At 47.6% G+C, this 115343-nt stretch carries 89 protein-coding genes (1 of these 89 running past the window's edge); 49 read left to right on the top strand and 40 right to left on the bottom strand.

From position 1 onward, the window contains the following. From lipA to BUB18_RS00435, 4 genes are all read left to right on the top strand, one after another. On the top strand, positions 1 to 769 hold the 3' portion of the coding sequence (lipA, locus tag BUB18_RS00450) for a lipoyl synthase (protein WP_073076970.1). The gene continues 131 nt to the left of window position 1, outside the view; 769 of the gene's 900 nt are visible here — the last part of the coding sequence; its start codon lies beyond the left edge, outside the window; its stop codon occupies positions 767 to 769. Positions 770 to 1112: 343 nt separating this feature from the next. Further along, positions 1113 to 2447 carry a TolC family protein gene (locus BUB18_RS00445; RefSeq protein WP_073076969.1) on the top strand — a complete coding sequence of 445 codons (1335 nt, stop codon included), beginning with the start codon at positions 1113 to 1115 and terminating at the stop codon, positions 2445 to 2447. 18 nt (positions 2448 to 2465) lie between these two features. Next, a complete protein-coding gene (locus BUB18_RS00440; protein ID WP_073078344.1) occupies positions 2466 to 3605 on the top strand; it encodes an efflux RND transporter periplasmic adaptor subunit in 1140 nt (379 codons plus the stop codon). Between the two features lie 24 nt (positions 3606 to 3629). Further along, positions 3630 to 6812, top strand: coding sequence for an efflux RND transporter permease subunit (locus BUB18_RS00435; protein WP_073076967.1), 3183 nt, complete (start codon positions 3630 to 3632; stop codon positions 6810 to 6812). A gap of 43 nt (positions 6813 to 6855) precedes the next feature. Here BUB18_RS00435 and BUB18_RS00430 read toward each other — a convergent pair whose 3' ends face one another. The 4 genes from BUB18_RS00430 to BUB18_RS00415 all read right to left on the bottom strand — a co-directional run bounded on the left by BUB18_RS00430 (position 6856) and on the right by BUB18_RS00415 (position 12207). Further along, entirely contained in the window at positions 6856 to 7605 is a 750-nt protein-coding gene (locus tag BUB18_RS00430; RefSeq protein ID WP_073076965.1) for a tetratricopeptide repeat protein, read from the bottom strand. 90 nt (positions 7606 to 7695) lie between these two features. After that, a complete protein-coding gene (locus tag BUB18_RS00425; RefSeq protein WP_073076964.1) occupies positions 7696 to 8913 on the bottom strand; it encodes an MFS transporter in 1218 nt (405 codons plus the stop codon). Between the two features lie 65 nt (positions 8914 to 8978). Beyond that, positions 8979 to 9368, bottom strand: a complete 390-nt coding sequence (locus BUB18_RS00420) for an SdpI family protein (protein WP_073076962.1) — start codon at positions 9366 to 9368, stop codon at positions 8979 to 8981. Between the two features lie 136 nt (positions 9369 to 9504). Further along, a complete protein-coding gene (locus tag BUB18_RS00415) occupies positions 9505 to 12207 on the bottom strand; it encodes an AsmA family protein (protein WP_073076960.1) in 2703 nt (900 codons plus the stop codon). An 83-nt stretch (positions 12208 to 12290) separates the two neighbouring features. Here BUB18_RS00415 and BUB18_RS00410 point away from each other — a divergent pair, with 83 nt between their 5' ends. Further along, complete coding sequence (locus BUB18_RS00410; RefSeq protein ID WP_073078342.1) at positions 12291 to 12881, top strand: TrmH family RNA methyltransferase; 591 nt, start codon at positions 12291 to 12293, stop codon at positions 12879 to 12881. Between the two features lie 71 nt (positions 12882 to 12952). On the opposite strand, the gene BUB18_RS00405 is transcribed toward BUB18_RS00410, so the two are convergent. The 3 genes from BUB18_RS00405 to BUB18_RS00395 form a co-directional block, all read right to left on the bottom strand. Further along, positions 12953 to 14578: a SpaA isopeptide-forming pilin-related protein gene (locus tag BUB18_RS00405; protein ID WP_073076959.1), complete on the bottom strand. Its 1626-nt coding sequence runs from the start codon at positions 14576 to 14578 to the stop codon at positions 12953 to 12955. Between the two features lie 154 nt (positions 14579 to 14732). Beyond that, on the bottom strand, positions 14733 to 17105 hold the full coding sequence (locus BUB18_RS00400) for a ribonucleoside-diphosphate reductase subunit alpha (RefSeq protein ID WP_073076957.1): 2373 nt from the start codon (positions 17103 to 17105) through the stop codon (positions 14733 to 14735). A gap of 35 nt (positions 17106 to 17140) precedes the next feature. Then, a complete protein-coding gene (locus BUB18_RS00395; RefSeq protein WP_073076955.1) occupies positions 17141 to 18115 on the bottom strand; it encodes a ribonucleoside-diphosphate reductase small subunit in 975 nt (324 codons plus the stop codon). A 413-nt stretch (positions 18116 to 18528) separates the two neighbouring features. Between BUB18_RS00395 and BUB18_RS00390 the strand changes: the two genes are divergently transcribed. Then, complete coding sequence (locus BUB18_RS00390; protein ID WP_073076954.1) at positions 18529 to 19170, top strand: ABC transporter ATP-binding protein; 642 nt, start codon at positions 18529 to 18531, stop codon at positions 19168 to 19170. 1 nt (position 19171) lies between these two features. Continuing rightward, a complete protein-coding gene (locus BUB18_RS00385) occupies positions 19172 to 20284 on the top strand; it encodes a hypothetical protein (protein WP_073076952.1) in 1113 nt (370 codons plus the stop codon). 2136 nt (positions 20285 to 22420) lie between these two features. On the opposite strand, the gene BUB18_RS00380 is transcribed toward BUB18_RS00385, so the two are convergent. Further along, positions 22421 to 23974 carry a hypothetical protein gene (locus BUB18_RS00380; RefSeq protein WP_073076951.1) on the bottom strand — a complete coding sequence of 518 codons (1554 nt, stop codon included), beginning with the start codon at positions 23972 to 23974 and terminating at the stop codon, positions 22421 to 22423. A 154-nt stretch (positions 23975 to 24128) separates the two neighbouring features. Here BUB18_RS00380 and leuC point away from each other — a divergent pair, with 154 nt between their 5' ends. From leuC to BUB18_RS00345, 7 genes are all read left to right on the top strand, one after another. After that, complete coding sequence (gene leuC / locus BUB18_RS00375; protein WP_073076949.1) at positions 24129 to 25526, top strand: 3-isopropylmalate dehydratase large subunit; 1398 nt, start codon at positions 24129 to 24131, stop codon at positions 25524 to 25526. A gap of 28 nt (positions 25527 to 25554) precedes the next feature. Beyond that, positions 25555 to 26304, top strand: coding sequence for a class I SAM-dependent methyltransferase (locus tag BUB18_RS00370; protein WP_073076947.1), 750 nt, complete (start codon positions 25555 to 25557; stop codon positions 26302 to 26304). Between the two features lie 5 nt (positions 26305 to 26309). Then, positions 26310 to 26909, top strand: coding sequence for a 3-isopropylmalate dehydratase small subunit (gene leuD, locus BUB18_RS00365; RefSeq protein ID WP_073076945.1), 600 nt, complete (start codon positions 26310 to 26312; stop codon positions 26907 to 26909). Positions 26910 to 26943: 34 nt separating this feature from the next. Next, positions 26944 to 28023 (top strand): 3-isopropylmalate dehydrogenase, encoded by a 1080-nt coding sequence (gene leuB, locus BUB18_RS00360; RefSeq protein WP_073076943.1) that lies wholly within the window; start codon positions 26944 to 26946, stop codon positions 28021 to 28023. A 30-nt stretch (positions 28024 to 28053) separates the two neighbouring features. Next, positions 28054 to 29562, top strand: coding sequence for a 2-isopropylmalate synthase (locus BUB18_RS00355; RefSeq protein WP_073076942.1), 1509 nt, complete (start codon positions 28054 to 28056; stop codon positions 29560 to 29562). A 107-nt stretch (positions 29563 to 29669) separates the two neighbouring features. Further along, positions 29670 to 30398, top strand: coding sequence for a hypothetical protein (locus BUB18_RS00350; protein WP_073076940.1), 729 nt, complete (start codon positions 29670 to 29672; stop codon positions 30396 to 30398). Positions 30399 to 30515: 117 nt separating this feature from the next. Beyond that, entirely contained in the window at positions 30516 to 31310 is a 795-nt protein-coding gene (locus BUB18_RS00345) for a hypothetical protein (RefSeq protein ID WP_073076938.1), read from the top strand. Between the two features lie 71 nt (positions 31311 to 31381). On the opposite strand, the gene BUB18_RS00340 is transcribed toward BUB18_RS00345, so the two are convergent. Beyond that, positions 31382 to 32065: a M15 family metallopeptidase gene (locus BUB18_RS00340; RefSeq protein WP_073076937.1), complete on the bottom strand. Its 684-nt coding sequence runs from the start codon at positions 32063 to 32065 to the stop codon at positions 31382 to 31384. A 257-nt stretch (positions 32066 to 32322) separates the two neighbouring features. On the opposite strand from BUB18_RS00340, the gene BUB18_RS00335 reads away from it, so the two are divergent. From BUB18_RS00335 to BUB18_RS00295, 9 genes are all read left to right on the top strand, one after another. Then, entirely contained in the window at positions 32323 to 33105 is a 783-nt protein-coding gene (locus BUB18_RS00335) for an SDR family NAD(P)-dependent oxidoreductase (protein ID WP_218587973.1), read from the top strand. Positions 33106 to 33175: 70 nt separating this feature from the next. Continuing rightward, the gene (locus BUB18_RS00330; protein ID WP_073076935.1) at positions 33176 to 33934 is read left to right on the top strand and encodes a hypothetical protein; all 759 of its coding nucleotides are present in this window, start codon (positions 33176 to 33178) and stop codon (positions 33932 to 33934) included. Positions 33935 to 33958: 24 nt separating this feature from the next. Continuing rightward, positions 33959 to 34810: a fumarylacetoacetate hydrolase family protein gene (locus tag BUB18_RS00325; protein WP_073076933.1), complete on the top strand. Its 852-nt coding sequence runs from the start codon at positions 33959 to 33961 to the stop codon at positions 34808 to 34810. Positions 34811 to 34815: 5 nt separating this feature from the next. Continuing rightward, positions 34816 to 35145 carry an L-rhamnose mutarotase gene (locus BUB18_RS00320; RefSeq protein WP_073076931.1) on the top strand — a complete coding sequence of 110 codons (330 nt, stop codon included), beginning with the start codon at positions 34816 to 34818 and terminating at the stop codon, positions 35143 to 35145. Between the two features lie 64 nt (positions 35146 to 35209). Then, positions 35210 to 36037, top strand: a complete 828-nt coding sequence (locus BUB18_RS00315) for an amidohydrolase family protein (RefSeq protein ID WP_073076929.1) — start codon at positions 35210 to 35212, stop codon at positions 36035 to 36037. A gap of 12 nt (positions 36038 to 36049) precedes the next feature. Next, entirely contained in the window at positions 36050 to 36832 is a 783-nt protein-coding gene (locus BUB18_RS00310) for an L-fucose dehydrogenase (RefSeq protein ID WP_073076927.1), read from the top strand. Positions 36833 to 36882: 50 nt separating this feature from the next. Continuing rightward, a complete protein-coding gene (gene fucP, locus BUB18_RS00305; protein WP_073076925.1) occupies positions 36883 to 38190 on the top strand; it encodes an L-fucose:H+ symporter permease in 1308 nt (435 codons plus the stop codon). 60 nt (positions 38191 to 38250) lie between these two features. Beyond that, positions 38251 to 39039 carry an MbnP family protein gene (locus BUB18_RS00300; RefSeq protein ID WP_073076923.1) on the top strand — a complete coding sequence of 263 codons (789 nt, stop codon included), beginning with the start codon at positions 38251 to 38253 and terminating at the stop codon, positions 39037 to 39039. An 18-nt stretch (positions 39040 to 39057) separates the two neighbouring features. Further along, positions 39058 to 40119 (top strand): cytochrome-c peroxidase, encoded by a 1062-nt coding sequence (locus tag BUB18_RS00295; RefSeq protein ID WP_073076921.1) that lies wholly within the window; start codon positions 39058 to 39060, stop codon positions 40117 to 40119. Here BUB18_RS00295 and BUB18_RS00290 read toward each other — a convergent pair whose 3' ends face one another. The 4 genes from BUB18_RS00290 to BUB18_RS00270 all read right to left on the bottom strand — a co-directional run bounded on the left by BUB18_RS00290 (position 40120) and on the right by BUB18_RS00270 (position 47593). After that, entirely contained in the window at positions 40120 to 40689 is a 570-nt protein-coding gene (locus tag BUB18_RS00290) for a DNA-3-methyladenine glycosylase I (RefSeq protein WP_073076919.1), read from the bottom strand. A 221-nt stretch (positions 40690 to 40910) separates the two neighbouring features. Continuing rightward, a complete protein-coding gene (locus tag BUB18_RS00285) occupies positions 40911 to 43112 on the bottom strand; it encodes a DUF4954 family protein (protein ID WP_073076917.1) in 2202 nt (733 codons plus the stop codon). Between the two features lie 16 nt (positions 43113 to 43128). Continuing rightward, entirely contained in the window at positions 43129 to 44964 is a 1836-nt protein-coding gene (glmS, locus tag BUB18_RS00280) for a glutamine--fructose-6-phosphate transaminase (isomerizing) (protein ID WP_073076916.1), read from the bottom strand. A 259-nt stretch (positions 44965 to 45223) separates the two neighbouring features. Continuing rightward, positions 45224 to 47593, bottom strand: coding sequence for a S9 family peptidase (locus tag BUB18_RS00270; RefSeq protein ID WP_073076912.1), 2370 nt, complete (start codon positions 47591 to 47593; stop codon positions 45224 to 45226). Between the two features lie 104 nt (positions 47594 to 47697). Between BUB18_RS00270 and BUB18_RS00265 the strand changes: the two genes are divergently transcribed. Continuing rightward, positions 47698 to 48228, top strand: coding sequence for a histidine phosphatase family protein (locus tag BUB18_RS00265; RefSeq protein ID WP_073076909.1), 531 nt, complete (start codon positions 47698 to 47700; stop codon positions 48226 to 48228). 103 nt (positions 48229 to 48331) lie between these two features. Here BUB18_RS00265 and mgtE read toward each other — a convergent pair whose 3' ends face one another. After that, positions 48332 to 49708, bottom strand: a complete 1377-nt coding sequence (gene mgtE, locus BUB18_RS00260; protein ID WP_073076908.1) for a magnesium transporter — start codon at positions 49706 to 49708, stop codon at positions 48332 to 48334. 57 nt (positions 49709 to 49765) lie between these two features. Further along, positions 49766 to 50644 (bottom strand): bestrophin family protein, encoded by an 879-nt coding sequence (locus tag BUB18_RS00255; RefSeq protein ID WP_073076906.1) that lies wholly within the window; start codon positions 50642 to 50644, stop codon positions 49766 to 49768. Between the two features lie 139 nt (positions 50645 to 50783). Between BUB18_RS00255 and BUB18_RS00250 the strand changes: the two genes are divergently transcribed. The 7 genes from BUB18_RS00250 (at position 50784) to BUB18_RS00220 (ending at position 58249) form a co-directional block, all read left to right on the top strand. After that, the gene (locus BUB18_RS00250; RefSeq protein WP_073076904.1) at positions 50784 to 51218 is read left to right on the top strand and encodes an SET domain-containing protein; all 435 of its coding nucleotides are present in this window, start codon (positions 50784 to 50786) and stop codon (positions 51216 to 51218) included. Positions 51219 to 51344: 126 nt separating this feature from the next. Next, positions 51345 to 51824 (top strand): MarR family winged helix-turn-helix transcriptional regulator, encoded by a 480-nt coding sequence (locus BUB18_RS00245; RefSeq protein ID WP_073076902.1) that lies wholly within the window; start codon positions 51345 to 51347, stop codon positions 51822 to 51824. A 42-nt stretch (positions 51825 to 51866) separates the two neighbouring features. After that, positions 51867 to 53435 carry a histidine ammonia-lyase gene (hutH, locus tag BUB18_RS00240; protein ID WP_073076900.1) on the top strand — a complete coding sequence of 523 codons (1569 nt, stop codon included), beginning with the start codon at positions 51867 to 51869 and terminating at the stop codon, positions 53433 to 53435. Beyond that, a complete protein-coding gene (hutU, locus tag BUB18_RS00235; protein WP_073076899.1) occupies positions 53413 to 55083 on the top strand; it encodes a urocanate hydratase in 1671 nt (556 codons plus the stop codon). Before hutH ends, hutU begins: the two co-directional genes overlap by 23 nt. 10 nt (positions 55084 to 55093) lie before the next feature. Continuing rightward, on the top strand, positions 55094 to 56323 hold the full coding sequence (hutI, locus tag BUB18_RS00230; RefSeq protein WP_073076897.1) for an imidazolonepropionase: 1230 nt from the start codon (positions 55094 to 55096) through the stop codon (positions 56321 to 56323). Beyond that, complete coding sequence (gene hutG / locus BUB18_RS00225) at positions 56320 to 57324, top strand: formimidoylglutamase (RefSeq protein WP_073076896.1); 1005 nt, start codon at positions 56320 to 56322, stop codon at positions 57322 to 57324. The genes hutI and hutG overlap by 4 nt, the downstream gene beginning before the upstream one ends. Before the next feature lie 28 nt (positions 57325 to 57352). Next, positions 57353 to 58249 (top strand): CHAD domain-containing protein, encoded by an 897-nt coding sequence (locus BUB18_RS00220; protein ID WP_073076894.1) that lies wholly within the window; start codon positions 57353 to 57355, stop codon positions 58247 to 58249. Here BUB18_RS00220 and purU read toward each other — a convergent pair. Then, positions 58246 to 59109 (bottom strand): formyltetrahydrofolate deformylase, encoded by an 864-nt coding sequence (gene purU / locus BUB18_RS00215; protein ID WP_073076892.1) that lies wholly within the window; start codon positions 59107 to 59109, stop codon positions 58246 to 58248. The genes BUB18_RS00220 and purU overlap by 4 nt on opposite strands. Before the next feature lie 60 nt (positions 59110 to 59169). Between purU and BUB18_RS00210 the strand changes: the two genes are divergently transcribed. Both BUB18_RS00210 and BUB18_RS00205 read left to right on the top strand, forming a co-directional pair. After that, positions 59170 to 59643, top strand: a complete 474-nt coding sequence (locus tag BUB18_RS00210) for a metallophosphoesterase family protein (RefSeq protein ID WP_262487652.1) — start codon at positions 59170 to 59172, stop codon at positions 59641 to 59643. Between the two features lie 87 nt (positions 59644 to 59730). Beyond that, entirely contained in the window at positions 59731 to 60768 is a 1038-nt protein-coding gene (locus BUB18_RS00205; RefSeq protein ID WP_073076889.1) for a DUF4421 domain-containing protein, read from the top strand. On the opposite strand, the gene BUB18_RS00200 is transcribed toward BUB18_RS00205, so the two are convergent. Then, the gene (locus tag BUB18_RS00200; RefSeq protein WP_073076887.1) at positions 60765 to 61349 is read right to left on the bottom strand and encodes an LOG family protein; all 585 of its coding nucleotides are present in this window, start codon (positions 61347 to 61349) and stop codon (positions 60765 to 60767) included. The genes BUB18_RS00205 and BUB18_RS00200 overlap by 4 nt on opposite strands. Before the next feature lie 3 nt (positions 61350 to 61352). Further along, positions 61353 to 61979, bottom strand: a complete 627-nt coding sequence (locus BUB18_RS00195) for an HD domain-containing protein (RefSeq protein WP_073076886.1) — start codon at positions 61977 to 61979, stop codon at positions 61353 to 61355. An 82-nt stretch (positions 61980 to 62061) separates the two neighbouring features. Between BUB18_RS00195 and BUB18_RS00190 the strand changes: the two genes are divergently transcribed. Beyond that, entirely contained in the window at positions 62062 to 62529 is a 468-nt protein-coding gene (locus BUB18_RS00190; protein WP_073076884.1) for a hypothetical protein, read from the top strand. Between the two features lie 170 nt (positions 62530 to 62699). On the opposite strand, the gene BUB18_RS00185 is transcribed toward BUB18_RS00190, so the two are convergent. Next, positions 62700 to 64970 (bottom strand): aconitate hydratase, encoded by a 2271-nt coding sequence (locus BUB18_RS00185; RefSeq protein WP_073076882.1) that lies wholly within the window; start codon positions 64968 to 64970, stop codon positions 62700 to 62702. Positions 64971 to 65225: 255 nt separating this feature from the next. On the opposite strand from BUB18_RS00185, the gene BUB18_RS00180 reads away from it, so the two are divergent. Further along, positions 65226 to 65447, top strand: a complete 222-nt coding sequence (locus BUB18_RS00180) for a PspC domain-containing protein (protein WP_073076881.1) — start codon at positions 65226 to 65228, stop codon at positions 65445 to 65447. 81 nt (positions 65448 to 65528) lie between these two features. Next, a complete protein-coding gene (locus BUB18_RS00175; protein WP_143159771.1) occupies positions 65529 to 66308 on the top strand; it encodes a hypothetical protein in 780 nt (259 codons plus the stop codon). Positions 66309 to 66363: 55 nt separating this feature from the next. Here the strand turns inward: BUB18_RS00175 and BUB18_RS00170 are convergent, their stop codons facing one another. Together BUB18_RS00170 and kdsA are read right to left on the bottom strand one after the other, a co-directional pair. Further along, a complete protein-coding gene (locus BUB18_RS00170; protein ID WP_083549162.1) occupies positions 66364 to 66768 on the bottom strand; it encodes a hypothetical protein in 405 nt (134 codons plus the stop codon). Positions 66769 to 66849: 81 nt separating this feature from the next. After that, positions 66850 to 67668, bottom strand: coding sequence for a 3-deoxy-8-phosphooctulonate synthase (gene kdsA, locus BUB18_RS00165; protein ID WP_073076878.1), 819 nt, complete (start codon positions 67666 to 67668; stop codon positions 66850 to 66852). 234 nt (positions 67669 to 67902) lie between these two features. On the opposite strand from kdsA, the gene BUB18_RS00160 reads away from it, so the two are divergent. Both BUB18_RS00160 and BUB18_RS00155 read left to right on the top strand, forming a co-directional pair. Then, on the top strand, positions 67903 to 68841 hold the full coding sequence (locus BUB18_RS00160; RefSeq protein ID WP_073076877.1) for an L-threonine 3-dehydrogenase: 939 nt from the start codon (positions 67903 to 67905) through the stop codon (positions 68839 to 68841). A gap of 213 nt (positions 68842 to 69054) precedes the next feature. Beyond that, the gene (locus tag BUB18_RS00155) at positions 69055 to 71196 is read left to right on the top strand and encodes a TonB-dependent receptor (RefSeq protein ID WP_073078336.1); all 2142 of its coding nucleotides are present in this window, start codon (positions 69055 to 69057) and stop codon (positions 71194 to 71196) included. A 158-nt stretch (positions 71197 to 71354) separates the two neighbouring features. On the opposite strand, the gene BUB18_RS00150 is transcribed toward BUB18_RS00155, so the two are convergent. The 9 genes from BUB18_RS00150 to BUB18_RS00110 form a co-directional block, all read right to left on the bottom strand. Then, the gene (locus BUB18_RS00150; RefSeq protein WP_073076875.1) at positions 71355 to 72602 is read right to left on the bottom strand and encodes a sulfate adenylyltransferase subunit 1; all 1248 of its coding nucleotides are present in this window, start codon (positions 72600 to 72602) and stop codon (positions 71355 to 71357) included. A 73-nt stretch (positions 72603 to 72675) separates the two neighbouring features. Beyond that, a complete protein-coding gene (gene cysD, locus BUB18_RS00145; protein ID WP_073076873.1) occupies positions 72676 to 73584 on the bottom strand; it encodes a sulfate adenylyltransferase subunit CysD in 909 nt (302 codons plus the stop codon). 46 nt (positions 73585 to 73630) lie between these two features. Continuing rightward, a complete protein-coding gene (locus BUB18_RS00140) occupies positions 73631 to 74314 on the bottom strand; it encodes a phosphoadenylyl-sulfate reductase (protein ID WP_073076872.1) in 684 nt (227 codons plus the stop codon). Between the two features lie 146 nt (positions 74315 to 74460). Further along, positions 74461 to 74877, bottom strand: a complete 417-nt coding sequence (locus tag BUB18_RS00135) for an RrF2 family transcriptional regulator (protein ID WP_073076870.1) — start codon at positions 74875 to 74877, stop codon at positions 74461 to 74463. A gap of 100 nt (positions 74878 to 74977) precedes the next feature. Further along, the gene (gene dapB, locus BUB18_RS00130) at positions 74978 to 75694 is read right to left on the bottom strand and encodes a 4-hydroxy-tetrahydrodipicolinate reductase (RefSeq protein WP_073076869.1); all 717 of its coding nucleotides are present in this window, start codon (positions 75692 to 75694) and stop codon (positions 74978 to 74980) included. Positions 75695 to 75733: 39 nt separating this feature from the next. Beyond that, on the bottom strand, positions 75734 to 76453 hold the full coding sequence (locus BUB18_RS00125) for a DUF5683 domain-containing protein (RefSeq protein WP_143159770.1): 720 nt from the start codon (positions 76451 to 76453) through the stop codon (positions 75734 to 75736). After that, entirely contained in the window at positions 76446 to 77372 is a 927-nt protein-coding gene (locus BUB18_RS00120) for a ParB/RepB/Spo0J family partition protein (protein ID WP_073076864.1), read from the bottom strand. Before BUB18_RS00120 ends, BUB18_RS00125 begins: the two co-directional genes overlap by 8 nt. Continuing rightward, complete coding sequence (locus BUB18_RS00115; protein WP_073076863.1) at positions 77356 to 78177, bottom strand: ParA family protein; 822 nt, start codon at positions 78175 to 78177, stop codon at positions 77356 to 77358. The genes BUB18_RS00120 and BUB18_RS00115 overlap by 17 nt, the downstream gene beginning before the upstream one ends. Before the next feature lie 64 nt (positions 78178 to 78241). Continuing rightward, positions 78242 to 78922: a metal-dependent hydrolase gene (locus BUB18_RS00110; protein WP_073076861.1), complete on the bottom strand. Its 681-nt coding sequence runs from the start codon at positions 78920 to 78922 to the stop codon at positions 78242 to 78244. A 427-nt stretch (positions 78923 to 79349) separates the two neighbouring features. Between BUB18_RS00110 and BUB18_RS00105 the strand changes: the two genes are divergently transcribed. The 4 genes from BUB18_RS00105 (at position 79350) to lon (ending at position 84866) form a co-directional block, all read left to right on the top strand. Next, a complete protein-coding gene (locus BUB18_RS00105; RefSeq protein ID WP_245805594.1) occupies positions 79350 to 80522 on the top strand; it encodes a metallophosphoesterase in 1173 nt (390 codons plus the stop codon). A 133-nt stretch (positions 80523 to 80655) separates the two neighbouring features. Beyond that, positions 80656 to 81570, top strand: a complete 915-nt coding sequence (locus BUB18_RS00100; protein WP_073076858.1) for a hypothetical protein — start codon at positions 80656 to 80658, stop codon at positions 81568 to 81570. Between the two features lie 110 nt (positions 81571 to 81680). Then, complete coding sequence (locus BUB18_RS00095; RefSeq protein WP_073076856.1) at positions 81681 to 82286, top strand: porin family protein; 606 nt, start codon at positions 81681 to 81683, stop codon at positions 82284 to 82286. Between the two features lie 177 nt (positions 82287 to 82463). Then, positions 82464 to 84866, top strand: a complete 2403-nt coding sequence (lon, locus tag BUB18_RS00090; protein WP_073076853.1) for an endopeptidase La — start codon at positions 82464 to 82466, stop codon at positions 84864 to 84866. A gap of 201 nt (positions 84867 to 85067) precedes the next feature. Here the strand turns inward: lon and BUB18_RS00085 are convergent, their stop codons facing one another. From BUB18_RS00085 to ahcY, 3 genes are all read right to left on the bottom strand, one after another. After that, positions 85068 to 85850, bottom strand: a complete 783-nt coding sequence (locus BUB18_RS00085; protein WP_143159769.1) for a hypothetical protein — start codon at positions 85848 to 85850, stop codon at positions 85068 to 85070. Positions 85851 to 86137: 287 nt separating this feature from the next. Beyond that, positions 86138 to 86869 (bottom strand): pyridoxine 5'-phosphate synthase, encoded by a 732-nt coding sequence (locus tag BUB18_RS00080; protein ID WP_073076851.1) that lies wholly within the window; start codon positions 86867 to 86869, stop codon positions 86138 to 86140. A 251-nt stretch (positions 86870 to 87120) separates the two neighbouring features. Next, entirely contained in the window at positions 87121 to 88449 is a 1329-nt protein-coding gene (gene ahcY, locus BUB18_RS00075) for an adenosylhomocysteinase (RefSeq protein WP_073076850.1), read from the bottom strand. Positions 88450 to 88957: 508 nt separating this feature from the next. On the opposite strand from ahcY, the gene BUB18_RS00070 reads away from it, so the two are divergent. From BUB18_RS00070 to BUB18_RS00055, 4 genes are read left to right on the top strand one after another with little or no spacing between them, the layout of a single operon-like run. Next, positions 88958 to 99325, top strand: a complete 10368-nt coding sequence (locus BUB18_RS00070) for a T9SS type B sorting domain-containing protein (RefSeq protein ID WP_178372052.1) — start codon at positions 88958 to 88960, stop codon at positions 99323 to 99325. Positions 99326 to 99343: 18 nt separating this feature from the next. Further along, positions 99344 to 100258 (top strand): PorP/SprF family type IX secretion system membrane protein, encoded by a 915-nt coding sequence (locus BUB18_RS00065; RefSeq protein ID WP_073076847.1) that lies wholly within the window; start codon positions 99344 to 99346, stop codon positions 100256 to 100258. Between the two features lie 25 nt (positions 100259 to 100283). Further along, on the top strand, positions 100284 to 102476 hold the full coding sequence (locus BUB18_RS00060; RefSeq protein ID WP_073076845.1) for an OmpA family protein: 2193 nt from the start codon (positions 100284 to 100286) through the stop codon (positions 102474 to 102476). A gap of 32 nt (positions 102477 to 102508) precedes the next feature. Then, positions 102509 to 104995 carry a Calx-beta domain-containing protein gene (locus BUB18_RS00055; protein ID WP_073076843.1) on the top strand — a complete coding sequence of 829 codons (2487 nt, stop codon included), beginning with the start codon at positions 102509 to 102511 and terminating at the stop codon, positions 104993 to 104995. 576 nt (positions 104996 to 105571) lie between these two features. Here the strand turns inward: BUB18_RS00055 and BUB18_RS00050 are convergent. From BUB18_RS00050 to rplU, 7 genes are all read right to left on the bottom strand, one after another. Further along, positions 105572 to 106069, bottom strand: coding sequence for a GNAT family N-acetyltransferase (locus BUB18_RS00050; protein WP_073076841.1), 498 nt, complete (start codon positions 106067 to 106069; stop codon positions 105572 to 105574). 1 nt (position 106070) lies between these two features. Next, on the bottom strand, positions 106071 to 106706 hold the full coding sequence (locus BUB18_RS00045) for a DsbA family protein (protein ID WP_073076839.1): 636 nt from the start codon (positions 106704 to 106706) through the stop codon (positions 106071 to 106073). A 59-nt stretch (positions 106707 to 106765) separates the two neighbouring features. Beyond that, positions 106766 to 107482: a PrsW family intramembrane metalloprotease gene (locus tag BUB18_RS00040; RefSeq protein WP_073076837.1), complete on the bottom strand. Its 717-nt coding sequence runs from the start codon at positions 107480 to 107482 to the stop codon at positions 106766 to 106768. Then, a complete protein-coding gene (locus BUB18_RS00035) occupies positions 107479 to 109167 on the bottom strand; it encodes a DNA polymerase/3'-5' exonuclease PolX (RefSeq protein ID WP_073076836.1) in 1689 nt (562 codons plus the stop codon). The genes BUB18_RS00040 and BUB18_RS00035 overlap by 4 nt, the downstream gene beginning before the upstream one ends. A 447-nt stretch (positions 109168 to 109614) precedes the next feature. After that, a complete protein-coding gene (locus BUB18_RS00030) occupies positions 109615 to 110061 on the bottom strand; it encodes a hypothetical protein (RefSeq protein ID WP_262487657.1) in 447 nt (148 codons plus the stop codon). Between the two features lie 52 nt (positions 110062 to 110113). After that, entirely contained in the window at positions 110114 to 110392 is a 279-nt protein-coding gene (rpmA, locus tag BUB18_RS00025; RefSeq protein ID WP_073076832.1) for a 50S ribosomal protein L27, read from the bottom strand. 56 nt (positions 110393 to 110448) lie between these two features. Further along, positions 110449 to 110751: a 50S ribosomal protein L21 gene (gene rplU / locus BUB18_RS00020; protein WP_073076831.1), complete on the bottom strand. Its 303-nt coding sequence runs from the start codon at positions 110749 to 110751 to the stop codon at positions 110449 to 110451. Positions 110752 to 111034: 283 nt separating this feature from the next. Between rplU and BUB18_RS00015 the strand changes: the two genes are divergently transcribed. The 3 genes from BUB18_RS00015 to rseP all read left to right on the top strand — a co-directional run bounded on the left by BUB18_RS00015 (position 111035) and on the right by rseP (position 115222). Next, complete coding sequence (locus tag BUB18_RS00015) at positions 111035 to 112531, top strand: GH3 auxin-responsive promoter family protein (RefSeq protein WP_073076830.1); 1497 nt, start codon at positions 111035 to 111037, stop codon at positions 112529 to 112531. Positions 112532 to 112626: 95 nt separating this feature from the next. Next, a complete protein-coding gene (locus BUB18_RS00010) occupies positions 112627 to 113793 on the top strand; it encodes a 1-deoxy-D-xylulose-5-phosphate reductoisomerase (RefSeq protein WP_073076828.1) in 1167 nt (388 codons plus the stop codon). An 88-nt stretch (positions 113794 to 113881) separates the two neighbouring features. Next, the gene (rseP, locus tag BUB18_RS00005) at positions 113882 to 115222 is read left to right on the top strand and encodes an RIP metalloprotease RseP (RefSeq protein WP_073076826.1); all 1341 of its coding nucleotides are present in this window, start codon (positions 113882 to 113884) and stop codon (positions 115220 to 115222) included. Positions 115223 to 115343: the final 121 nt, after the last annotated feature.

Below are 115343 nucleotides of genomic sequence, written 5' to 3'. Positions count from 1 at the left end.
ACATACCATCTGCGAAAGCGGTAACTGCCCTAACATGGGTGAATGCTGGGGCGCCGGCACCGCCACCTTCATGATCCTGGGAAACATCTGTACCCGTAGCTGCGGATTTTGTGCCGTAGCCACCGGCCGTCCTGATCCTGTGGATAACGACGAGCCACAACGTGTTGCAGAAGCTATCTACCTCATGAAAGTGAAACATGCCGTGATCACCTCTGTAGACAGAGATGAACTCAAAGATGGCGGCTCCATCGTTTGGGCCAACACCATCAAAGCGGTACGTGCACTCAACCCGGATACGACCATGGAAACGCTCATCCCTGACTTCCGTGGCCAATGGGAAAACCTCCAGCGCATCATCGATGCAGCACCGGAAATCGTTTCACATAACCTGGAAACAGTAGAACGCCTCACCAAACAGGTACGTATCCAGGCTAAATACCACCGCAGCCTCGAAGTCATCCGCCGCCTCAAAGAAGGTGGTATGCGTACCAAAAGCGGTATCATGCTCGGCCTCGGCGAAACCAAAGAAGAAGTAGTGCAGGCAATGCAGGACCTCTACGACAACGGTTGCGATGTAGTAACCCTCGGTCAGTACCTCCAGCCTACACCTAAACACCTCCCGGTTGTTCGCTTCGTACACCCGGACGAATTTGCAGAATTACGCGAAATAGGATATAACATGGGTCTCGACTACGTAGAGGCAGGACCGTTAGTACGTTCCTCCTACCACGCAGAAAAACATATTGTTAGCGGTCGAAATAAAGGATGACCGGAGACTAACTTCATCTAATTGTTAAAATCCACCCCCAGGGGTGGATTTTTCTTTTTAGTATGCTATCTTAGCGCCTCGTTTTAAATTTACCTGAAAACGGCACAAAAACCCGTTGCTAACCTACTACCTGAGTGTGTTAACTTAAACACCTACCTGTTATCTGCGACAGCACAGCATTAGCAATTGAATGCACTGAACTTTTTGCAGGTCTTATGGATTTGCATTATAAAGGACGATAATCTGGCCATACATACTATGTATCTACGTATACACCTGTACGTTATTTCCCTGTTATTGTCTGAGATTGGAACAACGAAGAACTGAATGTCAAAAGCCTTTTATGAAAAGAGCATTTTACCTGTTAGCTGTGTCGTGCGCAATGTTATTTGCCGGCCAGCTTCACGCGCAGCAATCATCGGACTCTCTGCTGACTTCCGCCACCCTGCAGGATTGTATCCGCTATGCACTGGCCAATCAGCCACTGATCCATCAGTCGCTGATCGATGAAGCCATCACCGACCGCACCATCAAAAGTAAACTGGCCGACTGGTACCCGCAGGTACAGCTGGACGCTAACCTGCAACACTATCTGGAACTGCCTACCTCCATTTTTGGTGGGAATCCTACCAAAGTTGGGGTGGCCAACACCTCCGGCGCCACGTTTACCTTAAATCAAAACCTGTTTACCCGCGATCTGCTCCTGGCCAGCAGTACGGCCAGAGACGTCCGTAAGCAAACCAAACAAACCACCACCAGCAACAGCATCGATGTGGTAGCCAGCGTTAGCAAAGCTTACTATGACGTGCTGCTGACCCACCAGCAAATCCATGTGCTGGACGAAGACATCATTCGCCTGGAACGCTCGCTCAAAGACGCAGTGAATCAGTACGAAAGTGGCGTGGTCGATAAAACAGACTATAAACGCGCTACCATCTCCCTAAATAATGCTAAAGCCCAGCGCAAAACCGCCCTGGAACTGGTAACCGCCAAACAGGCCTACCTGAAGCAACTTATGGGATACCCGGCCAACAGCCCGGATGTGCCCATCTCCACCGATACCTCCCGACTGGCAGCTGAAGTAAGCAGCAGCGATACCAGCGTAGTAGTAGATTATCACAACAGGATCGAATACCAGCTGCTCCAAACACAACAGAGCTTGCTGCAGGCAAATATCCAGTATAACAAATGGAGCTTCATCCCGAATGTTTCCGCCTTTGTAAACTATGCCTTTGCATGGCAAAACCAAAACTTCGGACAGCTGTACAGTACCAACTACCCTAACTCCCTGTTAGGCGTAAAACTCTCTGTACCTATTTTCCAGGGTGGCAAGCGCGTACACAATATCAGAATGGCCGAACTTCAGCTTCAACGCAACGAATGGGATTTTGAAGCTTTGGATAAAGCCGTCAACACGGAATATACACAGGCAATGTCGGCCTACAGAAGTAACCTCAACGACTATATGACGCTGAAAGAAAATGTGGCCATGGCACAGGACGTATACAACATGCTGCAACTGCAATACAAGGAAGGCATCAAAACCTACCTCGATGTGCTGATATCAGAAACAGAACTGCGTACGGCACAGCTGAGCTACTACAATGCCATGTACCAGGTACTGAGCAGCAAAATTGATCTGCAGAAAGCTTTAGGAACATTAACAGTAAATTATTAAATGGTAACCGGAACGGATATGAAAAAAATGAATCACTTTGTCTTATTAAGCGCTGCCGGCATGCTTGCCTTTTCTGCCTGCAAAGGTCCTGGGCAAAAAGGCGCGCCCGCTTTGCCCCCAACAGCGGTAAACACCGTGGAAGCCAATGTGGCACCGGCGGTGTATTACGATAAGTTCCCGGCAAGCGTAGTGGCACTCAACCAGGTGGAACTGCGTTCCCAGGTATCCGGCTTTATTACCGGCATCTTCTTCCAGGAAGGGGAAGTAGTGCAGAAAGGCAAAGTCCTCTATGAAATTGACCGCCGCAAATATGAAGCTGCCTACCGCCAGGCGGAAGCCAGCATCGCCAGCGCACAGGCCAACTATAACAAAGCAAAAAAAGATGACGACCGCTACAAACGCCTCGCCGAGCAGGACGCCGTAGCCCGTCAGATACTCGATAACGCGGAAGCAGCCCTGGAAACCTCCCGCAGCCAGCTCGCTGCTGCACAGGCCAGCCTGCTCGCCGCCCGCACTGATCTCGACTACTCGCTCATCAAAGCACCGTTTACCGGCCGTATTGGTATCTCTCAGGTTCGTTTAGGCGCACAGGTGAGTCCGGGTACCACGCTGCTCAATACCATCTCCAGCGAAAACCCGATTGCAGTCGATTTCGTGGTGAATGAATCCGACATCTCCCGCTATGCGGAATTACAAGGTATGTCCACCGCCAACGATACCACCTTCCGCCTGCAGTTACCGGACGGTTCCCTGTACGCACAAAATGGCCGCCTGCTTGCGGTAGATCGCGGCGTAGATAACCAAACCGCCACTATCCGCGTGCGTATCGAATTTGCCAACCCGGATAATAAACTGAAAGATGGAATGAGCTGCGTACTCAATGTACTCAATCAACAATCCGGCGACCGCCTCATCATCCCTTACAAAGCCCTCACCGAGCAAATGGGTGAATACTTTGTATTTGTGGCTAAAGACAGCATTGCCGTACAACGTAAAGTACATCTCGGTCCAAGAATGCGCGACCAGATTGTAATCATGGAAGGACTCCAGCAAGGAGATAAGGTAATTACAGAAGGCTTCCAGCGCCTGCGCGATAGCAGCAGGATTCAGACAGGTATCCCTGCCGCTCCGCAAGGGGCCGCAGCAGCGAAGAAATAAGTTCACGAGACTCAACATTAGATCATGATTGCAAATACTTTTATCAAAAGACCGGTAACAGCGATAGTGATTTCTATCGTACTGGTACTGGTAGGGTTATTGGCGATGACGAATCTGCCGATTGGGCAGTATCCCGAAATCTCCCCGCCTACCGTACAGGTAACCGGTACATATACCGGCGCCGATGCCCAAACCGTGGAACAAACCGTAGCTACGCCTGTTGAAGTACAGGTAAACGGTACCCCCGGTATGACTTATATCTCTACCAACAATACCAGTGCCGGCCAAATGAGTATGACCGTTAACTTCGAAGTAGGTACAGATATCAACATCGCCGCCCTCGACGTGCAAAACCGCGTAGGTATCGCACAACCTACGCTGCCACAGGAAGTACAGCGTTTAGGCCTTACTGTTAGAAAGCGTAACCCGAGCATCCTCATGCTTGTGGCCCTTTACTCACCTAAAGGCACACACGATATTACCTTCCTGGATAACTATACCAACGTATACGTAAAAGATGCGTTGCTCCGTGCAAAAGGTGTGGGTGACATCTTCACCCGTGCAGATGACTTTTCCATGCGTATCTGGCTCAAACCTGATAAGCTGGCCCAAATGGGCGTAACCGCCGATGAAATCCGTGCCGCCCTGCAAGAGCAAAACGCACAGATTACCGCAGGCTCCGTAGGTGCACCACCACAGCCGGTAGGACAAACTTTTGAATACAACATCTTCACCAAAGGTCGTTTGCAAACACCGGAGGAGTTCGGTAATATCATTATCAAAACTCGTCCCAGCGACGGTTCTATCGTATACCTGAAGGATGTGGCCCGCGTGCAGCTGGGTAAATTCAACTACGCCGGTAACAACTTCGTGGATGGCCGCCGCGCCGCCTACCTCCTGGTTTACCAGGCGCCAGGCAGTAACGCGATCGAAACTGCTGCTAACGTAACCGCCGCCATGGAAGACCTGAAAAAGGCATTCCCTAACGACGTGGACTACGTAGTGCCGTTCGAGTCAGTATCCGTAGTGAAAGTATCCATCGAAGAGGTGGTACATACCCTCGTGGAAGCACTGATCCTCGTGGTAATTGTGGTGTTCCTCTTCCTGCAAAGCTGGAGAGCAACCATCATCCCGATCCTGGCGATTCCGGTGTCCATCATCGCCACCTTCATCTTCTTTATTCCACTTGGCTTTACCATCAATACGCTGACCCTCTTCGGTTTCGTGCTGGCCATCGGTATCGTGGTAGATGATGCCATTGTGGTGGTAGAAGCGGTGCAGCATAATATTGATCATGAGAAGATGTCGCCCAAAGACGCTACCATACAGGCCATGAAAGAGATATCCGGGCCGGTGATAGCCATCGCCCTGATCCTTGCAGCGGTGTTTGTACCGGTAGGGTTCATCCCGGGCATCGTAGGCCGGCTCTATCAGCAGTTTGCGATCACCATCGCCATCTCTGTGCTGATCTCTGCGTTTGTGGCATTATCACTTACACCGGCACTGTGTATCCTGATCCTGCGCCCAATGCACCTCGATAAAGATTCCAAAGGCCTGAACAAATTCTTCTATAAGTTCAACCGCTGGTTCGGACATACCACTTCCAGGTATTCCATGGGCGTGAAGAAAACAATTAAGTACTCCCGCCTGGCGCTGGTCTTCTTATTGTGTCTCTTCGTAGGTACAGCCATGCTGTTTAAGGCAAAACCAAGTGGCTTTATACCAACAGAGGATGAGGGACGTATTATCATCACTTTCGACTTACCGGAATCCTCTTCCACAGAGCGTACCGTAGCCGTTATGCAGCAGATGATGAAGGACCTCGACGAAACGCCTGGTATTGCACACTACGCTGCACTGGGTGGCTTGAACGCCGTGAACTTCTCCACTAAATCCAACAGTGGTACCATCTTCTGTCAGCTGAAACCATGGGATGAGCGTAAAGCTGATTCCTTACAGGTATTTGGTTTGGTAGCTACCTTACAGAAAAAGCTCTCCAAGTATAAAGAAGCTAACCTCGTAGTAATTCCACCGCCGGCCATTCCGGGTCTGGGTCAAACTGCCGGTTTCTCCTTTGTATTACAGCAACGTACTGCCGGAGATATTAAAGCGTTTGAAGGCGTGCTGCAAAACTTTGTGGCCAAGGTGAATCAGCGTCCGGAAATTTCCAGGGCATTCTCCTTCTTTACTGCGCGTACACCGGGTTATCAGCTGGATATTGACCGCGAAAAGGCGAAGAAAATGGGCGTGAAAATCTCTGATATTGCTACTGCCCTGCAAACGTATATGGGTAGTGCCTATATTAACGACTTCACTATCTATGGCCGTAACTTCCGCGTGGTAACGCAGGCAGATTCATCTTACCGTGGAGATATCAAGAATCTCAGTCAGCTGTTTGTCCGTAATACTGCCGGTAACATGGTGCCACTGAGTGCATTAACATCTTACAAAGTAGTAGAAAATGCACCGGTTATTTCCCACTATAACCTGTTCCGTTCCGCGGAAATCAACGGTAACCCTGCACCGGGCTATAGCTCCGGCGATGCCATCAAAGCATTGAAAGAAGTGGCTGCACAGGAATTACCGGAAGGTTATGGCTACGAGTTCTCCGGTTTGAGTAGGGAGGAGTTGTTATCGGGAGATAAAACCGTATACATTTTTGCGTTGTCAATTATATTCGTATTCCTGTTCCTCGCAGCGTTGTACGAAAGCTGGTCCGTACCGTTCTCCGTACTGCTGGCAGTACCTATCGGAGCGTTTGGGGCCATCCTGGTACTTACTTTCCTGCCTAAACTGAGCAATAACGTATATGCGCAGATCGGTCTGATCACGTTGATCGGGTTGTCGGCCAAGAATGCGATTTTGATTGTGGAGTTTGCGAAAGAGCGTGTGGACAAAGGCATGGATGTAGTCACTTCCGCAGTAGAAGCGGCCAAGCTGCGTTTACGGCCTATCATCATGACCTCCCTGGCCTTCCTGCTGGGTATTATGCCGCTGGTACTGGCCTCCGGTGCCGGTGCGGAAGCGCGTAAAACCATGGGCTGGACCGTATTGGGTGGTATGTTTACCGCTACCTTCCTGGCGATCTTTATTGTACCGGTGCTGTTTGTGGTGATCACCAAACTGGCCTACGGTAAAGCCAAGCTGGAAGCGATGAAGAAAATGTATCATAATGTGCCTGATCATGATATTCAGGGACATCCTTAATATTTTTCCAGAGCGGTTCCAATCTGAACCGCTCTGGAAAAAATTATTTTAGCGTAGCTAATTCTTTTCTAGATAGCCAAACCCACTTCCGGATAGTCCTTCGTACATACCTTGGATGTAACCCTATCTCCGCTTTCGTTCTCTCAAATTGCTCCCTGGCTTCCTGCGTGCGGCCTTGCTTTTTCAGCAGCAGTCCGTAATAATACATTGCTTCCAGGGAATGATGTACCTGTATGATTTTCTGGTAGGCTTCTTCTGCTTTTGTAGTGTTGGCGGTGGCCTCGAGGGCCTGTGCATACATCAGTTCGTCGGAGGTGTTCACCATGCGCACGCCTTTAAAACTATTCACTTTATCAAAGGTGGCCAGGCTTTCAGCGAACTGGTTATTCATGAACTGCAGGCGTGCCAGCTGTAAAAAAATCCCCTGATCAGCGGCATACGACTGGGCACATTCCTGCGTAAGCTGAATCGCTTTATCATATGCTTTGCGCTGTCCGTAAGCGGCTGCCAGCTCCATTTTGTTGGTAATGGTGCCCGCCGCCTGCACGCGTTTTTCCCACTCTTTTACGCGGCCATCAGGCCATAATGCAAGCTGAAGATTTTGAACGAGGTTACCGCTGGTAATATCCGGCAGTATTTCCTGGAAGAAATAAATGAGGGAGCCAATTACCGGCAAAAATAGCGTGAGGTATATGCCTTCGCGGTTATTGTGGCGGTAGGCGTGGTACACACAGGCAAGCTGTAAAATGATGAAGAGAAAATAATAATCGCTCCAAAATGAAAATGGAAACATAGGTTTGGGCATCAGAGTTAAAGCGCTGATGGGGCTAAAATTAGAAAAAATTTGTAATTAGCGAAATGTGGAGACGGGCGCAGCCTGTCTCTACATTTCGACTTTTTTACTTATCACGTTCACTCTCCACATCACCAATATCGATGCAAGTATCAATACCAGATAACTCACACCCAGATTTCCACCGTCACTGGCCGGAATAGTGGCAGTCATTACATAACTCAGGAACGACACGATCACATTACACAAGCCACCGGTTAATCCGCCTGCAATGGCAGCATTTTTCGGGAATTTCGACAGGCAGTAGGTGAAGTAGTTATTGTGGGTGAATCCTGCACTAACATGAATCAGAAATGCAAACAGGAGTATTACCGGCAGCGTATGGAGTCGCTGTAGGGTGAGCAGCATGATCACGGCGTATAGTAGCTGCAGTACCACATTGGTCGTTATCTTTCTGTTGAAAGGTCTGTTGATGAGGGCTTTGCCGGCAAACCCACCTACCAGCCAGGCGAAGCCCAGCAGCAGGGAGCAATAGCCTGTTACTACGGGCGAAAAGTTAAAGTGGTGTTCAATGATAAAAGGGCCGGACATATTGTACACCATCACCATGCTATAGCCAAGGCCCAGCATGAGTATGCCCAGTACAAAACTTTCGGTTTGCAGCATGTGGGTGTATATGCGGGTTATATTGGTGAGATGAAAAGGCGTCGGATGTTTGAGCGTTTCGCCACTGAAAGCAGCTTCCATTACAAACAGCATGGCGGCAATAATAGCCAGAAAGTAAAAATTAGATTCCCATCCAAAGCTCACTTCGAGGTATCCCCCGATGAACGGCGCCACGATAGGACCGGTGGACCAGATAATGGTAAATAAACTCAGGTAGTGTTTTAATCTCTCCCCGGAAAATAAATCCACAAAGAAAGCGCGCTTAGCCACCACCATGGCTGCAATAGTGATGCCGTGCACGATGCGCATGGCATAAATAACGTAGATGCTGTGCGTGTTAGCGATGATAACGCAACTTAAACAGAATATGAGGATGGAGAATAGTGAAATTTTGTAGCGGCCGTAGCTATCGAGCAGGCCACCTATAAATAACTGTGATACACCGTAGCTGATCAGAAATAGGCTGAGGGTGAGCTGGGCCTGACTGTTGCTGATGCCGAGAGCGGCGGTCATCCCAGGAAGGGAGGGTATGTAGATGTCGGTGGCAAAACCCGACATGGGTATCATAGCAAAAGCCAGCAGGGTGGCTATTCCTATGTTTTTTTCCTTGATAAGTTTCGATGGAACTGTGCTGTCTGTCATAGATTCATTTATTGGTTCTTCAGACAGCAAAGTTTACTTTTTATCCAATAAGAAGTGTCATATTACTACAATTTCGGGGGCACCCTGCGTTTGCCTTCTTCGTCAAATTCGTTGCTGAGCATCCATTCGGTATCGCCTACGATGTAGAGTACACCTGCCACCAACGTACCTACGGTGATGTACATAAACCAGTCGGACTGGCGTTCAAATATCAACGCGCAGCAAATGCCGATCAGCATCAGTACAAATCCTACTTTTTTGGAAACGAGGGCGGCATCTTTGTTGGCGGCTTCCCACATTTCCTGGTTGCGGGTGGAAAGGAAACTGCGGTAACCGTACCAGGCGTTTACGCTTTTCGGTGGGAAACGTGCAATGAGGTATCCCATAATAACAAACAACAGGCCTCCAAACAGGGCTGCATTGCAATAGGTGCTGTGCACAAATGAGGTTATCATGGCTGTCCGTATTTACTGTATATAAGATACAATTTATTTCAGACTTTGTTTTTATAACCTGTCCTCGGTAGGTTATGAAAACAAATTGGGCGGCGTCACAGACGCCGCCCAATTTGGCACTATATAGCACTAAACGTTAGTTTTTTGTAGAATCTGTTGCTGCCTTCTTCTTACCAAACAAGCCTTTGATCACGCCTTTGGCGGATTCACCTGCCTGTTTGCCAATATCCTGGACTGCGTTACCACTACTGGTAGTAGTGCTGTCTTTTTTACCGAGCAGCTGATTTTTCAGTTCATTTTTGGCAGCAGCAACGGCGTTGTTTTTCAGGTTGTTTACGGAATCGCGCACGGCGCTTTTCAGCGTGTCCACTTTATCTTTTACGAGGGCGGTGGCCTGTGATTTAATATTATTGGCGCTTTCGCGGAGGTCCGTTTTCATAGATGGTTTCATGATGAAACCACCCATGGCTACTGCGAGGTGTACGCTGTCGCCCAGTTGTACCGGGATACCATTGCTTTGTGCCTGTGATGCCAGTTTATTTACGAGGTTGTTGCCGGCGGTACCCATGAGGCTGCGTGGCAACGCCAGTTGCAGGCTGTAATCGAGCGACTGGTCGAAGCCGTGGCTGCCGGAGATATCCATTCGTACGCCATTCACCGTTACTTTAAACGGATTTACTTTTACGCGGCCGTTTTCGAAAGCAAAGTAGTTTTTGATATCGCGCAGGCTGATATCTTTCAACTGGGAGATATTGAGGTTGCTGGCGAGCTGGTCCACCGGGGCAAACTGTTTCAGTACGCCTTCGATGAGCAGCAGGTTACCATCGCCGGTGAGTGTATTAAGGTCCGGCATCATATCCTTGCCCAGCTTACCATGCATGGTGAGCTGTGAGGAGATTTTACCATTCAGGAACTTACCGATAGGCATCAGGCTTTGTACGGTATTGAAGGCGTTGAATGTTTGCTGGATATCCACCCGTTGCACATCGTAGGTGAGGTTGATGTCCGGGTTGAGTTTGCTCACTTTGGTGCTGTAGCTGCCGCTGATGGCCATGGTTCCCTGCAGTGCATCCGCCTTGAGCTGGTTCATGGTTACAGTTTCGTCTTTCACGGTGAGAGCGCCGGCTACGTTATTAAGGTCTACTTTATCGTAGTGTACTTTGCCTACGTTCGCCTGCAGGGCGATGTTGAGGTTGGCAGGCACCGGGAATGGCGCGTCGCTGGCAGCTGCGGCAGGTTTTTCTTCCGCTGGTGCAGCCGTGGTGGTGGAAGTGGCCATCCATTTGTCCAGGTTGATCTGGTCTGCTTTCAGGTTGAATTTACCATCCAGTGCTTCATTTTTCAGCGTATAGGCGAGGAGGTTATTTACTTCACCGTTGGCTTCAAAATGTGATCCCAGGTAGTCTGCACTCAGGTCTTTTACCGTTACATTTTTGGGATTGAACTGGAGGAAGAGGTTATTCACCTTCACCCCGTCCGGGTAGTCCTTGCTTTTATAGAGCAGGTTGCTGAGCTGCAGGGTGCCGGCGGCGTAGAATTTATCGTATTGTGCTTTTTCCACTGCGCTCATATTGCCTTTGGCGTTGATATCAGCGTCCAGTATGCCCTGTAGGGCGGTACCGGCTTCCAGTTTTACATATTGGGGTATAGTGGAGAGATCTAATTTTCCTTTGGCGGCGGCGTCCACGTACATGTCGGATACCGGCGTTTTAACGAGCATACGAAGGTCCAGCGGTGTATTATCCATTTCCAGGTGGCCTTTAGGCATATCCACCACGGTATGATCGGGAACCCCGTCCGGATTGGAGATATTTACTGCCAGTTGAATGTTTTTCACTGGCTTTGGCAGGTCCGGGTATTGGAAGAAACCATCTGTAACGGCCAGTTTAAGGCCGAAGGCAGGCATTTGCACACTGTTGTAGTTACCTTTTACAAAACCTTCGAAAGCCGCTTTACCACTGGTTTTGATCTTTTCAAAATCGCTGGCATAAATAGCGGGTACTAATGACAGGAGGTCTTTAAACTCGTTGCCGGGCGATTTGAAGGTGAAGTCCATACCGTAGGTCGTATCATTTACGAATTTGAAAAGGCCTTCGAAGTTGAGCACCAGGTTGTTGAGTGATGCTTTGGCATCTTTCAGGGTGTAGGTACTGGTGTTGTTATTGATCTGAATAGCCGCATCCAGATTGGTTTTCACCCGGCTCAGGTATGGAATCAGTCCGTATTTGAAAGTCACGCCGGCAGCGTCGGTATGGGTGTTGAGGGTAAACTGATCTTGTGTGAAGTCGCCCGTACCGGAGTGATTCAGTCCGGCTACTTCCATAAACATGTTGCCCTGGCGGTCGTCGTAGCTCACGTACGCATCGGAGATGCTGTATTTGTTGAGGCTAAGGGCGAAACTGCTTTTGCTGGTGTCAGCGGGCGATTGCGCGCTGCTATCTGGTTTGGTGATGTCCCAGTTGGCATGTCCGTCTTTATCTACAATAGCGTGTATACGTGGCTGTTCGAGGGCGATGTTATAGATTTCCATTTTATCTCCCTTGATCACACTCATGAGATTGAGTGCCACATCAATTTTCTTAACTGCTACCAGGGTATCTTCCTTAAAACTGTTTTTGCCGGTAACGCTGAGGTCTTCCAGGGCAACGGCCAGTTTAGGGAAATGCCTGATAAGGCTGATATCCACGTCTTTAAAGTCCACTTTGGCATTGAGCTGGTCGTTGAGTTCGGACTTCACCTTAGCCATAATCTTATCTTTAAAGAAGTATGGAATGGCAATAACAGCGAGAATCAAGACGACAATTGTGATGCCCACAATTTTCAGGATCTTCTTGAGCATAGGTTTGTATAGATTTAATAATGTGGGGTGAAATTACCTTATTTCGTAATTTTACGGCCTTCAGGATAAATATTTTTTTTGATATGACACCAGAAAGACGGGAAAGATTGATGTCGGTTTTGAATAAACGACAGGGTAATTTGACGGTAGTGCTGGAAAATGTGCAGGACCCGCACAATATTTCGGCAGTAATGCGTACATGCGATGCCGTTGGTATCCAGGAAATTTATGTATTAAATACGATGATTCCCCGCCATAAGAAATGGGGGGCCAGGAGCAGCAGTTCTGCGGCCAAATGGCTTACCATCCATCAATTTGACAATATGGAGGCCTGTATTGCCGCATTACGTGCCAAATACGACAAAATACTGGCCACTCACCTGGCCCATGATGCAGTGAGTCTGTATGATATTGATTTTACCGGTTCGGTGGCCCTGGTATTCGGTAACGAGCATTTCGGGGTAAGTGAGGAGTTGCTCAAACAGGTGGATGGTAACTTTATCATTCCGCAGATGGGGATTATTAAGTCGCTTAATATTTCTGTGGCTTGCGCAGTGAGTATCTACGAGGCGATGCGTCAGAAATCGCTGGCCGGTCATTATGATCAGCCAGGATTACCGGAAGGGCAGTATAATGCGTTGCTGGAGCAGTGGGGAGTGGAGGAAGAGGAGTAGAAAGGATAGGAATAACTGTTTAATTTTATAAAGACAATGGCTACCAACCGGTAGCCATTGTCTTTATAAAATTAATACCCTGGATTTTGTACAATATTCGGATACTGATCCACAAACGACATCGGCACCGGCATCAGTGCGTTATGCGGCTGAAAGCCCAACGGTCCCAGACTATTCAGCTGAATGTTCCAGCGTACCAATGATCGTAGGGTGATCCCTTCAATCGCCTGGTCAGTAAATGTTTGCAGCTGAATTTTTTCCATTGTTGCAATGATGCTTTGCGACCACGGCTGTGGATAAGGTGTAAGGCCGGAGCGGGAGGCAATCATGTTAATCCTGCCGATGGCTTCATCCCGTCGGCCTACCTGTGCGTATGCTTCCGCATGGGTGGTAACCAGCTGATTTAGGTTGATGATAGGGAGATAGTTACCCTTCTTGAAAATAACTTTAAGATCAGCATTGGTGATCTCTTTATTATCTCCCCATAAAATTTCACGACTGGTACTGCTGGTATAGGTATTTGATTTGTCCATTTCCAGGATCACCGCGCTGTCGTTATCGAATATAGGCATGGCGATGGCAACGGCCGTGGCATATTGACCATTGTTCAGGGCATTCCGCACTAGCAGGGCATTAGTAGCTTCTTTCGACAGTTTACTACGGTCCCGGTTAGTGCTGGTGAGCGCTGGCAGCATTCGGTAGGCAGTATTCAGGTCTGCCTCGATATTGGTACGAACAGTATTACTCTGGGTCTGGTAAATCGTTTTTAAGGGCAGCAAGGTATTATAGTTAGGAAAGGAACCGAAGAGGTCCGCCAATTGCATTTTCACATACCCGCGGACACCGATGGCATGCGCGTAGTAGCTGCTGTCGCCGGTAGCTTTTACGCCATACTGCATCATGCGGTTAGCTTTGTTAATCAGGGAGATGCCATTGTTCCATATCCTGGTGGTTATGTTATTGAACGCATTCATTTTATAGGTGTCCAGGTCGCAATAGGCGGCGATGCCGTTGCAGTTGGCATCCTGTGTGAGCACTGCATCGGCAACGGTTACCAGCTGGTGCCAGGCGTGTATGTCATTATACAGTACATTCAGGGCATCTTTAGCTTCCTGTGAAGTTGTGAAAGGTTGAAATTCGGAGTTGGTCCGGACCCCAATCATTATCCTAATGCTGTTAGTTTTGGCCGCGGCGGCGCTTACTTTTTGCGCTGGCAGTTTCGTATAGTCGTTGGTATCCAGTACGCCGTCCCCGTTCAGGTCTTTATAGATGAAGTTACCACCATAGGGGAGGTTATCGTTCATGGGTGAGTTTACGGTGTATTGCTGATACAGTGAGTCGAAGGTGTAGCCTTCATTATTGCTGCGCCAGGGCATATTGGAAAGGGTGTCGAGTTTAGCTTCGATATAATATTCTCCGTCGGGTATGCCGGTAAACTGTGCTTTACCATTAACGTCGGTGGACCTGGTAAAGGCAATTTTGTTATCGGCAAAGTCGGCCTGCGATTTATACAGGTTTACGGTAACGCCTGCACGCTGTTGGCCATAGGGCTTGTCGGCTGCCCATTTGGTGGCGTCATAGACGGTAATATCCACTTTGCTGGAATCCACTACAGGAGGCGTAACAGGGATTACGGGGTCGGAGGTGGAGCATGCAGCCAGCACGAGCAGGGCGGCGGCATAGCTGATTTTTTTCATAGACATAGGTGTTTTGGAGTGTTTAGCGCTGCAAAATTATATAAAGATTAATCTTGATAGGACTACTATTTTTCACTAGGTAATTTGGGGAATGAAAAAGGCGCTTCATTTTGAAGCGCCTTTTCTGTACTTACTAATTTATAACCCGTTGTTATTATGCAGAGCAGGTTACGCAACCTTCTTCCATGGTGCAAACGGCACCTACCGGAATATCGTCGATAGAAGGCTCTTTAGTTCCTACTACAGGTTGTACTTGTTGTCCGGCCTGTTTTTCAACAGTGAACTGTACGGCCTGAGCGGCTGCCTGTGTACGCAGGTAGTACATACCGGTTTTGAGACCTTTTTTCCAGGCGTGGAAGTGCATGGAAGTCAGTTTACCGGTGGTTGGTGTATCTACGAACAGGTTGAGCGACTGTGACTGGCAAATGAACGCACCGCGGTCAGCAGCCATATCGATGATGTTACGTTGTTTGATTTCCCATACTGTTTTATACAGCTCCTTGATGTTGGTAGGGATTTCGTTGATATTTTGGATAGAACCATTGTAAGCAATGATTTTATTCTTCATATCGTTATCCCACAGGCCCAGTTCTACCAGGTCTTTCAGGAGGTGTTTGTTTACTACCACAAATTCACCACTCAGTACGCGACGGGTGTAGATGTTGGAAGTATATGGCTCAAAGCACTCGTTGTTACCGAGGATCTGAGAAGTAGAGGCAGTAGGCATTGGTGCCAGCAACAGGGAGTTGCGGATACCGTCTTTTTTCACAGATGCTTTCAGCGCTGCCCAGTTCCAGCGTGGAGAAGGTGTTACCCCCCACATATCGAACTGGAAGATACCTTTTGAAGCAGGGGAGCCGGCGTAGGTTTCGTAGGCGCCGTCTTTTTTCGCGAGGTCATTGGATGCCGTCATGGCAGCGAAGTAGATGGTTTCAAATATTTCGCTGTTGAGTTGTTTGGCTTCATCGCTTTCGAATGGATAGCGCATGAGGATGAAGGCATCTGCCAGTCCCTGCACACCCAGGCCGATTGGGCGGTGACGTCTGTTACTACGTTCTGCTTCTTCAACAGGGTAGTAGTTTTCGTCGATGATTTTATTCAGATTGAGTGTAGCCTGGTAGGTTACATCATATAGTTTCTGGTGGTCGAACTGACCGTCTACCACGAAGCGTGGCAGAGCCAGGGAAGCCAGGTTACATACGGCTACCTCGTTAGCGTCGGTGTATTCGATGATTTCTGTACAGAGGTTAGAGCTCTTGATAGTACCCAGGTTCTGCTGGTTGGATTTGCGGTTGGCTGCATCCTTATACAGAATGTATGGGTTACCAGTCTCAATCTGCGCATCCAGGATGGCGAACCAGAGGTCCTGTGCCTTTACAGTTTTGCGGGCACGGTTTTCTTTTTCATATTTTTCGTACAGCGCTTCAAACTCTTCACCCCAGCATTCGTGGAGTCCTGGTGCTTCGTGTGGGCAGAACAGTGACCAGTCACCATTTGCTTCTACACGTTTCATAAACAGGTCTGGTGTCCAGAGGGCATAGAACAGGTCGCGTGCGCGCAGCTCTTCTTTACCGTGGTTTTTACGCAGGTCCAGGAATTCGAAGATATCGGCATGCCATGGTTCCAGGTAAATAGCGAAGGCGCCTTTACGTTTACCACCGCCCTGATCCACATAGCGTGCGGTATCGTTAAATACGCGCAGCATAGGGATGATACCATTGCTGGTACCGTTGGTGCCGCTGATATAAGAACCCGTAGCGCGGATGTTGTGGATGCTTAATCCGATACCGCCGGCGCTCTGGGAAATTTTTGCCGTTTGTTTGAGGGTGTCATAGATACCTTCGATGCTGTCGTCCTGCATGGTGAGCAGGAAGCAGGAAGACATCTGTGGCTTTGGTGTACCTGAGTTGAACAGTGTTGGAGTAGCATGTGTAAACCAGCGCTCGCTCATCAGGTTATAGGTTTTGATGGCAGACTCGATGTCGTTTTTGTGGATGCCGACAGACACACGCATGAACATGTGCTGCGGACGTTCACGGATACGGCCGTCAGTTTTCAGCAGGTAAGATCTTTCCAGTGTTTTAAAACCGAAATAGTCAAATGCGAAGTCGCGGTCGTAGATGATGGTAGAATCCAGCAGTTCTGCATTTTTCTCGATGATTTCATATACTTCATCAGACAATAATGGTGCAGGTTTGCCGACTTTTGGATCTACGTATTCGTACAGGATTTTCATCGTTTTGGAAAACGACTTCTCTGTATTTTTATGCAGATTGCTCACTGCTATGCGGGAAGCCAGCAGGGCATAGTCCGGGTGCTTAGTTGTAAGGGAGGCAGCAGTTTCTGCGGCCAGGTTGTCCAGTTCGGTTGTTGTTACGCCATCATACAATCCCTGAATCACTTTTTTAGCTACATCAATTGCGTCAACATATTCTGTGTTGAAGCCATAGCAGAGCTTCTCGATACGGGCAGTGATTTTATCGAATTTCACTGCTTCTTTCCTGCCATCTCTTTTAATTACGAACATGGGTGGTGAATTTAAGAGGTTAGAAAAACTTTAGATTAGAAATCTTCTTCCAGACTGAAGGTCTGTGATTCTTTGTTGCCGCCGAGTACGCCGGCTTTTTGATAGTCACCTACACGTTTTTCAAAGAAATTGGTTTTACCCTGGAGGGAAATCATTTCCATGAAGTCGAAAGGATTGGTAGCATTAAATATTTTGCTGTAGCCCAGTTCAGACAACCATCTGTCGGCAACAAACTCAATGTATTGTTGCATCAGGCGGGAGTTCATACCGATCAGATCTACAGGGAGTGCGTCTGTTACAAACTCTTTCTCAATTTCCACGGCATTACCGATGATGGCATGTACCTGTTCTTCACTCAGTTTACTTTCCAGCATGCTGTAGAGCAGGCAGGCGAATTCGCAGTGCAGGCCTTCGTCGCGGGAGATGAGCTCGTTCGAGAAGGTCAGACCAGGCATCAGGCCGCGTTTTTTCAGCCAGAAGATAGAGCAGAAGCTACCAGAGAAGAAGATACCTTCTACAGCGGCGAAAGCTACCAGTCGCTCAGCAAAGGAACCATTCTCAATCCAGCGGAGTGCCCACTCTGCTTTCTTCTTCACCGCAGGAACGGTGTCGATGGCATGGAACAGTCTATCTTTTTCAACCGGATCTTTAACATATGTATCGATCAGGAGCGCATAAGTTTCGGAGTGGATGTTCTCCATCATAATCTGGAATCCATAGAAGCAACGAGCTTCAGGGATCTGCACTTCACTCATGAAATTCACAGCCAGGTTTTCGTTAACGATGCCATCACTAGCTGCAAAGAATGCCAGTACATGTGAAATAAAGTGACGCTCGCCATCATTCAGGTTAGCCCAATCCTTTAAATCACTGCCAAGGTCAATTTCCTCTGCTGTCCAGAAACTCGCTTCGTGTTTTTTATATTGCTCCCAGATTTTAGGGTAGTTGATTGGCAATAACACAAAACGGTCCTTGTTCTCTTTTAAAAGAATTTCATTCTCGTTGTTCATATAAATATTTTATGGGTACTGTCGAAGGTTTCTGATTTTCCTTTAGGGGGTTAGCATGACTAAAATTCTTTATACCACGCTACATCATTTCCAATTCATTCTTTCGAAATCCATACGCCCAGGATTACAAATGTAAGAGCGATTAGTTAGTAGGGAAGATATAGTTTTCAACAGGTGTGGAAAAACAGTGTGGGTATTATTAAACATCAAGCTGGTATTAGGTTTTACAGTATTTTTAGCAAAGCACATTGGATTATTTTTTATGTGTGTAAACTAACAAGATATATGCCTGTTTTTTATACTGAATTATCTAAGTGAATGATGGTCAATGCAAAAAAAGTCGATGAAAAAATGTGACAATTTGAGGATATTCATATACAATTTTTCATATTTACAGGATTAATAATTTTCATATGGCCGATAAGGTTATTACGATGGAGTCGGTGAGCAAGAACTATCAGGACTTTGCAGTGCTGGATATACCGAAGCTGGAGCTGTCCACAGGGATCTACTGGCTGAAAGGGGAGAACGGAGCCGGCAAAACCACTACCATGAAGGTGATGGCGGGTTTGTTGCCATTCCGGGGGGAGATTCTGCTGAACGGAACGGTGAATAGTCGCCGGCAGCCGGTACAATACCGCCGCCTGATCAATTATGCCGAGGCGGAGCCTTTATACCCGGCGTATCTGACGGGCAGGGACTTACTGGAGCTCTATTTCCGGACCAAAGGAGGGGACCGCGCACCCGTATTTGCAATGGCGACTCAAATGGGTGTGGATAACTTTGTGAATAACCCGGTGAGCAGCTATTCCAGTGGTATGCTGAAGAAATTGAGTCTGGTACTGGCCTTTGTGGGCAACCCTGCTATTATCCTGCTGGATGAGCCGCTGATCACCATTGATACCAAAACCCTGGCGCAATTGTATGGGATTATACAGGACAGTCATTCGGCCGGGGTGAGTTTTATTATTACCTCCCATCAACCGCTGGATAGCAGCCAGCTCACTGTTGCAGGTACGCTCACTATCGAAAATAAAAACCTCATTCTGAACTAGCATGGGCGTATTTAACCGGATTTTTGTCCGCCGATTTTATGTGGAAAATACCGGGTTTTTCCTGGTACTCTTCTATTTCCTCTTTGGTGTGGTAAATGGAGCCAACCTGTTGTATTACCATATGGGGCTGATGGAAGGCTTTTTGTCCAGCACGGGTTTCCTTGCCCTGGTGTTAGGACTGTGGTTATTATACAATTTCAAATGTATCGGATTTGTTATAAAAACATTTCAATTACCGCAATACAGTTTCCTCTATGATACCATGACCTGCATGGCTGACAGTGAGCGGCGACCATTGTGGATGCGACTTCACTTTCGGATGTACCTGCCGGTATTTATTTACGGAGGTATTGCAGCAGTCTTTGGTATATACAAACATTACTATATCCCGGCAGGCATCATACTGTTATTTAATATAGCCATGTGTATCTGGCCCATGTGGTTATATGAGAAGAAGTTGTGGCAGCCGGATGTATTTTTCCTGACGAGCTGGTTTTCGCGCTGGTTAAACAGGTTATTTGTGAAACCATCGGTATTATACTTCTATTATGAGTTGTTTACCGCTTTTCCAAGAAAGATATTCACTACCAAGTTATGGTCGGCAGCTGTGTTGTGGCTTACTTTTTTCCTGATGGGGCAAAGCGATTTTTACGACGTACGGGCGTTACAGTTAGGGATGATCGTATGTGTATTATTGCATACGCAACTAATGATTCATCATAGGGCTTTTGATGAAATATACCTGCAGTTTCTACTCAACCTCCCCATCTCAACGTGGCGGCATTACTGCAGGGTAGTGGGTGTGTATGCACTAATGCTGATTCCGGAAGCGATTATATTATATTTTCAGTCCTCGGGGCACTTTACTTTGTTACCATTACTAACCAGCATTATTACTGGCATCACTATGTTGATACTGTTCCGCGTGTTATTATATTTCCCTCGTATGAATGCGGAGGTACATTTGCGTTGGATACTGGTGATCAGTTTTATTTTGTTATTTATGATTTTGGGAGATGTAACCTGGTACGCCATCGGGGTGATGCACGTATTGGCGGCAGTGATATTTTTCAGGAAGTTACCGGAATACGAACCATGGATAGAGGTGGAGTGAGGAGGCAGGGGTATGGATATACGAACATGGGCAAGGGCAAGGTAATGCAGTGTGCTATGGTTATTGTACATCTCTTTAAATGCGGTTGCCCCCGCGAAGTAGCCTTCCGGAGCAACAACCGCTACAAATCACTGCATCTTCTAAAATGCAATCATCTGCTGTCTACTTTTCAATTCTACAACGACAGGGAAATCTATAAACACCCCCATGAGGATGTCGTACGATAATACCCTTGATCTTACGATGGCGGGTAAATACCCAGCCGTTTTTACAATTGAATGGACACTTTGACATAATCAAATTTTTAGCGCTACCAATCGATCACCCTGATAGCTATGGGTGATTTCACCTGATGGTAAAACAAAATAAAGGGTGGAAAAAAGCCTGGATGTTAGAAGGCAACCAGGCTATAGAAAAGTGTATAAAATACATCAGCAGGAATGCAAATGTCGTTTGATTATGTCAATATGAAGTTATGTTGTTTGAATAAAAAAACAAAATAAATTAAGATATTTTTTTCTTGTTAAATCCTTTGTGGTAAAGTGTTTTATCGATTTGATATGTTTAATGCGGACATGAAAATTCCATTATCATTACGTGCGATAATGACCCTCCCAACAACTCTTTTCCTTACTTTGGTTTTCATCTACCTAAACAAAATTTATACAACAATAACCTTATGGCATATAGTGGCATCAATCACACTATATGCTTATGGCTGCATGAGCTCACCGCTGCTCAATTTTGCATCAATTGTACTGGTGAAATTAAGCACCATCCGTGGTTATTTCCTCCTCATAAAATCAGCAGTCCCGGAGTTACACGCGGTTGCCCCCGCGAAGTGGCCTTCCGGAGCAACAACCGCTACAAATCACTGCATCTTCTAAAATCCAATCATCTGCTGTCTATTTTTCAATTCTACAACTACAGGGAAATCTATAAACACCCCCATGAGGATGTCGTACGATAATACCCTTGATCTTAGGATGGCGGGTAAATACCCAGCCGTTTATACAATTGAATGGACATGATTTCATTTTGTACATTTATTTGCGCTACCAATCGACCACCCTGGTAACTATGGGTGATTTTACCTTATGGCAAAACAAAATAAGGGTGGAAAAAAGCCTGGAAGTTAGAAGGCAACCAGGCTATAAAGTAAATAAAATTACATCAACAAGAATGTAGATGTCCGGTCCAAAATGATAAATTGAAATTAGCTGATTCAAATAATATAAACAAATAAAATTGCAGAGATATTTCTGCTGAAATGCTTTGTGGTAAATTGTTTTGTCGATTTGATATTCTTCATGCAGACATGAAAATTCCATTATCATTACCAGAAATAATGATCCTCCCAACAACCCTTTTCCTTACTATGGTTTTCATCTTCCTAAACAAAATTTATAATAGCAATACCTTATAGCATTTAGTGGCATAAAGCATATTAAACGCCATAGCTGCATCAGCTCACCGCTGCGCAACTTTTACATCAGCAATATTGGGGATAATCTAAGCTCATTCATCGACTATGCCCCGTCACAACATCAGCAGTCACATAGTTACACGCGGTTGCCCCCGCGAAGTAACCTTCCGGAGCAACAACCGCACAGATTAATGCACCGTCTAAAATGCATTGACCTGCTGTCTACTTCTTAATCCTACAACGGCATGGGAATTTGTAGACACCCCCGGTAGGATGCCATACTTTCACACCACGAATCTTACGGAATCGAGTGAATACCCAACCATGTGTACAATTGAATTGACATTTGTTCATATACTACGGATATTTAATGGCTACCAAACAATCACCCTGGTAGATTTGGGCGATTTTACCTGTTGGTAAAATGAATTTATTAGGGAAGAAAAAGCCTGGATGTTAGACGACATCCAGGCATAATTTCCATTAAATATTTGCACCTCTGAAGATGCGCCGTGTTTTATATGAACTAAGGCTAAATTAAAACAAAGAATTTTAGCTGCCAAAAAAATTAGTAGTTTATTGTAGGCCTATAATATAGCGCTGCAAAAGCTTTTGTTGCTATGATAAAGCTATTGTCAAAAATAAACTACTAATATTATTAGTAAGGGAAAGCTCAAAAAAAACGACCATCTCCGATGGCCGTTCCTATGCTAAATTCTTCTCTCCTTATTCAAAAACTTTCGCTGTATTACATCCTGCACCGGTATCCCCTCAATCTTACTCTCCAGCCACGAAATAATATCCAGGTACAAGAATGACCGACGCTCATATGGATCCTGCGAAATCACCTCCAGCCTATCCTTCAGATCAGTAAACGCATTGCGCAACTCCTTCGGATTCGCATAAATGTACTTGCGCAAAAACTTCATAATCTCCTCCATCACCAACCCCAAATCCTTGTGCTTGGAAATAAAGTGATATACAGATTTAATCAGGTATTCCACCAGGCTGTAATTCTCTAACTCGTAATGCGCAATCAGATGCAGAATGCGCGCAAAACACTGTATGTCCGCCCGCAAATTGCCAATCTTCAGATTAATGATCTTATTCAGGTACACAATCGCCTTACTGTTATCCCCGCTACCGAAATACAAACAGGCAATCTTATAATAAAACACCAGCACACGATGCTGGTCTATCTTCAGGGAATGATTTCCAATCTCTGATTCCAACTCAGGTACCATCGCCAAACCCTGTGTAAACGTGCCTTCCAGGAAATACCGGTTGATTTTTGCAGTATACAAATACACAAACGCAGAAGTACGGGTGTTCTCATGGAAGTCCTCTCCATTGGCAGCTATAAACTGCTCCAATTCACATAAGGCAGTTTTGAATTTCTCGGAATTGGAAGTATAAAAATGAGCGGTCAGTAAATTATGCTGCGCCTTAATGTACAAATCCATGTCAGTATGCTGCAAGGAAGGATACTGCCTGAATAAATCTACCCACTTCTGCGTATACCTGTAGTACATTACAAAGTCCTGCAAAATATAGTAATACCAGCAGCTCGCCTGGTACATATACACCTTCTCGTAAAAGCTCATCTCCGCCAGTCCACGCGGCGGTAACTGACTCTCAAAAAAGGACTTCACCATCTCCGCATCCCGCTCATTGCGGGCATGACCCAGCTTCAGGTATAATCCGTACATCCGCAGCGATAAAGTCGACAACATACTGATGTTCGTAATCTGATGCTGAATCTGCTTCGACTCGGCACTCAACGCCTCCGCCCTGTTTTCCAGACTCCGCGTAATATGACGCGATTCAATCAGCTTCTCGAACTCCACAATCTCATACGCCAGCATCACCTCCTCCTGCTCAAAAGCCATCGCCTTCGCCTTCGCCAGCACCTTCAAACTCTGGTTGTATAAGCCTTTATTGTACAACACCCGGGCATAGTCCAGCTGCTCGCGGAGATCTATCACCGCGTCCTTCTGCTTGTAAAGCTGGCGTAAACTGGTAAGCAAATGTTTGTACAGATGAGCCTTTACATTCGATAACTGCTGCTTCTTCAGGTCGGGAACCTTCCTCAGTATCTGCTCCTCATCGTAATCCTTCATTTTGTCCAGCGTATTGAACAACTGGATGAAAAGTACATCTTCCTTCGTGTTATTCTTATTAAATGCCAGCTGAAAACTCCGTTTTTCAGCTTTTGTTAGCGTTTTTATTAATATGAATAAAGCATCACTTTGACTGTTGGGCATCGTTAATAAAATCTTATAAATGATTGAAAAACAATTGATTGATGTTATTCAATCGCGTTTATAGGTTGTAATTAATACAAATTTAGCGATATGGCAAATAAATATCGTCCATTAGATTTGAAGGTATAAACAATTTAAAAAGGAAGCAATAAGGATGGGAAAAACGTTATTTGACAAAATCTGGGACAGCCACATCGTGATGAGCAAACCGGGCCACCCGGATGCCGTGTATATCAACACGCACTTTATTCACGAAGTAACCAGCCCGCAGGCATTTGATGGTCTGCGCAAGCGCAGCATCCCTGTTTTTCGTCCCGCCAAAACCAGAGCCACTGCCGATCATAACGTGCCAACGATGCATCAGCACCTCCCGATCAAAGAAGCATTGAGCCGCCTCCAGGTAGAAATGCTCACTAAAAATACGGCCGAATTTGGCGTGGAACTCTACGGTCTGGGCCACCCATACCAGGGTATCGTACACGTAATCGGACCTGAACTGGGTATCACCCTCCCGGGTATGACCATCGTGTGCGGCGACAGCCACACCTCCACCCATGGTGCCTTTGGTGCGGTAGCCTTCGGTATCGGTACCTCCGAGGTAGAACAGGTACTCGCTACCCAGTGTATCCTCCAGTACAAACCTAAACGCATGAAAATTGAGGTGAACGGTACCCTTAAAAACGGCGTTCTCTCTAAAGATATCATCCTCTATATCATCTCTAAAATATCCGCTTCCGGCGCTACCGGCTACTTCGTGGAATATGCCGGTGAGGCTATCCGCAACCTCAGCATGGAAGCCCGCATGACCATCTGCAACATGAGCATCGAAATGGGTGCCCGTGGCGGTATGATCGCTCCGGATGAGGTGACCTTCGACTATATCAAAGGCCGCGAATTTGCGCCTAAAGGTGCCGACTGGGACAAAGCTCTGGAATACTGGAAAACCCTCTATTCCGACGCTGACGCCACCTTCGACCAGGTGCTCACCTTCGATGCCGCTGATATCGAACCACAAATTACCTACGGTACCAACCCTGGCATGGGCATGGGTATCTCCCAGCATATTCCTTCCCTGGATCAGCTGGATGAAAAAGAAGTGCCTTCCTTCAAGAAGTCGCTCGATTACATGGACCTCCAGCCAGGGGCAGCACTCCTCGGTAAAAAAATCGACTACGTATTCATCGGTAGCTGTACCAACTCACGCATTGAAGACCTCCGCCTCGTGGCCGACTTCGTAAAAGGAAAACAGAAAGCTGCAGATGTGGTAGTATGGATCGTGCCAGGCTCCAAACAGGTAGAAGCACAAGCCATCGAGGAAGGACTGGATAAAGTACTCACCGCTGCCGGCTTCCAGCTCCGCGAACCAGGATGCTCCGCCTGCCTCGGTATGAACGAAGATAAAGTACCCGCCGGTATGTACTGTATCTCCACTTCTAACCGCAACTTCGAAGGTCGTCAGGGTCCAAACGCCCGCACCTTCCTGGCCAGCCCGCTGACCGCCGCCGCCGCCGCTATCACCGGCCGCGTTACTGATGTAAGAGAATTGGTGTAAATCACCGCCACGGCTAAACGTTATTACCATGAACCAGTGGAATGCTGACTTATATAAAGAAGAACATGCCTTCGTTTTTGAATACGGCGACAGCCTCGTAGACTGGCTCCAGCCACTGCCAGGCGAAGAAATCCTCGACCTCGGATGTGGTACCGGTGAGCTCACCCTCCGTATCGCTGAATCAGGTGCGCATGTTATCGGCATCGACGCCTCTGCAAGCATGATAGAAAGCGCTAAACAGCACTTTCCGGCTCTGACCTTCAGAGTAGCCGACGCCACCAGGTTCTCCCTGCCCCTCCAGTTTGATGCTATTTTCTCTAACGCCACCCTCCACTGGGTACGCGAAAAAGAAAGAGCCATCGAAAGGATGTACACCCACCTCAAAAAAGGTGGCCGCCTCGTCCTCGAAATGGGTGGAAAAGGAAACGTGGAAAGCATTCTCCGGGAACTGGAATACGTAATGCAGGAAAAAGGATACACCTACCAGCCATTCTGGTACTTTCCTTCTCCGGCGGAATATACCACCCTCCTGGAAAAAGCAGGATTCACCGTCGAGAAAGTACATTACTACGAACGACCTACCAAGCTCAGTAACCCTGAACATGGTATCATCACATGGCTGGAAATGTTTGGCGACCACTTCTTCACCGGAGTGCCCGCTCATATCAGGTCCGCCATACTGAAGGAAGTACAGGAACAACTGGCCCCGGCATTAACCAGAGAAGGTAATTTATATGCAGACTACGTCCGACTGAGAGTGGCTGCCGTCAAAAAATAATTATAATGAGCAAGATATTTCAACACTTAGTTTCTTCTGCGGTACCAGTACCGATCGAAAATATTGATACAGACCAGATCATCCCGGCACGCTTCCTCAAAGCTACCACCAGGGAAGGCTTCGGCGAAAACCTGTTTCGCGACTGGCGCTTTGAATCTGATAATACACCTAAAGCAGATTTCGTTCTCAACAATCCCATCTACTCCGGCAAAATCCTCGTAGCAGGCAAAAACTTCGGTTGCGGCTCCTCCCGTGAACACGCTGCCTGGGCAATCGCCGACTATGGCTTCAAAGTAGTGGTGAGCTCCTTCTTTGCAGATATCTTCAAAAACAATGCACTGAACAACTTCATCCTGCCTATCACCGTTAGCGAAGGCTTCCTGGATAAAATCTTCTCTGCTATTGAGAAAGATCCGAAAGCCGAACTGGAAGTTGACCTCGAAGGCCAGTACATCAAAATAAAAGCCACTGGTGAACAGGAAAACTTCGATATCAACCCGTATAAAAAAACCTGCCTCCTCAATGGCTACGATGATATCGACTACCTGCTCAGTTTACGCAGCGACATCGAAAAATACGAGCAGTCCAGACCTTTCAATTTTTAGTACACAGCATAAACTCAAATAAAGTACACTCTACATGGGCGTTGATAAAAAAATATTAGTTATACCGGGTGATGGCATCGGACAGGAAGTTACAGCCTGGGGACAGAAAGTACTGGCTACCATTGCCAAAAATTACAACCATACTTTTCATTTCGACGAAGGAATCATGGGCCACGTAGCCATCGAAGCTACCGGCGAACCGCTGCCAGACAGTACACTGGACAAAGCTAAAAACAGCGATGCCATCCTGTTCGGCGCAATCGGACATGCGAAATATGACAACGACCCTACCCTGAAAGTAAGGCCGGAACAAGGTTTGCTCAAAATCCGCAAGGAACTTGGCCTCTATGCTAACCTTCGCCCGATCAAATTATTTGATGAACTGCTGGAAGCCTCCAGCATCAAGCCGGAAATTCTCCGTGGAGCAGATATCCTCTTCTTCCGTGAACTGACAGGTGATGTATACTTTGGGGAAAAGAAAAGAACAGAAGACCGCAACACGGCTTCCGACCTGATGATCTACCATCGCTATGAGGTAGAACGTATTGCCCGCAAGGCTTACGAAGCTGCCCGTACCCGTCGGAATAAACTCTGCTCTGTAGATAAGGCGAATGTGCTCGAAGCAAGCCGCCTCTGGAGAGAAGTAGTACAGGAAATCTCCAAAGATTATCCGGATGTGGAAACTGAACATATGTTCATCGACAACGCCGCCATGCAGCTGATCAAAGATCCTAAGCGTTTCGACGTGGTGCTGACAGGTAACCTCTTTGGTGATATCCTCACCGACGAGGCCTCTCAGATCGCCGGTTCTATGGGTATGCTGGCCTCTGCATCTGTAGGAGATAAAGTTGGTTTCTATGAGCCTATTCACGGTTCAGCACACGATATTGCCGGTAAAGGTATCGCCAATCCGCTGGCTTCCATCCTTTCTGCCGCACTCATGCTGGATATTTCTTTCGGCCTGAAAACAGAATCACAACGCGTTATCAAAGCCGTGGAAGCTACACTGCGCCAGGGCTACAGAACAATGGATATCGCCAACAAGCATACTGAAAACGACTTTATCATGGGTACTGACGCCATGGGTGCGAAAGTACTGGAGAACCTGAACTAATCTTACTAAACCGAAAATAGTTACACTATCATGGATAATAACCGTGTATACGTCTTTGATACCACCCTGCGCGATGGTGAACAGGTACCAGGCTGTCAGCTGACAACCGTAGAAAAAATCGAGGTCGCAAAGAAACTGGAAGCACTTGGCGTAGATATCATCGAGGCTGGTTTCCCCATCTCCAGCCCTGGCGATTTCCAGAGTGTGGTAGAGATTTCTAAAGCAATCACTGAACCGGTTATCTGCGCCCTTACCCGCGCAAATACCAAAGATATCGATGCGGCTGCTGAAGCACTGCGCTTCGCTAAACGTGGCCGTATCCATACTGGTATCGGTTCCTCGGATATGCACATCAAGTACAAATTCAACAGCACCCGCGAAGAAATTCTCGAACGTGCAGTGAAAGCAGTGGCATATGCCCGCAAGTTTACTGATGATGTGGAATTCTATGCGGAAGATGCCGGCCGCGCGGATAACGAGTACCTCGCCCGCATGATCGAGGCCGTGATCGCCGCCGGTGCCACCACCGTAAATATCCCGGATACCAACGGCTATTGCCTGCCCGACCAGTACGGTGCTAAAATCAAATACCTGGTGGATAACGTCGCCAATATTGATAAAGCAATCATTTCTGTACACTGTCATAACGACCTCGGACTGGCTACTGCCAACACAATCGCAGGTATCCAGTACGGCGCCCGCCAGGTAGAATGTACCATCAACGGTATCGGAGAACGTGCCGGTAACACTTCCCTCGAAGAAGTGGCCATGATTTTGAAAACACACCATACACTGGGTTATTATACCAACATCAATTCCAAAGGCATCTACGAAATCAGTAACATGGTATCGTCTATGATGCGCATGCCGGTACAGCCTAACAAGGCGATCGTAGGCCGTAACGCTTTCGCACACAGCTCAGGCATCCACCAGGATGGTATCCTGAAACACCGCGAAAACTACGAAATCCTCAATCCGGAAGATGTAGGTATCAACTCTAACTCCATCATCCTCACTGCGCGTAGCGGTCGCCACGCACTCAAACATCACCTGGAACGCCTCGGTTATAAACTGGATAAGATTAACCTCGACGAAGTGTACGAACGCTTCCTCGTAATGGCCGACAGTAAAAAAGATGTTTCAGATGCTGACCTGATGCAGCTGATGGGGGATGGCGACAATAAAGTGTATGATGACGATAAAGGGATTAAAGTAACCTTGCTGCAGGTAGTATGTGGTGATCCGCTGCGCCCGATGGCTACTGTGAAACTGCTGGTAAATGGCGAGGAAAAAGAAGCCAGTGCCGCAGGTAACGGTCCGGTAAACGCTACCATCAACGCCATTCACGAAATTATCAAGGATGATATCGACCTGGACGAATTCAGCATTCAGGCGATGCACGGCGGTAGTGAGGATGTAAGCAAAGTAAATATGCGCGTGAAGTACAACGGGCAATCCTACTACGGCTTCGGCTACTCTACCGATATCGTAAACGCTTCTGTAAATGCCTATGTAGATGCATTGAATAAAATCTACTAGTATTCATAACGATTGATTTACGTTTGAATTTTCAGGCCGCTGATTTAGTGCATCAGCGGCCATTTTATTTCGTATATTTCAGGTATACCTAATTACCTGTATAAAAAATGCATCCATTTAAGTACCTATGCCTGTTGTCTGTTATCTGCAGCAGCGCCTGTACCCGCCCGGAACTAAAAGCCGCTACCAATGCACCGTCCCTGCCTGTACTCATCGATGAACAGGATAAAAGAACCACCATCGAATATGATAATAACCTGAATGTCAGCAGGATCATTGGAGAAAATACTATCGGCGTCGAATATACGAATGGCCGCCCCGGAACGATTACTTTTAACGGTAAGCCCGTATACCTCCGCTATAACACCGCCGGCGAACTGCTGGAAATTGACTGGGACCTGGTTACTAAAAACAACTATGATTCATTGGTGTACGACAGCCAGCGGCGGATTTCAGCGATTTATCACTTAGGAACTTTCCCTACCGTAGAGTTTCTGGAATGGCAGCAGCAAAACCTGGTGGCTGTGGATGAAGCCTACATGGCCGATAGTGTCCCGAAATACTTTAAAACTTACCTCTACCAGTATGATAATCAGCCTTCCTACTATAAATCCTTGCGCATATTGGGCCTGCTGGATCGTAATAAAAGGTTTTATTTGTCAGCAGGTAATGTTGTGAACACCTGGTTTAACCGGGAAGGGGCAGCCATGCCGCTGGAAACATTTGTGATGGATGTGAAATACCAGTCCAACGGCCTGCGCTCCTCATGGAAGGAGGAAGTATGGGATGATGTGAATATGGTGACTTCCAGGCAGGTATCCGTAAAATACCGGTAATTATTATTATTTTCGCTACCGTTACGATCACACTGAATTACACCTATACAAAATATGCCAACTGCTGTGTCAACCAGTAGTATATGCTAAATCACTCATATTCCGACTGAAAATTATATGAAAAATCATTTTCTGGCGATAGTAGCTGTGCTGACCGTAGTGTGCCTGACTGCCTGCTCTAAAAACGAAAGGTTATCGTTATTAAACGATCCCTGGACCTATCCCCCGGCAGATTCTCTGCCAGTAGCCATTACATCTCCCTATAACAGTACCTCGGTTGAGTTTAATGCACAACGCCAGGTAGGCCGGATAGTGATGAAAACGAACCTGGGAGAAAGGTGGACAATCGATGAAGACGTAAGGGTAACTTACGAGGGCAACAGGCCGGTACAATTTACCACCAACGGCAATGTGAAGGATTACCGCACTGTTACCTACTCGGCCGATGGCGATGCGGTCCTGATTAAGTCCTTTCCTGCCGGCATCGTGGATTCGCTGGTATATGATCACCATAAGCCGGTGAGATGTTACCGTATAGGCGCAACAGTTGCACAAATACTCTACGAATACACCTGGACGGGTGACAACATCACCACCGTAGCCACCTACACCGTGGATAGTAACGGTAAAGTGCTGATTGCTAAGGAAGCATATGAGTATGATAACCGGAAATCGCCCAACGCGGCATTTAAATTAACCGCCTGGCTGCGCCCAGCTGAACCAACTATGTTGTCGGTAAATAACATCACTAAAGCGTTGATCTATACCGGTGAGGTGGTGACGCTTACCTGGACCACTACCAACATGCAATTCAATAAAAATGGCTTTCCCGTTTCCTGGATTAATGCTGATGATCAGGGCACTGGCTTTCCGAAAACGGAGTATAAGGTGTTGGTGAATTATCACCCTTAGAATTTTACCGTTTAACTGCGCGCGCGCAGCGCGCAACTCCCCGGCTGATGCCGAAGGCATCAGCAAAATTCCTAAAACACAATATCCATCAGTGGGTATTTTTTATAATCCGGGAGATAGTAATGCCACCACTCCGTACGACTACCTTTAAATCCCAGTTGCTTCATCGTATCACGCAATAATTTACGATTAGCCGTCACCGTAGGATCTGATGGCTGGTAGTTCTCATGTGCTTTGTGAGTGAAGTCGTCAAAATCGGTTGGCATAGCTACCGGTTTTCCTGTTTTCAGATCCACCATACTCAGGTCTACAGCTACACCACGATTATGTCCTGATCCTTTCTTTGGGTCGGCCGCATACAAATCGTTGGATACAATCTTAAACATCAGCTCCGTACAGCGGTAAGGTCGGTAAGCGTCATAAATCAGCAGCCCGTATCCTTTCTTTTTCAATATGGCCTGTACCTGTTTCAGTTTTTCTGCTGCGGGCTTGCGGAGATAGATGGCAGTGGAGCTATATAATTTTTGATGTGTAAAGTTGTTGGTGGTAGCATACCGTACATCCTTTTTGATACCCGGAATGTATTGCTCCAGGTTTACCAACTGTTGAGTGCTGTCCTTTTTTACCAGTTGCTCGTATTGTTTTTTATCCTGTAATACAGCAAGGCCGTATTTATTGAGGGGAATGTTTTGTGCATGGAGATGAATGGCAAATCCTGTGGCTAATACAATCGTAATTAAAGATTTTAAAGTCATGTTGATGAGAATATAAATCAAAGCTAATTAAAATGTTAGATGTGCCTACCGCGCACAGCGCGGAACCCACCCAATGACACCGAAGGTGTCATTGGCAATACGAATGAAAGCAGCCAAAATCATTACAATCCATATATTTAGCTCAAAAAAGGCTTATTTTCCACAAAAAAGGTTAATAAAATACAACAGACAGCGAAAATACAGTCGCAATACACTCGGATATAATCCTATTTTAGAACCCTTAAATTCTATAAAAAATGGAGCTGTTCAGATTAGATAATAAAGTGGCAGTTATCACCGGTGGTGGTAGCGGTATAGGACAGGCGATAGCAAAAAGTTTTGGCGCACAGGGTGCACAGGTACACATCCTGGAATTGAACGAAGAAGGTGGTAAAGGTACTGCCGCTGAAATTATTGCCGATGGCGGCAAAGCACAGGTACACGCCTGCAATGTGGCCGACCAGGCCGCAGTAATTGCCGTAATGAATAATATTATCCAATCTGCCGGAAAACTGGATATCCTCGTAAACTGCGCCGGTATTGCCCACGTGGGTAAGCTGGACTCCACCGCAGAACAGGATTTCGACCGCGTTTACCAGGTGAATGTGAAAGGTACCTATAACTGTATGTACGCAGTAGTAGGTCAAATGAAAAAACAAGGCGGCGGCGTGATCCTCAATATCGCTTCCATCGCCTCCAGCGTAGGTATTCCTGACAGGTTCGCTTACTCTATGAGTAAAGGAGCCGTGCTCACTATGACCTTATCCGTGGCAAAAGACTACCTGGGCGACAATATCCGCTGCAACTGCGTATCTCCTGCAAGGGTACATACACCGTTCGTAGACGGCTTTATCGCTAAAAACTACCCAGGCAAAGAAGCAGAAATGTTCGAAAAACTGAGCAAAACCCAGCCTATCGGACGTATGGCCAAACCTGCGGAAGTGGGTAACCTGGCCCTCTACCTCTGCTCCGACGAAGCCGGATTCATTACCGGTTGCGATTATCCGATCGACGGTGGATTTATTCGTCTGAATAACTAAAAAGTTTAATGTGATGAGTGTAACTTTGGCCCGATTGCCTATATTTATTCATCACAAACTAATGATATACATGAAAAGAATTCCCGTTTATCTGGCGATTGCCGCTTTAGGATTTACTGCCGCCTGTAATAATGCCCAGCAATCAGGAAAAGGCACCGCACAGCAATCGGATTCCATACCTATGACGCCTGCTACGGCCGCAGGTAAAGTAGCTGTAACACTCAAAGACAGAAATAAAGATACTGCCCAGGTAGTGATCAAATTTGAGATTAACGGAGAAGTAAAAGAAAAGTCTTTTGAACAGGCCATCCTCCAGGAAGGCAGTGACGAAGATGTGATCCGCGTAGCATGGGATAAGCCCAACAGCGCCTATATCGGCGTAGTAAAGCCTAACCGCGCACCACGTTACTACCATGCCAGCGTCGACAGTAGCAACGGTGCGCTGAAAATATTCTGGGCCACCGTGCCGCCTAAACCAGTATGGTTATACATGGAAAATGTACAGGGCCTCGGTAAAGTAGCCCATTCAGGTGAAATCCTTACCAGCTACCGGAAAAATATTCAGTCCGCAAAAATCATTGAGGATTTCATTGTGGAAATCAAACCAGGAACAAATCCTGAAGAAGTAGTACTCTACGTGGAATTTGCAGGCGTCAATAAAACCATGACCATGCCGGTTCCTAAAGGATACAAAGCTACCATTCAGAAAACTGCTACCCCGGATCACGTCTACTTCTCCATGGAAAAAGACGGTAAGCTGGACGCAGTAATGGACCTGAAAGTAGAAGATGGTCACCTGCAGGTGGAACATCTGAAAGAAATAAAATAATAGCAAAACAATAAAAACAGCGTAATGAAACTTATCAGGTTTGGTTTACCAGGTGCCGAAAAGCCAGGTGTTGTAACAGATGCCGGCATGTTTGATGTAAGTGCATTTGGTGAGGATTTTGGAGAGAAATTTTTTGAAACAGATGGCCTCAGCCGCCTCGCCACCTGGTGGGCTGCCAACGGCTCCGGCTGCCCGCAGGTTCCTGCCGGTACCCGCCTCGGATCTGCTGTACAGCGCCCTTCAAAAATTGTATGTATAGGCTTGAACTACGCAGATCACGCGAAAGAAACCAACGCACAGATACCTGCTGAACCAATCGTATTTTTCAAAAGTACTTCCTCTCTGGTAGGCCCTAACGATGACCTGATCATTCCACGTAACAGCGAAAAAACAGACTGGGAAGTGGAACTGGCCGTGGTAATCGGTAAAAAAGCCAGCTATGTAGACGAGAAGGATGCAATGGATTATGTAGCCGGCTACTGCCTGCACAACGACTATAGCGAACGCGCCTTCCAACTCGAAAGAGGTGGTCAGTGGGTGAAAGGTAAAAGTAATGATACCTTCGCACCGCTGGGTCCATGGCTCGCTACCAAAGATGAAATTGCGGATGTAAACAACCTGCGCCTATGGCTCACCGTTAACGGTAAAACCATGCAGGACGGTACTACCGCCAATCTCATCTTCAAACTGCCTTTCCTCGTTTCTTACCTGAGCCAGTTTATGACCCTGCTCCCTGGTGATGTCATCTCCACAGGAACACCTGCCGGTGTAGGGCTGGGCATGAACCCACAGGTATACATCAAACCGGGAGATGTAATTGAACTGGGTATCGACGGACTGGGTTCTTCCAAACAAACAGCGGTAGCTTACAAATAACCGGTATGAACAGATATTGTATGGCATTGGACCTGGTTGATGAACCGCAGCTGATCAGCGAATACGAAGCTTATCACGCGGACGTATGGCCGGAGATCAAAAAAAGCATCACCGACAGCGGTATCACCAGCATGGAAATTTACCGTGCCGGCAACCGCCTGTTCATGATCATGGATACCGACGCTACTTTTTCATTTGAGCGCAAAGGTGCCATGGATGCCGCCAATCCTAAGGTGCAGGAATGGGAACAACTGATGTGGAAATATCAGCAGGCCATTCCCGTAGCCAAACCAGGAGAGAAGTGGGTGATAATGGACAGAATTTTTTCCTTATAAGATATAAAACGCCGCGTAAGGCCTGTATTAGTGTACTGCGTGGCGTTTTTTATAAATACTCGTTATGATCATTGATGCTCACCAGCATTTCTGGCAATATGATCCTGTAAAGGACGCCTGGATAGATGAGACCATGGAAGTCATCCGCAAGGATTTCTTCCCGGAACACCTGCAACCAGTGCTGGAAGCGCACGGTGTTCACGGCTGCGTGGCCGTGCAGGCAGATCAGTCGGAAAAAGAAACCGCCTTCCTGCTGGACCTCGCCAACAAACATGATTTTATTAAAGGAGTAGTAGGTTGGGTAGACCTCCGCTCCCACGATATACAGGAGCAACTGGCGCACTACGCACAGTTTCCGCTCCTCAAAGGATTTCGTCATATTGTACAGGGGGAACCAGATCCCATGTTCCTGCTGAGGGATGATTTTTGCCGTGGGATTCTGGCCCTTGGACAATATGATTTTACTTACGATATTCTCGTATACCCGAAACAGTTACCCGCTGTGGTGGAGTTTGTGAAAAAATTCCCGAACCAGCGCCTGGTAATTGATCACCTGGCTAAACCCGATTTTAAATCTGGTGATATAGAGATATGGGCAGCGCAAATGCGCGAAATCGCGGCCTCGCCCAATGTATACTGTAAAGTGAGCGGATTGGTAACCGAAGCGGACTGGAACAACTGGGAACCCGGCCATTTTCAGCCGTTCCTGGATGTGGTGCTGGATGCCTTTGGTGCCCACAGATTAATGTACGGCTCCGACTGGCCCGTGTGCCTGCTGGCCGCCGAATATGGGGAGGTAAAGGATATCGTTACCAACTACTTCAGCACTCTTTCCCCGGCTGAACAACAAAAAATAATGGGTGGCAACGCCATCGCATTCTATCATTTATAATTATTGAGTACAATGGATTTAGGATTACAGGATAAAGTGATTATCGTTACAGGCGGAGCTAAAGGAATCGGAGAAGCTATCAGCCGCATTATTGCACAGGAAGGCGGCATCGCCGTGATCGCTGGCCGCAACGCTGCTGACAACGAAAAAACTGCTAACGCAATCATCGCAGATGGTGGAAAAGCCCTGGCTGTACAGGCCGAACTGGGAAAAGTGGAAGATTGTAAAAAAGTAATCGACGCTACTGTGGCCGCCTACGGCAAAATCGACGGACTGGTAAACAATGCCGGCGCTAACGATGGCGTAGGACTGGAAAGCGGCAGCCCGGAGCGCTTCATGCAATCGCTGCAAAATAACCTGTCGCACTACTACAACCTGGCCCACTACGCCCTGCCTTACCTGAAAACTACCAAAGGTAATATCGTGAACATCGGCTCTAAAGTAGCCACCACCGGCCAGGGTAACACCTCCGGCTACGCAGCTTCCAAAGGAGCTATCAACGCGCTTACCCGCGAATGGGCGGTGGAACTGCTGCCTTACTCGATCCGCGTTAACACCGTGATCCCCGCTGAAGTATGGACGCCACTATACGAAACCTGGATTAATTCTCTCCCTAATCCAAAAGAAAAACTGGCTGCCATTACTTCCAAAATTCCATTTGAAACCAGAATGACCACTTCCGAAGAAATCGCCAACACCACCGTGTTCCTGCTCTCCGGAAGATCATCTCATACAACCGGACAGATTCTTTATGTTGACGGAGGTTACACGCACCTCGACAGATCCATCAGCTAGGCACTTTCAACTGATACAAATCAAACATTCACTGATCACAAAAACTCGTTATGGCCGGAGGCGCAGTAAGTAATTCCACCTATGCCAGTACAGCTCCTGCTGGAGGGAAAAAACAGAACTATCTGTTCCCTTTTATCCTGGTAACAAGTCTTTTCTTTTTATGGGCGCTGATCCACAACCTCAGTCCCGTACTCATCCCGCACCTGAAAAAGGCGTGTCAGCTTACAGACCTGCAATCTTCATTTATTGATTCAGCTGTGTTTGCTGCCTATTTCCTCATGGCGTTGCCTGCGGGTGCAGTGATGCGCAAATTCGGTTACAAAGCAGGGATCATCTTTGGCCTGCTGATGTATGCTGCCGGGGCCTTCCTGTTTATACCGGCTGCCAACAGTGGTCAGTACCTGGCTTTTCTTGCGGCATTGTTCGTAATCGCTTCCGGCCTCACTTTCCTGGAAACAGCGGCCAATCCGTATGTAACCATCCTTGGTAAACCGGAAACAGCTACCATCCGCCTTAACCTCGCACAATCCTTCAATGGAGTAGGTGCGATAGTAGGGCCGCTACTGGGGCTGAAATTCATTCTCTCCGGTACCGAACACTCGAAGGAAGAACTGGCTGCCATGACACAGGATCAGCTGCAGGCTTACCTGCACAGCGAAGCTGCTACGGTTAAAACACCTTACCTAATTATAGGTTTGGTAGTACTGCTCATCAGTATCTTATTCATGGTTACCAAAATGCCGGAAGTGCAGGAGGTGGAAGATGAGCAGGCAGACAACACCGGACGCAAAGGTTCCATCTTCCGTCATAAACACCTGATTGCCGCTGTAGTAGCGCAGTTTTGCTATATCGGCGCGCAGGTAGGTGTCAACGCCTTCTTCATCCGCTTCGCTAAATTTTCCGCCGGTATTCCGGAAAAAGAAGCCGCATTCCTGCTGGGAAGCGTTGCCGGACTGGGCTTTATGATTGGTCGCTTCTTCGGTACATTCCTCATGAGTAAAGTGAAACCACAGGTCCTGCTTACCATTTATGGATTAATCAATGTGATATTGATATTGCTGGCCATGACTACCAAAGGTAACATTGCTATCGGGGCCGTACTGGCAGTGCCGTTCTTTATGTCTATCATGTTCCCTACCATCTTCTCTCTTGGTTTAAGAGGGTTAGGGGGAGATACTAAATTCGGCTCTTCTTTGCTGGTAATGTCTATCGTTGGTGGTGCCATCTGTCCACCGCTGATGGGCTATATCTCCGATATCTCCAATATCCAGATGGCCTACGTCGTACCGCTGATCTGCTTTGCTGTAGTGGTATGGTTTGGTACCAAAGGTTATAAGCTCGACCAGCTTCCCCGTTAGTTAATATATCACTGAAATCCGCAAAATCATCGTACCTTCCTGATAACAAAAAGGAACACCATGATTTTGCGGATTTTTCGTTCCAGAACCTTTACTATCCTGAGTTTTAGCGGCATCCTCTCCCTGATGGCCTGCTCAAAATCAGAGAACAACCAAACGATAGTACCACCCGCCACTTACTCCTCCCTGCAGCTCTCCTTCAGCAACTACGTAGGTAATGTACCGTTACAGCGTAATGCCGGCACATATACCAATGCTGCCAGGGAAACCTATACGATTTCCAAATTCCTTTACTATATCAGCAATTTCCAACTGGTGGACAGTTCCGGAAAGGTAACCACCCTGCCTCCACGGTATTTCCTGGTAGATGATGCCATAGATTCTACCAAAAAAATAATATTGGATAGTGTGCCAGTGGGCCGTTATACGGCTATCAGGTGGCTGATCGGGGTGGACAGTATCCGCAACGTGAGCGGCGTGCAGGCGGGCGCGTTAGCCCCGGAAAATGGCATGTTCTGGACCTGGAACAGTGGGTATATCATGGCTAAGCTGGAAGGCAACTCTCCGGCAGCTCCCACTGCCCTGAAGGAATTCCAGTTGCATATAGGCGGATTTAAATTTCCCTATAATGCCCTGAAAACCGTTACGCTAAATTTACCTGTTACCGCAATAGTGGCAAAAGGCACACAGCCAAAACTCAGCTTCCGGGCGGATGCCGGCAAATGGCTGGATGCCCCTAATGCAATCAGCTTTGCTACCACCACCATCGTAATGGCAGCCGGAACAGACGCTTTGAAAATTGCAGAAAACTATCAGCAGATGTTTACTGTTATGACAGTAGCCAATTAAGCAGGTATTCACAACCCTATGAATCGGAAAATTACATACATCGCAGGCCTGGTATGCCTGGTAATACTGCTGGCACACGCCTGTAAAAAGGACAGCGCTGGTAACACCGGTACCACTCCGTTACCACAGCCGGTAACGTTGCAGCTGCCTGCGGGCTTTCCCGACCCTGTGTACGACTTCTCCCAAAACCCGCTTACCAAAGAAGGGATTGCGCTGGGGAGGTATCTTTTCTATGACTTCCGCCTCTCCGCCGACAGTACCATCTCCTGTGGTTTCTGCCATCAGCAGTTTGCAGGCTTCGGCCACTTCGATCACGCGCTCAGTCATGGTGTATTGGGGCGCCAGGGAACCCGAACCGTGCCCGGCATCTTCAACATGATCTATATGAAAGCATTTATGTGGGATGGCGGGGTGAATAACCTGGAAATACAACCACTCACGCCACTTACTGATCCTAATGAAATGGGAGTGGACCTGAAGGAGCTGTTGAAAAAAATGCAGGGAGATCCAAACTATCGCAAAATGTTCCTGGCAGCCTTTGGTACAGAGGAGGTGACCAGCCAGCGCATGTTCCGGGCTATTACACAATTTGTGGCTACCATGGTGTCCGGCAATTCAAAATACGATAGTGTTATTAACAAAGTAGGAGGGGCCACCTTCTCACCTGAAGAACAGGCCGGCTATACGGTGTTTCAGCAGAAATGCGCCGCCTGCCATAAAGAACCCCTCTTTACCGATCAAACCTACCGCAGCAACGGTTTGCCGATAAACGTGCTCCAGGATGTAGGCCGGATGCGCATCACCAACAATACCGCCGACTACCTCAAATTCAAAGTACCTACCTTGCGGAATGTGCTGAAAAGTCAACCTTATATGCATGATGGCCGCTTTTACGACATCTACCAGGTATTTGATTTCTATGACCACGGGGTAGTGGTAACGGCTACAACTGACCCGCTGGTTAAGAATGGCATACCATTGACAGACGCTGAAAAGCGACAACTCTACTTTTTCCTGAATACCTTAACGGATTATACCTTGCTGCAAAATCCATCCCTCAGCGAGGTGCCTATACAATAGTTATTTCTTTGCCTTCCAGCAGCCGGCCACATGGTCGTTTACCATGCCGGTTGCCTGCATATAGGCGTAACAGATAGTGCTACCCACAAATTTAAATCCCCGCTTCAGGAGATCTTTACTCATAGCATCTGATACCGCTGTTTTAGCCGGTACTTCGCTCAGGGACCTGAATTTGTTGTTAACAGGCTTATGATTTACAAACGACCAGATATATTGATCAAATGAACCAAACTCTTTCTGCACCGCAAGAAATGCTTTTGCATTGCCGATTGTGGAGTTGATCTTTAAGCGGTTCCTGATAATGCCGGCATTCTGCATCAGTTCTTCCACCTTTTTTTCATCGTACTTCGCGATCTTTTTTGCATTCCACTGGTCGAATGCTTTGCGGTAATTTTCTCTTTTAGTAAGCACGGTGAACCAACTGAGGCCGGCCTGTGCACCTTCCAGGTTAAGCATTTCAAACAAATGCACATCGTCGTGCTGTGGGGTGCCCCATTCGCTGTCGTGATAATCTATATAGAGCTGATCTTTTGTACACCAGCCACAGCGTACTTTTTCTGTTGTTGCCATTGGAGTAAGATTAACTTCAAAAGTACGGTTTTATCCTGCTTGTTTCGCAATTTCATCCGGGCCGAAGGCCCGGATGAAATTGCGAAGGGGAACAGGGCCGCAGGCCCTGTTCCCCTTCGCTTAAAAACAAAAGTAAAACCTTTGCTGCTTACCTCCTTGGCGAGCAAAAAAGATCGCAAGGAGATACGGCCGTCGCGTTTTTATAAAAAACATTCTGACAGTTATAGTTCCCAATCAATAATCGTTCTCCTTACTTTCTCCTTATACGTTTCGAGCTCTTCTTTAGTAGCATTAATGAAACTATTATTCTCCAGGCTGCCCACTACAATATCCATTTCCTTCTCATTACTGTAAGTCATTTTACGGAAAGGATTTTTGTAATCTTTTTCCCTGGATTTGAAAATCCCTTCTGCCATCCATTCCATGGTAGCAACACTATCCACCAGCCATTGCTGTAAATGTTCGGTACTGAAATTTTTCAGTGGCACCTCTTTAATTTCCAGCATACTGGCTACGGCATGTTGCAGTTTATCAGCAGCATATTCCTTCCCTATTTCACGGTAGGCATCATGCAGCTGATCCCAGCTGCTGATACGGTTTTTACGGATGCGCTGTTTGAGCCCGTCTACAGTATCGGCTTTCATCAGCTGGCCGCCTACGTTTACCCATGGCGTACGTTTCGCAGTTTTGATAGCTGCCTGTAATGCCACAAATGAAGGCTTGGCGGCTGCAATGATATTTTTGATACCATATAGTACGATCAGCTCCCTGAAGATCGGATATGCTTTATGCACTTTGGTAAGCACCGTTTTGCGGTGGCTGTTTTCCATACCTTCGGCGTAGATGGTGAGTCGGCTAACATCCTCGGGCTTTTCCAGCAGCAGCTCTTTTCCTTTTTTACGAAGATCTTTGTCTGTTAAGGTTTTCCTGGGCTCATTTTCCGGAAGAGCATACCATGCTTTGGCAGTGGCGATTTCCATAATTGCCAGCGCGGTAAACATTTCTTCAACGGAATCCGGTGCGAGAAAATCATATTCAATGAGCTGTTTTTTATCGATCCTTTTATCGCGGTCCACATACTTCCAGGAATTGCGGGCAATGGCGTACATGTTGTACAGGAACCAGTAACCGGGCATGATCTGGAGCACGTTTTCGTGCTCATCGTTACTGACTAAACTAAACGGAATGGGTATATTCAGTTCAGAAAGATAATTACCTTTTGAAATCAGCGTGAAGTTGGCAAACTGTGAATTGTGTTTCAGACTTACGCATAAACCCGGCCAGAACCCTCTGCCGGCAATGATTTCACCGTCAGCCCCGCGGGAATTGTGGTTGGAACCTACGGTAGCACCAGCCGCCATATTACTCTGCCCCATGATCATGGATGCACAGAGGAAGGAGTTGTTATGGTGCTGTTCATGTGCCGGAAATATCAGTGAATTCAATACTTCGCAGCAGGAGATGGTAGAGTTGTTACCCAGGTAGGAGTTGATCAGCCGGGCACCATATTTCAGCTGGCTGTGAGAAGCCATAATAAAACGCACCGCTTTCACACCATAGAAGATGCGGCAGCCGTAACCTACGATGCCATTCACCATTTCGGTACCTTCACCTATCTGGGAACGGGCTTCTGCCGTACTTTTGATGGTGAGGTTCTTCAGTTTGTTGGCGCCTTTAAGGTAAGCATCCGTGCCGATGGTAACGTCTTTGATCATCCGGCAGTTTTTAATCACTGTGCGGTCGCCCACCATGCCGTAATAACCTCTGCGTTTATCGAACTGTTTTTCTGTGAAGGTGCGGAACTGTTGCTGTAACTGTATGTCGTCGCGGTTGCGGGTCCACAGGTAAGCATCACCGGGCAGCATACCATCAAAAGGTAATACGGCACGCCCGCCGTTTTCATTACATAATTCCAGTTCAATGCGCAGGTTTTCAGGCTCATTGCTCTTTACAATACCATTGCCAAATTTAGCAACATCAGAAGTAACCATTTCGTTTACGTTGGCAACGATCACTTCATTTCCAAGGATGTAGTGCGACAAATAGTTAACGTTATGTACCACTACATTGTCGCCGAAATCGCAGGCGCAGATGGTGCTGTTATACAGGCCTACCGGCAGTTTGAGGTTGCGGTATTCCAGGTAATAAGGCTCCAGCTTGCCGATGCGCACCATCCCGAAAAAGTGACAGTGCTGTACCAGCTGCGGATTAAATTCATTGGATACGAAGATGTTGTTCCAGTTGTCAGAGGTGTTGTCGTTGCGGACAAGCGTCTCTATTTCATACGCGGTAAGCTGGCGAAACTGGTCCTTGCTCTGCCATTGCTCATTGCGCAGGTAGTACTCGTCCTTACCTTTTGGAAGTGCATCTTCGATAAAGTTATACCCCAGGCCTGCCAGGGGCATTTTTCGGATGTTGTTCATGGATACTTTCTTAAGTCTATTCTACTGTTACACTCTTCGCAAGGTTACGTGGCTTGTCCACATCGTATCCTTTGGATACACCGATGTGATAAGCGAGTAACTGTAAAGGTATAACACTAATGATTGGTGCCACCAGTTCATCTGCTGCAGGTACCACAATTACGTCATCAACCATAGGAGGGATAGTGGTGTCGCCTTCGGTTACTACCGCGATCACCTTGCCTTTACGGGCTTTAATCTCCTGAATGTTACTTACTACTTTTTCGTAGAAACTATCTTTTGTAGCCACAATCACTACGGGTAGATTTTCATCTACCAGTGCGATAGGACCATGCTTCATTTCCGCAGCAGGATAACCTTCTGCATGGATATAAGAAATCTCTTTCAGTTTCAATGCGCCTTCCAGTGCTACCGGGAAGTTGTATCCACGGCCGAGGTAAAGGAAGTCGCGGGCATCTTTATATTTCTCTGCAATTTCTTTTACGTGGTCATTTAATTTCAGGGCAATAGCCACTTTTTTAGATACCTGGTCCATTTCGTTGAGCAGGTGCTGGAAGCGCTGGCCGCTGATAGAACCTCTTTCCATCGCTACTTTCAGCCCAATCAATGCCAGTACAGTCAGCTGTGCAGTGAATGCTTTCGTAGAGGCAACACCGATCTCAGGGCCTGCGTGCGTGTAAGCGCCGGCGTCCGACATACGTGCAATAGAAGAACCTACTACGTTACATACGCCCAAAATGATAGCGCCTTTTTGCTTGGCACTTTCTATAGCCACCAGGGTGTCGGCCGTTTCGCCGGATTGTGATACCGCGATGATAACATCTCCCTGACCAATTACCGGGTTACGATAACGGAACTCGGAAGCATATTCGACTTCAACAGGTATACGGCAAAGTTCTTCGATCATGTACTCTGCTACCAGCCCGGCATGCCAGGAGGTTCCGCAGGCCACAATGATAATGCGTTTGGCATTTTTAAGCAGGTCCATATGCTCCCGGATACCACCGAGGGTGAGAGTGCCTTTAGGTGCATCCAAACGGCCACGCAGGCTGTCGTGTATGGTTTGCGGCTGCTCAAATATTTCTTTCAGCATGAAGTGGTCATACCCACCTTTTTCGATGGCTGCCAGGTCGATATCCAATTTCTGAATGTAGGGCGTTTGCCGCTCGTTGCTGATGTTTTTAAGAATCAGTTCATCGGCTTTGATGATAGCAATTTCGTAGTCATTTACGTACACTACTTCTTTCGTGTATTCCACGATAGGAGAGGCATCTGAAGCGAGGAAGTGTTCACCTTTACCCACGCCGATCACGAGCGGACTACCTTTACGCGCAGCGATGAGCGTGTCAGGATTATCTTCATCAATCAGTACAATTACGTAGGCGCCCACTACACGTTTCAGTGCGATGCGTAAGGCTTCTTCCAGGGTGGAGTTATTGCTTTTTTTAATCTCTTCGATGAAGTGAAGCAGTACTTCGGTATCCGTATCACTCTCGAATACATGCCCTTTACTTTCCAGCTCCTGCTTGAGCTGTACATAGTTTTCGATGATGCCATTGTGCACCATTGCTAATTTGCCGTCGCCGGATTTGTGAGGGTGGGCGTTACGGTCGCAGGGTTCTCCATGAGTCGCCCAACGGGTGTGTCCGATGGCGATGTGGCTACGCATATCTTTGCTGGAAGCGTATTCTTCCAGTGCAGCCACTTTGTCTTTTTTCTTATAGATTTTGAGTCCATCATTGATGATAGCAACTCCTGCGCTGTCATACCCGCGGTATTCCAGTCTCTTTAGGCCTTTCAATACGATCGGATAAGCTTCACGCTGCCCGATATAAGCTACGATTCCACACATATGGTTTCTTGTATTTTAGATGAGGTTTGGTTGCGAAGAAATAATAAAATAAACTGTTGGTATACCAACAGCTAGTTTTTCGGTTTGTGAAATTTGAAAGCATTTCACAAACATTACGCGTGCAATTTTTTGTAAAAAATAAAATAAAAAAAGGGATACGGTGAGATGATAAGCAGTTATTAACGTACTGTTAATACTGTTTTTCATCGTTCACCGTATCCCTGTATGTCTTGTTTAACACCGGGTCAGCGGATGGAGATTATTTGAGGAGTGTTTCGTTGAATAGTTTCAAGATCCTTTTATATTCATCCGTCCAGCTGGCTGGTGTGGTAAACCCGTGGTCTTCTACGGGGTACACAGCCAGTTCCCAGTTGTCTTTCTTTAGTTCAATGAGTCGTTGCGACAAACGCACAATGTCTTCAAAATGAACATTGGTGTCTACCATTCCATGACACATGAGCAATCTGCCCTTCAGCCCTTCTGCATGATAGATCGGGGAGGAGCGAAGATAAGCAATACTGTCCTTATATGGTTCATTCAGTATGTTACTCGTGTAGCCGTGATTGTAATGGGCCCAGTCAGTAACACTGCGTAAAGCAGCACCGGCGGCAAAGGTACCTGGTTTTGTGAACATTCCCATGAGGGTCATAAAACCTCCGTAGCTTCCTCCGTATATTCCTATACGGTTGGCATCCACTCCCGTTTTGTTGGCCAGGTATTTTGCTGCATCTACTTCATCGTCCAGGTCCTTACCGCCCATAAAGCGGTAAATACCGGTCCGCCAGTTGCGGCCGTAGCCGGCGCTGCCGCGGTAATCCACGTCCAGTACGGTGTAGCCGAGGTCTGTCAGCAAGTTATGGAACATATATTCTCTAAAGTACTGACTCCACCAGCGGTGTGCATTCTGCAAATATCCTGCCCCATGTACAAAAATTACGCCTGCTCCATTTTTTTTCGCCGGATCGGGTGTGTAAAGTCGCGCGTAAATCGGCTGATTGTCGCTGGCAGTAATGGTTATCAGCTCCGGCACCCTCCAGGAATAATTTTTAAATTCCTCACTTTGTGCCATGGAAGTCACCTGTTTTGCCTTAGCGCCTGCCGTATTTGGCTGTATATACAGCTCCCATGGCTGGTTAGGGGAGGAGTAACGGAAGGCGATCCATTTTTCGTCCGGGCTCACACTTACCTCATGTGCGCCCTGCATGGTGGTGATCCGCTCCTGCTTACCGCTGGCGATATTCAGTTTATAAAACTGTTTTTCACCGGGGTGTACCTCGTTGGTAACGATATAAAATGTTTTTTTATCGTTGGATAATTGTGCTTCCTGTACCTCATAATTGCCGGTAGTGAGTTGTTTTAGCTCCCGGGAGATGACATTGGCGGTGTATAAATGTGAGTAGCCGGTAGTTTCAGACTGAAACCAGATCGTATTTTCATCTATCCAGCCCAGGTTGCCGCCGCCCATGCTCCAGCCAATACCAGGGCCCGCAATCCAGGCTTCATCCCGCTGGCGGTTGATGGAAGTCAGTTTGCCTGTAGTGCCATCCAGTAAAGCGATCCAGCGGTCTTTATTATCCATGGAGCGGATGTCTACTATGCCGTGTGTGCCCTTGTCGGACCAATAAGGCCCATTGATGATCACTTCCCGTACCACCGCAGAATCCTTTTTCGTATAGTCTTTAACGTAATCAGGCTGATCCTTTATGCCTGGCAGGTCTTTAGTGTTAATGGCAATAACGGTATCGGCTACACGGTCGTAAACATAACTGGTAAAGCTGCCGCGTGGGGCTCCTACTTTTTCACGGGAAGGGATATCCGTTGTAAAGCCGGTGCTGGTAACGTAATCGGGCACAATAGTGCTCTTGGCATCCTTCGCTTCCGCATACAGGCGATAGGTGATAAAACGGCCGTCAGGGCTCACTTTTACCGACTGTACCTGTTTATCTTCTGTATATAAATTACGTAAGGGTTTTGGGGAGATGTAATCGTAGAAGCGCTTTGCAGCATCGGCCTTGGTTTTTTTATCGCGTATGACCTGCAGCAGCTCCAGTTGCTGTTGTTTCAGCCATTTTTCCTGGGCGTTGCCTTTTTGCAGGTCGTCTTTTTCCGGTGGAGGAGGCGGGCCCTGTTTAAAGCTGCTAAGCTGTGTAAGGCTGCCATCTGCGCGGTTCCAGGCAAAAACATCGCGGCCCTGTTGAAATGCGATGGCAGCAGTGCCGTTCAGGAATACCGGTGCGCTTTCCTGTACAGTAGTGTTGGTGATGCGCGTCACCTTACCGGATTTCAGCTCCTGGAGGTAGATATCGCCCTGGTGCGAAAATACCACCATGGTGCGGTCATTACTGTAAACACCGTTGCTGGCGGCCATCACCATGCTGCGGTTAAGCGCAGCCGTCTTCTTAGGCGTACCATCTTTCAGCTGGATGGCGTACAGAGAGTCCGCCGGGGCCTTCTCCGGGTTCCAGTTGAAATAAACCGTCTGGTTGTCGGTACCCCAGAAAACCTGGTCAGGAGAAGTTCCGATCCACTTCGGATCGCGCATGATTTTATCCACTGTAAGTGGCGACAGCTGGGCATAGGCGCTGTTGGTTGATAAAAAAATAATGGCAGGGAGGAACCATTTTCTCATAGCAGTTGACTATTTTGTTAGGGAATAAAAATAATGGATTAATCCCTAAACCGGGGAATAATAGGGATGTCTGGTACGATGATTATATGCCTTAACTTTACAGTATGCGTTTTTTCCTGCTCATAACCATGGCTGGCCTGGTGGCCTGCAAGCCCAAACCTCCTGTGCGGCAGCCGGTACCTGTATCGGACGACAGTACCTTCCTCACAGGCACCTTTTATGTGGTACGCCATGCCGAACGGTATGAAGGCCGGGACTCCTCGCTTACGCCCGCAGGCTACGAAAGAGCAGGTTGCCTGTATCGGCTGCTGAAAGATTCTGCATTAAACAAAATATATGTAACGCCCTACCGCCGCAGCCGCGAAACGGCTGACAGCCTGCGTGTGGCCTTAAGTCTGGATACAGCGGTGTATAAGCCGGATACCACCGGCGAGTCAGTCATCTATACGCTCACCCGGCACGACGACTGGGGAAAACACATCGTGATAGTGGCACATGCCAATACGATGTTGCCCATTGTGAAGGCACTGGGTGGTAAGGCACCGGTGGATTCCATCCGGGAAAATGAGTTTGACAGGGTGTTTGTGGTCAGGAAGGTGCGAGGGGGGACAAAAGTGAAGATGCTTCGCTACTAAGAGATTTTCCATAGTTTACTTCCGCCGTTGGCGGGTCCATATTCAAACACAAAGCGGGCGCCCCAGGGCCGCCCGCTTTGTGTTTGAATGCGCCTTAGGCGCCTTATAACAAAACTCCTTTCATCAGTGTATACGCCACCGTAAAGTAAATCAGCAACCCGGTAACATCCACCAGTGTTGCCACAAACGGCGCAGAAGAAGTAGCCGGATCGGCGCCCAGCTTCTTGAGCAGGAGCGGTAACATAGATCCCGAGAGTGTGCCCCACAGCACTACGCCAATCAGGGAAATACCAACAGTGAAGCCTATCAGCACGGTATGATCCCCATAGGTATGGAACAGAGAGTTCCACAGGAGGATACGGGTAAAACCAATGATCCCCAGCACACTCCCCAGCAGGATGCCGGATATCAGCTCCCTGCGCATTACCCGCCACCAGTCGCTCAGGGTAATTTCCCCCAGCGCCATGGCCTGGATAATAAGGGTGGAGGCCTGTGATCCACTGTTACCACCGCTGGATATAATCAATGGTACGAAAAGAGCCAGTACAACAGCTTTGGCTATTTCATCTTCGAAAAAACCCATCGCAGTGGCGGTTAACATCTCCCCGATAAATAAAACTACGAGCCAGCCCACACGTTTTTTTACCAGTTTAAGCAACGGCATATCGAGGTAAGGCTCATCGAGGGCCTCGGTACCACCTATCTTCTGGATATCTTCTGTATGTTCTTCATTGGCAATCCACAACATATCGTCGATGGTAACGATACCAAGGAGGATACCCTGATCATCTACCACGGGAAGGGCTACACGATTTTCCATCCGGAACACCTGGATGGCCTCTTCCTGGTCGTCGTTGGCATGAAGGGATACAAAGCGGTCGTCCATCAGTGTATGCACTACCGTGTCCGGCGCTACCAGCAGGAACTCCCTGATCCGGAAGTCGTCCAGCAGGTGGCCGTTGCCATCAATCACATATATCACATCAATGGTTTCACTATCCTTGCCGTGTTCGCGGATGTAATCCAATACATGCTTCACCGTCCACTCTTCACGAACAGCGATATAGTCGGGGGTCATGATACGACCCACACTGTTTTCCTTGTAGCCGAGCAGGGAGAGGGTGATACGTCGTTCTTCCGGGTCGAGCAGTTTAATCAGTTCCTTCACCGCCTCGCTGGGTAACTCCTCCAGGAACGAGGTACGGTCATCCGCCGGCAGCTCATTGAGTAGCTCCGCAATTTTTGCAGGCGCCAGCGATTTGATAACATCCTCCTGCAATGGAAAATCCAGGATACGGAAAGCAGCAGCAGCGCGACTGATCGACAGGTGGTTAATGATAATACCTGCCTCGTCCGGCTCCTCATGAATTAACTCTGCTATGTCCGTAATCAGCTGATCATCCAGGTATACGCTTAATTCACGGAAATTTTTCTCTTCCGCCAGTTCCATGAATTTCTCCTGTAAAGCTTCATTTTCCATGTACAATTCGACTCTAGCTGCGAAATTAAGTTAAAATAGTACGCATCCGGGCATGGCCTATAAGATTTCTCCTACATGCATGCGTATATTGTTGCAAATGGTATCCGTAGGCAGGTCATTGGCATCCTTGCCAAATGGATCTTCAATCTCTTCCGCAATCAGTTCCAGACTCGCCAGTACAAAGAAGATGAACACAATCATGGGGATGATCAGGTAACCCAGGCTGAACACATAACCGAAAGGCATCGTCATGATGTAGAAGAAAATAAACTTCTTTATAAATACAGAATAGGAAAAAGGAATCGGGGTGTTCTTGATGCGCTCGCAGGCGCCGCATACTTCTGTGAGAGAGGCTAATTCAGTATTGAGTATGATAAGCTGATCGCCGCTGAGCTGACCCGCCTGGTGCAACTCCATGATCTTTTGCATGATCATTCCCGCCAGCTGGTTAGGAATATGCTTGTTGGTATCAGGGGCCAGTGCCACATTGCCCGGAAGGTTTTCCATCTCCTCCGGTAAATATATTTTACGGAGATGATTTTTTAAACTGAAAGCGAAGTTGGGGATCATTGCCCGGAACCAGGCTTTGGCAGCCTCATTGCCGGCAGGCAGCATCGCATCTATTTTCAGGGCCAGGTTGCGGCTGCTGTTTACCAGCGTGCCCCATTGCCGCCGGCCCTCCCACCACCGGTCGTAAGCCGTATTGGTACGGAATACCAGTAACAATGAAATCACAAAGCCCAGCAGGCCATGCATTAAAGAGATGTTCTTCAGCTCACTGTTGGCAGACAGCTTCCATACTTCCAGCTCCAGCCAGGCTATGATCCCTGAGTAGATGGACAGGGCAATAAACATGGGAAAGAGCTTCCTGACAGTGTCCGCTTTGTGAATGCGAAAAATGAACGTAAACCATTCCTTTGGGTTGTAATTGATCATTCGTATTTTTTAATCCAGTACAAAAATACCGGGCCGGAGTTTCCTCCTTCCGGGCCGCAAACCTAAAATTTTTCAAGATGATTTTGATAACTTCCCGCTTTAACTTTACTTTACGCCTTCTTTTATACGAAATAGTGCTATGATTAAGCCATACTTGTACGTGCAAAAATCCAAAGGTAAAGGCCGAGGCGTTTTTACCACTGAAGACATTCCCGCAGGAACGAGGATCGAAACTTCCCCGGTACTGGTACTCGATCACGAAGATACCGTACTGGCCGACAGAACTTTCCTCCACAACTATATTTTCCTGTGGGGAGACGACGAATCCGAATCCTGCATAGCACTTGGCTTCTGCTCCATCTATAACCACGATTACACACCTAATTGTAAATATGAGATGGACTTCGAAGAAGAAACCATGAGCATCATTACCCGCCGCGCTATCAAAAAAGGCGAAGAGCTGCTAATCAACTACAATGGTGTTCCTACCAGCAAAGATCCACTCTGGTTCGATATCAAATCCGATACACCCGAACCTAAGAAAGCCAAGAAAACTAAAGAAAAGAAAAAATAATTACGAATCTTTTTTCCAGATTACCGGAACAGCCCTGATATTCAGGTAATTTCCGGTAATCTGTAATTATGCAGATTCGTTATTATTTTGTAATATTGTATAAGTGCTTATATAATTTTTACCAACATGTCGTTTTACGCCTCACTAGGTCACCTGGTTTTTGGAACCCGGCTGCGCCGCCTCAGCGAATACTTCCTCATGGAAGTGAATAAAGTTTATGAGCAGGAAGGCATCCCCTTTGATGCCAGCTGGTTCCCGGTATTTTATATACTCTCCCAGAGCCAGCCCATGCCCCTGATTGACATTGCCGATCAACTCGAAATTTCCCATAGCGCCGTAAGCCAGATGGTTACTAACCTTCGCAAAAAAGGACTGGTGAAAACCGACTCCTGCAACGATGACCGCCGCCGCCAGCTGGTAGTGTTCACACCGGAAGGAGAAGACCTGCTCCGACGCGTACAGCCCATCTGGAAAGCTATCACCAAAGCCATGGAAAACGTAGCGATGGAACATAAACACAGCCAGCAGATACTCGAAGCCATCAGGGAAATTGAAGAATCCGTGCAGGCAACACCACTGGCAGAAAGAGTCCGTAAAGAACTATAAAATCATACACCAAATCAATATCACCATTAACAGCAGTTACCAATGAACATGATTTTCAAATATGGTATCGACACACTTACGGTATCCACCGTACTCGATATCGCCAGCGGCAAGGTGAAAGGCGTACTCGCGCCGGAAGCCATTGAACGCATCCAGGCAAGCGCCGGATATGTACAGGCCATCGTGGCACAGCATACCACTGTGTACGGCATCAACACCGGCTTTGGCCCGCTCTGCGATACCAAAATATCTGAAGAAGATACCCGCACCCTGCAGTACAATATCCTGCAAAGTCATAGTGTAGGCGTTGGCGATAGTATCCCGGAAGAAGTATCCCGTATCATGCTCATCACCAAAGTACACGCACTGGCACAGGGTTACTCCGGCGCTGCACTCGCCACCCTGGAGCGGATTATCTGGCATATCGAAAACCGCGTGACCCCGCTGGTGCCTGAAAAAGGTTCGGTAGGCGCCTCCGGCGACCTTGCTCCGCTGTCGCACTTATTTCTCCCGTTAATAGGCCTGGGAAAAGTATGGTACAAAGGCCAGCAAACAGATATGCAGGCTGTATTGCAAAAGGAAAACCTGCAGCCGGTAGCACTGGGCCCTAAAGAAGGACTGGCGCTAATCAACGGTACGCAGTTTATCCTCTCCTTTGCAGTGAAAGCCGTTGCGCGGCTTCACAACGCGCTCGATGCGGCCGATATCATCGGCGCCCTTTCACTCGAAGGCCTCATGGGTACCTCCAAACCATTTGATCCACGCTTACATACCATCCGTCCTTTCCCTGGAAACCAGCTGGTAGCTCATCGCCTGAAAACTATGTTGGATGGTAGTGAGATCATGTATTCACATGTGGACTGCGGCCGCGTGCAGGACCCGTACTCCCTCCGCTGTATGCCACAGGTACACGGTGCCTCCCGTACCGCCTGGCAGCACCTGTATCACCTGACCTCCATTGAGCTCAACAGCGTTACCGACAACCCCATCATCTTCAGCGCAGAAGATACCATCAGCGGTGGTAACTTCCACGGTCAGCCAATGGCCCTGCCGCTGGATTACGCTACCGTAGCGGCTGCCGAGCTGGGTAACATCTCCGATCGCCGTTGCTATATGATGATCGAAGGCCGCTTCGGACTTCCCAAACTCCTCATCCAGGACGCCGGCCTTAACTCCGGTTTCATGATTCCACAATACACCACCGCCGCACTGGTTACAGAAAACAAAACGCTGTGCTTCCCCGCCAGCGCGGATTCGGTACCTACCTCCCTCGGGCAGGAAGACCACGTATCCATGGGCTCCATCAGCGGCCGTAAGTTAAATCAGGTGATCTCCAACCTGGAATACATCCTGGCTATCGAACTGCTGTATGCCGCACAGGCAATAGATTTCCGCCGCCCGCTGAAATCAGGTCCGGTGCTGGAAGCCGTGCACGCCTTCACCCGCGAGCATGTGCCATTCGCTAACAAAGACCGCATCTTCGCAAACGATATCGCGGCATTACATAACATCATCACCAATCAGTCACTGGTTAGTGTTGCCAACGCGGCCGCAACCAGCCATCAATTATCCTTAAACGGTATTTATCATGAACAGTTTGGACTTTATTAAATCATTTGCGGCACACCCGCATTATAAAGCACCACATGGTGCCACCCTGCACGCAAAATCATGGCAAACGGAAGCACCGCTGCGTATGCTCCTCAATAACCTGGATCATGAAGTTGCCGAAAACCCGGATGAACTGGTGGTATACGGTGGCATCGGCCAGGCTGCACGCAACCGCGAAGCACTGGAAAAAATTATCAAAATATTACTGGAGCTGGACGAAGACCATTCCCTGCTTGTTCAATCCGGTAAGCCGGTGGGCATCGTACGCACGCATCCACAGGCGCCTCGCGTAATGCTGGCCAACAGTAATCTCGTACCTAAATGGGCAACCTGGGAGCATTTTAATGAACTGCGCGCTAAAGGACTGATGATGTACGGCCAGATGACCGCCGGCAGCTGGATCTATATTGGTACACAGGGCATCCTACAAGGTACCTATGAAACCTTTATGGAATGCGGTCGTCAGCATTTTGACGGTAACCTCAAAGGCAAGCTGCTGGTAACCGCCGGCATCGGTGGTATGGGTGGCGCACAGCCGCTGGCCGCTACCATGGCAGGCGCCGTATTCCTCGGTGCCGATGTGGACGCTACCCGTATCCAGAAACGTATCGATACCCGCTATATCGACCGGATGACGCACTCCTACGAAGAAGCTATCCAGTGGGCAAAAGAAGCGATGGAAAAAGGCGAAGCACTGAGCATCGGCCTCGTTAGCGATGCGGGCGATATGCTGCAACGTCTCCTCCACGATAATATCATCCCTGACATACTCACGGATCAAACCTCTGCACACGATCCTATCAATGGTTATGTGCCTAACGGTATGACCCTCGAAGCCGCTGCAGCACTGCGTAAGCAGGACCCTGCACAGTACAAGCAGCTGTCGCTCAAAAGCATGGCCCGCCACGTGGGCTTTATGCTCGACATGCAGCAACGCGGCGCCGTTACATTCGACTACGGTAACAACCTCCGTGAGTTCGCCAGAGAAGGCGGAGAGCCAAACGCATTCAACTTCCCGGGATTCACGCCGGCGTATATACGCCCGCTGTTCTGCGAAGGGAAAGGACCTTTCCGTTGGGTAGCACTCTCCGGTGACCCAGAAGATATTTATACCACCGACCGCGCACTGATGGAAGCATTTCCTGAAAATACACACCTGATCAACTGGCTTAAACAGGCACAGGAAAAAGTAGCCTTCCAGGGCCTGCCTGCACGTATCTGCTGGCTGGGACTCGGTGAGCGCGAAAAAGCCGGTCTGATTTTTAATGAACTGGTAAGAACAGGTAAGGTTAAAGCACCGATTGTGATCGGCCGCGACCACCTCGATTGCGGTTCTGTAGCATCTCCCAACAGAGAAACAGAAGCGATGAAAGACGGCTCCGACGCGGTAAGCGACTGGACGTTGCTGAACCTCATGTCCAACACCGGTGGCGGCGCTACCTGGGTATCCTTCCACCATGGCGGTGGCGTAGGTATGGGCTACTCCCAACATGCCGGTATGGTGGTGCTGGCTGATGGAACCGATCGTGCCGCGGACTGCCTGCGTCGTGTGTTATTCAACGACCCTGCCATGGGCATTTTCCGCCATGCAGATGCCGGTTACGAAAAGGCGCAGGAATGGGCAGAAAAATTTGGTATTAATCTCTAAAATCTGACAGATGTTAATAGGGCCTTTCACACAAATACTCCCCATGACCGGCATGCCGCTCAAAGGAGCTTTGCAGGATGAACAACTGCCCGTTATACATAATGGCGGGGTGGTAGCGGAAGATGGTAAAATCCTTGCGGTGGGCGATTACAAGGCCCTGCAGCAGGCCTATCCGGATCAGGAACTCCAGTTTATTGATCAGCCGATGGTGTTACTACCCGGCTTTATCGACTGCCACACGCATATCTGTTTCGATGGTAACCGCAGCCGCGATTACGCCATGCGTATTGCCGGAAAAAGTTACCTCGAAATCGCGCGCGCCGGCGGAGGTATCTGGGATTCTGTTACCAAAACCCGTGTAGCCGATACCGTTACCCTTGCAGAAAATACTGTGGCCCGGGCGAACCGTCACCTCATGGAAGGTGTTACTACCATAGAAGTGAAAAGTGGTTACGGCCTGGATTTCGACAGTGAGTTGAAAATGTTGCGGGCTATTCAGCAGGCATCGCTGCATACACCGGCCACATTGATACCTACCTGTCTGGCCGCGCACATGAAGCCTAAGGATTACGCCGGTACTGAAACGGAATATTTAGACTGGGTGTTGTCGGAGTTGCTGCCGGTACTGAAAGCACAATCGCTTACCAACAGGGTGGATATTTTTATAGAAGAGACGGCATTTTCGCCGGCAGCGGCCACCAGTTACCTGCGAGCGGCAGCTGCCAAAGGTTTCGCAGCTACGGTACATGCAGACCAGTTTACCGCAGGAGGTTCCGAAGTAGCAGTAGCTACCGGCGCTTTATCTGCGGACCACCTGGAAGCCAGCACCGATAAGGAAATTCAGCTGCTGGCACAATCCAATACGGTGGCAGTGGTGCTGCCTGGTGCCTCTCTCGGCTTAGGCATGCCCTATGCCCCAGCACGAAAATTGCTGAATGAGGGCGCCTGTTTGGCTATTGCGAGCGACTGGAACCCGGGATCAGCCCCTATGGGTGATCTGCTGTTGCAGGCCGCTGTGATGAGTGCTGCAGAAAAGTTATCGGCCGCAGAAGTATTCGCTGCCCTCACTTTCCGCGCCGCACCTGCCTTACTGCTGACGGACAGAGGCCGCCTCGAAGCGGGGCTCCTGGCGGACATGCAGGCTTATCCCACCAATGATTACAGGGATATTCTGTACTTTCAGGGTAAGCTGAAGCCATGCAGCATCTGGAAAAATGGTGAAACAGTTACAGCATTATGATAACAAAAGAATTTTATCACCCTACCCAGGCCGGAACCTGGACGGGACGTACAGACGGATCAACGGATGACCTGCTGCGCTGGCATATGATCATCCGGCTGGTGGACCTCCTGAAGGAGCCATTACCGCCACTGGCAGAAGGCCAGAAAGGGGTGGCTATCCTGGGCTTCGCCTGCGATGAAGGCGTACGCCGCAACAAAGGCCGCATGGGCGCCAAAGATGGCCCTGCTGCCATCAGAGCGGTATTGGGTAACCTGCCCGTTCACCTCACGGAAGGCGCCGTGCTGCTGGACGCCGGCGATATCGCCTGTATGGACGGCCGTATGGAACTGGCCCAGCAGGTGCTCAGCGAAGCGGTGAAAGCGGTTATTCAGGCCGGCTACCTGCCGGTAGTACTGGGAGGCGGCCATGAAATTGCGTATGGGCATGGCTGTGGGGTCCGTGAAAATGCCCGTCAGCAAAACGCCCGCGTAGGTTACATCAACTTCGACGCGCACTTTGATATCCGCGTGCCGGGCGCTGAAGGGCCTACCTCCGGTACCAGTTTTTATCAACTCGCACAGGATGCTAAGGCGGCTAACGAACCATTTAACTACCTGGCCCTCGGCATACAGAAACTGGGAAACACCCGTCAGCTGTTTAACCTGGCAGGGGAGTCCGGCGCCACTTACGTAGGCTCCGATGCTTTCCATCTAAACGATAAGGATACACTGTTTGCCGCCATCCAGCATTTTCTCGGACAGGTGGACCATGTGTACCTTACCACCTGCCTGGATGTATTTGCATCCTCGTTTGCACCGGGCGTAAGCGCTACGGCATACAACGGCATTTTACCGCAAGGACTGTTCCTGGAAAGCTTCCGGGCGATATTGGCCAGCGGCAAAGTGAAAGGAACCGACGTAGCAGAGCTGAACCCCGCATTCGATTATGATAACAGAACTGCTAAGCTGGCAGGGGCGTTGATTTTTGAAACGGTGATGGCGTACTGCGGGGAGGATTAAACATACTCCATTCGTCAAAGTGTGACACATGGGGAAAGGGGCGAAGCCCCTCCATACTACCACCGCCGAAGGCGGTGGTATATCCAAAATCAACATGATCCACAAAACCTTATATCACTACCTCCGCAAAGAATGCGAAGCACTCGACTCCGCACACAACAAACTGCGCCATCAACCCCGCAACCCCGCCGCTGTCCACGAACAACGGGTAGGCGTAAAAAAACTGCGCGCCTTTTTTGCACTCATCGATAATATCCCTGATTTTTCGTTTAAGTATAACCGTTACCTTAACAAGCTGCGGTTCCTCCAAAATATTGCCGGCATATCCCGCGATGCACAGCTGCAGGCACGCGCGCTCACGGCGCACGAAAGGCGGAGTAACTGGCGGTTTGGCTACGCACACCTGCTGCTGCAGGAGCGGCAGGCATTAGCGGCGGAGTTGATGGTGGCCGCCTCGAAACGACTTAAACTCGGTAGTTTCAACGAGCTGCCGGAGCAGTTTCGCGAGCGGCTGGAAGAAACAGAGGAGAAACATCTCACCGCAAAATTATTGGAATATGTAACGGACAATTTCCAGGAAATCAGGCCCCCGGTGAGTCGCGCAGGCCATATCGCCTGGCATGAAGTACGCAAGAAAGTAAAGGAAGTATACTACCAGCTCACGATATTAAAAGATGTTTTTCCCGAAGATACCAGGTACACGTACATGCTGAATTTTTCCAGGAAGGCAGGGGAGCTGTTGGGAAAGTGGCACGACAGCAGTGAATTGTACCTCTTTGTAAGCAGTACCATCCGCAAAGCCAGGAAGGAGCAGTTGCCGGTACATATTAAGGCGGTGCAACTACAGGAGGTGCTGAAGCTGGAGGCCAGGGAACAGCTGGCACTTTGCGCTAGTCACCTCCGTAGCAGGAAAGAGCAACTTTAGAATACGATGGTTTTGTTGCCCAGCACTATTACGCGATCGTCGATATGAGCTTTCACCGCCCGGGTAAGCACCTGCCGCTCTATATCCCTGCCCAGCATTACCAGGTCGTTGATCGCATGCTTATGGCTTACCCTGGCCACATCCTGCTCAATGATCGGACCTTCGTCCAGTTCATCTGTAACATAATGTGCCGTAGCACCAATCAGTTTTACCCCTCGATTGTAGGCATGCTGATAGGGGCGTGCACCTGCAAATGCAGGAAGGAAAGAGTGGTGAATATTGATGATGCGTTGCGGAAATAAACTCACAAATTGTGGTGATAAGATCTGCATATACCGGGCAAGCACTATAAAATCAATTTGCTGATCTGCCATCAATTTACCAATGGCGGCCTCCTGCGAGGCTTTGGTTTCACTGCTAACCGGAAGGTAATAAAAAGGAATACCCAAAGCAGTACAATCTTTTTCCAGTGTAGCATGATTGGAAATCACCAGTGGAATATCCACTTCCAGCTCGCCGCTACGCCAGCGCCAGAGCAGGTCCAGCAGGCAATGGTCGTATGCAGAAACCAATATAGCCATACGTTTGCGCTGGCCGGCGTGACTGATTTTCCAGGTCATATTTAACGGAGTGGCTACCTGTTGCTGAAAAGCAGCATCAAATTCCGGGTTGTACGGCATCTTCACTTCCATGCGCATAAAAAAAAGACCTTCCGCAGGATCGGTGCTGTGTTGACTAGCATCCAGTATATTTGCACCTGACTGGAAGAGAAACTGTGAAACGGTGGCTACAATTCCAGGTTTATCAGGGCAACTGATCAGTAACCGGGCAGTATTGGGAGAACTAATATTATTTTCCATAGGGGCAATGCAGTGTATGCGACCCAAAATAGATAAAATACATTGAAAAAAATAGGACTGATGTCGGATACGCACAGCTATCTGCATCCACAGGTATTCAAATATTTTGAGGGCGTTGATGAGATATGGCATGCCGGCGATATCGGCGATGCTAAGGTGGCGGATGAGCTGGAAGCCTTTAAACCATTCAGGGCAGTATGGGGTAATATAGATGGGAAAGATATACGTGTCCGTTACCCGGAAACCCTGCACTTTACAGTGGAAGAAGTGCCGGTGATGATCACGCATATAGGTGGATATCCGGGTAAATATGCGCCGGGGGTAAAAGCGCAGCTGTTGGAACAGCATCCTAAGTTATTTATCTGCGGACACTCACATATTCTGAAAGTAATGCCTGATCCGGCATTGAACTTGTTACATATGAACCCGGGTGCATGCGGTCAGCAGGGATGGCATAAGGTGAAAACCTTATTACGTTTTCAGCTGGACGCCGGAAATATCCAGCAGCTGGAAGTCATAGAACTGCCCAAATAAGGCTAAAATCCGGACTTTTATCTATTATTTAATCATTTTTGACACAGGAATGCGTATCTTGGCCCGCCCTACAACTGGTGTATGCGTATGGTAAAAAGAATCTTTTTGTTTTGCTGCCTCACTTGTTTTGCCCTGATACAGGCAAAGGCACAAAGTGCATTCCTCAGCTGGCTCAAAACAGAAACCGATACCAATTACGTAAAAGACTATACTGACAAAGTCACTTTCCGATTATACGGCTCCCGCAAATTTAACAGCTACGATATTGTAGATACCAGGCAAAATAAGGATATCAAGTACCGCCCCAATTCCCCGTTTAATATCGGGTTTGGTGCCAACTATAAATTTCTCGGCCTGAATCTCGGCTTTAACCTGCCGTTTGTAAACAGGCATAACGACAAATATGGCAAGACTAAATACCTCGACCTGCAGACGCACATTTATCTCCGTAAACTGGTAGTTGATTTTTATGGACAATCCTATAAGGGGTACTATGTAGCCAATCCAACGGAAGTATTCGGAAAAGCTTATGCCTTGCAAAATCCTTATCCACAGCGGCCGGATATTAAAAGCCTGGCGATAGGCCTGGCGGGTCAGTATGTGTTTAATGACAAACGTTTTTCGTACCGGGCGCCTAATTTGCAAAATGAATATCAGGCAAAGAGTGCCGGTTCCTTCCTTGCCGGTGGTGATGTTTTTTATGTACAGGTGGCGGGGGATTCTTCACTGGTGCCCTCCAACCTGGCAGATACTTCGTTTCTGCACGATATCCATTATTATAAGTCCAACATCATGAGTACCACTGCCAGCGTGGGATATGCGTACACGTTTGTGTATAAGGCGCATTGGTTCCTGTCGTTGTCGCTGACCGGCGGCCTGGGGATCAACCGTACCAAGCTGTTCCTGGAAAGCGGTATCGTTACCCGTGACTTCGGCTGGCAAATCAACAATAACATCCGGGCTTCAATCGGGTATAACTCTCCCAGGTATTTCGCCGGAATCCATTATGTGGCTAATACAAATCGCAGTGAAATGTCGCTGCCCAATACCTTTCAGACGTTCAGTGCCGGTAACTTCAGGGTGAGTATGGTACGCAGGTTCACGCTCAGGCACAAACTATTTTAGCTTTCTTTTTCGGACGGAATCCATTTAGGGCCATCTACCGGGCGATAATTTTCCATTTTTTCAATCAGCTGGCTGATCTCATGGCTGTGTAACAACATGTTTTTATTATTGGGAGATAGAAAGCCTTTTGCGGTCATGTTTTCCGCCAGGGCAATCAGCGCGTCATAGTAGCCCTGTGTATTCAAAAGGCCGATGGGCTTATGGTGCAGCCCTAACTGCCCCCAGGTCAGCATTTCAAATAACTCCTCCATAGTACCGAAGCCACCTGGCAGCGCCACTACTCCGTCACAGAGCTCATTCATTTTCGCTTTGCGCTCGTGCATGGTATCGGTGAGGATCAGGTCCGTAAGACCGTTATGTGCCAGTTCTTTTTGTTGCAGAAAATGGGGAAGTACACCAATTACCTCGCCGCCTTCTGAAAGTGCACCATCAGCTACAGCACCCATCAGGCCTACACGGGCACCGCCATATACCAGGCCAATACCTTTCTTTGCGAGCGCAGCACCCAGTAGCATGGCCTGTTCTTTAAAGATGTCGTGGTTGCCCATACTGGACCCACAATACACTGCTATTCTTTTCATACCTTATAATGTTGCAATTTCATTTTCAATATTTTTTCGGGCACTTGCTTCCAGTTGTTCCCGAAAGGTTTCCGTACAGTAAATAAAAGGCTTTTCGAGGAAATGACGCAGTACTTTCTTTCTGCCCGGATTGTATAGCAGGTCAGGGTATGCAGCATATTCCTGCCGGATCTGTTGTGTATAGCGGTGATAAGTACCCTCGTTAGTACCAAGTATTTCAAGGTCCAGGTCGAGCAGGATGCAGGTATCCGGGTTATCGCCGGCTGTATGGGTTTTAGTAGCCATAATTAACGCTGCCACCTCGTCAATTTCATCTCCCCAAAAATTTATTTTATGTAAAAAATCAACGGCTGCGGCAGCACTTTTTTCTTCGTTATCCTTTGCCGTTGCATCATACACCACATCATGAAAAAATATGGCAAACAGCATGGCGTCTTTATCACGGATCAGTGTCTCATGAAGGTAGGCGCTGCTGATCATATTGCGTATATGCGTGAGCGTATGATAGTGGCGGCCTTCTTCGTTATAGGCAGCTGTGAGCTGCTCAAAGGAAGTTTTTATGAGCGCTTCATTAGTAGTGTATTTGCTGCAGAGGTCCGTCCAGAGATATTCGAGAATTAACGGTTTCATGATAAGTAAAGTTAGGCTTATTCGCGCAGCTATATAGCATACAGGGCTTGATATTTATAATTGAAGTTTATTAATTTACGGCATGGAATATTTGGAGAGATATGGAATTATTTTATTGCTGGTAATAATAGTAATTGGCATTGCATATGGCTTTGCAAGCTGGTTTTCCATACCCTCGGAAAGGAGAAAATTGATAAAAGGGAATTTAATCGTGCGGTCATATATTGGACTTTCGCTATTATTGCTGGTATCCTATCCTGTATTGAAGGTTATTATGCTGGTGGACCGGCAATACACAATAGGAGTGACGGAGAAAGTGGTGTATAGAAGAAACAGTGCCGGTGTTCAATATTCGCTTTGTGTAAACGGTTCAATGTACTATGGCGATGCAGAAATTGGATCGGTTAAGCACCCTCACCACAGGTATTTAGTAAAATACATCCCCTGGTTCCCCTACATGAATGAAATGTTGTCCACATATGAAATCACTGATTCCACTATCTCGGAACCTGTTATAGGCTGGGATGAAATACCGCTAGGTCTTAAGTAATTATGATTGCTGACGTAACAAATATAATTGCAACTGTTATAGTCGCAAACAAAGGTCGTTCAAGGAATGCCCGTGTGGTATAGGTGAAATTTTAGCAAAATTGCATTACAATAAAAAAGGACCGCAATCACTTGCGGTCCTTTTTTTATGCTTTTAACCTAACGGTTTAATTACGCTTTTTTAGCAGCTTCTGCACGGATTACGTTCAGTGCGCCACCAGCTTTAAACCACTCGATCTGTTGTTCGTTATAAGTGTGGTTTACAGGGAACTCGTCTGTGCTGCCATCTTTGTGGTGCAGCACTACGGTCAGCTGTTTACCAGGAGCGAAGGTAGTCAGACCCAGGATGTCGATGTTGTCATCTTCCTGTACTTTATCGTAGTCTTCTTTGTTAGCGAAAGTCAGACCCAGCATACCCTGCTTTTTCAGGTTAGTTTCGTGGATACGGGCGAAAGATTTCACCAGGATAGCACGAACACCCAGGTGACGTGGTTCCATTGCAGCGTGTTCGCGGCTGGAGCCTTCACCATAGTTTTCATCACCTACTACTACTGCACCCAAACCAGCAGCTTTGTAAGCGCGCATGGTAGCAGGTACTGCACCATATTCGCCAGTCAGCTCGTTCTTAACAGTATCAGTTTTATCGTTGAATGCGTTTACCGCACCGATCAGCATGTTGTTGGAAATGTTATCCAGGTGACCGCGGTATTTCAACCATGGACCAGCCATAGAGATGTGGTCAGTAGTACATTTACCTTTTGCTTTGATCAGCAGTTTCAGGCCTTTCAGATCAGTACCTTCCCATGGAGCGAATGGTTGCAGCAGTTGCAGACGATCAGAAGTAGGAGAAACAATTACCTGAACACCGCTACCATCTTCAGCAGGAGCCTGGTAACCGGCATCTTCCACTGCGAAACCTTTCACCGGCAGCTCAAAACCTTTAGGTTCATCCAGTTTCACCTGTTCGCCGTTCTTGTTAGTCAGGGTGTCAGTGAGTGGGTTGAAGGTCAGGTCACCAGCGATAGCCAGTGCTGTTACGATTTCAGGAGATGCTACGAATGCGTGGGTAGAAGCCAGACCATCATTTCTTTTCGCAAAGTTACGGTTGAAAGAAGTGATGATAGAGTTCTTACGGTTAGGGTCATCTACGTGACGCGCCCATTGACCGATACAAGGTCCGCAGGCGTTAGCCAGTACAACACCACCTACCTGTGCAAAAGTGTTCAGCAAACCGTCTCTTTCGATGGTGTAGCGAACCAGCTCAGAACCAGGAGTGATCGTATATTCAGATTTCATACCCAGGCCTTTGTCGATAGCTTGTTGAGCCAGCGATGCAGAACGGGAGATATCTTCGTAAGAAGAGTTGGTGCAGGAACCGATCAGGGCAACTTCCAGTTTCTCAGGCCAGTTGTTTTCTTTCACCGCCTGGGCAAATTTGCTGATAGGCCATGCCAGATCCGGCGTGAAAGGACCGTTTACATATGGTTCCAGTTCGTCCAGGTTGATTTCAATCACCTGATCGTAGAATTTCGCAGGGTCAGCGTATACTTCAGCATCCGGACGCAGGTGTTCTTTTACCGCGTCAGCAGCTGCAGCAACTTCCGCTCTGCTGGTGAGTTTCAGGTACTCAGCCATTTTTTCGTCGTAAGCAAACAGAGAGCAGGTTGCACCAATTTCAGCACCCATGTTACAGATAGTAGCTTTACCGGTAGCGCTGAAAGAATCAGCACCTTCGCCAAAGTACTCCACGATTGCACCGGTACCACCTTTTACAGTCAGGATACCAGCCACTTTCAGGATGATGTCTTTCGCAGAGGTCCAGCCACTCATTTTACCGGTCAGTTTCACACCGATCAGTTTAGGCATTTTGAGCTCCCATGGCAGGCCAGCCATCACGTCTACCGCGTCAGCACCACCAACACCAATGGCCACCATACCCAAACCACCCGCGTTAGGCGTGTGAGAGTCAGTACCGATCATCATACCACCCGGGAATGCATAGTTTTCCAGCACTACCTGGTGAATGATACCAGCACCTGGTTTCCAGAAACCAATACCGTATTTATCAGAAATGGAAGATAAGAAGGCGTAAACCTCTTTATTTGTATCGTTAGCTATCGCAAGGTCCTGAACGGCACCCACTTTAGCCTGTATAAGGTGATCGCAGTGAACAGTAGAAGGAACCGCAACTTTGTCGCGACCTGCAGTCATAAACTGGAGCAAAGCCATCTGGGCTGTAGCATCCTGCATCGCTACACGGTCAGGAGCAAAATCTACATAAGATTTACCTCTTTCAAAGGGAGTAGATGTAGGTGCGGATAAGTGTGCGTATAAAATCTTCTCGGCCAGTGTGAGCGGACGACCTAACATTTTACGGGTCGCTTCCACCTTACCCGGTAATGCCGCATACACTCCTTTAATCATGTCAATATCAAACACCATGATAGAAAAATATTTAAGAGCGGTTAAAAATTGGTTGCAAAATTACACATAAATCAACAAGTTTTTAAATTAAATCAGGTGAATATGAAACCTCACAACGTTAATGTTAATTATTATATTTAATTTTTGAACAACGTTCATTACTGCGACTATACGGCAGAAACTGATAAGCTAATGATAATCAATCAATAATTAGCCCGCTAAAATGGCAGATGACAGCTTGCTTTTCAGAAGGAAAATTGATAAATTTGAAGCATGAACCGTATTAAAGACTTCGTGGAATGGAAGGCCTTCGGAGTTTGCAATGCTATTGGAGACCGATTAGGTGTTGCAACTTCCCGCATCCGCCTCTTTTTCATCTATGCCACTTTCCTGACAATGGGATCTCCACTCATCGTGTACATGATCCTCGCTTTCTGGATGAATATGAAAAATTACATCCTGAACGCACGCCGTAACCCGGTGCGTTACCTGTAATTATTTAAAAATCAATTTGTTTGGTTAAATTCGCCGCCCTAAAGAATTTGACCGATGAGATTTTATGCATTAGTATGCGCAATGGCTGCACTTTTGGGACTTGCTGCATGCTCCTCAAAAAATGAAACCATTTCCCCCGGCATTCCACCAGCAGCAAAAGACCAACGTATTACCTTTTATGAGGTTTTTGCAGGTAATGATACCATTAGATTTAACCATGCCCGTATGACCTACGACGCGCAAGGGCGTATCCTAACATTGGATGATGGCTATGGAATTACTACTTACACTTATACGAACGATATTATTTCCTCCCTTTACAAAATTCCCGTGGGAGACGGCAGATTCTACCAATTTGCCACCACCTCTTACATAAACAAGATAACAGGAACAACAGATTCACTGATCGCTACTAACTGGATAGGAGAGGCTGCCCCATACCTGAAAACACTCACCAAACATACCTATAATAGCCAGAACGGCCTGGTTGAAAGTGTCACCTACGACATGCTGCGTAATAATCTCTATCTCAAAACAGATAAAATTATAAGAGATCCTCTGAACAGGCCTATCACGGTTATATCTGGCAATTACGTCAGCCATTACATCTTCGAAGATGAACCCTATGTTGGACAGGCGTTTATTTATTTTCCCAACCAGGGAGTGACTACAGCCAATCACTGTTATCTCGCCACTGATCTGACGATTACCGATACCCTCGGTGCTGTATGGAGTAAATGGAAATATGAAACTACCAGGAACGCTGCCGGGTTAATAACAGAAATTAAAACTCATACACTTAACGCTTCCGGTGTTGTCCAGGATACAACACGATACAGTTATCAATACGCATCCAATTAAAACAAAAAGCCCCGGACATCACTATCCGGGGCTTTCTGTTAATTATTTTTCATCGCTATTCCAAATGATAATTAGTCATTCCATGATAATGATTCTGCAGCTCATTCAGCGTAATAGGATGCTTCAACTGCCGGAACTCATCCCTGAAATGCAACACCAGCAATGGATCATGCCCGTCAGGATACCAGCGTACCGAAAAAGGTCCCCTCACATATAAAGTCCCTTTTCCATTACCGGACTGCGCATCCTCCACATGAAACTGCAGCCTCAGCAGCGTTTCCGGCGTCAGCGGAATTGATTTCAGGTTGTCAAGATCATACCAGAACTCATTTTCATTTTCTGTGGAAACGAGTACCTTCTTTTCTTCGTGGTCCACCTCCAGAATAGTACCTTCCCTTTCCACTCCTCCGTAACTAGTAATAACAGTATCACCCGATTTTAAATGGTGTAAGTTTATCATAGCGAGAACGATTTAAAGTGTTATATGAATATACATAAAACGCATCAAATCATCAAGATGTTCGAAGTGGAATCGACGGTATTATTTTACCACTTTCCGGATAGCCACCAGCTGCTCCAGGAGCTCTTCCAGTAAGTCTAAACGCAGCATGTTAGCACCGTCAGACTTTGCACAGGCAGGGTCCGGATGCGTTTCAATAAACAAACCATCGGCACCGGTTGCAATAGCCGCCTTGGCAATAGTACCAATCAGCTTTGGATTACCACCGGTAACACCACTGGTCTGATTCGGCTGTTGCAAGGAATGCGTACAGTCCATCACCACCGGCTGACCCAGCTCACGCATGATTGGAATATTACGGTAATCCACCACCAGATCCTGGTAGCCAAAAGTAGTACCGCGCTCCGTAAGCATGATATTATCGTTGCCTGCGCCCTTGATCTTCTCTACCGCAAATTTCATGGCCTCACCACTCAAAAACTGCCCTTTCTTTACGTTTACCACTTTACCGGTTTCCGCAGCTGCCAGCAAAATATCTGTCTGGCGGGACAGGAATGCCGGAATCTGCAGCACGTCCACATAAGCGGCCGCCATAGCTGCTTCCGCAGCAGAATGTATATCTGATGTTACAGGAACATTAAACGTCTTTCCTATCTTTTGTAACAGCTCCAGGCCCTCTACATCACCAATGCCGGTGAAAGAATGAATACTGGTACGGTTAGCTTTACGATACGATGCTTTGAAAATATATGGAATCTCCAGTCGCTTACAAATGCCTGAAACCTTCTCGGCCACAGTCATCAGCAATTCTTCTTCTTCAATCACACACGGGCCCGCAATCAGGAAAAAGTTATCCGGATTATACTGCTGCCCCTGGAACAATGTTTTTAAATGCTTCATCTTGAAATTTTTTCTGTTGATTCAGGTTGCAAAGGTAACTTTTATATCTCAGTTATTAGGTAGCTCAACAGCCTCCATGTAAGGCCATTGTCATAATAATGTAATCCGGCAACAATTCCATTCGCAATTGGTAATTGGTATTGTTAAAGCATTGTCATCCAGTGCAGGGCGTTGATCGAAAATAGCGGGGAAGCCTTTAATATTACGTCCGTTTAGAAAAATACTGAACTTTTTATGAAGAAAGATAAGATCCTGGTTATTGGTGCCTGTGGACAAATTGGCGTGGAGCTGACCCTGGCCTTGAGAAAAATGTACGGGGAATCAAATGTACTGGCTTCCGACCTGCGTGAAGAGCATGACCTGCTCAAAGGTACCGGTCCTTATGTGTCCCTCGATGTGATGAACAAAGAAATGCTGCACGTACTGGTCATCCGCCACAATATCACCCAGATCTATCTGCTGGCCGCCATCCTATCGGCTACCGGCGAAAAAAATCCACTGCTGGCATGGCATATCAACATGCAATCTCTGCTTAACGTACTGGACATCGCCAAGGAAGAACACCTCGATAAAGTTTACTGGCCCAGCTCCATCGCTGTCTTCGGTCCTAACTCCCCGATGCAGGAAACGCCGCAGCACACCATCATCGAACCTACCACCATCTATGGTATCAGCAAATTCGCCGGCGAACGCTGGTGCGAATACTATAACCACCGTTATGGCGTGGATGTAAGAAGTCTGCGTTACCCTGGCCTCATCAGCTACAAATCAGCACCAGGTGGCGGTACCACCGATTACGCGGTAGAAATTTTCCACGAAGCCAAAGAAAATAAGAAGTACACCAGCTTCTTATCCGAAAATACCTATCTCCCTATGATGTATATGCCGGATGCCATCCGCGCCACCATCGAACTGATGGAAGCCGACGCGTCTAAAATATCCATCAGGTCCGCTTATAACCTTTCTGCAATGAGCTTCTCTCCAAAGGAAATCGCCGCAGAAATCAAAAAACATATTCCTGATTTTACCATCTCCTACGAACCAGACTACCGCCAGCAAATCGCTGACGGATGGCCAAACAGCATGGACGATACGCAGGCCCGCACCGACTGGGGCTGGAAGCCGGAGTACGACCTCGCTAAAATGACCAAAGATATGCTGGACCATATCTAAGCATCTGAAAAATATCTTAAAGGCTAAAAGGCCGTCAATCTTACGATTGGCGGCTTTTTTTATTTGCGCGTAGCCACTAACGGTAATACCTGCACGAAACGGGAACATTTTTTACCTCCAGAAATTCCGGATCGCGTAAATACTCTCACCCACTCCCTGCTTAACTTTGCGAACTTTCAAATTCGCAATCTGATAAATCGCTATAAAAATTTTATGTACAAACCGCTGACTACAATGCCCCTGCTGTTCCTGGCTGCGAGCGCCTTCGCGCAAAAGCAGGCCACCACAGAAAAAGATTCCCTACAACAAAAACACCTCGGCGAAGTAGTCGTTTCCGCCAACAGACGCCCCGTTACACTGGACCATGTACCTTCTTCGGTAACGATCCTTTCCAAAAAAACGCTGGATAACAACATGGCTGTTACTACTGACGTTACAGATATCCTCGCCAGGGAAGTACCTGGAATGGCTCCCGGCGCTCAAACCAACAGCAACGTGGGTCAGGGCCTCCGCGGACGTTCTGTACTCGTTATGATCGACGGTATCCCACAATCTTCCCCGCTGCGTAATGGTGAGGTAGACCTCCGCTCCATCGATCCCGCTGTACTCGAAAGGGTGGAAGTCCTCAAAGGGGCTACCGCCATCTACGGCAACGGTGCTACCGGCGGTTTAATCAACTATATCACCGCTAACCCTACAGGCGATAAACCACTCTCCGGCAAAACTTCAGTTAATATGACCGGCGGACTCGTTGGCCTCAAAAACAGTGTAGGCGGCCGCTTCGGTCAGATGCTGCAAGGGAAATCCGGCAAATGGGAATACATGGCCAGCGGTGTTTACGAGCAAACCGGCGAATATAAAGATGCAAACGGTGAACTGGTAGGTCCTAACTACAGCCTCGGTGAAACCGAAACCTGGAACGGCTACGCCAAAGCAGGCTATCATATCAACAGCCGCCAGAAACTGCAGCTGATGTACAACTTCTTCCGCAGCCAGCAAAACAGCAACTATACACTGGTTAACGGGGACATCGCCAAAGGCATACCTGCCACCGGCGTATTGGGTAAAACTGCCGGTACCCCTACCGGCTCCAAAGGCAATCATAACGTGCACCTCGTGTACCAGGCGGATTCCCTGATCGGTGCTACCTCCCTTACGGCAGATGCTTACTTCGAGTCAAGGGATGATATCTTTTATGTTTCCTTCGGGAGATTTGAAGGCGGCGACGGACAATCCCACACGCTCGATAAAAAGAAAGGATTAAGACTCATGCTGAACTCACCGCTTCTCAACCGCGGTAGTTTCTCCGGAAATATCTCCTATGGTGCGGACCTCCTCAACGATATCACCTCCCAGCCACTGGTAGATGGCCGCGTATGGGTACCGGAAATGAATATGCTCAACTACGCACCCTTTGCAGAAACACAGTTCACCTTCTGGGATAACATTATCCTGAAAGCCGGCGTGCGCGTTGAAAATGTAGGCGTAAAAGTAAAAGACTATACCACCCTGCAACTGACCAGTGGCGGTACGGTAGTATCACCTGCCATAGCTGTAAAAGGCGGCGATCTGAACTACACAGCCAAATTATTTAACGCAGGTATCCGCTACAACAGGCTACCGCTGTTTATGCCGTACTTTAGCTTCTCACAAGGTTTCTCCGTATCCGATGTGGGCCTCGCACTGCGTGATTCCAAAGTAAACGATATCAGGAAAATCAACACCGAGGCGGTGCTGGTAAACAACTACGAGCTGGGTTTTGTAACAGAACATAAAGGACTGCGCTTTGAGCTGAGCAGCTTTGTTAGCACCAGCAAACTGGGTGCAGATATGATTTTCGACCCCAACACGGGCCTGTTTAACGTGAGTCGTACCCCGGAAAGAATTTATGGTTTCGAAGCGGCTGTATCCTACTCCGTGTTGAAAAACCTGGACCTGAGCGCTACTTACAGCTACCTGGAAGGAAAAGCAGATACTGCAAAAACTGGTGGAAGCTATAATGTATACCTGAATGGGCGTCGCATTGCACCTCCTAAAATCACCGGTACGGTGGCCTATCGCCCGCTGAAAGACCTGGAAGTAAGAATACAGTATTTAGGTGTGCAGGGCCGCGACAGGTTCGCAAAAAATGCCAAAGGTGTGTATAACGGAAACGAAGGCGCAGTAAAGGCTTACAACTTGTTTAATTTTGCAGCCAGCTATAAACTGAACCCTAAAACCATGTTTACGCTCGGTGTGGAAAACCTGTTTAATGAGGATTACTTCCCGGCGCGCTCACAGTGGTTTATGCAGCCAGGTTTCTATGCTAAAGGCCGCGGGGCTTCTTTCAATTTGGGAATAGCTATCACTTACTAATTATTAACCTTCTTCAGCTCGCTGAATATAACGGCGAAAATATTCGCAGGCCTCGCGCAGCGCCGAACTCCCCGGAAAAACCGAAGGTGTTGCCACTAATTAAAAAAAGACGGATGCCCCAGGCGTCCGTCTTTTTTTAATATCAATAAGCAGTGGATCTATTCTATAAATCCAACCGCCACCGTTGTATTATTAAACTCGTCGATCAGGATAAACGCGCCATTGGCCGGGTTTACACTGTATGGATCTGCTAATACCGGAGATGCCGTTTTTACGGTAATCTTACCGATATCGTTCAGTCCCATGGAAGTTTTATCAGTAGTTTGCTGATAGTTGGTTACATCAATCACATAATTGATCTGCTGCACTTTCGCTTTCACGCGGTTGATGCCATGTTGCAGCAGGTAGGTTTTACCCGGGGTGAGCGGCTGTGCGTCCATCCAGCAGATTTGTGCTGCAATTTCCTTGAGTTGTTGCGGTTGCTGATCGGTTTTCACGAGCATGTTACCGCGACTACTATCAATCTCATCTTCCAGGGTAATTACCACGCTTTCTCTTGCCTGTGCAGTGTCCAGCTGTTTTTCGAACTGCTCAATCGTTTTGATTTTGCTTTTCTGGCCGGAAGGCAGGGAGATGACCTCGTCGCCTACACTGAAATGACCACTGGCCACTTTACCGGCAAATCCACGGAAATCGTGGTATTCGGTGGTACGTGGGCGGATCACGCTCTGGATCGGAAAGCGGGCAGGGTGTATGCTGTCGGCATGATCAAACTGCACCTGTTCCAGGTAATCCAGCAGGGTAGGGCCCTGGTACCAGTTGATGGCGCCGTTGGTGGTGGCTACGTTTTCGCCGTAAAGGGATGAAACCGGGATAAAGGCTACATCCTGGGCTTTGAAGGAAGCGTTCTGCAGCAGTTGCTGGAACTCTTCCACGATTTGATTAAATCGTGCTTCGCTGTATTCTACCAGGTCCATTTTATTGACGCAAACCACCAGGTAAGGAATACGCAGGAGGCTGGCGATGAAGAAGTGGCGGTAAGTCTGTTCCACAATGCCTTTGCGGGCATCGATGAGGATCAGGGACACCTGTGCGTTAGAGGCACCGGTAACCATGTTACGGGTATATTCCACATGGCCGGGCGTATCGGCAATAATGTATTTGCGGGTAGGAGTGGAGAAGTAGATGTGAGCCACATCAATGGTGATGCCTTGCTCGCGTTCCGCTACCAGTCCGTCGGTGAGCAGGGAGAGGTCAGTAAAGTCCAGTCCCTTGCGTTTGCTGGCAGCATGTAAGGCTTCCATTTTATCCTGGGGGATGGAGTTTGTATCGTAAAGTAAACGGCCTATAAGTGTGCTTTTACCATCGTCCACACTACCGGAGGTGGCTATACGTAATACTTCCATTGTTTATATTTTTTTGCAGTGCCTGCGGCCCTGCTGTTTTTATTTAGGGAGATATCAGGGCAGTTGGGCAAAATTAAAAGTAACCTGCCTGTTTGCGCTTTTCCATAGCGGCTTCAGAACGTTTGTCATCGATACGGGCACCTCTTTCAGATATTTTCGCTTCCATGATTTCGGCAATAATATCTTCGAGCTTGTCGGCATCAGAGATAACGGCAGCAGTACAGGTCATATCACCTACGGTACGGAAGCGTACTTTCTGGCGGTATGGCACTTCTTCTGCGGTGGTGTTAAGATATTCCGAATAAGGCCAGTATAAACCGTCTCTTTCAATGATTTCCCTTTCGTGTGCGAAATAGATAGAAGGAATTTCCAGTTTTTCGCGGCGGATGTAATTCCATACATCCAGCTCCGTCCAGTTGGAAATGGGGAAAACTCTAACGTTTTCGCCTATATTAATTTTTCCGTTGAGGATATCAAACAGTTCAGGGCGCTGCATTTTAGCGTTCCATTGTCCAAACTCATCACGAACGGAGAATATTCTTTCCTTGGCACGGGCTTTTTCTTCATCGCGGCGGGCGCCTCCGATGCAGGCATCAAACTTACCTTCTTCGATGGCATCGAGGAGGGTAACGGTTTGTAAAGCGTTGCGGCTGGCGTATTTGCCGGTTTCTTCCTGTACTTTACCCTGGTCGATGCTATCCTGTACATTGCGAACAATGATATCGAGGCCGAGGGAGTCTACGAGCCAATCGCGAAACTGGATCGTTTCCGGGAAGTTATGTCCCGTATCTACATGCAGTAATGGAAATGGAATTTTACCGGGGTAAAAGGCCTTTTGGGCCAGGCGTACGAGTGTGATAGAGTCCTTGCCACCTGAAAAAAGGAGTACAGGTTTCTCAAACTGGGCAGCCGTTTCTCGTAAAATATAAATGGCTTCATCTTCCAGTGCCTGCGGAAATTCCCAATTGATCTGATTCGTCATTGGACTATAATTAAGTGAATGCAATATTGTTTGTTAGTAGTGGAACTTAGCCATGGAGGCCGCATTCCTTGTGAGATTCTTCCCACCACCAGCGTCCGGCTCTTGGCTGTTCGCCCGGTTCGATGGCGCGGGTACAAGGGGCACAGCCAATGCTGATAAAGCCTTTGTCGTGCAGCTTGTTATACGGTACATTATGCTCCGAAAGGTACTGGATTACTTCATCATATCCCCAATGAATCAGCGGATTGTATTTATATAACCGTCTTTGCTCATCCCATTCTATTACTTTCATATCATGACGGTTTTCGGATTGCTCGGCGCGCAGGCCGGTAATCCAGACCTTCACCCCTTCCAATGCCCTGTTTAGCGGCACTATCTTGCGGATGCCACAACACTCTTTCCGGTTGGCCACTGATTCATAAAAGCTGTTTGGTCCCTTTTGTCTGATCAGCTGCTCTACAGCAGCAGTTTCCGGGAAATACACGTCAATCGGTTGCTTGTAACGTGCCATTGTCAGATCTATGAGGTCATAGGTTTCCTGAAACAGTCGCCCTGTATCCAGGGTAAATACCCGAACGGGCAGTTGGTTCTTCCAGATAATATCTGCGATTACCTGGTCTTCCTGGCCAAACGAGGTGCTGAAGGCTACCGCTCCCGGATATTGTTCGGTGAGGTATTGGATGCCCTCCGCTACCGACAAGTTGTCCAGCGCGGTGGTAATGTCTGTCATGTAATACTTCCTTATAGTGATATGCTTGTGCCAGCAGTATACAAAAATACATAAATCCTATAAAAAAGATAGACTAAATGGGTATAAGTGGAAAAAAAATGCCCCTGCGAACACAGGAGCATTTTAATTAATTGAAAATGAATCTCTTAGCTTTTGGTAAGGATGTCCTTCAGTGTTTTATTTTCTAATATCTTCAGCGCGGAGTCCCTCACTCTTCCCATTACCTCGTTCAAACCACAAACGGCTTCGTCGCGGCAGTTCTCACAGCGCTCATAATAATTCAGGCTCACGCAGGGAAGCAGGGCAATAGGACCATCCAGCAGTCGGATGATCTTGGCCAAAGCAATCTCCTTTGGAGGCTTCATCAGGTAATATCCGCCACCTTTACCTTTCTTACTACCCAGGATACCAGAGTTTTTCAGCTCCAGCAGGATGTTTTCAAGAAATTTAATGGAGATACTTTTTTCCTGTGCAATCTCGGAGATCAGGATTGGTCCTTTATCTACATTCTCGGCCAGGTAAATTAAAGCGTGAAATGCGTATTGTGTTTTCTTCGATAACATATCGTCTGATTTGCATCCCTCCCGGATGAACTTTAAGTTGCAGCGAACATTATTTAATGCAACAAATATAAGTTGTTCCCGCGTCTTTTAGACATTTCCCTTACAGGTTGAGTACATCCTTCATGGTATATACCCCTTTTTTACCTTTCAGATACTCGGCTGCCACTACGGCACCAGCTGCAAAACCTTCGCGGCTATGGGCAGTATGGGTAATGCTGATATCATCGATAGCAGAGGTATAGGTAACCGTATGCGTGCCCGGAGCAGGGTCGATACGTTTGGAGATGATGCTGAGTTGATCGGCAGCAGTGGCTTCTTCGTTTACCCATGCATGTTTGCGGGTAACGGCGCCCAGTACCTGCTCGGCCAGGGAAATAGCAGTGCCGCTTGGACTGTCTTTCTTCTGGGTATGATGGATTTCTTCCATCTGTACGTCATACTGAGGCTGGCTGGCCATCAGTTCGGCCAGGCGTTTGTTTATCTCAAAGAAAATATTTACACCGATGCTGAAGTTAGTGGTTTGCAGGAAACCCTTGCCTTCTTTCTCCGCCATCGCCTTTACCTCCGGCAGCTTATCCAGCCAGCCGGTAGTGCCGGAAACAACAGGAACATCAGCGGCAAAGCACTTCATTACATTCTCGTAGGCTGTTTCAGGGGTGGTAAACTCGATCGCCACATCTGCCTGGCCCAGGTGTTCCTTTTCCAGCAGATGCTTACTGTTAATATCAATACGGAGAATTACTTCGTGTCCTTTGGCGGTGGCGATGGCATCAATGGCTTTACCCATTTTACCATATCCGATTAACGCAATTTTCATGACCTGACTCGTGTTTTATGTTGTTGGTTGAATGGTGTATCAGCGACCTGCGTAAAACAAGCCCTGTCTGGTTTTTTTACCTCCTCCAATGGAGATATTCACACCTATTCCTAATGTACGGTTATTAATGATGGTAGGGGAAACCCTTAATGTAAGATCGTTGGATACATCAAATGAACGCAAATGCGCAAATACAGTAGCATCAATGATATTGAGGCCATACGACAGTACAAAAAACAACACGGATAAATCCACATACTGCCGGTACTGATCCCTGATTACCTTAATGGCTTCCGCCGGATAGGTGCGGGGATAGATGTCTTCAAACTCGTCGTGAATATCCGGGTTGTTAAGCATCCGGATGCGGTAGGCATCACGGTAACGCTTATACTCATTCATATTAAAAATGAAAAATCCGGTACAGGTACCAATCGCGGCGTATACCAGCGGGATCTTCCAGTATTCCTTATTGTAAGCCTGTCCAAGGCCCGGCAGAATAGCGGAATATAGTGCTGCCTTGCGGGGACTGTGAATGGAAGGCTCATTGAATTTGGCATCAACGGCGGATCTGTTGCCGGAAATCGCCGTGTCGGCCTGCATTACGAGGCCTCCGGCAGTATCCGCAGCGTGTTTGATCACCGGTGCTACCGTATCTTGTTGCTGAGGCAGGGACGCAGCCATAGCTGGCAATGCCGCCATCGCCAACAGCACTAAGCATAAGTTTCTGATGAAAGAATAAATCTGTGAAGGCTTAGCCACCGTATAAGTCAATTTTTTCCAGAATCCCGTTCAGCTCTTCATCTGAATAGAACTCGATCATGATACTTCCTTTTCCGTTCTTATCTCTGTCCAGTCTAACTTTAGTGGAGAAGTGAGAAGCCAGGTTGTCCTGAATTTTCAGGAACGCCGGTGCCAGTTTTACCTTAGCCTTCTGCTGATTGCCTTTATCACCTGCCTGGTGCATGCGACGAGCCAGTTCTTCCGTTTGCCGTACAGACAAGCCACCTTTCATCACCTCCCCAAAGAGGAAAAGCTGGTTCTCCACCTTGTCGATACCGGTGATCACACGGGCATGACCCATGCTGAGCTGGCCGTTGCGCACTGCTACCTGGATATCTGGTGGCAGTTTGAGCAGGCGGATATAGTTGGTAACGGTACTTCTTTCTTTACCCATGCGGTCAGCCACCTGTTCCTGGGTGAGGCTGCACTCTTCCATGAGGCGCTTGTAGCTGAGGCCCACCTCAATAGCATTGAGGTTTTCGCGCTGCAGGTTTTCCAGCAGGGCGAGTTCCAGCAACTCCTGGTCGTTAACCTGGCGCACATAGGCCGGGATATCTTTCAGCTCGGCCATCTTGCTGGCCCTGAGCCTGCGCTCCCCGGCAATCAGCTGGTATTTTTTATTGCTGATTTTAGCTACAGTGATAGGCTGAATGATGTCATGCAGCCTGATCGACTGACTCAGTTCCTGTAAGGCTACCTCATCAAAATCACGGCGTGGCTGTTTAGGATTGGTCACAATCTGGTCCAGCGGTATACGTTCAATACCGGTAACAGCAGCAGCAGGAATAGCGCCCTTGTCGCCAAGTGCGCCTGCAGTTTGCTTCAGGTCTGTTTCTATGTTCTGGAGCAGCGAGCGGATGCCTTTACCCAGCGCCTCTTTCTTACTTGGATTGGTCATCGTTTATAGCTAAGATTTTGTCTTTAGATTTTATTTTGGTGAAATTATGTTTCTGCAGAATTTCCTTGGCCAGGTTAAGATAGTTGATCGCCCCGGTGCTGGCTGCATCGTACATAATTACTGATTTACCAAAGCTCGGTGCTTCACCCAGCTTGGTATTACGGTGTATAATAGTATTAAACACGCTCTCTTCAAAGTGCTGCTTCACCTCGTCCACCACCTGGTTGCTCAGGCGCAAACGGCCATCGTACATCGTCATCAGGATGCCTTCAATTTCCAGTTCGGTATTGAGCCGGCTCTGCACAATTTTGATGGTATTCAGCAGTTTTCCCAAACCTTCCAGTGCAAAAAACTCACATTGTACCGGAATAATCACGGAGTTGGATGCTACCAGCGCATTTACCGTAATCAAACCCAGTGATGGTGAGCAGTCCAGGATAACGAAATCATAATCCGCCTGCACGCTGTCTATCACCTGTTTCATCACACGCTCCCTGTTAGGGTGGTTAATCAGCTCCAGTTCAGCACCTACAAGATCTATATGGGAAGGAAGTACTTTCAGATTGGGGGTATCAGATTCCAGGATGACGTCTTTGGCCTGCACATCGTTTACCATACAGTCGTAAAGGCTCTGCTGCACATTGCGCAGGTCAAAGCCAAGCCCTGTGGTGCTGTTAGCCTGAGGATCAGCATCTACCAGCAGCGTTTTGAACTCCAGTACTGCCAGGCTGCTTGCCAGGTTAATTGCACTTGTAGTTTTTCCTACGCCACCTTTCTGGTTAGCGATTGCGATTATTCTTGCCATTGTCTAATTTAAAAATTCAAGGTTATTTATAGGATAAGGATAAACTAATTTTGCCGCCTCTTCCTCAAACCTCAATTGTACTGCCGATTTCAGGCAGCAGCAACTCCAGACCTGCGTCTGAAAACTGTGCCTTTGCCGACTCATGGTTAATCTTAATATAACCAAAAGTATCGTAGTGCACGCCAATAATTTTTGCACATTCAATCATCTCCGATGCCGCAATGGCATCTTCCACGCCCATGGTGAAGTTGTCGCCGATCGGCAGAATTGCAAAATTCAGTTTAGCCGCCGCCGGTACCAGTTCCATGTCGTAAGTCAGCGCCGTATCCCCGCTGTAATAGAAATTACCCTCATCTGTGATGAAAATAAAGCCCATCGGGTTACCGCCATAACTACCGTCCGGTAAGCTGCTGCTGTGCTGCGCCACCGTACATTTCACCATACCAAAGTCAAATTTCCATTTGCCCCCGGTATTCATCGGATGTAACAACTCCAGGCCCTGTTTGCCCGCCCAGCTCACAATCTCAAAATTACTTACCACCGTAGCACCGGTCCGTTTCGCCACTTCCACCAGGTCAGCCGTATGATCGTCATGACCATGGGAAACAAATATGTAATCAGCCTTAATGGCTTCAATATCAATCTTCTTTGCCAATTCGTTGTGACGGATAAATGGATCAAACATGATCTTTTTACCCTTGATTTCCACAACAAAGCAGGAATGTCCGAAATAGGTGAATTTCATAAATTAATCATTTGAATGAACTACCAGGCCCTACGCCCGTAATTTGGATATCAATATTAATTTCACACAATTAAAAGTAACCCCAATCGGACAAAAATACAACGATTAGGTAAAAATCAGACGAGGCAGTATATTTATTTATTCACAACTTCCCTTCGTACACCCGTTTTTCAGATCGCTCAAATGTAATCGTTTCTTTTTCCATGGAAAAAAAATAAAACATACAATTATCCGGATTGTTATTCGTCTATATAACGAACTACATGACTTTTAACTTTTTGGACCGACCCGAAATCGGTACCTTGCTTAATTAATCATATTAATATAATATATAATAATGCGCCCTGGCTCTAATTCGTTCCTACTGGTCATATTCCTCCTGCTACTGGATATCTATGTCTTTCAGGCTGTTCGTGCAATTGTATATATGTCCAGCCCCCGGGTGCGGACCATCACCTACAGTACCTACTGGATCATCTCCATCGCCTGCCTCATCACCGTTGTACTCCTCCCATATATCAAATGGCATAACTGGCCCACCACCGTCCGCTCCTACGTACTGGCCATCATTATAGGCCTGGTAGTAGCCAAACTGCTGGCTGCCGTTTTTCTCCTCCTCGACGATGCCCGCCGCGGCATCACCTGGATCATTCGTAAATTCTCCGCCCCTAAAGATGTTACCATGGAGGCCGTGAACGGCCTCACCCGCTCACAATTCCTCAACAGACTTGGCCTCATCGCCGGGGGAAGCCTCTTTGCCACCCTCGTTTATGGGTTCTCCAATAAGTATAATTATCATGTTCATAAGATAAAACTGAACTTCAAAAACCTGCCCGCTGCCTTCAAAGGCATGCGCATCGTGCAGATCTCGGATATCCATTCCGGCAGCTTCGCCAACCGCGAAGCCGTGCTGAAAGGGGTGAAAATGATCAACGATCAAAAGCCGGACCTGGTGCTGTTTACCGGTGATCTGGTAAACGACCGCGCCACCGAAATGGAACAATGGATGGACGTGTTCCGCCAGGTAAAAGCCCCTATGGGCGTGTACTCTACCCTGGGTAACCACGACTATGGCGACTATTACCCATGGCCGGATAAGCAACCTAACGGTTACAGCGCCATGCAGCACGAAAACCTTGAAACACTCAAGAAAGTACATGCTGACCTGGGCTGGCGCCTCATGATGAATGAAAATACCATCCTGCAAAAAGGAGAGGATAAAATAGCCCTGCTCGGCGTGGAAAACTGGAGCGCTATGAGCCGCTTCCCTAAATACGGCGACCTTAAACGCGCCTACGAAGGAGTGGCGGATGTACCGTTTAAAATCCTGATGTCGCACGATCCCACCCACTGGGACGCACAGATCAGACCTGAATACCCTGATATTGCCCTCACTCTCGCCGGCCATACCCACGGTATGCAGTTCGGTATCGAAATCCCGGGAATCAGATGGAGCCCGGCCCAATACATCTACAAAGAATGGGCTGGCCTTTACAAGGAAGGGGAACAATGTCTGTATGTCAACAGGGGCTTTGGCTTCCTCGGCTATCCCGGCAGAGTAGGAGTGCTGCCGGAAATCACTGTGATCGACCTGGCTTAAGGATACAATTTCCCCGGTTATCGACAAATTTCAATGCTCCACCTATAGTTAGGGCCACTTTACCTTTTAATTGCAAAAGGAGTGCATAGGAACAACTATATTGCACGTACGAAAATTCTGCAAATTGCATTTCATGCGTGCATACTTTATATTCTTGTTACTGTTGTGCTGTCACCTGGCTAACGGGCAATCCCTGGCCGACCTGGAACGTCAGTTGGATTCCCTGCTGCGCAAAAACGCCAGGAGTGAACTGGAGGCCGGCCTGGGCTATGGTAATAATCCTGCCTATGGTAGTAAAGTACCAGACTACAGCGCGCCGCTGGTCATGAAAACTTTTGTAGCACCATCCCTTACTTACTACCATAAATCAGGATTCTACGCAGGTTTCAGCGGGTATTATCTCTTCGATGCCTACCGGCAACCATGGTTTGAGTGGGATGCTTCTGCAGGTTACGACTATACGAAAAACAGCAAATTCCTCACCGGTATCTCCTATACCCATTACTTTTTTGCTGATAGCAGCGATGTGCCTTTGTCGCCCATTGATAACGAAGTATTTGCCTATTTCTACTATCGGGGCTGGTGGCTGGAACCGGGCATCAGCATCGATTACGGTTGGGGTACCACCACTGCAGAAGGACTTTATGTGAAGGAAACGATGCGTGGTACTGATTTTAACGTGATTGCCACGGTAAGGCATCCCTTCGTTTTTACCGATATATTTTCTTCGAAAGATGCCGTGTTGCTGACGCCATCTGTGTCGCTCACCACCGGCACAGCAAATTATTACAGCAACCTCAAATCATTTCAGTACTTCTCGAGGTCTCCCAAAATGAAGCGATTCCTGCCCCAATTCCCGTTTGGCCGGGAGTATACCGTCAGCCAGGTGACAGATTTCCAGCCGAGGGCACTGGATCTCACCGTCAGTATGTCGTACCTCTTTGGAAAAATAAGTCTATCCCCTTCCTATACAGTTTTCAAAACTTTTAATATGGATGAAACCGGCCTCCTGAGCTACTTCACAGCCCGCCTGTCCTATATCTTCTAAAAAAATTAACATATAGCACGGATTTTGTATAAAAGCCAGCCACGGATAGCTCGTAGGGGTAAAACACTTCCCTGCACGTCTATATTTTAACCATGACAAATAATTGTTTTATGAAAAAGTTCCTACTTGCTGTTGTCCTGCTGACTGCAACAGCTGTTTCGTCTGTTAATGCTCAATCTTTACTCCGCTGGGGTGTTAAAGGTGGCGCCAACCTTGGAAAACTCGATGGTACCGGTTATCAGGATGGTTTTAATCTGGGTTATCATCTCGGTGGTTTTGTGCAGTTAAACCTGGTAAAAGGGTTTGGGGTACAGGGAGAATTGATCTTCTCTTCCACAAAAACCAAAACCACGGATGATTTCAGTGAAATCTACAATACCGGCAACCTGGAAGACAATGGTAAAAAAATCAGCCTGAACTACCTGAGCATTCCGCTCCTGGCAAACATTGACCTGGGTACTAAACGTCTGAAACTCCAGCTGGGACCTCAGTTTGGAGCCCTGGTGAGCGACAAGAAAGTATTCGGCGCCGCACAAAATGCCTTTAAAGGAGGCGAAATCTCTGGTGTGGCCGGCCTCTGGCTGCAACTGCCTATCGTTAACGTGAGTGCCCGTTACATTATTGGCTTCAACGATGTGGAAAACATCAGTAGTGTCACCAACACCGGCAACTGGAAAAATCAATCCATCCAGCTGGGTGTGGGTGTTACCCTCTAATAATATTTTATTTGAAACTGTTAAGGGCTTTTATTCCTGCTGCGCAGGGATGAAAGCCCTTACTTTTGGCAGGGATTTCACTTGGCATTAAACTTGACAAGGTACCCATGCTATAAATCTCAGGCGTTTTGGAAAGATGATCTGACAGAATGTCCTCAGAGGCTTTAAATATTTCAGATGAATAGATTTTATTTAGGAAATTCAGAAGATGAAATGGAGTTCATGCCTATTATCCCGCTCAGTGAAGACGGAGAGGGAGAGCAGGATGAGAAAATCCCCGATGAACTGGCATTATTACCTTTACGAAATACAGTACTCTTCCCTGGCGTGGTTTTACCTATCACCGTTGGCAGGGATAAATCCATAAAGGCAGTTAACGACGCTTACAAGACTGACAAAATGGTCGGTGTGGTAGCGCAAAAAGACAGTACGATCGAAGATCCTACGGTAGCTGATCTCAGTGAGGTTGGAACGGTAGCCCGTATCGTGAAGTTGATCAAAATGCCGGACGGCGGCACCACCATCATCATCCAGGGCCGCAAACGCTTTAAGATCGATGAAGTGGTAACAGAAGATCCTTACTTCAAAGCAAGGATCGAATTGTTGCAAGACGAGCTGGTGGAGGACGATACCGAGTTTGATGCTTATATCTCATCGATTAAGGACCTCGCTACCCAGATCATTCAGTTATCGCCTAACCTGCCATCAGAGGCCAGCATCATCCTCAAAAACATAGAAAATGCCTCTTTCCTGGTGCATTTCGTGTCGTCCAACCTTAATTCTGAACTGAAGGACAAGCAATTGTTGCTGGAAACCAATAACCTTCGCCATCGCGCGGAGTTGCTGATGAAACTCCTGCAAACAGAACTACAGCTCGCGGAACTAAAAAATAAGATTACCAATAAAACCAAGGCTGACCTCGATAAACAGCAACGGGATTACTTCCTGCAACAGCAGATGAAATCCATTAAAGAGGAGTTGGGGGGAGATAGTAACGACCGCGAAATCCGCGAGATGAAGCGGAAGGCAGAAGACAAAAAATGGCCGGCGGCAGCGGCGGAAGCTTTCACCAAAGGCATTGAAAAGCTGGAGCGCATGCATCCCAGCACGCCGGACTACAGCGTGGTATACAACCACCTGGACCTCCTGCTGGACCTGCCCTGGGGGGAATATACCACCGATAGTTACGACCTGAAAAAGGCGAAAAAAATACTCGATAACGACCACTATGGTATGGACAAGATCAAGGAGCGTATCCTTGAATACCTGGCGGTGCTGAAACTGAAAGGGGATATGAAGTCGCCTATTCTTTGCTTTGTAGGCCCTCCGGGTATTGGTAAAACCTCTCTTGGCCGCTCTATCGCCAATGCAGTGGGCCGTAAATATGTGCGTTTGAGTTTGGGTGGTATGCACGACGAAAGCGAGATCCGCGGACATCGTAAAACCTACATCGGTGCCATGCCTGGTCGAATCGTACAATCTATTCGAAAAATCAAGTCTTCCAATCCGGTAATGATCCTGGACGAGATTGATAAATTAGGTAATGATCATCGGGGAGATCCCAGCTCCGCTATGCTGGAAGTACTCGATCCGGAGCAAAACAGCACTTTTTACGATAACTACTTAGAGCTGGAATATGATCTGAGCAAAGTCCTGTTCATCGCCACCGCGAACAATGTAGCTGCCATTCCGGCGCCATTGCGCGACAGGCTGGAGATCATCGATCTTACCGGGTATTCCATAGAAGAGAAGGTGGAGATTGCAAAACGCCACCTGATTCCTAAACAGAAAGATGCGCATGGGCTGAAGGATATTAAAATCCGTATAGCCAATAGCGTTATTGAGCATATCATTGCTGACTACACCCGTGAAAGCGGTGTACGTGAGCTCGACAGGCAGTTTGCAGCCCTGATGCGTAACCTCGCTAAAGAGGTGGCATTGGAAAATCCTTTACCGGATGCTGTTACCAACGAATTTGTGGAAAAAGTGCTGGGGAAATCCAGGTATTCCAATGAAATCTATAAGGTAGGTAATCCGCCGGGAGTGGCCGTAGGCCTCGCCTGGACGTATGTAGGGGGCGACATCCTGTTTATCGAAAGTAGCTTAAGCGAAGGCAAAGGTGATCTGAAACTGACCGGTAACCTGGGCAATGTGATGAAAGAGTCCGCAGTTACAGCGCTGACCTATCTCCAGGGTAATGCTGCTACTTATAAGATTGATCCAAAAATGTTCAGGGAAAAGAGCGTGCATGTGCACGTACCGGAAGGCGCAGTGCCTAAAGATGGCCCGAGTGCTGGTATCACCATGCTCACAGCGCTGGCATCGGCCTTTACCGGCCGCCGCGTAAAATCCTACCTGGCGATGACGGGTGAAATTACGCTTCGTGGACAGGTACTGCCGGTAGGTGGTATTAAAGAAAAAATTCTGGCTGCCAAACGCGCCGGTATCCGCGAAATTATCCTCTGCTGGCAAAATGAAAAGGACATAAAGGACATCAACCCGGATTATATCAAGGGGGTGAAATTCCATTATGTACGTGAAATGAACCAAGTGCTGGATATAGCGTTATTAAAGAAGTAACACCGTGTATCATTACTGTCACTCCTGACGGTAACCTATAAATACATTCATATCGGTTTGTTGTGACCCCGGTATGAATCATGTTGATTGTTTTAAGGGTTCGATAAAGCCATTTGCGGAAGCGAGTGGCTTTATCGCTTTAATAGCCAAAACAAAACGAGGGGCCACAGGCCCCTCGTTTTGTTTTGGAATGAAGTGTGTTTATTGGCAAAACGGTACACCTGGATAAGTCAGTGTATTGCTGGAACTACTCACGAAGTTATAATAAGGGTAAGTTAAGCGTGCATTTTGAGTGCCATTGAACATCACCAGCTGTGGGCTGCCAAAAGACCAGCGGTCCACATACATCGCTCTGTAGGTGTAGAATGGTGCGTTCTCAAAACCTAGTGCATTACTGTTTAAACCTTTGTAGGTATTTGTGTTCATGTCTATGCGCGCGTATTGTGTACCTGAAAAAATGTACAACTGAGGTTGTTTGTTGTAGTAGGTAGTTACGGTATCTACGAACAGGGCATCTACGGAAGTGAATGGCAGACCCGGATAGCGGCTGGAGATGCTGTCAACTCCTTCGTAAATGTTATTGAGGATATCGAACTTTGCCACCTTATTACCGCTGAAAATCATCAGCTTTGGAACACTGTCGGACCATACATCCACAAACACAGCATCAAAAGTGCTGAAAGGAACATTCTTATAGCCATCAGCAATAGTGTTTAACCCTGCATAGGTATGCGTGGTTAAATCATAACGCCCATAATTTGTACCTTTAAAAATGTACAGTTGTGGTGTAGCATAATGCCAGGTGTCCACATAGGTAGCATCTGGGTTAAGGCAGGCAGTATCCAGTATAGGCGGATTTGTGCCTGTGCTGTCATTCAATAAAGTGTTGTTGGCCGCCAGTGGATCATTCTGCATGCTTTTTTCACATGACTGATGGAGTAACGCCATTGACGCGGCGAATACAAGTACTAGTAGTTTTTTCATAATGAAGGGTAATGGTTTAAAGTGGGTTAAAAAAAGATGTTAACGCTATAGGTTATAAATGCATTTTCCGTTTATACTTTTTGCAATAATTAACGCAATAAAAGTATGAGATATTAAAATAAATTATAGATTTTTTTTATGCTTGAAAAGAATAAAGCAGGATTCGGCTATGCAGTTATCTGTAGGGGAGGCACCACAAAAGAACAGAGGGACCATTGGTCCCTCTGTTCTTTTGTGGTGCAGTGTTCAGGCGGAATTTATCCGTGTAAATATTGTATGAGCTTCGCTTAATCCACCAGCTGGCGTTTATATAATTGAATCGTATTCTCCAACCCAAAATAGATTGCATCAGCCACCAGTGCGTGGCCGATAGACACTTCTTTCAGCTGCGGGATATGCAGTTTGAAGAAGCGGAGGTTATCCAGGTTGAGGTCATGCCCTGCATTGAGGTCGAGCCCAATTTCTGAAGCTGCGCGGGCTGTATTTTTATAGTCATTAAACAGCTGCAGGTTTTGCGGCTGTGTGCGGGCATTGAAATATTCTTCTGCGTAAGGGCCGGTATAGAGCTCGATACGGTCGGCACCGGCAGTTTTAGCCCCTTCTACGAGGTTTACATCCGGGTTCAGGAAGATGGAAACGCGGATACCTGCTTTTTTGAAAGCGCCGATCACATCTTTTAGGAAGGACTGGTAGGTGATGGTATCCCATCCGGTGTTGGAGGTGATTGCATCTGGCGGATCAGGAACCAGCGTTACCTGGTCAGGCTTTACTTTAAGAACCAGGTCCATAAAATCCGGTGAAGGATAACCTTCTATATTGAATTCAGTGGTAACGAGCGGCTTCAGGTCGAGTACGTCCTGGTAACGGATATGTCTTTCATCAGGGCGTGGGTGTACAGTAATGCCATCAGCGCCGAATCGCTCACAGTCCTGGGCTACCTTTAAAATATCTGGAACGTTGCCACCGCGAGCATTGCGCAGTGTTGCAAACTTGTTGATGTTAACACTCAGCTTTGTCATGCCGCAAAAATATTGATTTTTTTTTGGAAGTAACTGCATTAAGATGCTTGCCGCAGGCTGTTCGCAGGCGGTAGATACTCCGTGCCTCCGCCACCATCGGCGCTAGGTCTATCCTACCGTCTCCGCTAACGCAGCAGCCACCGCGCGCAGCGCTGAATCTTCCACCGATGCCGAAGGCATCGGTTCAAAATAAGCATAAAAAAAAGCGAGTACCTTTTCGGTACCCGCTCAGGACTATGTTTACAGTACAATTAGTATCTGTAGTAATCAGGTTTGAATGGACCTTCCACTGGAATACCCAGATATTCAGATTGGGTAGAAGTCAGTACATCCAGTTCCACCCCGATTTTTTTCAGGTGAAGACGGGCAACTTTTTCATCCAGGTGTTTAGGCAGCACGTAAACTTTGTTTTCGTACTTGTCTGCGTTCAGCCAGAGTTCCAGCTGAGCCAGTGTTTGGTTGGTGAAAGAGTTGGACATTACGAAAGATGGGTGACCGGTAGCGCAACCCAGGTTTACCAGGCGGCCTTCAGCCAGCAGGATGATATCTTTACCATCGATAGTATATTTATCTACCTGTGGTTTGATTTCAACTTTAGTATTGCCGTAATTTTTATTTAACCATGCAACGTCGATTTCGATATCGAAGTGACCGATATTGGAAACGATGCATTTATCTTTCATCAGTTTGAAGTGTTCGCCAGTGATGATATCGCGGCAGCCGGTAGTGGTAACTACGATGTCGGCTTCTTTAATAGCATCGCTCATTTTTTTCACTTCGTAACCTTCCATGGCAGCCTGCAGTGCGCAGATCGGATCGATTTCAGTTACGATTACGCGTGCACCGGCACCACGGAGGGATTCCGCAGAACCTTTACCTACGTCACCGAAACCAGCAACTACAGCCACTTTACCGGCGATCATCACGTCGGTAGCGCGACGGATAGCATCTACGCAGGATTCGCGGCAACCGTACTTGTTATCGAATTTGGATTTGGTTACAGAGTCGTTAATGTTGATCGCAGGCATCGGAAGGGTACCGTTTTTCATGCGCTCATACAGGCGGTGAACACCGGTAGTGGTTTCTTCAGACAAACCTTTGATGTGCTGGATCAGCTCAGGGTAACGATCCAGTACCATGTTGGTGAGGTCACCACCATCGTCCAGGATCATGTTCAGCGGACGGTCAGCGCCACCGAAGAACAGGGTTTGCTCGATGCACCAGTCAAAGTCCTGCTCATTCAGGCCTTTCCATGCAAATACAGGCACACCTGCAGCAGCTACCGCGGCAGCAGCATGATCCTGTGTGGAAAAGATATTGCAGGAGCTCCAGCGTACTTCCGCACCCAGGTGAACCAGGGTCTCGATCAGTACGGCAGTCTGGATAGTCATGTGCAGGCAACCAGCGATACGCGCACCTTTCAGCGGCTGGCTGTTGCCATATTCCTCACGGAGAGACATCAGACCCGGCATTTCAGCTTCTGCCAGCTCAATTTCCTTGCGACCCCACTCAGCGAGGGACATATCTTTTACCTTATATTTCAGGTCAAAGTCAATGTTAGATTTTGAAACAGTAGACATTCTTACTTTTTTTTGCAAATCTATGGTTATTTTTTCTTTCTACATAGGATTTGATACCTCATTCTTTCTTTTTAAACGTTAAAAATTCTGAAAAAATCCTGACTTAGCTGCATTTACATCTCCATTATATTTTTATTTGAATAAATATATTTTATGTTTTAGATTTGTAAATTAAAATATATGATTTAATATATTATTGTTGTGATTTAGATTCCAGAGAGAAGTAGATATAATAATTTATAAAAATCATCCCACTGCTGAAGTATTGCAGCTACTTTGTTTGCTCCACGTTGAAAATATCAACGGAACTTTTTTATACCAATGGCCGGTTTTTCAACACTTCCTTAATAAGTGTATGCCATTGGGAGAGCCATTTTACGGAATCGCGCATATAGGGTTTACAAAGGACTGTTTTTCATTACTGACTTAAAATCTATATGTATAAATAGAAATTTTACAAGCTTATATGTTAGTCCTGTCCTATCCTACGAAAGTATCTAAGACAGCTATGCTCCAACGTTTAGCCTTTGCCATGAGGAAAGTGTTGTTGATAGCCATCCTCCTGCTGCCTGCTTTCGCTGCTGTTAGTCAGCAGGTAGTAATAAACCCCTCCGGAGGCAACACCGCCACCGACGGGCTCAGAATCACCATAGGTCCTGATGGCAAAATAAATGTATACCGTAACGGCAGAGCTGAAACCGGCACCAACCCGGATACAGGCAATAAAGGAATCTGGACTTTCTGGAAAGGACTCTTTTGGAATGGCGGCGTTCCCGGCCCCGTAAATTATACACCCAATAATATTACTGTCACCGATGTAATGGGCGATGGTACACCAGCCAACCCCTACAAAGTAGCCATATTCTCAAAAATAGACTACGTGTACTCGGTTGCCCGCACCGCATACATACGCACGGTTATCAGCTACGAAGCCCCTAAAAAATACTTTACCTATAACGTCACCATTTATGGAACGGATTTTACCAGGGTAAGCCCTTTCCTGTATATAACGGAATTTGCTGCATTACAGGATAACATTGGGGCTCCTGAACAGCAAAATAACCTGAATACAAGAGGCTTTTACCAGGTAGGTCAATCCTATACCAATACCTCCGGCACATCTGCCACCATCAATACCCTGCCGGGTATCGTCCGCTTTACTGACGATTTCGGCGGTTATCCACAGTCCAATAACGGGGATTATGCACACGTATACCGGTTGAAAGACAATGAAAGCTTCCACTCTGTGAGCCTGGGACTTTATGCTACCACCACCAGCGTAGACGCCAGCACCGGCGCTTTAAATAACGATGTAAATAACGGCACCGGCGTCCTCAGAGGTATGGCAGTAGGAATTAAAATGCCTGAAACCGGCCCCACCACTAATCGATGGGCTTCAGGAAGCGTACTGCGTATAGGCTATGACGATACCCGGGATATGCTGGCCACCTCCACAGTTAAAGAACCCATGACAGATGTCAGCGGGTTAAACAGCTCCCCCGTAACGGTAGAATTTACCGCTACCGCACTGTCACAAAGCGAAGGCAATACCACGGCTCCAGCCACCAATCTGAAAATAAGAGTGAGCGGCGGGAATCTCACAGCACCTGCCTACATAAAGTTCGCAGCCGCAGCGGCAGACGCAGGAGAACAACACCCGGCCATTGAAGGCGTGGATTATACTTATGATCATGCCGGCTTCTGGATTCCCGCCGCCGACTATAAAACCTCGCCCAAGGATATCACCGTAGATATCGTGAAAATATTAGGTAATACTAAACTGGAATACGCCAGGAACCTGAACTTCCAGCTGCTGCCAGCAGTGGATCCACTCGTAGTCCTCGGCACCAAAACCCTGACTAAATACACCATCCTCGACGATGAACCCAGCGATATCACCGCTTCCGTTACCTCGGCATCTGTAGCAGAGGGTAACGACGCTACCATACATGTGAAATTGCCGGATAACGTAAACGCCAGCGAACAAATCACCGTCACCGCTACCGTCAATAACACAGGAGCCACCCATCCGGCCACAGAAGGAACTGACTTCCCTGCCATCGCCGTCGCACATATCGAACCAGGACAAAATGGGACAGACCTTATTTTACATGCACTTCCTGATCAGATCATCGAATATGATGAACTGGTGAAAATTAATATCTCCGCAGTAGTAATGGGTAATACCAAAACTACCAACCAGGATATCACCATAAAAGACGGTACCAAACTTATACCGGCCAATACTGCTATCACATTTTCTACCATACCGAACAGCGACCTGTACGAAGGCTATGAAGGCACTCTGGCATTTTCCCTGCCGGCAGGTGTTACCACCGACGTTCCAATTACACTCTCGCTCGCCGGTATAACGGGAACGGCTAAACCGGCTGACTACTCCATCGGTGCACCACTGGCGATCAACAGCGGCAACTCCGGTTCTACCACCCTGAACCTGACAGATGATAACCTGGTAGAGAAAACAGAAACAATGATCCTTGGTGGTACTGCTACGGATGCTGATGGCTATAGCGGCTACACCGTAACCGCCCACACCATAAACATTTTAGACAGCGAATATCCATTGCCAGGCCCTGTGACAGTATACCTGGATAAGTCGGCCATCAAAGAAGGGGAGGCCACCGGTGCCACTTACCGGGTAGCGCTACCGGCAGGACTGGCCGCAGGCTATGATATGTCATTTGTCCTTACGCCTGGTACAGGTACCACCGCCGGCACGGATCGATATACCATGCCGGCTACGGTTACCATTAGCGAAAATGCTACCGGCAGCCTGCCTGGAAATGGAAAAATTATCGCCACCAGCAATACCATCCTCGGCGATGACGCCATATTATATTTATCACTCGCCAGCGGTGACGCTAACATCCCAGTGCCAGCCGCCCAGCAGCTGAACATCCAGGATGATACCCGTACTACCTCACCAGGTAGTAACGTACTCACCATCACCCCGGTGAAAGCCACCCTCAATGAAGGAGAAGACACCAAATTCACCCTCGCTTTACCAAACAATATTACCAGCACTCAACCGATACAGGTGACCCTCACAGTAGATGCATCTTCTACCGCGAACCCAGGCGGTGACTATACCCTGCACAGTACCACGCTTACTTTGCCGGCAGGCAGCACCTCCATCACCACTGCCGATCCGGTAGTAACTGCAGCACTTGATAAAATCATTGAAGGCACGGAAACATTGGTAATCACCGCCACCGCTGATAATAACATCACGGTAGCCGGTCCTGTTACCATCAGTATTAACGACATCACCCGCAATGATGCCGCTAACCTCCAGCTGACTATCAGCACCACCGCCACTGCCACCCAGCTGAAGGAAGGATTTACCGCACCATACACCATTGCACTGCCCACCGGCGTTACAGCGGAAGTGGACCTCACGGTAACGCTGAAACCTAATACTGCCATTACCAATCCGGCAGGCAGCCTGGACTATCAATATAACCCTGCAACCTTTACCATGCAGGGCAACAGCAAAGCATTCCAACTGGAACTCCTTCCTGACGACTTACTGGAAGGTCCGGAAGAACTGGTGATCGACGCTACAGTTAGTGATGCCAACGGTACCGCCTATACGGTAACCGGACAAACCATTTCCATACTGGATGCGGATTACCCACCTGCCGCTGTCAACCTCCATACCAGCAAAACAAACGTAAAAGAAGGAGAAACACCCGGTACCGAATTTTGGCTGGAACTACCGGACGGACTCACCGCCGATTATCCGCTGACCTTCAGCATCGCCAAAGCAGCCGGCACCACCGCTGTGGATGGTACCTATGCTTTTGAAAACACTACCCTGACCATTGCTAAAGGCGCGCAAACCTCCAATCATATTCATATTACGGCAGATGCCAATAAAGTGTTGAACGATGACAAGGTATTATATATAGCTGCCACCTGCACTTCAGATGCAGCCATTACCACCGCTGCTCCATTGAAACTGGATGTGCTGGATGATACCCGTAACGTGTATCCGGGCAGTGATGTAATCACCATCACCACCACCGCTACTACACTCGCAGAAAACAGTGCTGCAACCTTTACTATTTCCCTGCCGGCCGGCTTTACCTCCGCCACTGATATACAGGTACCAGTGGCTGCCACCACGGGTACGGCAGCTGCTACTGACTTTACCTTTGCAGGTAATGTACTTACACTGCCGGCTACCAATACCAGTATACCTGTTGCAGATGTTACCGTTACCGCGAACACAGACCTGATACTGGAAAATGATGAAGTATTCACAGTACAGGCATCTGCTGTGGCAGGATATAACCTGGCAACAACCACCTGGGCATATACCATCACAGACGAAACCCGCAAGGACGCCAATAACCTGAAACTGCATTTTGAAATTCCTGCTGCAGCTGACCTGAAGGAAGGCAGCAATGGTAAAGTGCGTTTGAGTCTCCCTACTGGCATCACCACCGAAGTACCACTGTACTTCACCATGAAACCTAATACTGGTGCTGCAAGCATTGCCGATTATACGTTGACGTTCCCTGCTGATAATTTCACTGGTAACAATATAGAAGGTGATTTAGTAATACCGCAGGACGGTTTAATGGAAGGAAATGAGGACGTAGTGTTGAATGCAGACATAACTGATCATACGGCCTCCGTATTCACCGTTACCAGTACGCTTTTTAATATCATCGACCACGATTACCCACCGGTAAATCCTGTGATCTATCACCTGAGCAAAACAACAATTGCGGAAGGCGATGTGGATGGTGCTGAGTTCTGGGTGGAGCTGCCGGATAATATTTCAGCTGGTAGCAACCTGAGTTTCGCCATCGCGCCGGGAGCTGCCACCACCGCACTTTCCACGGGGTATGTGTTGCCAGGTACCGTTACAATCCCCGCAGGTGCAAAAGTATCTGACAAAATAAAAATAACAGCAGGTGCCAACCTGGTATTAAACGACCCGGCTGCATTATATATTAAAGCTACCTGCGCCGATCCGGTCATCAGCTCACCTGCTGATGTGAAACTGGATATCACGGATAATACCAGAATAACTTCCCCAGGCAGTGATATAATCACCATCACACCGGTGAAAGCTACGTTGAAGGAAGGTGAAGCTACTGCATTCAGTATTGCCCTGCCGGCTAATATCACGTCTGCTATTCCTGTTTCGGTAGATATGGGAGCTGTTGCGGGCACCGCTACGGCAGCTGATTACAGCTTCAGTGGCACTACCCTTACCCTGCCTGCAGCAACCAATAATACTATTCCTGCCGATGTAACCCTGACGGCTACACCGGATTTAGTGCTGGAAAATGATGAACAACTGCAGGTAACTGCACAAACTGTTGCAGGTTATACCTTAAGCACCGCCAGCTGGAATATGACCATTACGGATGAAACCCGTATTGATCCTGCCAACCGGGTGATCAGCTTCACCACACCAGCCGCGGGCCTGCTCACAGAAGGCTATGCCGGTAAAGTGAATATCAGCTTACCATCAGGTGTAACTACACAGGTGCCAATTACAATTACCTTCAAACCTAATACAGGTGCTGCTACCGCGGCCGACTATACGCTGACCTTTGCAGCAGGCAGCTTCACCGGCAACAATGCTGATGCTGACCTGGACCTGAAACTGGACGGATTGATGGAAGGCAATGAAGAGGTGGTAGTAGATGCTACGGCTACGGACGGTACCAGCTCCGTATTTACCGTAGTACCACATACATTCACGATCATAGATAAGGACTATCCACCGGTAAATCCGGTGATACTCCACCTGGATAAAACAGCCATTAAAGAAAATGAAGCACCTGGCGCCGCCTTCTGGATTGAATTGCCGGATGGCGCTACCGCAGGGCGTCAATTCACCTTTAACCTGGCGGCCGCTGCCAGCTCCACAGCTACTGCCGACAGATATAACCTGCCGGCTTCGGTTACAATCGAATCGGGTAAACAAACCTCCGATCCGGTTTACATCACCGCCAATACCAATAAAGTACTGGATGATGATGCGGTATTAAATATCAGCGCTACCTGCACGGATGTGAATATCACTGCTCCTGCACCTGTGAAACTGGACATCCAGGATAATACCAGGGTCACTTCACCAAACAGTGACGTGGTCACTATCACTGCAGTAACTGCTCCGCTCACAGAAGGAAACGCTACTAAGTTGAATATCAGTCTGCCAACGGATATCACTTCTGCCAAAGATATTGTGGTAACACTGGGTGTAAATTCAGCCCAGGCTGCTGCTACTGATTATAGTTTACTGGCCGCTACCATCACCCTGCCTGCAGCCACAAATGCCACCAATACACCAGCAGATGTGCTGGCTGCCACCGCAGATAATATCATAGAAAATGATGAACAGGTAACCATTACCGGTAATGCCGGTCCAGGATTCACCGTGTCAGACTATACGCTTACCATCAACGATGCTACGCGCAGAGATGCAGGCAACCGGATCATCACTGTTAGTCCGGCTTCCACCGTACAACTGCATGAAGGCAATGCCCAGTCTTACACGTTCAGCCTCCCGGCAGGTATCACCACAGAAATTCCTATCTCCCTAAACTTTACTACCAGTGGTACAGCCACACCAGGTACCGGTAACGACTATACGATAGCTGCTACCGCTGCTATTACCAGCGGCAGTGAAGTAGTGGTACCATTGACTGTGTTAACGGATGACCTGGTGGAAGGTACTGAAACCATTGCCATCCATACCTCCGGTACGGATAATACCGGTAACGCCTACACGGTTTCGGGTATCAATGCTGAAATTATTGATGCACAATACCCGGTAACACTTGAATTAACCGCCACTCCGGACCACATCCTGGAAGGATTTACCTCCGCTGTATCCGTGAAACTGCCTAACAACTGGCGCGCCGCGGAAAACATGACCATCACTATTAATAAAGGCGCCTCCTCTACACTGGATGCTGCCGAACATGGTCCGCTGCCGGCAACACTGGTGATTCCGAAAAACGGTAACGCAGCCATCGCGGTGGATATATTGGCGAAAAGCAATGACATGCTGGGCGACGGTGGTACCATCGTACTGGAAGGAGCCAGCGCCGACAATAATATTACCATTACGCCGGTAACCATTACCGTGCAGGATAGCACCATCAAGCGCCCCGGCTCTAACATCCTGAATATTACCAGCAACAAGGCTACGCTGAATGAAGGCGAACAAGCCAGCCTCACCGTGGCGCTGGGTGGCACCATGACTTCCAGGTCCGACATCATCGTAACACTGGGCCGCAAAGCCGCTTCCACTGCCGGAACCGGCGACCTGCAATTTGCCACGGCCACGGCTACACTGAAAGCCGGCGATCATAGTGTTACCTTCCCTAACTTCTTCACCGGCGTTACGGATCAGATTCTGGAACTTAATGAGCAGTTTATTGTAACGGGTGAGTCCGGAGAGTTCAGCATAGCTGACCTGCCGTTTACCATCAACGACGTTACCAGAACCATTCCGGCCAACCTGGTATTCAGCATCACCCCGTCCAAAGCAGGCCAGCTGCTGGAAGGTGATGATGTACAATTGCAGGTGAATCTGCCCGCGGGTGTAACCACCGAAGTGCCTGTAACCGTTACCATGAACGTGAGTGGCGCCGCCACCGCAGACGACTACACGCTGCCGGCCACCTTCATTTATAATAAAGACACCACACTGGCATTACATATTAATACAGATGAGCTGGTAGAAGGAAATGAAACCCTGAACATCGGTATTTCCGCTACTGACGGCATCAGCAATTATACGAATACACCTGCTGCATTTAACATTAAAGATGCACAGTATCCGGCCCGGATTATCCTGGAGGCGATACCTGCACAAATCAATGAAGGTAGTGCCGGTACCTCACTCACTGCCCGGTTCGAAAACAACTGGAAAGCAGGAAGCGACTACGTAGTGACCTTGCAGAAAGATGCTGCCAACAGCGCCGCTGATTCCGATCACGCTGCGCTGCCTGCCAACATCACCATTACCAAAGGTCAGAACACAGGTACCGCCGCGGCTACCGTTACCGCCACGTCGGACCTCATCCTGGAAGACGATGAGGATATCCTTATCAACGGAGTATGTAATGATGCGAACCTCCCGGTAGACGCTACCCGCGTAACTATACTCGACAGAACACACGATGATCCTGCTACAGGAAGAATTTATATGTCGCGCGTAACGCCAGGACCTAACGTGGTAGAAGGCCACAGCTACACCGTAAATGTATCCCTGGCACCTAATGTAACTTCCAGCAAGGATATTACCGTATCCCTTAATGTATCCGGTAACTCTACTGCTGCGGTGTCTGATGTGAACGGGTTGCCCACCACCATTACCATTCCGGCGGGTGCTACGGATTACGCCTTCGCCTTCACCGCGCTCACAGATAATATCATTGAACGTCCGGAACTCTACCGCATAGTAGCTACGCCTGTTAACTACAATGGTATGAAAGGGGATTCTATTGATGTGACCATCGTGGATGCTACCAGTGCTGATCCGCTCAACCTGCGCGTGAAGCTGGCGCTTGATTCCACCTCCCTGATGGAAGGTAACAGCAGTAAACTGACTTTAAGTTTTGTAACACCGAATATCATCGCAGGGGAGGACCTGGTAGTGGCCATCGCACCTGATGCTGCTTCTACCGCTGACGCGGCTGACTACACCGGCTTACCGGCGCAGCTGATCATTCCTGCCGGCGATCCTTCAGCTACCTATACACTCACCGCTACGGCAGATAAAATAATAGAAGGTACCGAGCAACTGTTGCTCAAAGGAAGTATTCCTTCCAGCTACTTCACTTACCAGCTGGAACAACCTAAGGTGCTGACCATTCAGGAGGCGGTACCAACTACGGTGCAGCTGCTCAAAAAGAACGATGCTTCAGAGCCGGCAACCACAGGCGCTTACACCGTGAAGCTGCCATTGGATTACACCGCCGCCGCTGATGTGAACGTGACTTTGTTTATAGGTTCGGTACCAGGTGCTACCAACATTGGTAGTGTAGCCAACACCGTTACCATTCCGGTAGGTGCCAACAGTGCGGATGTATTGGTAAACGTAATCGATAATGCCGTGATTGAAGGTGATGAAATACTGCCGGCAGCCCTGAAAGCAGCCAGCATGAACCGGGGCAATGGCATCTTCCCGTATACAGTAAACACCCTTGACACTGTGAAAATGATCATTCACGATGATGAAAGCGCCGCCACCGGTGCCAAAGCAACCGCCAGAACCATGCTGGTGGAAAAAGTGAAAGATGCCGCCGAACCTGCTGTACAGGGCGCCTTTAAAGTACGCTTCACTGATCAGCAGCTCACTGCCGTGAAGGATGTACAGGTAAATTATACGGTAGGCGGTACCGCCGTAGCGGATAGTCGCTATAAGAAACTGAGTGGCACCGTTACCATACCGGCGGGCAGCAGCAGCGCCACCATCAATGTAGATCCAATCGATAATAATATTGTGGAAGGAGACGGTACGGTGTCGTTGCAGATAAAAGATATCAACAGCAGTATGACCGGAGTAACCTGGCCGGTAGCCGGTCAAACCGCACCGGAAGTAATAATTGCGGACAACGACACGCTGGTGGTGAACCTCAGCACCACAGTAACTACAGCAGCGGAAGGCAGCCCGGTACAGTTTACACTGAAATCGCCTAGTCGCGCTGCTATAGCCGTACCTGTGAGGATACAGGTATCACAGGATGCAGTGAGAACCTTCACCGCCAGCGAAGGACAGATCAACGGTAACATCCTGACCGTGAATCTGCCGGCTATGCAGTCGGAACATACCTTCACCATCACGGCTTCCGATGATGCCGTAAATGATGACAACGGATTCCTGCACACCACCCTGCTGCCATATGCTGGTACCAATAGCACACCGCTGTATGTAACCGGTGCCGCTACCACTGCCAATGTCATCATTACTGATAATGATCCACTGGTGCTTTCTTTTGCAGATACTAAATTCTCCGTGAAAGAAGGGGATAAGGGAGAGCATAACCGTCTCCGGTTTGTGGTGACCCTCAGTAACAAGAGCAGTCGCGCTGTAACGGTGAAATTCGATACCGAAGCAGCTACGGAAGGTGTGAGCTATCCGTTCTTCGACTTCAAAGCCACGCCGGGTGAGGATTACGATATGACCGTACATGAGCTGGTGATACCGCCGTTCAGTTCCGAAGGAGAGTTCTTCGTCGACATCATTGGCGACACCACCTTTGAGCAGAACGAAACATTCATACTAAAAATGCTGAGTGCAACTGCCAACGCTGCTACTAACCTGCCAACCATCGGGGAGCCGGCCAAAACCACCGGCATCATCCTCAACGATGATCCGATGTGCGGTGAATGCGACACCGATGGCGACGGCCTTACCAACGCCCAGGAAGACATCAATAAGAACGGTGATCCGTTTGATGATGATACCGACGGCGACGGCATTCCTAACTTCCTGGACCTGGATTCCGATGGCGACGGGGTACCTGATTCCGTGGAAAGATGGACTACTGACGGCCGCCAGCTGAGCGATAACGAAGGTAAGATCCGCGTGCATCCTGCCCTCTCGCCGAACAACGACGGTCAGGGTAACGACTTTATGTACATCGAAAACATTGAGAAATATCCGACTAACCAGGTGGTGATCTTTAACCGCTGGGGTGGTACGGTCTACAAAACAAATAACTATAACAACAAGTCCAACAACTTCAGAGGGAAGTCGAATACCGGCGGAGCGTCCGGCAGCGATGTGCCCGACGGCTCTTACTTCTACAACATCCAGATTTGGGTAGATGGTAAGGTGGAAAGCAAAACGGGCTTCATTGTAATCAAACGCTAACATTCAACAATTGAACCTATGCGTAACTTTTTGATAAGAACAGGCTGTTTTCTTTCGGTAATGCTGGGCACTGCCTCCTATGTGCAGGCCCAACAGGAGCCGATCTATTCGCAGTACATGTTTAACGGTATGGTGATCAATCCGGCCTACCCTTCTATGGACGAGTCGTCGAGCCTCACGGCTGTAGGCCGCAACCAGTGGGTAGGCGTGGACGGTGCCCCCAGAACTTTATCGGCCTCTTTTTATACGCCGATAAAAGCCACCAATACTAGTTTGGGGGTGTCGATGATCAATGAAAAAATCACGGTCAACTCACAAACCCAGTTGAATTTCAACATATCTCAACGTGTAAAACTGAACGAAAAGGTGTATATAGCACTCGGTTTGAAAGGTGGGATGGCCCAATACAGGGAAGATAACAGCTCCCTTTCCACTACCGACCCGGTATTTGCCCAAAATCAGAGCTACTGGAAATCGGATGTTGGATTTGGATTAATGTTATTTACGGATAGATTTTTTGTTGGCTTATCTTCGCCTACCTTTCAGAGCTTTGATTTGGGAGGGAAATTGTACAAGGTGACGGCTAAGTCTCACTATTATCTGCAAACAGGCTACCTGTTTACCCTTACCGATGATGTGAAATTCAAGCCTAATCTCCTGCTTCGTGCCGTTACAGGCGCCGGCCTGGAGTACGACATTAATGCCAACGTATTGCTTAAAAACCTCGTTTGGCTGGGTGCTTCCTGGCGTTCGGAAAAAACGATCACCGGGCTGGTACAAATCCAGGCGACCAAAAATCTGCAGATAGGCTATTCCTATGATACACCGTTGCAATCCAATCTTAGAGGTGCGCAAACCGTATCGCACGAGTTAATGATCAACTACCGCTTTGCCTGGAATAAATGGAAAGTGGTGGCGCCGCGTTATTTCTAATTGTATAATTGATGATACTATGCCAATGAAAACCTTAACATCCCTTATACTCCTGCCTGGTGCTGTCCTGGTAATAGCATCCTGCTCTGTGGTGAATAACCAGTCCGCCGGCTCCTTCGGCGATATGGCCAAAGTAAACCGTGCGGAAAGACTGCTGAAGCGACAAGACTATGAACATGCCATCTCCCTGTGTAATACAGTAATTAATAAAGGAAGTAGTGAAGCGGTGATGAGAAAAGCCAAGCTTCAGCTGGCAAGGGTTTATAATGAAACCCGGCAGTTTGAGAAAACCATCGCCCTGTACGATGAGCTACTGTATAAGCCAGGCAAGGATATTGAAGTATCTGACGTTATTACCTACACCGACCTCCTGAAAAGAACAGGCCGCATAGGCAAGGCGAAGGAAGTAGCCACATTATACGCCGCCAGTTATTCAGACAATACCCGTTTTACCAATATCCAGCGCTCCCTGGAAAATTATTACAGCTTCTTTACCCGCAATCAGTCCGACAAAATGAAGGTGGACAGTTTGCAGACCAACCTGCCCGGCTACCAGTACGGGCTGGCATTATATAAGGATAACCTGGTTTTCTTATCTAATGATATTAAGAAGAAGGATGCCCAATCGCTGTACACTAACTCGAAACTCTATATGATCTCTGAATCAGGAGTTGCCCCGTTTAGCAACAGCCTGAAAGGAATTTTACAGATCGGACCGGCTTCGTTTTTTGAAGGAGGTAAGAAAGTGATTTATACTTCCAACCGGTTTACAGATGTAAGAAACGAGAAGAATTCATTTATCAACTATAATAACGGCACCCAGCTGCTGGCAGCCAGCTTCCAGGCAGAACACAATTCCTGGAGCCGTCCGCTGCCGGTGGAAATTGGCAAAATAGGCAGTGCCGTTTCAATTTTACATCCTTCAGTTGCTCCTGACGGTAAACGTTTGTACTTTGCATCCGATATGCCGGGTGGCCTTGGAGGCACCGACATCTACTATGCCGACTGGGATGCCAACGAAAAGCGCTGGAAAGCTCCTGTAAATTTGGGGCCGAAAGTCAATACCAACGGAAATGAGCTCTATCCTTTCATCAGCGGTGAGAAATTGTTTTTCTCCTCCAATGGCCTGGAAGGATTTGGTGGCCTGGATATATTCGTGATAAATACCAATGAGCCGGATAAGGCCCCCGAACATTTACCATTCCCGGTAAATACACAGTTCGACGACCTGAACCCGGTGCTCGATGACAAAAAATGGTTGCTCTACTTTACCTCCGATCGCTCGGGTGTACACGACAACGACCATATTTATGTGATGAGCCTGAACAATGATCCTTTGAAAGATGTAGGCATATCCAACCCGGATGCACCTAAAGATGAAAACTTGTCCCTTACCGTAGTGAAAGCTGACGATCGCCGTCAGGAAACCATTATAGGCGATGCACGTTACGACAATCTCATCATCAAAGACACCGTTCAGCCGGACAAGCCAGTACAGAAAGCACCAGAAACAGTGGTGGTAACGGATTCCCGCACCACCATCGACTATGGAAACTCTGCTGCCAACAGCGCAGGCCCGGAAATGATCTCCTGGCAATACGACGCCGGTAGTCCGCAGGCAGCTGCGGCAAAAGCAGTGGCTGCTGCCCCTGTTGCCAAACCTGCCCCCGAAAAGGCAGTGAACAGCAACCCGGAAGTGGTGGCCTGGCAGCAGCATAACGCCAACGCTGCCACGAAAACCAGCACCGCTAACGGTAATGCCACCACGAAAAAGCCAGAAACTTCAGGTTTACAGCAAATAAACGGGATTTCTGCAGCCAGACTGGACAGTATCATGCGTGCTGCCAATATGCTGCTCACTGTGCCAGGCATCATTTATTTCGACCTGAATTCCTATATACCACTGGACCAGGAATGGAAAAAACTGGACTCCATCTTTGGTGTATGGAAGCAGCATCCGCAGCGCCTGATCCTGATCAACGGCCATGCAGATGTGATTGGCGACGAAAAGTATAACCTGGCGCTGTCCAAAAACAGGGCAGTATACATCCAGGAATGCCTGAAAAGCAGGGGAGTGGATGCGGATAAAATCAGGATTAACTATTACGGCTCAACGAAGCCGGTGTGGGTGGCAGGCCAGTTCAACATCGACAACGACAGGGATATCTATATCCAGTTGCAGGGAGTGAACCGCCGCTGTGAAGTGAAAATATTGTAAGTATCAATTTAGCGTATATCAAAATTACAGAAATGAACAAGATTGCTTCCTTAATGCTTTTTCTGGCTGTCGGCTCACAGGCCATTGCCCAGGAAATGCCAGTAGTGTTCAACAAGAGTTTCAGTGCAGTGAAAAACCAGTATAAGAAACTGGCAATCGCCGACAACAACTCGATTGTTGCTATCGGAGGAGGATCTGATAACGGTTGTATAACCAAGTTATCTCCTACCGGAAACCTTATTTATAATGCCAAACTGAATAAAGGCGGTCTGGTAGCATACCAGGATATGCTGTTACTGCCTAAAAACGAGCTGGTGGCAGTAGGTGGCGGTACCATCGCATATGGCAACGCACGTATCACCAAACTGAATTCCGCCGGTGAAGTGATTTTCGATAAAAGCATCGGAAATGGCCAGGGTGGCTTCTTTACAAAAGTAATTACCGACCGTCATGGCAACTATATCACTGTAGGAGTGGACGGTAGCAAACCTGCACAGGCACGCATCACTAAAATGGGTGCTGACGGCAAAATCATTTTCGACAAAGGCTTTGGCGCACATAACGTATTCAACAATGTGCTGATTGATGAGGATGAAAATATCATTGCCGTGGGGGGCGACGTTGGTGATGGCCAGGGTAAAGCAGTACTCGTAAAAGTAGACGGCAAAGGTGAAAAACAATATGAACTGAGCTTCGGCAAACCAGGTGCTATATTTGAAGAAATGATGCTCCTGGAAGATGGTTCTGTACTGGCCATGGGCGGTGGTGCCTATGGTACCGGTAACGCCAGCCGCATTGCTAAAATAAATGCCGAAGGCCAGGTGGTATTCGATAAAGAATATAGCACCGTGGATGGTAAGTTTAATGCCATGCGTGTAAACGACCTCGGTCAGATCTTCGCCTGCGCGGAGGAAAGAGAAAGAGGCCGCATCGTGAAGCTACGTCCTGACGGTACAGAGCTGTTCAACAAAGAAGTAGATGCAGCCCTGTACGCCCTGGAAGTAGGTAAAAACGGTAAAGTGGTGGCTACCGGTGGTAACACCAGCACCAACACCGGTAAAATTGTGAAACTGCTGCCTGATGGAATGGAAGTGGTTAACAAAAATGCAGGTACTGTATTCCAGCACTTACTGCTCACCGAAGATGATGAAATCTGCGTGGTAGCCAGAGATGGTTACCGCCTCACTAAATTCAGCCCTGATGGCGAACAAATGTTCGACAAGCAGCTGGGTAAGTATGATGCGAAAACTTCCCTCGCAGCGCTGCTGATGAGCCCTAGCGGCGAAATCATTGCTGCCGGTGGTGGCGATGAAGATGGCAACCGTATCATCAAAATCAGCCATGGTGTTTCTATTAACGACATCGCAGTGTCTGAGCCACTGAATGGCTTATCCAACGCTTCGCTCACCATTACCCTGTCAGGCTTCCTGCGCAATAATGGTGTTCGTACGCCCGTAAACGTGCATTACAAAACTATTCCGCATAAAGGTGGTGCCAGCACTGGCGACTTTGATGCTACCGAAGGAACGATTTCTTTCGTGCCATCCGAGTTTGCCGCCGGCGCTATCATCTCCAAAACCATTCAGATTCCTGTAAAAAGTGATAACCTGCTGGAGGGTAAAGAAGCCTTCCACGTGGAAATCCTGGATGCGAGTGAGTTATATCTCACTAAATCAAAAGGAGAAGTAACGATCCTGGACCAACCGGCCATTGTGAAATTCATTGGTGGAAACAATGGTGCAGAACCAGCCACAGATGTAGTATTTTCCGCTGGTTTATTTAAGAGAGATGGAACGCCGCTGATCAACGCCACTAATAAACCGGTTCGATTGACTTATAAGTTCGGTAACGGCACTGCCTTACCAGGACAGGATTTTGTAAACAGCATCAAAGCGCCGTTTGTAATCGATACCGCTGCAAGTACCGCTAATCTGAATGTAAAAGTGAAAGATGATAACCGCTTCGAACTGGCCGAAACAGTGGTGCTGGTCCTGAGCGAAATCAAAGCGGAAAATGAAGCGATCGTAGGCTACAATGGTGATGTAACCAGCATTTCCGCTTCACAGTATATCCAGGATCAGGCAGCGCATATTACCCTGGTTCGCCTCACAGATGCCAACGAATCTGCCACCGCCCCGGTAAGCATGTTCAAATGTATCCTGGTGAAAGCTTCCGATCAGTCCGTACAAACCAACTGTACCGGTAGTGATATCAACATTTACTTCGGTGTGGATTCCTTGTCTACCGCTATATATGGTAAGGATTACGTGATCATGAACGGCGACATGGTGAAAATCACCGGCGACTGTGCATTCAGCGAAACTGATATACAGGTAGCGTTGGTGAACGACCGTATCAAGGAAAATGATGCGCTGGTAGCGGTGAAACTGCGTGATGCTACGGCTGCTCTTAATGCAGGTAAACTCAGCATTGCACCGGATCTGAAACTGAATAAAGCTGTTGCCGTTATCCACGACGATGATAACGACGAGAATGGTGCCGTAATAACAGCTAAATAAGCCCGGCTTGATTAATTAACCGATATACGCACTCAAGCACCTACTGTCCCGCATAGTTATCTATGCGGGATTTTTTTGCTTTATGAGATTGGCGGGACCTCCGGTCCCGCCAATCTCATTTTGATCCACTGCCGAAGGCAGTGGATCAAAATGAAAAACAGATACTTACGGATTAATAAAAAGAAATTATAAAAATATCTTCATCTGTAAAATCCAAAGGGATTATACTTCGCGTATATGAATTAAAGCGATTTAGAAACTACTATATCCTTAGAATAAATCAAGTTCTTTTTTCGACTGTAAAAGATTGTCATGTTTTTTTTCATCAGATGTTTCAACACAATAGCAGGATGAATAAAAGCTGAGTGCTAACCCCACATGATATTCAATTGGCCCTAAGAAGGTCAGCGTCTGTTGGTGGTTACCTCATCGAATCAAACAGCGATAGAAAAATGAACCCTTCATTTTTTGAATTGCAATATTTATAACAATCGTAAAGAAACTTAATAAAGAGTTGTGTCTTTTAATGGTTAACTTGGGAATAAGCCTGGTATATCCTTACCGGGCTTTTTTATTTTATACCAATGAACGTTGCATTACATAGTCTTCCATCAGGAAGCCATTACCGATATCCGTATTTTTCTCTTTTACGACCGTAAACCCCACTTTTTCGTAGAAATGGAGTGCTTTATTGAAGCGGTTTACGTCCAGCTCCAGGATTTCGGCTCCTTTTTCTTTCACCATATCCGCGATAGTGTTGATCAAAAATTTACCGGCACCTTTTCCCTGGCAGGCAGGATCGAGGTAGATCTTATGCAGTTTATATACGGCAGGATCGTTTGTGGTGCTGTAGGAGGCATAAGCTACAGGCTGCTCATCGTCCGTCATGATGAGGAACTGGTGTTGCTTTTCTGTCATTTGCTGTATTAAAGCCTCGTTGCTGTACATCATATCCAGCATGAACGTGAGCTGCTCCGGGCTTAATATGGACTGATAGGTTTGTGGCCATACTTTATCGGCCAATGCTTGTATCAGTGCAATGTCATTGGTGTTGGCCAGGCGTACTTGAAGCATTTTATTTTTTACTGTTTATTTCTGCGAGAATATTATCAATGGTTTGCTGTAGCCGATCGAGTGGAGTAAAGCCTCTGGCGCAGAGGTACAGCTGATCGTTGGCATCCAGGATGGCTGCCGGAAATCCGGTGATGCCCCAGTTTTGGACCACCTGGAACTCCTGCTGTGTTTCGTAACGCATTTTTTCGTCGTTCATTTTTTGCAGGAATTCTTCGGCAGGCAGGTTATACTTTTCCACCAGGCGGCGGTAGGTTTCGTCGTCGTTTAAGCTTTCGCCTTTGTAGTTGAGTGCTACCTGGATATCGTGTACAAAATCCAGTGCTTTTTCAGGGAGATATTGTTTAAACACTGTCAGCGCTACCGCGGGTTTTTCCGAATCCATCTTTTCATCGGATGCCAGCAGGGTATGGAGAAAAGGCTCGCCAAACTGTACCCCTGTCATCTCTTCTACTGATTTATGTGCCTGCTGGATGTAAGCCTGCATGGCCGACCATGGGCGGCGGTTGGCACCGAGGATCATACCGCCGGAGAGCACTTCAACTTCCATGTCGGGATGTGCTGCCTGCAATTGTTGTACTACGGGGGTAAAACCATAGCACCATCCGCAAAGGGCGTCGGTAACATATATTAGTTTCATGGGAACTGGTTATCGTTGAAACGTCAAATTACTGAATTATGGGGAGATGGCATGGATGCTTAGCTTTGGCCCCGGTTGTCGTCTTCACTGAAGTAGTGATTATCATACAGCTTTTCGGAGAGGGTCCTGTCTTTCCTGATGGCCCTGATAGCGTTCCTGATGGCAAAAATCAGCGTTACTACCGCTGCGCCCAGCAGGAAAATGTTGTTGCCTGTAAACAGGAAGAAATCGTAGGTACCGTGGAAGAAGATCGCAATCAGTAGTCCTTTACGGAGCAGGTGATGCTTCTTCTGCGGAATGAACTTTGCCAGGCCCACGTAATACCCCATAAGCACCGCAAATGCAGCATGTGCCGGCACGGACAGGAACATGCGTGCTACGCCGGTTCCGAAGCCATATTGCCCTACGTATGCGATATTTTCGAGCGTTGCGAAGCCCATACCTATCATCACCGCGTACACGATGCCATCAAAGGGCTCATTGAAAGCTTTTTTGGGATAGGCGTAGAGGTATAGGACGAGGAACTTCGCGGTTTCTTCGGACAGGCCTACGATGCAATAGGCAAAAAAAGCAGTATTGAGCAGTGTACCGCCGGTTTCACGAAAGCCAAGCAGCAGTGCTCCCGCCTGAAAGGCAAGCGGCAGCACGATGCAGGCCATTCCCAGTATAAAGCTTTTCAGGAGCAGGCCCACGGGCTCACGATCGTATTTATCGAGGGCATAGATAAGCAGGGAGATTGCCAATCCCGGTGCTACGGCCAGGGCCAATAATGTCATGAGATCAGATTTTTCTGTTTTTTCCTTTCGGAGAGGAAGGTGTTCAGCATGTCAACAGAGAAGCTGCTCAGATTGTTTGCTTTGGTAATTCCTCCTTTTTGCGCGGCCAGCGTACCATAGTAGGTATCATGGAATCCTTCCACACTGTGTGCATCCGGGTCAATGGATATCAGCACATTTTTTTCAATGGCATAGTGCAGCCAGGTCCAGTCGATGTCGAGCCGGCGCGGGTGCGCATTCAATTCAATCACTACGTTGTTGGCGGCGCAGGCGTCGATAATCTTCTTATGATCTACTGGATAACCGTTGCGGCTCAACAGGAGTCGGCCGGTCATATGCCCGAGTATAGTCGTATATGGATTTTCGATGGCTTTGAGGAGTCGCGCCATGGCTTTTTCCTCCGTCATTTTCAGCGTGGAGTGTACGGATGCGATGACCATATCGAATGTTGCCAGGATTTCATCCGGGTAATCGAGGTTGCCATCGTTGAGTATATCCGCTTCAATGCTTTTAAAGATTTTAAACGGCGCCATTTTGGTATTGAGCTCATCTATCTGCGATTGCTGGGCGAGTACGCGTTCAACATTGAGGCCGTTGGCGTAGAATGCGGAGCGGGAGTGGTCGCTGATAACGAGGTATTCAAAACCTTGTTTTCTCGCTGCGGTGGCCATTTCCTCGAGGGTATTGAGGCCATCGCTCCACTGGCTGTGGGAGTGGATGATACCTTTGATATCTTCCGGCTGTATCAGCTGTGGGAGTTGGCGGCTACGGGCCTGTTCAATTTCGTGGATGCCTTCCCGTAAGCAGGGGAGAATGTAGTCCATATCTGCTTTGCTGAAGATCTCTTCTTCGCTGGCAGCGCCTTCAATGGCGGTATGGCCGCCGTTGGCGTTGAATTTATCTATAAACGCGGCGGAGCCGGTGGTAAGGAAAAGTTGGGAATAGAAGGCTGCCTGCATGCAGGAGTGGGTGATCACTTTAACTTTTTCTTCGTTGGTCCATACCAGGTGGGTATCGTTGCTGGCTTCGAGGTGGAAGCCCGGGAGCAGCGACAGCTGTTCCTGGATATTGTTGGTAGAGGCGGCGATGAGCACTTCTATTTCGTCGATGATAACTGCATTTCTGCGGAAGGCACCGGTGAGGCTTACGGGAGCAGGAGCAAACAGTGTTTGCAGTTGTTTTTCCAGGTCTTTCCCGATTTTTTCCACTTCAGCATATAAGAAGCGGTGTTTATTGGAGAGATAGAATTCTATATTCTGCTTTACGTTTTCCTGTGTTTTCTGGCCGAATCCTTTGAGCAGGAGGAGGCGGTTTTCGTTACAGGCGTACAGGAGTTCACCCATGGATTCCACTTCCAGTTCTTTCCAGATGGTAGCGATCTTTTTAGGTCCGAGGCCTTTGATTTTCATGATTTCGAGGATGCCTGGCGGGGTGACCTCGATGTAGTGGTCCAGGAGGGCGAATTGTTGTTTTTCCAGCATTTCGAGGATGGCTTTTCCGGTGGATTCGCCTATGCCTTTGATCTTGAATATTTGATCGGGAGGGGTATCCTTGAGTTGTGCGGGTAATTTTTCTATAGTAAATGCTGCTGATGCAAATGATTTTGCTTTGAAACTGTTTTCGCCGTGGATATCCATGAGTTTGGAGAGCAGGGCGAAGTTATCGGCTATTGCGTAATTGTCCATGGAATAAAATTACGGTTTCTTGTCCGCCTTCGGCGGATTTGGGGCGAGGTTTTTTTCACGCAGCGCGGCATAATTTTGACATTTTTACCCGCGGAGAAGGGGGTGGTCTTAAGCTCGCAAAGCCTTATTTAGTTTAAGGCGCCTTCGGCGCCTTTGGAGCGATCTTTTTTCTCGCAAAGTGGCAAAGCAGGTAAGCAGCAAAGGCTGGTGTGTTGTTGTTTGTCGTAAACAAAGGAGCAGCAAAGCAGGTAAGCAGCAAAGGGTAGTGTGTTGTTGTTTGTCGTAAACAGAGGAGCAGCAAAGCAGGTGAGCGGCAAAGGTTTGTGTATTGTTTGTCGTAAACATAAAGTACATCAGCCGGTGACCGACTCCGCTGTTTGGGGCAAAAGAAAAAGGTTCTGATGAAGAACATCAGAACCCTTATAACTACATTTTGTAAATCCGGTCTTAGTTAGCTGGATTTGCTGGAGCTGGAGCTGGTGCAGGAGCAGCTGCTTTTTTCTTAGCAGCGGCTTTCTTTTTAGGAGCAGCTTTTTTAGGAGCGGCTTTCTTAGCAGCAGCTTTCTTTTTAGGAGCAGCTTTCTTAGCAGCAGCTTTCTTTTTAGGAGCGGCTTTCTTAGCAGCAGCTTTTTTAGGAGCGGCTTTCTTAGCAGCAGCTTTTTTAGGAGCAGCTTTCTTAGCAGCAGCTTTTTTAGGAGCGGCTTTCTTAGCAGCAGCTTTTTTAGGAGCAGCTTTCTTAGCAGCAGCTTTTTTAGGAGCGGCTTTCTTAGCAGCAGCTTTTTTAGGAGCAGCTTTCTTAGCAGCAGCTTTTTTAGGAGCGGCTTTCTTAGCAGCAGCTTTTTTAGGCGCAGCTTTTTTAGCCGCTTTTTTAATTGTTGCCATTGTTTTTTGAATTTGGGTTAGTAAAAAATAATTGGGTATAAAAAAACTTTATGGCAAACACTGATTAGGCTTCCGCCTGAGCAGTGGTGTCAAATGCTTTAACAGAAACGTAGGTTTTGTTTTCGCGACCTTTTCTGAATTCCACAACACCGTCAGCTACTGCGAAAATGGTAAAATCTTTACCAATGCCTACATTTGAACCTGGATGGTAAACAGTACCTCTCTGGCGAACGATGATGTTACCAGAAATGGCAGGTTGACCACCGAAAATTTTAACGCCCAGCCTTTTGCTTTGGGAGTCACGGCCGTTCTTTACACTACCTTCACCTTTTTTATGTGCCATTGTATAATAACTTTAAAAAAACTTTGTCTAAAAATAAGTTGAGCTTAACGTACAAATTAAGCTATTTCATTGATTCTGATCTTAGTAAAGTGGGTACGGTGACCAACTTTCTTTCTGAAGCCTTTTCTTCTCTTCATTTTGAAAGCGATAACTTTATCACCCTGAACAAATCCTAAGATTTCTGCTTTTACTACTGATTTTACATCAGTACCTACAGCCAGCGTACCAGCGTTATCTGTCAACAGTACATCAGAAAACTCCACTTTATCTCCGATATTTCCTTGTAACTGCTGTACAAAAATTTCCTGGTCTTTTTGTACTTTAAATTGCTGACCTGCGATTTTTACAACTGCAAACATAATTATCCAAAATATAATTTCCGCAAAAGTAACATTTGTTTATCGAATTGACAAAGTTTTCCTGCATTTTTTAATTCGAATGCGTAAAATAATGTATTCAACCCAATAAAACTTAATCTTTTCAAAGATACGTACTTTCCTGAATTTTAGATTTTTTTAACATTTTCTTACCAAACTTTAAAACATCTTTTTTACTGCAAAAGGCAACGCATTTTTATATACATTTGTCGTTTACACTATAATATAATAGATGTCCAATCTTTCAATCATAAAATAAAGTGGCATGAAGTTTAAATCACTGCTGGCCAAACCATTTGCTTCTATCGTCCATAGCAAGATAAAGAAGGAAATGTTCAGGGCGGTAGAAGACCAGGAGCATATCCTGGAGGAGCTGATCAAAACAGGACGAAAAACAGAATTCGGCGCGGAACATAAATTGGAGGCTGTTAATAATTATGATGAGTTTAAACAGGCCATCCCTATCCGTGACTACGAACAGTATAAACCTTATATAGAAAGAATCAAGCAGGGTAAACAGAACGTTCTCTGGAAAGGACAGCCGATTTATCTCGCCAAAACCTCCGGTACTACCAGTGGCGTCAAATATATCCCGATCTCAAAGGATTCCATCTCCAACCATATCGATACAGCCCGTAACGCACTGCTGAACTATATGGGAGAAACCGGGAACAGCCGCTTTGCCGACGGAAAAATGATCTTCCTGTCCGGCTCCCCGGAACTCGAAAGAGTAGGAGGCATCCCCACCGGCAGGCTCTCCGGAATCGTAAATCACCACATTCCGCGATACCTCCGTACCAATCAGCTCCCTTCCTATGAAACAAATTGTATTGAAGACTGGGAAACCAAGCTGGACAAAATAGTGGAAGAAACCATCCACCAGGATATGACCCTCATCAGCGGCATACCACCCTGGGTACAGATGTATTTCGACCGACTGATGGAGCGTACCGATGGCAAACGCATCCGTGAAATCTTTAAAAACTTCGATGTAATGGTATACGGCGGGGTAAACTTTGAACCCTACCGGGCCAAACTGATGGCTTCCATCGGTGCACCTATCCATACCATCGAAACTTTTCCTGCCTCCGAAGGCTTTTTCGCCTTCCAGGACTCACAGGAACAGGAAGGGCTGCTGCTCAACACCAACTCCGGCATCTATTACGAGTTTGTTCCGGCAGGAGAGATTTTTAACGAAAATCCTACCCGCTTATCGCTCAAAGATGTACAGGTTGGCGTAAATTACGCCCTCATTATTAACAATAATGCTGGTTTGTGGGGATATAATATTGGTGATACCATCAAATTCATCTCCACCAATCCATATAAAATTCTGGTGACAGGCCGCATTAAACACTTCATTTCTGCGTTTGGAGAACATGTGATCGGAGAAGAAGTAGAGTTTAGTCTGATGAAAGCCGCACAGGAAGAAAACCTGCACATCACCGAATTTACAGTAGCGCCAATGGTCCAAACCAACGGGGAATTGCCGTATCATGAATGGTTTGTAGAGTTTGAAAATATGCCGGCTAACCTCGAGGCTTTTGCCAGAAAGGTAGATGAGAACATGCGTGCAAAAAATATCTACTACGATGACCTCTTGTCCGGAAATATCCTTCAACCGCTGAAAATCAGGCCTGTACGCCGCCAGGGTTTTATCGACTATATGAAATCAGTAGGTAAGCTGGGAGGACAAAACAAAGTTCCACGACTGAGTAACGACCGGAAACTGGCAGACGAACTGGCCCATTATTTACAATGATAGTATCCCATAAGGACTTTTTATAACAGCTGCAGGAGCATATCCTGCAGCTGTTCATTCATTTTTTGTAACCTGTAAAAACGTAAACAACCGTAATGAACAAACGTAAAATTGCCATCTTCGGGTCCACAGGATCTATTGGCATTCAGGCACTGGATGTGATAGCGGCACATCCCGAAAGATTTTGTGTGGAAGTACTGACTGCACAGAATAATGCTGACCTGCTCATTGAACAGGCACTTAAATTCAAACCTAACGCTGTAGTCATCGGCAACGAAGAGAAATACAAGCAGGTAAAAGATGTATTATTTGACAAAGGCATAAAAGTATTTGCCGGCGCTAAATCAATGGTGGAAGTAGCCTCCTGGAACTCCATCGATATGATGCTGGCAGCCATCATGGGATTTGCAGGTCTTGCACCTACCATGGCGGCCATTGAACAAGGTATTCCGGTGGCCCTGGCCAATAAGGAAACCCTCGTATGTGCAGGGGATATCGTGATGGCAGCCGCTGCCCGTAAGAATGTACCTGTCATCCCGGTAGATTCTGAGCATTCCGCTATTTTCCAGTGCCTCCTCGGAGAACCGATGTCGAAACTGGAAAAAGTGATCCTCACCGCTTCAGGTGGGCCTTTCCTCGGTAAAAAACCGAACTTCCTCATCAATGTAAAAAAAGACCACGCTCTGCAGCATCCTAACTGGAGCATGGGCGCTAAAATCACCATCGACTCCGCCACCCTCATGAATAAAGGGCTGGAAATGATCGAAGCCAGGTGGTTGTTTGGCCTTAAACCGGAAGATATTGAAGTAGTCATCCATCCGCAATCCATCATTCACTCTATGGTGCAGTTTGTAGATGGCTCACTCAAAGCGCAGATGGGACTGCCGGATATGAAACTGCCTATTCAATACGCATTAGGCTTCCCTGACCGCCTGCAGAACGACTTCCCGCGGTTTAACTTCAGGAATTATCCGTCCCTCACATTTGAACAGCCGGATACTAAAACTTTCCGTAACCTTGCCATCGCCATGGAGGCAATGTACAAAGGCGGAAACGCTGCCTGCGTTATGAATGCGGCCAATGAAGAAGTAGTGAACGCCTTCCTGAAAAACAGGATCGGATTCCTGCAAATGACAGAAGTAATTGAAGAAACCATGGTGAAAATACCATTTGTAGAAAAGCCTACCCTGCACGATTATTATGAATGTGATACTGCAGCAAGGGAGCATGCGGCTTCTTTAATAAATTCTATTGTAATCTAACCGCATTCAAAAATTAACAACACATTTTGCCATTATATCTGGTAAATCGGATATCTTAACAGGCAGAATAAAAGCAGAAATTAATTAAATGACATTAGAGCTAATATTGGTGAAGGGCGGACAGCTTATACTGTCGCTCTCTATACTGGTGGTACTGCATGAGTTAGGCCACTTTATCCCTGCCAAGTTGTTCAAAACACGCGTAGAGAAATTCTACCTGTTCTTCGACCCCTGGTTTTCTCTCTTTAAAATCAAAAAAGGCGAAACCGAATATGGTATCGGATGGCTTCCCCTGGGAGGTTATGTGAAAATATCCGGGATGATCGATGAAAGTATGGATAAGGAACAGATGGCCAAGCCGCCACAGTCCTGGGAGTTCAGGGCCAAGCCGGCCTGGCAGCGACTCATCATCATGATTGGTGGCGTTACCGTCAATATCCTCCTCGCTTTCTTCATCTACGCCATGATCCTCTGGTCTAACGGTTATACCTATATGCCGGTGAAAGACCTGCCATACGGTATTCAGGTGGATTCACTCGGTAAAAGCATTGGTTTGCAGGATGGCGATAAAATCGTTTCCATCGATAACAAGGAAGTAAAGGAATTCGAAAAAATTCCCGTGTATATGATCCTGCATGGTAGCAAAACCATCCAGGTGGATAGAAATGGCCAGCCTGTAAACGTTACCATTCCGGATGGATTTATTCGTCGCGTTATGGGTATCATGAAAGGCGGTGGCTCTTTTATCGCGCCATATATGCCTGACACAGTACCTTACGTAGCGCGTCATATCCTCGAAGATGGTGCAGGTGCCAAAGCCGGCCTGAAGCCGGAAGACCGCATGCTGGCCGTAAACGGGGTCGCAACGCCAAACGTGAAATCGTTCCTGGCGGAAATGAAAAACCAGAAAAGCAAAACGATTGACCTGCAGGTGCTCAGAGGCACTGATACCGTGATGCTGCACCCGGCGCTGGATACTACCGGTAAGCTGAACGTGCTGCCATATACCGCAGTGACTATTCCATACAATTTCTTTGAATCCATTCCTGCCGGTGTAAGAATGGGTGTGGATAAACTGAATTCTTACGTACTGCAGCTGCGTTTGCTCTTCGTTTCCAAAGAAGTGAAGGTGACTGAATCCCTCGGTGGTTTCGGTAGCATTGCCAAACTGTTCCCTGACCAGTGGAACTGGCTGGACTTCTGGCAGCTCACTGCTTTCCTGTCTATCATCCTGGCATTTATGAACATCCTGCCAATTCCGGCGCTGGATGGCGGCCACGTATTATTCCTGCTATACGAAATCATCACCGGCCGCAAGCCTAGTGAGAAGTTCCTGGAATATGCACAGATCGTGGGTATGGTGATCCTGCTGGGATTACTGCTGTTCGCCAACGGGCTGGATATCTGGAGGGGAATATTCGGAAAATAAGGTTTTTTAAAGAGATATATTTTCGCAAGAGGCTGTCTCAAAAGTAATTTGAGATAGCCTCTTTCTATTTTTAGAAAAAAAAAGGCTTTTATTAAGGTTTTGTGTTGATAAATAGTCTTCT

The organism is Chitinophaga jiangningensis (genome assembly GCF_900142605.1).
GTDB lineage: Bacteria > Bacteroidota > Bacteroidia > Chitinophagales > Chitinophagaceae > Chitinophaga > Chitinophaga jiangningensis.
The sequence above is the reverse complement of the archived record's forward strand: the minus strand, read 5'-3'. Positions and strand labels throughout refer to the sequence as shown.

Coding starts and splice junctions, on each gene's coding strand:
- BUB18_RS00395 (WP_073076955.1), bottom strand. CDS start 18,115: ATGAACAACGAGAATGAAATTCTTTTAAAAGAGAACAAGGACCGTTTT.
- BUB18_RS00380 (WP_073076951.1), bottom strand. CDS start 23,974: ATGCCCAACAGTCAAAGTGATGCTTTATTCATATTAATAAAAACGCTA.
- BUB18_RS00045 (WP_073076839.1), bottom strand. CDS start 106,706: ATGAAACTAATATATGTTACCGACGCCCTTTGCGGATGGTGCTATGGT.
- BUB18_RS00430 (WP_073076965.1), bottom strand. CDS start 7,605: ATGTTTCCATTTTCATTTTGGAGCGATTATTATTTTCTCTTCATCATT.
- BUB18_RS00300 (WP_073076923.1), top strand. CDS start 38,251: ATGATTTTGCGGATTTTTCGTTCCAGAACCTTTACTATCCTGAGTTTT.
- fucP (WP_073076925.1), top strand. CDS start 36,883: ATGGCCGGAGGCGCAGTAAGTAATTCCACCTATGCCAGTACAGCTCCT.
- cysD (WP_073076873.1), bottom strand. CDS start 73,584: ATGACGAATCAGATCAATTGGGAATTTCCGCAGGCACTGGAAGATGAA.
- glmS (WP_073076916.1), bottom strand. CDS start 44,964: ATGTGTGGAATCGTAGCTTATATCGGGCAGCGTGAAGCTTATCCGATC.
- BUB18_RS00195 (WP_073076886.1), bottom strand. CDS start 61,979: ATGAAACCGTTAATTCTCGAATATCTCTGGACGGACCTCTGCAGCAAA.
- BUB18_RS00415 (WP_073076960.1), bottom strand. CDS start 12,207: ATGCTCAAGAAGATCCTGAAAATTGTGGGCATCACAATTGTCGTCTTG.
- BUB18_RS00185 (WP_073076882.1), bottom strand. CDS start 64,970: ATGGTGTTTGATATTGACATGATTAAAGGAGTGTATGCGGCATTACCG.
- leuB (WP_073076943.1), top strand. CDS start 26,944: ATGGGCGTTGATAAAAAAATATTAGTTATACCGGGTGATGGCATCGGA.
- BUB18_RS00440 (WP_073078344.1), top strand. CDS start 2,466: ATGAAAAAAATGAATCACTTTGTCTTATTAAGCGCTGCCGGCATGCTT.
- hutH (WP_073076900.1), top strand. CDS start 51,867: ATGAACATGATTTTCAAATATGGTATCGACACACTTACGGTATCCACC.
- BUB18_RS00205 (WP_073076889.1), top strand. CDS start 59,731: ATGGTAAAAAGAATCTTTTTGTTTTGCTGCCTCACTTGTTTTGCCCTG.
- BUB18_RS00080 (WP_073076851.1), bottom strand. CDS start 86,869: ATGACAAAGCTGAGTGTTAACATCAACAAGTTTGCAACACTGCGCAAT.
- BUB18_RS00060 (WP_073076845.1), top strand. CDS start 100,284: ATGAAAACCTTAACATCCCTTATACTCCTGCCTGGTGCTGTCCTGGTA.
- BUB18_RS00325 (WP_073076933.1), top strand. CDS start 33,959: ATGAAACTTATCAGGTTTGGTTTACCAGGTGCCGAAAAGCCAGGTGTT.
- BUB18_RS00220 (WP_073076894.1), top strand. CDS start 57,353: ATGGGGAAAGGGGCGAAGCCCCTCCATACTACCACCGCCGAAGGCGGT.
- BUB18_RS00315 (WP_073076929.1), top strand. CDS start 35,210: ATGATCATTGATGCTCACCAGCATTTCTGGCAATATGATCCTGTAAAG.
- BUB18_RS00420 (WP_073076962.1), bottom strand. CDS start 9,368: ATGATAACCTCATTTGTGCACAGCACCTATTGCAATGCAGCCCTGTTT.
- BUB18_RS00320 (WP_073076931.1), top strand. CDS start 34,816: ATGAACAGATATTGTATGGCATTGGACCTGGTTGATGAACCGCAGCTG.
- BUB18_RS00110 (WP_073076861.1), bottom strand. CDS start 78,922: ATGAAATTCACCTATTTCGGACATTCCTGCTTTGTTGTGGAAATCAAG.
- BUB18_RS00245 (WP_073076902.1), top strand. CDS start 51,345: ATGTCGTTTTACGCCTCACTAGGTCACCTGGTTTTTGGAACCCGGCTG.
- BUB18_RS00200 (WP_073076887.1), bottom strand. CDS start 61,349: ATGAAAAGAATAGCAGTGTATTGTGGGTCCAGTATGGGCAACCACGAC.
- BUB18_RS00160 (WP_073076877.1), top strand. CDS start 67,903: ATGAAGAAAGATAAGATCCTGGTTATTGGTGCCTGTGGACAAATTGGC.
- hutI (WP_073076897.1), top strand. CDS start 55,094: ATGTTAATAGGGCCTTTCACACAAATACTCCCCATGACCGGCATGCCG.
- BUB18_RS00040 (WP_073076837.1), bottom strand. CDS start 107,482: ATGACATTATTGGCCCTGGCCGTAGCACCGGGATTGGCAATCTCCCTG.
- BUB18_RS00140 (WP_073076872.1), bottom strand. CDS start 74,314: ATGACAGACATTACCACCGCGCTGGACAACTTGTCGGTAGCGGAGGGC.
- BUB18_RS00435 (WP_073076967.1), top strand. CDS start 3,630: ATGATTGCAAATACTTTTATCAAAAGACCGGTAACAGCGATAGTGATT.
- BUB18_RS00170 (WP_083549162.1), bottom strand. CDS start 66,768: ATGATAAACTTACACCATTTAAAATCGGGTGATACTGTTATTACTAGT.
- BUB18_RS00385 (WP_073076952.1), top strand. CDS start 19,172: ATGGGCGTATTTAACCGGATTTTTGTCCGCCGATTTTATGTGGAAAAT.
- BUB18_RS00135 (WP_073076870.1), bottom strand. CDS start 74,877: ATGTTATCGAAGAAAACACAATACGCATTTCACGCTTTAATTTACCTG.
- BUB18_RS00250 (WP_073076904.1), top strand. CDS start 50,784: ATGATTAAGCCATACTTGTACGTGCAAAAATCCAAAGGTAAAGGCCGA.
- BUB18_RS00370 (WP_073076947.1), top strand. CDS start 25,555: ATGAACCAGTGGAATGCTGACTTATATAAAGAAGAACATGCCTTCGTT.
- hutU (WP_073076899.1), top strand. CDS start 53,413: ATGAACAGTTTGGACTTTATTAAATCATTTGCGGCACACCCGCATTAT.
- BUB18_RS00405 (WP_073076959.1), bottom strand. CDS start 14,578: ATGAAAAAAATCAGCTATGCCGCCGCCCTGCTCGTGCTGGCTGCATGC.
- BUB18_RS00340 (WP_073076937.1), bottom strand. CDS start 32,065: ATGACTTTAAAATCTTTAATTACGATTGTATTAGCCACAGGATTTGCC.
- rplU (WP_073076831.1), bottom strand. CDS start 110,751: ATGTTTGCAGTTGTAAAAATCGCAGGTCAGCAATTTAAAGTACAAAAA.
- BUB18_RS00310 (WP_073076927.1), top strand. CDS start 36,050: ATGGATTTAGGATTACAGGATAAAGTGATTATCGTTACAGGCGGAGCT.
- BUB18_RS00265 (WP_073076909.1), top strand. CDS start 47,698: ATGCGTTTTTTCCTGCTCATAACCATGGCTGGCCTGGTGGCCTGCAAG.
- BUB18_RS00210 (WP_262487652.1), top strand. CDS start 59,170: ATGTCGGATACGCACAGCTATCTGCATCCACAGGTATTCAAATATTTT.
- BUB18_RS00290 (WP_073076919.1), bottom strand. CDS start 40,689: ATGGCAACAACAGAAAAAGTACGCTGTGGCTGGTGTACAAAAGATCAG.
- BUB18_RS00425 (WP_073076964.1), bottom strand. CDS start 8,913: ATGACAGACAGCACAGTTCCATCGAAACTTATCAAGGAAAAAAACATA.
- BUB18_RS00190 (WP_073076884.1), top strand. CDS start 62,062: ATGGAATATTTGGAGAGATATGGAATTATTTTATTGCTGGTAATAATA.
- BUB18_RS00105 (WP_245805594.1), top strand. CDS start 79,350: ATGTCCAGCCCCCGGGTGCGGACCATCACCTACAGTACCTACTGGATC.
- BUB18_RS00255 (WP_073076906.1), bottom strand. CDS start 50,644: ATGATCAATTACAACCCAAAGGAATGGTTTACGTTCATTTTTCGCATT.
- lon (WP_073076853.1), top strand. CDS start 82,464: ATGAATAGATTTTATTTAGGAAATTCAGAAGATGAAATGGAGTTCATG.
- BUB18_RS00400 (WP_073076957.1), bottom strand. CDS start 17,105: ATGTTCGTAATTAAAAGAGATGGCAGGAAAGAAGCAGTGAAATTCGAT.
- purU (WP_073076892.1), bottom strand. CDS start 59,109: ATGGAAAATAATATTAGTTCTCCCAATACTGCCCGGTTACTGATCAGT.
- BUB18_RS00115 (WP_073076863.1), bottom strand. CDS start 78,177: ATGGCAAGAATAATCGCAATCGCTAACCAGAAAGGTGGCGTAGGAAAA.
- ahcY (WP_073076850.1), bottom strand. CDS start 88,449: ATGTCTACTGTTTCAAAATCTAACATTGACTTTGACCTGAAATATAAG.
- BUB18_RS00180 (WP_073076881.1), top strand. CDS start 65,226: ATGAACCGTATTAAAGACTTCGTGGAATGGAAGGCCTTCGGAGTTTGC.
- BUB18_RS00175 (WP_143159771.1), top strand. CDS start 65,529: ATGGCTGCACTTTTGGGACTTGCTGCATGCTCCTCAAAAAATGAAACC.
- dapB (WP_073076869.1), bottom strand. CDS start 75,694: ATGAAAATTGCGTTAATCGGATATGGTAAAATGGGTAAAGCCATTGAT.
- BUB18_RS00335 (WP_218587973.1), top strand. CDS start 32,323: ATGGAGCTGTTCAGATTAGATAATAAAGTGGCAGTTATCACCGGTGGT.
- BUB18_RS00285 (WP_073076917.1), bottom strand. CDS start 43,112: ATGAACAACATCCGAAAAATGCCCCTGGCAGGCCTGGGGTATAACTTT.
- BUB18_RS00350 (WP_073076940.1), top strand. CDS start 29,670: ATGCATCCATTTAAGTACCTATGCCTGTTGTCTGTTATCTGCAGCAGC.
- rpmA (WP_073076832.1), bottom strand. CDS start 110,392: ATGGCACATAAAAAAGGTGAAGGTAGTGTAAAGAACGGCCGTGACTCC.
- BUB18_RS00295 (WP_073076921.1), top strand. CDS start 39,058: ATGAATCGGAAAATTACATACATCGCAGGCCTGGTATGCCTGGTAATA.
- leuD (WP_073076945.1), top strand. CDS start 26,310: ATGAGCAAGATATTTCAACACTTAGTTTCTTCTGCGGTACCAGTACCG.
- BUB18_RS00330 (WP_073076935.1), top strand. CDS start 33,176: ATGAAAAGAATTCCCGTTTATCTGGCGATTGCCGCTTTAGGATTTACT.
- BUB18_RS00270 (WP_073076912.1), bottom strand. CDS start 47,593: ATGAGAAAATGGTTCCTCCCTGCCATTATTTTTTTATCAACCAACAGC.
- BUB18_RS00445 (WP_073076969.1), top strand. CDS start 1,113: ATGAAAAGAGCATTTTACCTGTTAGCTGTGTCGTGCGCAATGTTATTT.
- BUB18_RS00155 (WP_073078336.1), top strand. CDS start 69,055: ATGTACAAACCGCTGACTACAATGCCCCTGCTGTTCCTGGCTGCGAGC.
- BUB18_RS00095 (WP_073076856.1), top strand. CDS start 81,681: ATGAAAAAGTTCCTACTTGCTGTTGTCCTGCTGACTGCAACAGCTGTT.
- BUB18_RS00355 (WP_073076942.1), top strand. CDS start 28,054: ATGGATAATAACCGTGTATACGTCTTTGATACCACCCTGCGCGATGGT.
- BUB18_RS00100 (WP_073076858.1), top strand. CDS start 80,656: ATGCGTGCATACTTTATATTCTTGTTACTGTTGTGCTGTCACCTGGCT.
- BUB18_RS00390 (WP_073076954.1), top strand. CDS start 18,529: ATGGCCGATAAGGTTATTACGATGGAGTCGGTGAGCAAGAACTATCAG.
- BUB18_RS00085 (WP_143159769.1), bottom strand. CDS start 85,850: ATGAAAAAACTACTAGTACTTGTATTCGCCGCGTCAATGGCGTTACTC.
- BUB18_RS00120 (WP_073076864.1), bottom strand. CDS start 77,372: ATGACCAATCCAAGTAAGAAAGAGGCGCTGGGTAAAGGCATCCGCTCG.
- kdsA (WP_073076878.1), bottom strand. CDS start 67,668: ATGAAGCATTTAAAAACATTGTTCCAGGGGCAGCAGTATAATCCGGAT.
- BUB18_RS00055 (WP_073076843.1), top strand. CDS start 102,509: ATGAACAAGATTGCTTCCTTAATGCTTTTTCTGGCTGTCGGCTCACAG.
- BUB18_RS00410 (WP_073078342.1), top strand. CDS start 12,291: ATGACACCAGAAAGACGGGAAAGATTGATGTCGGTTTTGAATAAACGA.
- BUB18_RS00035 (WP_073076836.1), bottom strand. CDS start 109,167: ATGGACAATTACGCAATAGCCGATAACTTCGCCCTGCTCTCCAAACTC.
- BUB18_RS00010 (WP_073076828.1), top strand. CDS start 112,627: ATGAACAAACGTAAAATTGCCATCTTCGGGTCCACAGGATCTATTGGC.
- leuC (WP_073076949.1), top strand. CDS start 24,129: ATGGGAAAAACGTTATTTGACAAAATCTGGGACAGCCACATCGTGATG.
- BUB18_RS00065 (WP_073076847.1), top strand. CDS start 99,344: ATGCGTAACTTTTTGATAAGAACAGGCTGTTTTCTTTCGGTAATGCTG.
- BUB18_RS00070 (WP_178372052.1), top strand. CDS start 88,958: ATGCTCCAACGTTTAGCCTTTGCCATGAGGAAAGTGTTGTTGATAGCC.
- BUB18_RS00345 (WP_073076938.1), top strand. CDS start 30,516: ATGAAAAATCATTTTCTGGCGATAGTAGCTGTGCTGACCGTAGTGTGC.
- rseP (WP_073076826.1), top strand. CDS start 113,882: ATGACATTAGAGCTAATATTGGTGAAGGGCGGACAGCTTATACTGTCG.
- hutG (WP_073076896.1), top strand. CDS start 56,320: ATGATAACAAAAGAATTTTATCACCCTACCCAGGCCGGAACCTGGACG.
- mgtE (WP_073076908.1), bottom strand. CDS start 49,708: ATGGAAAATGAAGCTTTACAGGAGAAATTCATGGAACTGGCGGAAGAG.
- BUB18_RS00015 (WP_073076830.1), top strand. CDS start 111,035: ATGAAGTTTAAATCACTGCTGGCCAAACCATTTGCTTCTATCGTCCAT.
- BUB18_RS00050 (WP_073076841.1), bottom strand. CDS start 106,069: ATGCTTCAAGTACGCCTGGCCAACACCAATGACATTGCACTGATACAA.
- BUB18_RS00150 (WP_073076875.1), bottom strand. CDS start 72,602: ATGGAAGTATTACGTATAGCCACCTCCGGTAGTGTGGACGATGGTAAA.